This window comes from Rhodohalobacter sulfatireducens, assembly GCF_022012475.1.
Lineage (GTDB): Bacteria > Bacteroidota > Rhodothermia > Balneolales > Balneolaceae > Rhodohalobacter > Rhodohalobacter sulfatireducens.
On record NZ_JAKLWS010000006.1, the window covers coordinates 1 to 115343 of the forward strand.

Genomic DNA, 115343 nt, shown 5'->3' on the forward strand with positions numbered 1-115343 from the left:
CCGCTCAATCGCTCAAACCAATTTTAAATTCAATACACACACCATTATGAAAGCTTTAAACAACCTCCGACTGTTAACTGCCACCGTAATTATTGCCCTGTTTGCCGGATGCGCCGGAATCACCGAGGCCAACCTCTCCGAGACCAACGCCCCGGATGCGCCTGCCGTATCGGCCGAATCCCCGGTTCAGTCCGCTGAAGCTCCCGGCTATTTCCACGGCGGTGACCAGGAAGATCTGCTCGACATTGAACCTTCTGACGATCACCGTAACCGAGAGTAACTTGCTCGGAAAAAATTCAGGAGAATAGCTACCTTTTATTGAACTTCAAGTTTTTTCTCCATGAGATATGTGTAAACGGATTTATAATTACCCGCTCTTATTATTAATTGTATTACTAAATCCATCCGAGCTTTTATCAGTTCAAGCTGATCAATTTGAGGAGCAAACTATTTACAACAATTGGCTTAATGTTCAAGAGCGGACACAACTTGATACTACAGATGCTAATACAACACTTTATAATAGGCTGAGTGAAAATTATTATGCATTATTTCAAATAACAGATAATACTGTCTACTTGCGCTATGCGCTTTTTGAAGCAGGGAGAGAGAAAAGAGAGGAGATCATTTCCGAGCTAACAGAAAGTGAATTAAGCGATGTTGAGGAAACAATAAACATTCTTAATGGCATCATAAATTCCGAGACTTACTCAATTCGTCCTTTTTCGCCAGATGATTTATACCTATTTATGATGGTTCAGATTCCTGAAGACCTCAAAGAAGACGCAAAAGCTCTGTTAAATCATTGGCATGAAACCTTAAGTAGAGAATCATTTGATGAATTCCCACTCCGATCTGCATTAATTATACAGGCTCTTGTTTATGGGTATGATGATCTCCGTGATTTTAACAAAGCATACGAGGCCAGTAATTATTTAATTGAGTCGAATCCTCTTCCCAAAACTACTTTCACCTTCAATTTGTATAACAGAATAGCATTTTCAGCACGTACTTCAGGATATTATTCAGATGCGTTAAAGATTTATGAAGAAGTTTTAATATCTCTTGCCCAGGCTCTGGGTTTTGATGAAAGGCTTCTATCGGTAAAAATGAGTTATGCTATAACATTATTCCGAATTGGAAATATCCGTCAAGCACTTCAGCAATTCGAAAATATTTACGAAAAAAACTTAGAAAATCTAATACCGAGTTATAGAACAGTACTCTTCAATAATCTTGCAGTTAGCTATCTTAACACGGGACAGTTTGATCGCTTTGTCCAGTTTCAACTTGAAGCCTTCGAAATTGCACAAAGAGAAGATAATTATGAACAACAAATAGAAATTTTACGGAATTTATTCATCTTCTACCGTCGACAGAGCGAAACAGAGTTAGCACTCAATTATTTAAATCAAGCACTGGAGCTATCTCAAAGATTTAATCTTCCAACTGAAACATCAGAAGTACTCCTTTCATTAGGTATATACAAGCGAGAAATAGAAGATTTACCTGGAGAAGCACTCATTTATTTAAATGATGCACTGAAACTTTCTCAGCAAACTGATAGCTATCAACACCTTTTTAATAGTTATCTGGATTTGGGTGAGACGCATCACGTACTCAGTAATTCTACTGAATCTGAAAGATTTTTTAGAGAGGCAATAAGAATTAGTGAATCCAGAGGTGATACTAGAAATAAAACACAGGCAATCGTACGCTTCAGCAATATGCTTACCGATAACAGCCGTTTTAGTGAGGCTGATAGTCTGATTCATCTAATCTCAAACGATGAACTTGAGCAGATACCATTCAACCTGGAAGTGCTTGGAAAAAATGTAAAAATCAAACTACTTGAAAATCGAGGAGCGGTTGAAGATGCTCTTGCAATTTCATTAGTTGCAGTTGATGAGATCTTTCGTTGGCTGCAAGACAGTGCAGACATGCAAACCGGCCACATGCGAATGGATAAAGAGTTTTCAGAAGCATTCCAACTTCACACTGAACTTCTGCGAAAATCAGAAAATTATGAAGAAGCGATTGCCATAAATGGCAGACTCAGAAATCTTTCAAGAACAGGATTTTTTAACAATCCACTTTTAAAATCACAGATATTAAGTGAAGAAGAACTGATTAGGGATCATAACCTGAGCAATAAAATTGAAGATCTGAGAAGCAGATATTCCAATGCTACGGAGGAACAAAAAATATATCTGGGAAATCAACTGGCAAATGCAAATGCTGAACGCAACAATCTGCTAAACCAGGCTTTCCCGAACTACTCAACCAGCGAGTATGAAGAGTTGCTGCCTCAGGCGATGGATGCATTGAGTTCAAATCAGATGATCATCTATTTTTCAACTTTTGAGGATCAGATATTCCAATACTTTATTACTCATGATGGAATTGACATGAAGTCTTATCCCGGCAGGGACGAGCAAATGGAACTGCTAGAAAACACTGTTCAAAGTTTTGGCCATGCGTCAACGGATCTGAACCTACTTCATGAGATCTACAGAACTTACTTTGCCGAAAATATACCTTCTGGCATTGAACATATCTATATGATTCCGGATGGAATTTTTTACAGAATTCCTATTGAAATTCTTCCCGTTAGCCCGGTAAATGCAAAGAACAGTTATGGATCCTCGGAATATTTAATTGAAAATTACAGTGTAAGTTATCTAAATACCCTTACAGATCTTTCAAACAGATCTTCACGAAGTAATTTCAGTTATGACCTGGCGGGATTTGGTATTAGTAACTTTACACAGGCGGGCCATCCTGATTTACCCGATCTGCCATTCAGTCCGCAAGAAGTAACTAATAGTGCTGAAAAATTAAATAAATTCAGTAATAATAGATTTTTTATTAACGACAACAGCACAGAAAGTAACTTCAGGAGTGTTGCCGGAAAGGCAAAAATCATTCACCTGGCTACACACAGCAAAGTAGATGATGAAAACCCTCTCTTCTCTTCACTCTACATGTATTCAAACAACAGATCAATACAAGAAGACAGCACGGACAATGAAAACGACGGTATTGTTCATGCTTACGAGCTTTTCGACCTAAACCTGAATGCGGATCTTATATTCCTGAGTTCTTGTGAGTCCGGTTCCGGTGGTTATTTGAAGGGGGCGGGAATTCTTGGCTTTTCAAGAGCCTTTGCCTACGCCGGTGCTCAAAGTTTATCCATTAATCTTTGGCCGATACGTGATCAAACTGCTTCGGAAATATCTACTGAATTCTATGCTGCTCTTAATCAAGGAAAAAATAAAGCGAATGCACTCAGAGAAGCACGTTTACATTACCTGAACAACTCAAATAGTGACCCGTATCTTTGGGGAGCATTTATCATGTACGGGAATATTGACCCTCCGGTAAACAACTACCAGTTTTTAATTCAGCTGTTACTTTCGGGCCTTTTGATTACTGGACTCAGCTTTGTATCACTTTTTGCTTATCAAAGAAAAGCTCTGATCAGATCCTGGATTTTTTAAGCGGTTGGTTCTTAACTGGCAGGTTGCCTGATAGATTCTAATTTATTTTTTGCCACTCGGCTGAATGATCCGTCAAGTTCAATGACTGTCTCCATGCTCTCGATCGCTTCATCTCTCATACCAAGTTGAAGTTGAGTGTTAGCTAAGTACCATGTTCCTTTCTCGAGATTCATCAATCCAATTCCTTCAGTACCGTTGATGGTTTGGAAAGTTTCCAGGGCTTCGGAGTAGTTCTTGGTGTTATATTGAATAGCACCTTTAACCATTCTAAGGTCAATGCTTTGCTCGGTCGTTAGTTCAAGAGAAGATGCCTCGTCAATCTGCGCGTAAGCAGCTTCGAGGTTTCCACTTGTAGCAAGGCTCACCGCTTCCTGCAAATAGTTGTCCAGCATAGTTTGATTATCGGCAGACCGTTCAATTTCGTACTCAATCATAGCGATCGGGCCGGCATCCTGAGTTTGCTGCACATCTGACATCAGGTTAAAAAGAATTGCAAAACCTATAATAATTACCATTGCCGCAGCAATGTAGGGCTTGAATTTCTCGTAAAATGTAGTTGGCGCCGTTTCTTTTTTGGCAGCAGAGATTGGGACAACGTTCGGTTCAGCTTCATAGAGATGATCGAATTTCCCTTCAGCTCCCATCTTTTTCAGAGTAGCTAGAGTTTGCAAATAGTCGAGATCGTCCGGTCGAGCTATTAACTCCGACCATAGTTGATCGACTTCTTCAGGTGAAAGATTTCCATCAATAAAATCGTGGATTCTTTCTTTTATGGATGATTGGTGGCTAGTCATGTCAGAATTTTTTTAACTTTTTTTCTTGGCTTGGTGTTTATTGATCTCTCGGATAATTCCCAAAAGGTAGGCTTTGTCAAAAGGTTTTTGAATGTAGGCATTCATTCTGGATGAGATGCATTCATCGCGAACGTGGTCGTAATCGTTGGTAGTAAGAGCAATTATGGGTATTTCACTATAATTACCAATCTCCCTGATTTTTTTTGCCGTTTCAAATCCATCAATTCCGTTTCCTAAATTAATGTCCATCAAAATCAGGTCATATTTATTTGATTCGGCTTCTTTGATGGCTTCTTCACCGTTTTCCACGCTTACAATTTCAAACTCGTTTTTTAAAAATATTGAAACAAGAAGACGAATTTGAGCGCTGTCTTCAACATGCAACAATCGCGGTTTTTCTTCTGTTTTACTTTTTCCATTCGGTGAAAAAAGAGACAATCCCCTTCGCATTTTTCTCCGTCCCGGAAAAGTCTCACTTAAATCCTGGGGACTCAAATGGAGTTCCTGAGCTATTGGAATATCCATGGAGTGTGCCACAGACCCTTCTATATAATTGTATGAAAAAGCATTCGGAAACAATACACAAGTTTTCATATCACTAAAACTTCAGTTGCTAATCGATGTTTAAACTTATTGAGCCACATTTATTGTCGCTTCTATTGTTAGGATGCTTGAGAAAGTGATTTGTTACACTTTTATTTTCATTTTTTACATTATTCAATTCCTTCTATGCCTGTCTTCTTCATCAAATCTATATCAACAGGATGTAGATTTCAGATATACGAGAAATAAAGTAGAGAGAGATCATCATGAACCCATTGAATGAAGCTGCAAAATCACTCCTGAATTCAACAAATGTTGCAGTCTGTGGTGTATCATCAAAAGGTGATGTTGCTGCAAATACTATTTATAAAAAGCTTCGGGAGAAGAATTACAACGTTTACCCTGTAAATCCCAACGCCAAAATAGTGGAGGGAGATACCAGCTATCCATCCCTGAGCTCCATAGCCGGAGCTTTAGAACTCGTAGTAATTGCCACCCATCCGGATGTTGCACCCTCTGTTATGGACGAATGCATTGAACTAAACATCAAAAAAGTATGGATTCACAAATCCATCGGTGGGGGAAGTTATAATCAAGAAGCTGTTGATAAAGCCAAAGCCGCTGGAATTATGCTTATTCCGGGAGGATGCCCCATGATGTTCTTAGAACCTGTAGATCCGGCTCACAAATGTATGAGATGGTTTTTCAGAATTAGCGGGAAAGAAGCAAAACCCATTGGCTTTATCGATTAGATTCTTTACACTATCGCTAATCATTTACAGAAATAAAGTTTTAACAGGCGGCACTAATCTGTCATCCATATTGTTTGAGGTCTGTCATCAGTACAATTGGATAATAATTCATACGTCGAACCAAAGCTTAGTTTTAGCACACCACTTTTATGACCTCATTAAAATCGCAACTGAAAATTTTTCTTTTCTTAGCTTTTTTGATGGTTCTCGGATGGGCCATATTCATGAGTATCACACAAAACTGGTCCCTCTTTCTGGATAACTGGTTTATGACGGTGACCATGATTTTCGGCTCATTTGTTGCCGGTGCCAGTTCTGAAGGCGGTGGCGCAATAGCTTATCCGGCGATGACTTTACTATTCAATATTGGCCCGGATGTTGCCAGAAATTTCAGCTTTGCCATTCAAAGTTTTGGAATGAGCTTTGCAGCAATCTGGATATTTCTTTCAAAGATTAAAATTGAAAAAAACTACCTGTTGATAGCCGGGGTCGGTGGTGCAATCGGTATCATTTTTGGTTCCTACTTCATCGTTCCGCTGATTACCCCCAGCTATGCGAAGATGATGTTCGTCTCCTTTTGGTTGAGTTTTGGGATGGCCCTATGGGTCGTAAATTTTGTCCAAAAGCGTGACAGTAAAGAACAGCTACCGGTTCTAACCACTTACCAAAAAGTCGAGTTATTATTGATTGGAGTTCTTGGTGGTATGTTTAGCTCCGTCTTCGGTAATGGGATTGATATCTGTACATTCGCATTCGTTGTGCTGAAATATGGCCTCTCAGAAAAAATAGCGACTCCCACCTCTGTTATATTGATGGCATCGAACGCTATACTCGGTACCTTTCTGAATGTTTTTGTGCTGGATACCATGCAAGCCGAAGCGATCAACTATCTGCTTGTATGCCTGCCTGTGGTCATTTTCGGAGCTCCGCTGGGTGCATTTGTGATTAACCAGATCGGCAGAAAATCGATCGCTACGATACTTATCACGATCATTGTTGTTCAGTTTATTACTGCACTCATCATTATCCGGCCAAGCTTTATGAATCTCATTTTTTCACTCGGAATTTTCCTGCTTGGAGTTGCAGTCTTCTTTCTCCTGACAAAGATCAAACCCCCTCAAGAAACAAATCAATCTACTTTTTGACGATTGATTGTTGTCTTCGCCATCAGGCGATACTGCTGATCATCATGGCAGCGATGATCAGTATCAGCAAAGAAAAAGCGATTTGAAGGATTTTCTGGTCCAGTGAATGGCCAATTCTGACTCCCAAAAATCCACCGCCAAATGCACCGATAATCAACGGTAAGCCCGATCCGAAATCCACATAACCAAGTGCATATTCGGTTAATCCCTGGTGACTGCCGGATAATAAAGCATATTGAAGCCAGCCGGATAGTGAGATTAATACGATAGCCAGCGAAGAGATACTGACCGCTTTCGACAACTTTAGTTTGTATACCAGGTTCATAATCGGAACAAGTACAATGCCTCCTCCCACACCGGCAAGGGCCGCAATAATTCCTCCGGAAACACCCGCCGCACCCGCTTTTGAAACGCCAAACGAATCTCTTGTGACCTGGAGATTTATATCTGTCCGACTTCTCCGGTAGAAAAGAACGGCTACAGTAACCAAGAGAACAGAGAAAAGTGATACAAAAACATCTTTTGTATAATAGGGTGAGGTGACGATCAATTTTCCAAGATAAACGCCAATACTGCCAACAAGTCCAACGAGAACTCCCTCCCTCCAGTAAAAGTTTCTCTCATTTCTCTGTTGAATGGAGCTGCTGATGGATGCAATAAAAGTACAAAACAGAGCCGTTGCGATGGTCCATGGTGTAGGATTATCAAGTCCCGCTGACGTGAATACCAAAAAGAGGATGGGCGTAAACAAAATTCCACCACCGATGCCAAAAAGTCCGGCTAATATCCCGGCGACTACACCACCCAATACTAAAATCAGGAACAACATCAATTGTTGATCTCTCCAATCATATATGTAACGGCTTCACCCCCGATATCCACCCTGTTCTCTTTCTGTTTGCACATAATATTCCCACCCCGTTTTGAAATCTGGCGAGCTTCAAGAGACGATTTACCCAGCCGTTTCTCCCAAAATGGAGTTAAAATGGAGTGTGCAGAACCGGTTACCGGATCTTCATAAATTCCCATCGAGGGCGCAAAAAAGCGACTCACAAAATCACAATGGTCGCCCTTGGCGGTGATGATAATCCCCCGAACTTCCATCCTCTCCAGCAATGCAAAGTCCGGTTTTATGGACTTAACGGTACTCTCATCTTGTAACAGAACCAACATATCCCTGTTAACACCTGTGTAGATTGGTATTGTGCCAATGGCCTCCGGCAACAACTTTGGAACAGGGATCGGCTCCGGTGGATTTGAGGGAAAATTCATCCAATAAATATTATCCTTTTTTTCAACTGTGAGCTCACCGCTTTTCGATTGAAACACCACCTTCTTTCCATCAAACCCCATCTGTTCGTACAATACGTGAGCAGAAGCAAGAGTGGCATGGCCGCAAATATCCACTTCAGTTTTTGGCGTGAACCATCGAATGCTGTAACTGTCATCAGACTCGTGGACGAAATAGGCTGTTTCAGAAAGATTATTTTCAGCAGATATATTCTGCATCTCTTCATCACTCAACCAACTGTCTAATGGTACAACAGCTGCCGGATTTCCTGAAAACACTTTGTCCGTAAATGCATCAACCTGGTATAACTTCATGACATCTCAGTCCTTGGATTAAAAAATTCAGAATTTTGAAGCTAATAGATAGCCATTGAAAGAATATGAATCAATCTTAAAAAAGAACTATTTACGAGAGACCATTAAATCATATTTTCCAAAATTTGGAAAACATAGTACTCTGAAAGATAGCATCTAAGAAACCATAAATTAAATAATATCAATATTTTGAATAATTTTATAAGTGGAAGCTTACAGAAATAGGAAAAGATTGGCCTTGAATAGTTGGCGGAATAAAGGACAACGATTGAACCGTGAGAAGAATCCTTTCATACCGGTGAGAAGCGGAATGTAAGGGCTGAAAGCGAGATGGACCATTGCCCCGTAGGGATCCCGTTGGGGAAAGGATTCCACGGTGAACTCGTGTCCGCCGGCAACTATTCACAGCCTTGATTTTTTCGTTCTTTTGTATCAAGACAAAAGGACAGAAAAGATACAATGAGTTTACACTTACAAAGAAAAGCTCTCTTCAGTATCATATTTATATTTCGTAAAAAGTTCACGACCTTTCACACATGGATTCAGAGACAAGTATCGAAACGAAAAAAGCTTATCAAAAACTCGGGTTTGAAGCCGTATTGGAGGCTGCATTAAAGCATACCTATACTCCATACGGCAAGGAGTTTCTACACAACCTATCTCCGGCTACCGACCCTGGAACAGTTTCCAAAAATCTCAGTCTTGCCTCTGAGTGGATGAAGATTCTTCAGAGCAGTTCAAATCATCCGCTCTCCGTGATAGATGATGTTACCGATATCCTGAAAGCCAGCCGGATCAAAGAAAGTACGCTGCCGCTTGAAGATTTCCTCATCGTCCTTGAAAATGCCCGGTTAGGCAGAACCCTCAAAAATTTCTTTAAAGAGAATGAGCTCGATCTTGAAAACCTGTCATCTCTCTCAGAGCGGCTTGTAAACCATCAACCGGTGGAAAAAGCAATTCAACGTGTAGTAACCGACAATGGAGAGCTGCGGGATGATGCCAGTTCCGAACTGAAAAAAATTCGCGGTAAGCTGAACCGGGAGCGAAATCGGCTTCGGGATACTATTCACTCAGTGATGCGTCGAGTCTCCAAAAAGGGCATGACATCAGATGAAGGACCCACCATCCGAAGCGGCCGCATGGTGATTCCCATCCAGGCTGAATTCAAACGCAAAGTGGATGGTTTTATCCACGATGTATCTTCAACGGGACAGACAATATACCTTGAACCGGTTGAAGCGCTTCAGATCAACAATGAAATTCGACAGCTTGAATCGGAAGAACAGCGTGAAATTGAACGAATTCTACGGGAGCTGACTGCCGAAGTCGGGAAATACTCGGATACTCTTGAACGGAATATCCCTATCATTGCACAGTTTGATGCCATCCACGCCCGTGTAAAACTTGGCCTGAACCTCGAGGGCAGCATTCCTGAATTGAGTTCCGATGGCCGTTTGAATTTGATCCGGGCGATGAATCCCAACCTGGTACTCAAAAATTTATCCTTAAAAGATCCGGAACCGGTCATACCGCTTAACCTGGAGATGAACCCGGATGAGCTTGCACTGGTGATAACCGGGCCCAACGCAGGTGGTAAATCTGTAGCGATGCGAACAGTTGGAATGCTGAATTTAATGCTGCAAAGCGGCTTTCCGATCCCGGTTCAGCCCGATTCAAAAATGCCCGTGCTGAATGGAATTTATATCGATATCGGGGATGATCAGTCCATAGAAAACGACCTGAGTACATTTTCATCGCGCCTGCAATGGATGAGAAACACATTACAAAAGATCAAAAAGAACTCTTTGGTTTTGATTGATGAAGCGGGTTCCGGAACGGATCCCGAAGAAGGTGGCGCGCTCTTCCAGGCATTTGTTGAAAAAGTGATTGAAATGGGTTCACGTGTGATCGTCACAACACACCACGGATCACTCAAAGTTTTTGCCCATGAGCATGATAAGGTGGTCAACGGTGCAATGGAATTCAACCAGGAGAACCTCACTCCCACCTATCGGTTCAAAAAAGGATATCCCGGCAGCAGTTACGCCTTTGAAATTGCCGACCGGCTGAACCTTCCGAAAGAGGTGATGAAGCGGGCTCGGGAGCTACTGGGAGAGAAGCGAGATTCCATGGGTGATCTCCTTGTCAGTTTGGAAGAGAATATGCAGGAGTTCGAGCAGTTGAAACGGGAGTATGAAAAACGACTCAGGTCGGTTGAGAAGAGAGAAAAGGATTACGAAGAACATCAGAAAAACATAAAAAATAAGCGGAAAAAGATCCTCGAAAAGGCTTACAAAGATGCTGAAGAGATTATGAAGGGGGCGAATCAGCGGATTGAACAGGCTGTTGAGAAGGTGGTGAGTGAAGGGCGTGAAGACAAGGAAAAAATTACCGAAGCCCGCCGTGATATCCTTGAAGCGAAGAGAGAGATCAAGTCCGACAAGGAAAAAGTTGAGCAGGAGGAAAAGCCGTTCCGAAGTAAAGAGAAACCCAAAGTTGGCGACTACGTGCTTATTGAGGACAGCAATACATCGGGTGAGCTGGTTGAACTTTCAGGAAAGAAAGCCACAGTTTTGGTAAATGGAATGAAGATCAAATCTAACCTGAACAAGCTGGTGAAAACCAATCCGCCGAAGAAAGAGAAGAAATCAATAAAAACACGGGCATACAGTCTGTCAGAGGATACGGATTTGTCTGTAAAACCCTCCCTCGATTTGCGAGGAAAACGCGGCGACGAAGCGATGAAAGAGCTCACCAAATACCTCGATAATGCGCTGACCCGCGGCCTCAGCCAGGTGGAAATTATCCATGGAAAAGGCGAGGGTATTCTACACAAACTGGTTCATGAGCATCTTGAAAAACGACCTGAAGTGAAATCGTTTGAAATTGCGCCGTGGGACAGCGGCGGATCGGGATGTACCGTTGTTCATTTGAATTAATGATCTCGGTAGGCTTTAGATGCCTGATGAAGTATACCTTCAACCCGCCTATTAAGAGTAACAAAGTGCAAACAAAAATTATCTTCACTATTGTTAATTTTAAGTAGATATCGTAACTGGTATTATACTTTTTTAAAATTAACAAGTTAAACAGCCCTATGGAAAATTCCCGTGTCATTGACATTGAGCAGATCAAATCGATTCTCAGGGAGCATAAATCGGAATTTCAGACAAAGTATAAGGCAGAAATTCTTGGAATTTTTGGATCGTACAGCCGCTACGAGGCTGATAAAAACAGTGACATTGATCTGTTGGTACGCTTCCATAAAGGAGCATCATTGTTTGGTTGGGCTGGATTAGCCAATGATCTTGAAAAAAAACTTGGCGTCTCTGTGGATGTTGTCCCCGAAAAAAGTCTCAAGAAAGAATTGCGTCCCCGGGTAGGGAAGGATTTGATTGAAATATGAGGGATCAAAAACTTTATGTTAATGACATACTGAAGGCTATAGACCTTATCCAGTCATTCGTTTCAGGCATGGGAATGGAAGAGTTCTAACAAGACCTGAAAACTCAAAGTGCAGTGATTCGTCAGTTTGAAGTAATGGGGGAAGCCGTTAAAAAACTCGATAAAGAACTGACCAATCAGTACTCAGACACTGATTGGACTGCAATTGCGGGAATGCGCGATCTATTGATTCATCAATATTTTGGCGTAGATCTGGATCTTGTATGGGAGTCGGTGACAGAGGATCTGCCAAAATTCAAGAAAACAATGATGGCTATAAAAAAACAATTAGAGTGAATGAAAACCTGATGATTACGTCAAATCCAATTTTTGTAAGGATTCACTTTATTGCAAGATCATCAGGTGAAATATTTAGGCGGGACTGAGACATCCGATGAGTGTTTGAGGCAGGTACTTTATTCCAAGCCATCTTACTCATCTGATGACTGTGTGAGAAAACCATTCATATTGAGATTAACGTTTGAACACCCACTACTACGCAAATGCTTCGTAGTGCAGGCCTCTGTGTCTCCCCTTTTTAGGGGAGAATTTTTCACCCATTCAGCCCAGTCCCCCACTCTCTCTTTTCCCAATTCCCCATCAAAACTACTATCAAGTCAGATCTTTACAGCTTGTTTGATGGTTGATTTCCTAAATCATTCTGACAACCCCAACGAAAACCGGCGAACGGTCGGAATATCATTAGGAGAGGCAAACAGGTAGAAACGATCTTTTTCGTCTTTCCAGTTCACTGGCGAATATTGGGCAAATTGATGCCGCTCCGGATAAGCAAACAGGTAGCTGTGCGCCCGGAGGCTTCCATCCTGATCAAAAATCTGAACATAAAGATCCATTAGGTGGGTATTTGAATCAGGACTCTTGGTGTATCCTTCTCTCCACTCAGCATAAAAATGTACAATTCGTCCATCCTCAAGACGGTACAATCCCGCGTCCATGCTCAATTGTCTGCCCATATATATTCCATCCCGAAAATTTGCTTTAATTGCCTTGGGGTCTTGGTTTTCAACTGCTTGGATATATTTTTGTTCAGAATCAAAAACCTCATAGGGCATAACATTAGGGGGGCTACCTCGAAGAGTTTTGTCAAATTCCCAGTTTCCATTGGCTTGTTTTTTGTACATGAAGAGAGAACCATTATAAACTCCCGGTGAAAAAACAAGTACATTCTGGTCCATTATATACTTGAAGCTGCCTGGATGATACGCCATCAAAATCCAAGGAAACATCCCTTTAAGCTCAAGATCTTTGAATGGCACAAATGAAGATTTTTTCTGCTGAAAGTCAGTGGTATAAACATGGAACAAATCACGATTAAATATTTGAATATCTTCTGCTGATGAGGAATTTAGGAAAAGCGCAAGTATCTCATCATTCATATACGAGATACCTTGAGGATAGAACTGTTTGGATAGGTTATATGGCCAAGCCTCCACGAACTCGCCCTCGGTTGAAATGACCTTATATTTTAGCAAACCTCTATCCATCACAACCAAATCACCATCCGGAGTTATCTCCATTAATTCAATATCTTGAAACTCACCAGGGCCCCTGCCTCTTCCACCAAGGTTTTTAAGGTGATTCCCCTCCTCATCAAACACTTTGATCTGTTTACTGGCACGGTCGGCAATATAAATATTGCCCTCCTCATCCGTTCGGACGGCAATGGGACGTCCCAACTGATAGTCCAGCGGCTGGTCTTCTGCACCGATGATCAAATCAATGGAAATGTCTATGGTGGGGGTACGGTCTATGGGTTGATGAGTGTCAGATTTGCTACAAGAAACGAATACAAACAACAGTACTGCCAAAAAAACAATAGAGTATTTATTAATATCCGACATATTCTTTCTTGTTGAATAGAACAATTGAAATCTCTCAGGCATACAAACTTTTACAATTATTACGTATACAGGTCAATAACCGCTAAATCTATATATTATTCAAGAATATCAATTGAAAATCTTCGAATAGTTGGTACCTGATTCCCCCCACCTGGGTCCAATAGATAAAAAGAACCGTTATGATCTCTCCAGTTGACCAATGTCTGGGGCAAATAATATCTGTCGATCGTCAATGTGGCGACATAACCGGATTCGATGACCTCTCCGTTTTGAGAAAAAACTTGAGCGAACAGGTTAATTTGGTTCTCTGTTCTTTCTAAATCCTGTTTTTCGGGTTCCATCCAATCGGCATAAAACTGGACAAACTGATGATTATCCAAAAAATGTATACCCGCATCCAGATAATTTATGCGACCTAAGTATGGACCTCCCGAGAAATAAAGTTGTCGAGTTAGAGGAAGATGTTTATTCATTTCAAAGGCTGATTCAGACTCATATACAATGTATGGCTTCTCGGGAGGTACTTTGCCTGTAATCGTTCGATTGTAAATCCATCGTCCATCCATATCTTTTGTGAACATAAACAGTTTGCCGGTATAAATACCCGGCGAATAGATCATACGGGTGCGATCTTTTGATATAGAAAAACTGCCTGGATAATACATTAAATTCACCCATGCAAATCTATCACTCATCCCCAATTCTTTAAACGGAAACAAAGCATACTTTTGCTGCTGAAAATCATTCTCATAAACATGAAACAGTTTCCGCTCAAACATAGGAGAACGGTCCGGCACTGCTCCGTTTAAAAAAAGCCCGATATTCCGACTCCCTGCAAAAGATATGGAAGCAGGATAATATTGGGTAAGCTGACCTGATATGTCTACTGGATGTGATGAGAGATATTCGCCTTCCTTGGTGATATAAACATATTGTAACAAACGTCGGTCCAGAATTACAAGATCGTTTTCTTTAGTAAATTCCATCAGGCTAATATCATGAAATTCGCCAGGCCCACGTCCTCTCCTTCCCAAAGACCTAAGATATTCACCATTTTTTGAAAAAACTTTAATTTCCAAACTTGCCTTATCCGCTATATAAATATTGCCAATGCTGTCTGTACGAACGGCAATTGGCTGTCCCAATTGGTGTTCCAGCGGCTGATCTTCTGCACCGATGATCAAGTCAGTGGTACTTTCAACGATTGGAGTGGGTTCTACGGGCTTGTTGGTTTCCCCAGAGCGACTACAGGAAATGAATACAAACAACAGCAGGGCCTCAAAAACAATAGAGTATTTATAAATATTCGACATATTTTTTCTTGCTGAATAGAAGAAACCGGCACCAAGTATTCTGTAAAGTGCCGGTTAATAGATTATTTATAATTTATTCAATCTTGATGTCACCGTTAGCCGGGATCTTCTGTTTCTCCAGGCTCTCCCGGGTCACCGCCACCTCCACAATCACTGCCACAGAGGACACCACTTAATTCACAGCCACCTAAGGGATTACAAGTAGTCATCCCACAAAATTCAGCAATTGCACAACCTGTTGGTACTCCGCCAGGTCCTAAACTACACGTCCAGCAAATTGATTGTGTCGATGCATTTGCGTTATTAGCCTCAGGTATCAGAGTGAATGCACTCGTACATAAAAAGAATGCCACTGATAATAATACAAGAAGGTTACTTCTTTTTGCTTCTGCTTTCATGATGATTTCTCCTTTTTTTGTTAAGGGTTGTTGGGTGTATGAAACGTTTCGTTTAGATCTTGAGAATGTCGAACCGTATTTTCTGCTAACCTGCGTTTCCATAGCTCTACGGTTTCATGAAGCTCTCCTTCCTTATATGCAAGTTGTGTTACCCCATTCGGGATTACAATATCATGAAATACAACTTGTTCCGTGGGATCCACAAACATTAAATTTTGTTCTGCTTCAAGAAACAGAGAGACTGCATCTTCCGAACGAATCAATTTGAAGGTAATATCCAGATCAGTCGTTGCAACAAATCGTTCCGCAGCAGTTTTTTCAACATCCACAAATACAAGTGTCGGTTCAAAAAACAGGGGATCGTTTTTCAAAAGATTGGCATAATCATCCATATTATTCACACAGGGCGGACAAATTTTTGTTGTAACCACCATCAAGGGTAAAATTTTGGGCTCGTTTGACTTCTGCTTCATAACCAATTCCTCCATCCTATCTCCTAAAAACTGTAGATCTACAGGCACAGATAAAGAAACCGAGTCGGGAAGTTCCACAGATGGTTCTATAGTCTCCGCAGGTTGAAGTAAAACCAACATCACAACCCCGAGAAGAATCAGTACAACACTAATGAGATATTTAACTTTGGTACTCACAATCTTCGTGGACTCGCGAATTTTTTTATCTGTTGTGATTAAGTGTATTAAAAAATGGACAAAATATTTTACTCAATATTTTGAGTAGTCAGTCTATCTGCTCTTTATAGTATGTATCAGTCCATTTCTTCAAGCTGCCTCTTCCTTTCAGATCCAGCTTTTTACAAATTCGCGCGCGGGTATTCTCAATGGTTCGGACACTCAAGCAGAACTCTTCCGCAATTTCACGATTGGTTTTCCCTTCTGCTACCTTTTGCAGCACCTCACTCTCACGGCGGCTCAAGAGTTTTAATGCTTCAAGTAAGACATGGAATTTATTAGTCGCCTGATTAGATTCCGACTCGATCGATTCTTCTTCTCCGTTGAGTTACTATTCGCATCTTTCATGATTCTAACTTTCAAGACTCAAACATTGTTTTAATCAGGTAATGTTTACCATCTTTTTCCTCTACGATACTGTATAATATGTTCTCTTTGTATCTTGTTACACCTGTTTCCGCTGGCAGCATAAAATAACTCATTCCATTCTTTTCCTGGTGCAGCCATAACATGACAATATCATCACCGGGGGCCGGCCTAATGCTGAGTATGATATGAGTATTATCTGTCCAAATTCCCGAAAGTACTGGTAGTGTTTCAAGGTTCTCCAGATATGCCCAATAATCTTTGTTGGAATCAAAATTGTAAGCACTGTCAGCGGTAGCCAGGTAATAATCGTTATTAGGGCGTACAGGCAAGTTTGTTTCGTAAATAACAATATCCTCTTCGGTTTGAAAAGGATAGCCTTTTATCAGCGCCTCGTAATTGTTGGTATAATAGAACATGTTATCATTGTGGCTCCACAAGTAATCATTGCTGTAATCATGGGGGCCATATAATAAAAAATCACCTGTATTTCTCACTTTTCGTATCTCTCCTGGAAAAGTCAGTTTTTGCTCAATGGGCTTAAAATTTTTATCCAGTTGATATAATATATATCGATTCTCGGGTGTATGAAATCCTTCTGATTCATTGTACAAACCATAAATTCCTTGTTTATTTATAAAAATATTGTATAACGTATGCGACTCCGGAGTTTCATAAACTATGGTATCCAATAATCTTAGTTCATTATTTTCAACTGCATAAACAGTTATCCGTTTTAAAATTGCATCATGTACGTACATGTGATCATCATTACCTATATGTGTGCCGGTGATTAGTTCAAACTCGCCAGGTCCTCTTCCAGATCTTCCGGTTACAGATAGAATCTCACCGTCTTCATCCAGAAAAAAGAGCTTTTTTTTTGCATTATCTGCTATAATAATACTCTTCCTGTTGTTTAAAATTTCAATCATCACTGGTTGTACAATATCCTCTGGTAATGATATTATATTTTGAGTAATAGATTTTTCGGTAAGATTCTTCAGTAAATTATTTGTATAAGGATCATCTTGTTCCTTATTTGAAGGAATTTCAAAAGAACAGGAGACAAGCAACGAAAGAAAAAAATAGGTTAAACCTATATAAACCATCATTTGTATAGGTTTAACCCTTCTAAGACTTATTTGCTTAAATAAGAATGGCATAATTTATAACCTATCCATAAATAATTGCATACCTGCACCGCCTTCAGGGTGGCAAGTTCCATAACAATTACCAGCTTGTTCATCACACACTTCAATCATAGTACGCCCTGCCGGTGATAACAAGCCTATTGATTGTGCAGCAGCGGTACAAGCCATCCAAATATCGGTGCACTGTTCATAACATCCTGCTGTACCTGCCATAATCTCTTTCATATCACTGCGACTTAGTACTTGACCTACGGATAATAGATCTTTCATACTTTTTCCCCGTTTTATTTAGATAATTAGTTCAATACTTCATCCCTCAAGTAAAACCTGGAGTGTGAATAATTGCAAAACTCTATTTTAAGATTTGCAGATTATTTATAGAATATTAAAATAAAATTTTACCTGCACCCCTATTATATTAGGGGTTATATGCTTTAGACACTCATATCTAAAGAAAATTGTCACCACCCTTCTATCTCCTCCACCATCTCCTCTTTTGACATCGCATAGAGCCGAAAAACCTTGGAGGCTTTAATATCGTCTTGTTTGGGAGAATGAAACTGACTGTTGATTCCTCTTTCATGGGTTAGATGAAATAGTGGCCCGTTGACTCGTTTATATCGGTATCCTAAAATTTTCCACCTGTTTATTCTTTCACCATCCTCCCTTCCCCAACCATAAAATTTTTCGTTTTCCATCCCTGCTTCAATATATTTTTCTCTGTTAGCAAGGAACCCACCACCAACCGGGTTCGGTGAATACATTTCAATCATTTTTCCTTTATTCTCTTGGAGAAGATTGATGTCTTGAGTTTTAAAGTACAGTTCCCTTAGGATGTGCGTCGTATCAAAGGCTTTCTCTTTATAAGGCGATACAAAATCGGCCTCATCTTTACGTAGCAAACTTATAGACTGAGCCATCTGTTGTATGGGTACAATGACATCTGCCTCCCAAACGGCAATAAACTTTGTATCACATTTTTTAACCATTTGATTCATATACTTTGTGTAATGATAGATCGGATCGTAGTCCTCTTCGAATGTTAACGTAATCTCTTCTTGAAGAAGTTTTTCCAGTATATGATTGTTGTGCTTTGCCGTTTCCATAACATCAATATGGGTATCAAAATGAGAGCGCATGTAATCAACCACCATTAGCAAATTTTCCAGGCGGTCCATCGAATCAACTCTGATACGAATTAGGAAAGTAACGTCCTTAAAATTTAATTTGGTTTCTCGTGATTCCATCTGTTTACATATTCTTCTAATTCCTGGTTAGACATTGCAAGAATTTTATAGAGTTCTGAACGGGCAATTTCTTCTTTTTTATTCGTATAAAATGTGCTGTTTTTCCCTCTTTGATGCGTTAAATGATAGATTACACCGTCAAGTCGTTTGTATCTGTATCCTAATAATTCCCACCGAATGATGCGCTCATCATCTTCAGCCCCCCACCCATAAAATCTTTCATTTTCCATACCGGCTTCAAAATATGTTTCCTTGTTTGCGAAAAAAGCACCACCGACAGAAGGGTTTGGAGAACGAGTTGGAATCATTTTGTTTTGGTTTTCTTGCAATACCTGGATGTCTCTTTTCTTAAGATAAAGCTCTCTAAGTAACTCTGTAGTGTCCAAAGCAACAGCTTTATAAGGAGTTATAAAATCAACCTCTTGTTTTCGAAGCAGCTCAACTGATTCAATCATTTGATCTGGAGGTGCAAGTACATCAGCATCCCATATGGATAAGTATGGAGTTTGGCACTTTTGAGCCATCCTATTTAGGTATTTGGTCTGATGAAATACTGGATCATAATCCTCAATGCAAGTGACCAACACGTCGTTTGGAAGGAGCTTCTCCAATATCCTGTTCTTATAATTTCTGACCTCCAGGACATGAATATTAGTTTTAAAATGATCAGATAAAAAATCTATAACCATCATACAGTTTTCGATCCGATCCATCGAATCCACTTTTATGCGGATCAGAAACGTAACATCTTTAAAATCTACTCTGTTATCCATCATCTAAAATCTTAATCAAATAACCTGTTTTTCGGTTTTAACCGACAACTGTCTTATTTCTCCCCTTCAAAAGGGGAGGATTTTTTTGCCATCCTTATAATTCCTATCCTCCTCAATAATCATCAACTAATTTTTTTATCCCCAGAGGGGATTGTTTGTTCATACATCTATTGCAGGATTAACAGCCTGGCGGGACGATATTGCAAAGATCTCTATCACGATATGAACTCCTTTTTTGTTAATTCCAGAAGTTCCAATCCTATACCGGCATGGCCGAACAGCAAGCCCCAGCTTTTCCTTTGAACATCCCCGTTTTTCAAATCTTGCCAATATTCTGAAACTGTAATTTTTCTGATGAGCTCCTCTTGATTAAATACAAATTTTTCCTCCCTGGCAACTTGATACATCCTGCGGGCTATCAAAGAAATACCCGTTACTCCATTTAAAAAAAGAAGGTTTTTATTTTTTAATTCATTTTGCAAGATATGCGCTACCTGCAAATTCTCTTGTAGAAGGTCAGCATGTTTTCTCCAATCAACCAATGAAATTTCTTTCAATAGTGCTTCAATGCTATACAACAAGTATAATCGGTTGCTTAATAGACGCGGGTAAAGAGACAACACAAGAGGGGTTAAATGATCTATAATTCTATCAATTTTAGCATTATAGATATTCAGTACTCTGATTTTACCAAGCAAGATCAAACAAATCGGAAGATCCCAAGTAATATCAAATGAGAATGGTTCCTCTGTTGAAAACTTTCTGTTTTCAATGTTATCACCAAGCCGGTTGACCAATTCAATCAACAAACGTTTAAAAATAAAGCTATCGGTGCTTTCATCATGAATATCTTTTCCTTCTAAACGCGATAAGATATAGAGGATATATCCCATGATACCTTCTAATATTCCTGAGGGCAGCTCATCAGCCGATACAAGGTGACGGTATATTTTATCATCCACAACGGATAAGACATCATCCGTTTCAGCCTCCACAAAGCCCTGTTGGACCAAATATTCTATCCCCCAGGCAATTCCAGCTAATCCGTCTTCAAAGTTCGGAGGCGTACGGCCTTTACTTACCTCTTGATATACGTCATCTATGAGAGTTTCCGCAATCTCTTGGTGCTTACCATCAGATGTATTCTTCGCAAGATGAAAAAAATATATACTTATTCCCATCTTGCCATTTAACAAACCGTTGTTATTCATTTTGTCAGCATCGTGAAGCAATATGGTATTGATGATCTCTAATTTGTCCCGGACTTCATCTGGTTTGTTCATCGTAACTCTTTTGTCATGTTATTATATACTCTTTCAAGCAATCTCATATCCTGCGTAATGATCTCTGCCTGACCTGTCATTCCATTTCGTGGTGGTATTTCTTGCCCATAACTGGTGGTGAGACCGTCAGGAAACTGAACTTTGGCAAAGAATAAGCTGTCCTGGACTGGAAATTCAGAAAAGTATTCTACCTGACCATAGACGGAACCAAATTCGTGGTAAGGATATCCACTAAAACGGACCAATACCTGCTGGCCCTCTTCAATTTTTCCAAAGGAGCGCTGCGAAACGATCAGCTCTCCAAAGTATTGGGTATTATCCGGCTGGATGTAAAACAGATCCTGTCCTGTTGAGAGAGTCTGATTTTCCTGGATCACACCTGCGTGCACAACCTCACCCTCAAAAGGGGCTATGAGAAGATAGGTCTGTTTCCATTCATCAATTGCACTTTTCATAATATTGACTGCCTGCAGGAAAACAGAGCGCTGTTCCGCCATTCGTTTTTCGAGTTCAATGATCTCTTTTTCTTTTGCCGTCTGCGATAGTTGGTTGTTAATGATGGCCGATTCGCTCTGCTCAAGCGGCAGCCGGCGGGCTGACAACTCGCTCTCCGCCCTTGCCAGTTCAACAGGGGCTATGAAATCGTTCTCTGCAAGTTGTTTTTGCATTTCATACTCCCTATTGGCTAACTCAAAATCTCTCTGTTGAATCTGTTTTTGTTCATATATTTTTTCGAGAAGTTGTTGTGTATACGTCAACTCCTGCTCTAAAATCTGCCTTTGCTGCTCATAAAATCCTCCGGGTAAAAAATCTCTGAACTCTCTGTAGGATTGCTCAAAATTCTGGAAAGCCGTTTGCAGCTCTCCCAGATTTCTAAATGGAGTAAGACCATTCTCCATAGTCTGGAATCGAGAAAGTTTACCATCCAACAACCAGGTTCGCATGCTGTCCACCTCATTCGACAACCGGATCACTTCTTCATGGCTCGCCGTGCTCTCCATCCACCCCAAAACCTCCCCTTCCATAACTTGACTGTTATTTTGTGCTATAATTCGTACTATTTTTCCATTAGTGCGTGCTTTTAAAGTCTGTGGTGCATGAATCGCCGTTAATCGTATTGGGGTTTGAATCACTTCGGGATATTCGATGATGGAAGCTGAAAGAAGAACCATCCCTAATACACCGAAAAAGGCGGTAATCCCCCAGCGAATCAGCCAATGCGGCGGCCGGCCGATAATCTCCTGCACCTCCTCACTGCGAACATCGAGTTCGGACCAGTTGGTGGTGGGTTCAGATTTGGGTGGTATGTTGTTTGACGAATCGTTGTTCATGTTCATATGTACGCCGGACAGCCTGTCCGGCACCTCCGAATTATGACAAAATTATTTGTTTTATGTTTTGCAAGTAATGTCTCCTAAGGAGAGTATTACCTTAATCAAGCTGCTGCCATACACAAATACCACAAGTACATCAACGCTCACAAGAGCCGGACAAGCTGTCCGGCGTACGTTATAGTGAACGGCTCAGCCCTCCTGCGCCAAGGCTTCTGAGGACTATGCAAGCCGTTTTACGAGCTTAATTCCAATTGATTCTTCACCAAATCAAAATATTCTCCTTCCTTCTGAATAAGTTCACCGTGTGTCCCTTGTTCAAGAATCCGGCCTTCCTCCAACACCACAATATTATCGGCATTTTTGACGGTACTCAGCCGGTGTGCGACCACCAAAACCGTACGTTTTCGGAGAAACTCCTGCATATTTTGCATGATTGTCCGTTCGTTGTTGGCATCCAGGGCGTTGGTGGCTTCATCAAAAAAAATGAATTCGGGATCTTTATATACCGCCCGGGCAATTAACATCCGCTGGCGCTGTCCCTGGCTGATGCCGTTTCCCTCCGCCCCGATTTTTGTGTTATAACCCAACGGCAGTGATTCAATAAACTTTCGGATGTTGGCCACATCCACTGCGTGTTCCAGTTTTTCCAGGTCCGGTACCTCCTCTCCTATCGCGATATTCTGTGCGATGGAGTCGGAAAAAATAAACCCGTCCTGCATCACCACCCCGCACTGTTTACGCCATGCCTTGGGGCTGATATGATCAAAATTTCTTCCTCCCAACCGAATCTTGCCTTTATCGGGAGAATAAAATTTTAGCAACAGTTTTAACAGGGTGGTTTTCCCCCCGCCGCTCATTCCCACAAAAGCTGTGATCTTTCCTTCCGGTATCAAAAGATCAATATCTCTTAAGACCGGCTCATTCCCGGCCCCCGGATAGGTAAAGGTGAGGTTTTCCAGGGTGAGGTCTTTTTTCTCTGGCAATTTGATCATGTACATTTTTTCCGCCGGCTCCTCATTCTCATGTTCATGCACTTCATTCAGCCGTTCCATACTGATCATGGCATCCTGGGTGGACTGGACGAACCCGATTAATTGTTCGGTGGGACTGTTCAATTGACCGATGATATACTGGATAGCCAGCATCGCTCCCAACGTGAGCTGCCCATTCACAACAGCCACGGCCGCAATAAAGGTGATACCAATATTTTTGCCTTCATTAATGAAGAAAGCGCCACCCTGCTGGTACTGCTCCAGGGCCAGGTTTTTTATACGGTAGCGGAACAGATTGGCCTGCACCCTTTCCCACTCCCATCGCTTGGATTTCTCGCAGTTGTTTAGTTTGATCTCCTGCATCCCCTGAATCAGTTGAATCACGACGCTTTGATTATTCGAGGAGATACCAAACCGCCGGTGATCCAGCTCACGCCGTTTTCTTAAAAACAGAACAACCCAGATCAGATACAACACGCTTGCAGCCAGAAAAACAGTAAAAATCATCATGTTGTAATATGCCAGTACTGCTGAAAAAACCAACAGATTCACAAAGGAAAACAGCGTGGTCAGGGATTGATTGGTCAAGAAGCTCTCTATCCGGGCGTGGTCACTCATCCGCTGCATAATGTCACCGACCTTTTTGGTGTCGAAAAACGGCATCGGCAGCTTCATCAGCTTGATCAGGAAATCGGACAGAATGGAGATATTAATGCGGGTGCTCATATGCAGTAAGATCCATGAGCGGATAAACTCCACACTCGTCCGTCCTATAAACAGCATAATCTGTGCCAGCAGGATAATGTATATGAAGTTCAGGTCCCGGTTTTGAATCCCGATATCGACCACCGCCTGTGTGAGAAACGGAAAGATGAGTTGCAGGATGCTTCCCGCCAGCAACCCCAGTGCGAGTTGAAAGAGTAAATTTTTATAGGGCAGGATATACTGGACCAAAATCCCAAAACTCAACCGGTTTCCGGTTTTCCCTTCTAAGTCATAAAACTTCGGCTAAGGTTCTAACAGCAGAGCGATACCCGTCCCCCTTAGTACGGAGTCCGACCGCTGGCGGGAAGGGAGATTTGAAAGGATATCATTCCCGGTCCATGATTCACCATTTTCTTGAGGGCCGCTGCTATTCAACCATCCTTCTAAGAATTCCTCTTTGGTAAATGCAGTCTTCCCTTTTGCCGGATCGGAGATATACACCTTATCCTTTTTGATCCGGTAGACCACAATAAAATGAACCTGATTCCAGAAGACTATACACGGCAGTTTCGCTTCATCTCTCAACTGCTCCCAGGTTAACTTCACACCGATGCTTCGAAAGCCAATCTCTTCGGCCGCTTCACTGATACCTAACAGGGATACCCCCTCCCGATTAATGCCACTTTTTTGCCGCAGGGAATCCATGGAATAACGGCGGCCATAATGCTTTGCCACCATCCGCAGGCAAGTGGGGCCGCAGTCCATCGCATCGTATTGTTTAAAAAAGGGAAATGGCTTTATTCGAAAAATATCGGCTTGCTCTTAATGATGATAAATTCTTGTGGGGCTGATTGAAAATACATCCGGAAGAGGATCAGGAACATTTTTGGGCTTAAAAACCTTTTTAAAATAGATCATATGATATAGCATGATTTCATAGGCATTCTTGTAAAACAACTTGCCTTTTTCCCACTTCAGCCTGCCGGGGAGCCCTTCTATCACATGAAAATCGAAATAGGTTTTTAACTCATTATTTTTCTCAAGTCTCTTAACCAAATGCATCATACTTTCTACTTCATGTTTTCTTTTTGGATATGTATTCAGATCCGTAAATTCTCCCCACTGAAAATTGGTTTCATCAAAACAGTAATGAATGGAGCTGCTGAGAACCTTTCTGTAGTCTTTACTCCTCATGAAAAGAGTATTCATCTTTTCGTTATTTTCGAGAAGAAGGAAATAGCCTGATATAAAATCGTGCCGGACGTTCACTAATTCATGGTTTTCCAGCACTTCGTCCGTAATAAACTGCCGAATGTCTCCAAAAATAACGTCAATATCTCCGTGACCCCAGAAATCATACCCTTCAACAAGTTCAGGGAAGAGATATCCGTAAGCCGGTTTAAAATCGCAAAGTTTATATGCTTCCCCGATGTTGGTTGCAAATCCCAGCTTTTGGGTAGCTTTACGGTTAATCTCATTCATCTCTTGATGGATCAGTCTAACATTTTCCGGCAAAGAGGATGACCAACTTTGGTCGTCAGTGATAATGAAAAAATCGATTGTAGAATTAAACTTGCAAGTATGAACAAAATAGTTGAAATACCACGGGAGTTTTCCAAAAAAACAAATCAGGATTGCTATTTTCTTTTTATGTTCAATTGGATCAGAAAACATCGGTTTTATAAATAGGATTGGACTTACATTTCTAACTCTTTCATCTCAATCCGATACTTTGTAATGTATGGGAGGCCGGTTTCAGTATCTGTTTCTTGAGTGTACAAGTAGCCGTTTTTCACCAGTGCGATTAATTTGTCCCGCGGCCACAAAAAACGAGCCAACAGCTTTCCGGATTCATCGAGTATCCAGTACTGGTCTTCTTCAAGATTCTCAGTAAACGTTGATACCCACAACTGGTTTTCAACAAGTGTTCTCATGGATTTCAGTATCGGCCAGGTTACCGGAAAATCACTACCTGGGGCATTCTGTACAACACTTGTCCAGTAATCGATAACTTGTTCATCTACCTCTCTCCCAAGTAAATTTTGATATGTACTAACCTTGGCCTTAATCAGACGTAAAGCGTCTTTCCTTGAAAATGGTCTCTTTTTTACCGGGTAATAAAATGCCCGCACATATCTGCCGCCAGGTTCATATACCTTAATCAAAAACTCCTGTGAACTGGGTGAATGATAAATTTGCTTTACATCCCTTGAAAAGGTAATCAGGTTCATTGGGTGGCCTGCCAGTGGAAGTGCCAATGCCCTGAACTCTCCATTCACAGTGGCGGTTAACGTGATACCAATACCACACAGTTCAAAAATTTTATCCGGTAAAATACGACCTTCATCGTCGGTTAGATAGTATTTTGTAATTTGTCTCTCTTCCAGCTCAGAGGAAGATTTTACAGGAATCGGATTTTGAATGCCAAAAGCGGCAAGAAACTTCGTATCGTTAATAAAGTATATTGACTTGACATAAAAACCCTCCAATTCCTCAATATCTTCCTGGTTTTTCACATTCAGATCTATGGTTCGCAGTAGTTCAAATGTATCCGTTGAATAGACACTGACCCGGAACTGCATAACGTCATGGATATACAAACGGTTGGATTTCACGCTGACAGGGTTTGGCGGACTGATAAATTCACCGGGGCCTCTCCCCTCTCGCCCAATACTGGTCACATAGCTGCCGTCCGGAGAATATACATGAACCACAAATTCGGCAGCGTCCCCAATAAATATACGTCCATCGTCCGCTACCGCTAATCCTCCAATCCTCCCGATTAATACCTCATCCGAGAGACCAAAACTTGTTGCCCTGGAAAATTGAATATCCAAAGTAGGATTGTCATCCGGTGTATATACCGTCAAATTTTCAAGCTCTCGCCAATGTTTAGGAAGTTCATCTTCCACTTGTTGACAGCCTAAAAATAGTACAAGCGGGATGAGCAGCCATATTTTGTTAGAATTGATAAATTCAAATCGCATATATATTTCTTTTTTAAAATGAAATAGGTCGAATCGGGCTTCTGACTTATCAACACTGAAATACCAAGTAAAGGTGTCAGGTTCTGCAGGTTATGAATTCAAATCTGAATCCTTGCCCTTAACATACCTGACACCATTATGGTTTTCTTGACAAATTCCAATTTTCCAGAATACATTACACACAACAAGAACAGTCTGTAGAAGTACCCCAAGATGCAGAAACCAATACGCCACCCGGACAGTTAGAACCAGCAGTAGCTAGTGTTTGCTGGCAGACCGTCATTGGAGATGTACCATTGGCATGTGCACAAGAACATGCTTGATAAACACAATACCCAAACCCTCCTTGCAACGGATCGTAATCCTGCACCTGACAGATAACAGTGTCAGTCGTTGCATTATCACCACATCCTGATCCAGCCATTATCTCCCTCATTTCTGAGCGGTTGAGGGTTGTACTAATTGCACCAATATCGATCTTTTTTCGATTCATCTTTTTCTCCTTTGTTTTGGTTTAACTGGCAACTTGTTCTACCACAGTTATGATTATATAGGCGGGACAAGATCTTTTGCCCCCCGAACCATTGAACTCGCTTTAGAGTTGTTCACCAAACACTCTGCTTTCATACTATATGTATTTTGAGAGTGAGCTTTTCCATCCTGTCTTAATTAGAAAAATTACATTTCTAAAACAACATTTGGTCTGAGGAAATCTTAACAAACAAAAAGCATAATCGCACCCCTATTATTTTAGGGGTTTGCACGTAAGCTTCTTATTACATGGTAGGCAAACCATTCTGCTACCTTCACTTTCACTAAAACCTCAGCTTTTGGGGTTAATCTGATCGATCATTGGTTTTAAGTAAAATATACAGTGGGGTTGTATTTACAGGTATGTGCAAAATAGTGGAAATACCAGGGGAGTTTTCCAAAGAAACAAATCAGGAGGGTTATACTTTTACCTCTGTTATTTTTAGATGGGTTCATTTATGCACACTATTTATTAACCGATACAACAGAACCATCTTAAATCGTTTACTTTTACAATGAATTGCATCATTTTAAATTCATTTTTTAACAGTTTCATCTCAATCTTGTATCTCATAATGTGCTGTAGCCCGATCTCCGTTGTTCCCGCTGCCGGTTTGCAGCCAAATGGCCAAGCTCACATTGACCGGCCAAGCGGCCATGGTGATGGTCGGCGGGACCTGCCTTACCAGTTGCTCCCACTTCAGTTTAGCTCTGATGGTCCGGAAACCGATGTTCTCGGCCACCTCGCTGATACTCAGCAGCGATATCCCCTCACGGTTGATCCCGCTGCGGCCCAGCAGGATCTCCATCTTGTAGCTGCGTCCATAATGCTTTGCGACCATGTGGAAGCAAGTGGACCCGCAGTCCATAGCGTCATGTTGGCGATAATAGAGAAACTTGATCATATCGAAATAGACCTTTATGAAGTTATCGTTCGGTCAGATTGATGCTGTATTTGACAACTTTGCTTTCCCAGCCTTCCGGATCATCGCTGCCCTTTGAATCAAAAGATTTTGTATAAAGGTACCCGTTTTGAATATCGCAGATCGCTTCATTTTCGGGGGCGATAATCTTTGCAAGAAGCTCTCCTGATTCTCCGAGCATCCACCACTCGCTTGTCTCCGTGTCTACTGCAACGGTCACCCAAATTCTGTTTTCGTCATCGATTCTCATATTGTGTAAAACCGGGGCCGTTTCCGGAATCTCCACATCAGCCTCCTCCAATGCATTTTTGATGGCGAGTTGGGAATGACCTCCAGGCAACCGAACAGAATCTACATCAAACGGGGGGCCCATTACCGGGTAATAAATTGCGAATTGGTAGATGCCCTCCGCATCATATTTCTTGATCAAAAAGTCTTCGGTCTGGGAGACCGTATATATCGCATTATCATGAGATAAAACATATAAAGATCGCCCCATAAGTGACAACTGCATACGCAACGGTAACAATGTATTGCCCCGATTCTCATTTACAATGTAAAATGGGGATGGCAATTCTATCAGCGGCTCAGGGTTTAAAACATTTCCCTCCGTGTCAACCAGCATGAATTTTGTATTCGCGGTTCTGCCGGAACCGGTCGGTAGGCCACTGAATATGGCCAACAGATTGCCGTCACTTCTGGCTCGGAAATCGCTCAATTTCATGTCCCGGACCGCCTCAAGATCTCTGACGTTCCAATCTTGAAGGTTTGTTGTTTTTTCAAATGAGTAATCATCGGCGGAAAAAAAACTAAGACGTTTGGTTGATTGGTCCTGCAGAAAAACTCTGCCTGCATTGATTTGAAAGTTGTTTGATACGAATTCGTATTCACCGGGTCCTCTTCCGGATCGGCCAATTTGCATGCGGTACGACCCGTCGGGATTATAGACATGAAGCTCGGTTTTAAAATCGTTATTCTGTCCCCTGATAATCACCCGGTCATTGTCATCCACTGCACAACTGGTAATAGTTATCAAATAGGGTTCTCTCGGATCATTTCCCCCACCAAAAGACTGCTCTTGGACAAGATCCACCTCATAGGCCGGTTCCGAGTCGGCCGGATATACCGTGAGGCTGTCAAGCTCCTGAATATGTTCTGCTTTTTCTGATCCAGAATTATTGGAGCATTGAATAAGGTATAGACATGATAGTATGCTCAATAATAATATTTGGGAATATCGCAAGTATTGCATTACATAGCTTGAAAAACAAAAAGGGTATTAGATAATACGTAGATGTTTAGCGGATTGAATCAAACAACCTGACAGAGTACCGTTCTTTTTGCTTCCTGTCAGGTCGCTAAACAGCTAAGATAATACCCATTTGTTTTATTAATCTTTAGTTTATCCATAGTTTATACCGCACTGTGCTATTGCCTGCGCCCATAATTGGTTTACTTGTTGTACACATTCCATCTGACATGAAGGAGTATTACACTCAGCCATACAAGCGGCATTCAAACAATTATAAAAATAACTAGCAGTAGAACAACCACTATATATGCATCCTGGTGCAGTTCCACAACCACAACCGCCAGTACCATCGCCACCGCCTCCAATGTCACCTGAACCCGCCATAATCTCCTTCATTTCTGAGCGGCTAAGGGCTGAACTGATTGCGCCAATATTGATCTTTTTACGCTTCATCTTTATCTCCTTTGTTTTAATTTTACTTGAAACTTGTTTTGTCTACTCCTAATTACACAGACGGGTACAAGTCGTTTGAACCTTTTTGCCTTACTGACATCCACTTTATAGCACGCTCACCAGGCAAACTGTTTTTTTATCTCTCCCGGCCACTGCTGTTTAGAAGACTGAAGGTTTAACTCTCTGCGCGTATAGGTTGTACTTCTCCAACTTCGCTTCATTGCAAAAGTATGATTTCTATAACATCATGTGGCCTGAATGAAGCTTAACAAACGAAAAGCATAATCGCACCCCTATTATTTTAGGGGTTTGCATGTAAGCTTCATATTATATGATAAGCCAATTCTCGTACCTTCTTTCACTAAACCCTCGACTTTTGGGTGTTAATCTGATCGATCTTTTCCTTCTCTTGATAGATGACATATTTTATCTTTAGGCAATAGGTTGGACCAACTTCGATCATCAATTTTAAGTAAAATACACGATAGGATTATATTTACAGGTATGAACATAATAGTGGAAATACCAGGGAAGCTTTCCAAAGAGGCAAAACAGGATGGCTATTTACTCTATTTTTCTCGACTTGAAGGCCTCGTCTACGGTAAGTGACTATCATTATTCTAATTACTTTATCTCAAAACGGTATTTTACTATCTGCTGAACTCCTGTTTCCTTATCAGTTTCACGGGCGTATACATATTCATCTTTGACAACCTCAATGTGGCGGTCTCGCGGCCAAATGAACTTTGCTAGCAGTTTGCCGGATCTCTTAAAGATCCACCATTCATATAAGTCTGGATCGTCTAAAAAAGTGGATATCCAAATACGATTTTCATCATCCACTTTTAGAAAATCAAAAGCCGGCCATGTTGTGGGTAGCTCGTCAGTACGAATCGCATTCCTCGTCTGCTCATCATCGTATTGAATCAAGACATCTCTTTCCGTTAGTTTAACTTTCGAATAAGGATAGAAGAAAGCACGTTGATATGTTCCATTCTCATCATAAAACTTAAACAACATTTCTTCAGTCCGGCCATAAACTAATTGTCCTTTGTAATAGTCAAATTGTGTTCCCGGTTTGTAAGGCACGTTAAACATCACTAGACCCTCATTTACAAGTACCCTCCCTCCCCAATCGAATGAAAATATTTCATGTTCTAGATAGTTTCCCTCTTTAGGATTAAAAGTGGAGATCTCATAGGTACGGCTCTCAACATTATCTGCAGAAGAAACGCCCTCATCGCTGAAAATAATCAGGTAATTGCCATCTGAACGAATATAAAAGTTGGTCACCCTGTAAAACAAACCTTGTTGACTTGTACGGTTTTTCCATAAAGGTTTATTATCACTCTCTTGGTCAATTGAAATATTAATATCCCGCTCATGTTCCAGATTATTAAGATCAAAAACTGAAATCTTCTGAAGTTGATAATCCAATGCATGTAGATAGTTTCCACTGATCCTGATCACCCAAATCATTTGAAACTCACCTGGCCCTCTGCCTTCCCTACCAAGACTTCCGAGATATGAGCCATCGGTATTATAAACGTGAATGGTCTTAGTCATAAAATCTGCAATATAAACGCGACCATTCTCATCCACAGCCGTACTTCTAACAATGGAACCTAAGAATACTGCCTCTGTTTCCCCAAATGAGATTTCTGATACAAAGGTAACATCAAAAAGTGGCTCTGCTTCTTGAGAATAAACACTTAAATTATCTAAACCTTGTAGCCGTTCTGGGATATTGGAAGATTTAGGGTGCGAGCAACTTATTAAAATAAATAAGAAAATGTATCCTAAATTTATTTTCATGTCTTTTCAATTATATGTAAACACATTATAATTTTGACTATAGGTATTTTAATTCTTTAGATTATAAAATTGAATAGGAGCCTTTAATTAAAGGCTCCTAATAAAGATTTTTTATTCTAATATAAATCAACTTAGAAACTGAGATAGAAGTCTACTTTTACTAACCTATACAAGTTGATGATCCTGACGTATCACATCCGTAGTCGGGATATCCCCTATCTGTACATTTGGTTTTACCATGCTCTCCAGTTCCAACCTGATAACAGTGTATACCACCGATGCATATATAACAGCCCCCCGTACCACCACCGCCTCCACCTTGATCTGAACCAGCCATTATCTTCTTCATTTCCGATCGATTAAGGGTCTTTGAAATTGCACCAATATTGATCTTTTTTCGTTTCATTTTTATCTCCTTGTTTGGTTTAGTTTATAGCCTGTTTTACCCACACTCATAATGACACGTAGGCTGGGACAAGCCATTTGAACCCTTTTGCGTGGTAAATTCGCTTTAAGAAGCGTTTTAACCTGTAAAACTGTTTGCATATTTATTATCCGACTGAAACTGTTTGCTGCTTTTGATCCATTTTTTCCCAAGAAGTCAACTGTTCGATCAATGCGGGCATTAAATTTTTAATATCATCTATTCTGTAACCTTTCGGCAACTTGCAACTATTAATAAAAAACGTAGGTGTTATATGAATTTCTTCTCGTTTAAACCAATCGGCATGCAAATCAATAATATTAATATTCTGATCATAACTAACTCGTTCACTCGATTCAATTGGGTGCCTCTTTTTGAAGTCGTCCAGTCTTACAAAATTATACATAGAATCGTACCAGTTTTGTAACAACCAAACAGTTCTATCAGATTGATTCTTTTGACCATAGATATTCTGCAGCCATACATTCAAAATGTATCCACCCGGACTATTAATCTCATCACCTTTTTTATAATTATCCAGGAATAAACGAATCGACAGATTCACAGTATCCGGCCATCGCTCCACCAGTTGAACAGCTTTCTCAAAACCATCTTTACAAGGGCCACATCCAAGGCTGGCCGCCATTATAATCTGTATTGGAGTATCCGGTTTTCCAATAAGAAGCTCCTTTTCAAATGGAGAGGTATCTACCCGTTTTTCCTTACTGAGCAGTTGTGTAAAAACTTTCGGGGAATATTTCACCCTGTTAGCTGCAATCTCCGCCGCAGCAGCCTCACTGCCCTCCTCCATTCGGTTTTTCAAAAGAAATTCAAGAGAAGTGACAGCCACCAACAAAAGTATGATCTGAGTGATAGCCCAAAACCCTGTATCACTGAATTCAAAAACATTCGTTGTGTACATCCATCCGAAAAGAACAGCTTGTACCAAGAATACCGCTCCAACCAACAGACAGAGTCTGCACCAGGATTTCAGCTTCATAGCCTGCACATATAAGGAATACCCAACGGCTGGGAGGGAAAGCATAACAGAAACAAACAAAACGGATAAAATGGATGTGACTTCACTTCCCACTGGAAGCCAGATACCGGCTACAATCAGTTGAAAAGTAAAGTAGCTCAGCACGGCATCCGAAAGCTTGAAGCGACCAAACAGGGTGGCTTCGTCAGAGGTCAGAACACGATCGCAATTTATGTTTTGTCCTGCGTTGCAAAACGACTCAACAATATCATATCGAATCCCAATATCTTTTGCCGTTAATAGAAGTCCAAGGACGGTTCCCGAAAGAGATGTGGCCAGTAGTATTATATTGTACCAGGTAAAATGCTGCGTAAGCAACATTCCAAGAAACAAAAGAGCAGACAGCCCGAGAATAACAAACCCCCATTTTGCCGACTTTTCTCTTGATAGATACTCCTGGTGCTCTTTGTCTTTTGTTATATCACCATCCTCTGCATAAAGTATGACCCCGTCCCAATCGTCCAAATCAGAGCGATGTTCTTCCAGCTCTTTTTGGTTACGAATGAGAAGCAGTTGTCCCTGTCCTCTCTTCAGATGCAGCACGAATGGAATCGGAAGGTTTTCGAGATCCTCCTTTTGAACCCTTGCTACCGCGTGCTCAATGCCAAACCGCTCCAATGTATCGGCAACGCTCAGAATGGACGGATACTCCGGGTGAGAGGCCACACATTTTCGGAAATATGTTTTGGAAACGGGAATGTCGAGAAGTTTCAAGTAGTCAAGAAGTACCTGTTCCATATTCAGTCCATTCAGAATATAAATTATTAAACAATGATCTGAATAGATGCTAATAAATGAACAGCAGTTTTGCACCCCTATTATTTTAGGGGTTACAATAAGCCGTTATTACTGAGATCTTATCCATTTTCTCAGGCGGCCACTTCCATTTTTCTTTAACTTTTTGCCAATATTAGTGATATGATTCTCAACCGTCTTCTTGCTAAGAAAAAGTTCATCGGCTATCTGCCGACAGGATTTATCCTCCTTGATCTTCCCCAGCACTTCGCATTCACGGCGGCTCAAGCGTTTATAAGCTTCGAGTAAGGTTAGGGGAGATGATTGTTGGTTGGTTGGTTGGTTGGTTGTTCTTTCCCGATGCGGCTCTGTTTGATGAGTCGGCATAGTTGCTCATGATGGTTTTGGTTTTGTCCTAATGAATGGCCGGCGTCTCTCGCTGCTTTGGCCAGTTTAAACGTAGTTCACTGTATATGTATGATGCATGGATTTGGTATTTGTTACAAATTTTTTTGGTTTTTGAATATCTTAACATGTTGTTAAAATTCAACTTCCGAATTGGTAAAGAGTCATCCGATGAGTTTTTGCGGCTGAACTTTCGTTTTTTCTCTAAAACCTCCAAGGTTTCGGAAACCTTGGGGGTTTGGCTTGGTTAGGTGTACTCTTCGGGTGACGGCTGAGAAAACCGGTGAACGCTGCAATTTACGTTTAAACATCCCCCTCTGTCCCCCTTTTCTAAGGGGGATTTTTCTCCCCGTCACACACTCACCCCATCTCCCCTTCTCTCTTTTTCCCAAATACCCATCAAAAATAAAATTAGAGTCAAACTCGTCCCAAGCCCCCAAAGCACCACCACCGCTAAATCCGTCCAGAATTCGTTGGAGCCAAACAGGATCATCGGCAGCAGGCCGCCCATGGTGGTGAGGGATGTGATCATGACAGCTCTCATTTTGTTGCGATAAACCTGCACCCAACTTCTCAGTCCGTAAATGCCGAGGGAACGGCAGCGCTGTTTTTCGTGAATCAGCAGTATGGAGTTGTTGACCACCACACCCACGGCCAACAAGGTCCCGGCGATGGCTCCCTGGTCGAAATTGATATCGTGGTAAAGGGCACCGGCCATCACTCCAATCAGGCTGAGTGGAATTGCCAGGATTACCACCAGCGGATCACGCCAGCTTTCCAGCAGGGCCGAGACGATCATCCAGACACTCAGAATGGTCAGCAGCAACAGAAGCAGATAATTGGTAAGTTGCTCATCCTGACCGAAGGAGAAGAAGCTGTTCCCGAACTGAATGGAAGCCCCCACGGGAACGGGAACGGTTTCAAGGACCGACTCGATGTAGTTTGTAGCCAGCCGCGGCGGACCCAAAAAATCGACCGTAACGGTTCGCTGGTACGACTGGTCTTCGCGTATGATTTGCGACAGTGTCTCTTCTCTTGTCAGGTCTGCTACTTCATCGATTGTAAACATTTTCTCGCCTGACTTTCTCGCCCGGTTCACAAAATCTTCTTCGTAATTGGTTTGTGCCTGGTTCCTTCCCACCAGGTACATCCGCTCGCCATCAAGATCCACAAGTCCGCGGATGTTGGTTGGATTGACATCGAGCTGGATGGCGTCCAGTACCTCCCTGCGTTCCAGCCCTTTCATCGCCATCCGATCCTCATCCAGGTTCAGTACATATTGGAACAGGTCATTGCTGCGCCATCCCACGGTGTGGATATCCACTTCTCTGACTCTCGGATTTGTTTTCAGCCGCGCAGCGATATCTTCAGCCAGAAGCAGCAGTTCTTCGTAGGAAAATCCTCTCAATGAAATTCGCTGCCCCGAAAAACCGCCGCCAAAACCGGTACTGAATCCGTCTCCCAGCCCACTCACCGAAATACCCGAGTTGCCTGTCCGGGCCGCCAGGTACATCGCCTCTCCATAGTAGATGTACGGCTCGGGCTCATACAGGTATTCGTCTTTGATATAAAATTGCAGCCTCGCTCCGTAGTACTCCGAGATATCGGCCTCAAAATATTCGAACGCTTCCATGTACGGCATGGCGATGGCCTCAAAATTGCGGGCCATCTTGTCGATCTCCTCCATCGGCGTTCCCTGCGGGGTGTTGATGTTCACATATATCCGCTCTCCCTGATGCCGTCCGCCCCACGGTGTACCGAAATAGGTATCGTTAAAGAATTTGTAGGTCAAACCGCCAATCCACGGATCGATGTCGACGCGATTATCGAAATAGGTACGGGTAAATTCCGGCCAGCTTGTTCCCTCTTCCCAATCGGGTTCTTCGATGGCAAACAGCGGAATGCCGAAAACAGCAATCAGTCCAACATAGAATACCCATCGCAACCGGTGCCGCCAGTAGAAGAATTTCAGCATGGCGGCATCCACCATCCGGCTCAGTTTTTTCTTCAGGTGTCTCTCCTTCTGTTGAGAAGATGCGGGGACGAGCCAGACCAATGAATATGGAATCCAGCTCAGGGCGATCAAAACAGAAGAAACCAGTGTCAAGGTGAGTGCCACAGCAAGGGGTACCAAAAACAGTTGCAACTCTTCCATCGCAAAAAAGAGCGGGATAAAAATTCCGACTGTCGTCAGCGTACTTCCCAAAACAGGTACAAAGGTATAAGGAAGTTCTTTTTTGATATGATCCAGACGTTCGGATCGCCCTTTCGGAAGTTTCGGGTTGATCTGTTCAAAAACCACCACTGCGTTGTCGATAATCATCCCGAGGGCAACTGTCAGGCCTGCAAGCGTGAGAACGTTCAGCGTGTAATCCATCAGAAAGAGGATGCCAAGGCTCATCAGCAGGGAAAAAAGAATGCTGCCTAAAATAACAAAAGGTGCCCGGAAGCGACGGATGAAAATCAATAAAATAATAAACACAAACAGCAGGCTGAATGCCGACTGGTACTGGAGATCGCCAAACTGAGCACGGAGGTCTTCGGTGGAATCACGTTCGAGCTGAAGTGTGATATCTGACGGAAATGCTGATTGAATTCGCTCCATTTCGGTGCGGACCGTTTCCGCGAGTCCCATCGCATCCGATCCGCTTTCTCTCACAAATATGATCGTAAGGGCGGGTTTCCCATTCAGCCGTTTCAGGCTTTTGACGGGATAGTCTTCAATTTGAACATCGGCAATATCCCGAAGGTTGATTTGACGGGTGCTGTTGGGAATGGTAATCTTCATCCCACCAATATCTTCCACCGAATTGAACTGTGGAGGCACCAACATGCTGATCCGGCTGCTGCTTTTCTCCACATAGCCGCTTGAACGCCATGTAAGTTTCTCCCGGATTTGCTGCATGAATTCTGATGAATCAAAATCATACAACTCAAGCATTTGAGTGTCAAATCGTATGGTCAGTGCCGGATCTTCCGCTCCCTGGATTTCGATCTCAGCTAAACCTTCCAGTCCCAACAACTGCAATCGGATTTGCTGCCTGGCTAATTGATACAACTCCCTCTTCGAGCGCTCTCCACTGATTGAGTAAGCCATAAAGGTCTCCTGCTCCTGGAGTTCTTCCGGGATGGATCGATTAATAGTCGGCTGACGAACCTGCGGAGGAAATTCTTCCCGAAGTCCGTACAGGTACTCCTGGAGTTCCAAAATCCGGTACTCGACCGGGGTCTCTTTCTCAAACGTAATCGTCACACTCGAACGGCCCTCTTGAGAAACGGACCGGATCTGTTCCACATTTCTGAGACGCGTTGCTGCCGACTCCACCCGCCGCGTAATCTCTTTTTCCATCACCTCCGGCGATGTACTACCCCAGCCGTAACTCACCGTAACCGATGGCAGCCGAAGATCCGGAGCCATCTCCAGCGGGATATTCATCCACGCCACAATTCCCACTACCACGATCAACATGTAGCTTAAAGAGATAAAATATTTTCGGCGGAAAATTTCGTGCATTTTTTATTGGAGTGAAAAGGCAAAAGTGAAAGGTAAAAAGTGATCAGACCGTTAGAAGGCTGATTTTCCCCTCCTTCTCAAGGAGGGGCGTAGGGGTGGTTGAAACTCAAATCATGATTTGGAGCAATACCCAAATCCTTAGCTTGGTTAAGAAAAACATCTTCTAAATACCCAATCATACTTTCATAATCCTCTTCCAAATCCAGAGTTTTAATTCTAACAGCTTCAATTTCCTCCCCTTCCAAATGCCGATCTTTCTGCTGATCCTTTTTCTTTTTTTCAGTGAAATAATGAATATCGCCATCTACTTCTACAGCCAATTTTAATTTTGGACAATAAAAATCAACGACATAATTATAAAAACCATACTGCCTGCGAACCTTAAAACCAAACATTTTCCTGTCTTTCAGATTATTCCATAGCCGTATTTCCAACTAAGTTATGTCGTTTCGGAGATAGCGTCGGTGATTTTTTGTGTGCTTTGGATTTCCTCTCATCGCAAAATCAAGGATTCTCAATTCAAATAATCGTTTTTCTACCTCCCCTTACCCCTCCTTATCATGGAGGGGAATTCCTCATTGCAATTAAAAATGTGATCATCTGACAAATAGAATTCCCCCGACAAGAATAAAGTAAATTTCATATATCTTTTTTATCTCAAAATGAATACGTCCTGATTTCAGCTTCTTCCGTAACTATATAAATGCGATTGCCTGCAAAATCAATATCGAAGATCGGCAGCAGATCTGCTCCTTCCGAAATCAGTTTATACCGGCCGGTCAACTCACCTGTATTGCTGAATCGGTGTATCAAAACCGGATTCGTACCCATAGCCAAGAAAAGTTCTCCTGAAGGGCTGCTTCTCCCCGAACTATAGTACTGCAGATCGATTCTGTTTCTCAGATCAGCTTGCTGCAATCGCTCCATTGTTTCATAGAAACGGTTTGTAACGGAATCGACCTCGGCAATCGGGGGAATAGTGCGTTCCCACAATAGCTGACCATTCATATCGTACTTTGCGATTTTTGGAATGGCGCTGTAAATCAGAAAAATCTCCTCAGAATTTGACTGATCTGTAACAGGAAAGGCACTGGGACGGTAATATGAAGGCACTACACGGTTTTCGACATCCTCTTTCATTTTGTTATAGTCCAGATTGTACGTACTGCCTTCCGGAATTTTGCCAATGTCTGAAAGGTGACTTCCATTACGATCACTCAATTCATAAAGCGTACTGTCTGATTGTTGGGAGGGAAACATCACATCGTTACTCAGTGTAACAACTGGCTGGTTATCTGGGTTGGGAACAACAATCTTTCCCAGAGCCATTGGTACTGGAGGCGGTGCGCCTACAGGTTCTCCGTAGTCTAAACTTGAAGTTAACTCACCGGTCCTGTCAAACGTGTAGATATAAAACTTAAGATTATCAACGGCGTGGAGATGCTTGTCCGTTATAAAAATATTGTTCAAACTTGCAAACTCTCCGGGACCCTGACCCTTTTGACCATATTCATGAATTATTTCGCCCCGATCATTTAACTCCAGTATTTTTCCGTGTCCGCCATCATAAACGAAAAGACCTGAACCGTTGTATCTGAGAATAGACGGAACGCCCAAAAGGTTGTCCTCTACCTCAACCAACGTTTTAAATTCTGTAAGTTCTGTTTTTCCAATCTCTGAGGAAGAGAGCGTTTCGGACCGGCAGCCAATTAAAATTCCCAGAATGAAAATTCCAAATGAAATTTTTGCATCTTTGAGAAACAAAAAAAAAGGTTTTTTGGAAATGACTGGCATGGTTGATGAAGGTTTTTCTATCAGTCTTGATATAGATTGAGTTTAATTAACTTAATACGATTAAATTATAAAAAACAATGAGTTTAGCAACTTGATTTTAAAACAGACCGTGAAATATTGATCGGTTTATCGACGTTTATTAGATTGTATGAAATCCTACAATCCTACAAATATGAATCCAAGCTTTTCCGTATGAGTGTTATGAGTATCCGTGTTGATGATGAAAGAAAGAAGCAACTGAAAGCGATCGCTTCCCTGCAGGGTAAATCCATGAGCAGTATTGTTGAGTCTCTCATCGACCAATATGTTGAAGAGTTCAAAACGTCCCGGGAATTGGATGACGATCTAAAAGCCATCATGAAAGTTTCCGAACCATCCTTTGAAGAGTGGGATAATGATGAAGATGAGATCTATGATGAAATGTAAGACCTGGGATATTGTCTTGGTACCTTTTCCATTTACAAATTTACAGACAACAAAGAAGCGGCCCGCACTTATTATTTCACCGGATAATTATAATAAGGGGCCGGATTTCATCATCCTATTTATTACAAGCAACGTTAAATCTTTTGGAAGAACCGGAGATACAATTATAAAAAAATGGAAAGAGTCAGGACTTCCAAACCCTTCGATGATTCGAATGAAGTTTGCTACTCTCGAACGGTCCATGATTCTCAAAAAAATCGGTAACCTTAACAACACTGACAGAGAAAGAGTTAGAAAAACAATATTGGATTTTTTTGATGGCTAACCGACGATTGGCTTACTTTTATTAATGAAGTCAGTAAAATTAGACCTACTTTCTTCTCAAATTGGCCATTCAGCCTCATAAATAATTCCATCCTGTACATTTAGAAAATAGGCCCTTGAATCGTCAACAGATACGCTAAAAGATCCCAAAAAACCAAACTCCTCCTGATCTAGCCCCGGAAAGGTAATCACATCCAACCGGCTTCCGTCATCGGGCACCCGGGCTACTGTTACCGGATTTCCCTCAGGTGTATTCAACAAAACCGCAACGCCATTTTTATTGGCATCCATTGCCTTTGCATAGGCAAAAAGTTGTGTTGGTTCACCTCTTTTGCTTGCATCCTGATTTTTACGGGAAATCTGATCGAACAGATTGTCTTGTGCAGGAACTTTCAGATTTTTCTCCCAGATCAGTTCCCCCGAATTCGAAAATTTTTCGAGTATTCCTGTGGTTTGCTGAAAAGAATAGATGTTGGAAAAACTACTTTCCAGTATCACCAAATTCATATTTACATCCGGTATTTCTCCTTTCGAATATGCCTCTTGAACTTCTTCATGGTTATAGGATCCTATGTGCTTTCCAATAGATTTTCCTGCAAATCTCATTTCTTCTGTTTCGATATTCGTAATCGCAAAAAGTGAACCATTTCTGCCCCCTGATGGTATGAGCAATTCATGAGATGAGATAGCATGCACGGTGATGGGTATATTTGGTGGGAACCCCGGATTCACCGGGTTTTCTTCTACAACTTTCTCGTCAATGAGATCTCCCTGGTAATCATACGAAATAAACTTGAAGCCATTGTAATCGTATACCAGGTACTCGTTATCAAACACCCAAAACCCGGCAATTGATTCAAGCTCACCCGGCCCCTGGCCCTTTTGACCGAACGAGAGAAGTAAATTCCCATCACTGTCCACCTTGGTGATCCGTTAGAAACCTTCATCTGTAAAATAAAGTCCTCCATCGTACGCTTTTATGAGGGTGGGCCTGCCGATAAAATCGGAGGTTTTCGGGCTTAAGAATATGGATGATTCACTAACGGAATACTCGTTAAAGGCAGGCACTTCTTGCTCATCTTGCGGAGAACAGGCAATTATTAACAATAAAAGCAAAATGTATATTTTTGGATTTTCCATAAAAGGTGTGAGTTGTTCTCTATTTCAGAATAAAGAATCTTATTCATTTATCTCAAACCGGTACTTTACAATCTGCTGTAGTCCTGTTTCATCATCTGTTTTACGGGTGTATATATTACCATTCAGTACCACTTCAATGGGTTCATCCCGCGGCCATTCAAATTTGGTAATCAGCTCTCCGGTCTCTTCAAGCACCCACCATTCATAAATGCTCATATCTTCCGCCGTAGTAGCAATCCAAAGTCGGTCAAGATCATCGATTTTCATATCTGTAATAACCGGCCAATACTGAGGCAAATCTATAGATTTTATATTTTTGAGAAGAAAATCAGGCCTGAAATGTGTATTGGCAATTCCGCCATTCTTTATAGATTCTTGCGTCAAAGGAATTTGGGGATGCTGATAATGAAAAGCACGCATATAGACTCCGTTTGGATTATAAACCTTAACAAAGAATTCAGATTCGTCAGACACGTAAATATTGTTTTGACTTGACATGGTGATCATTGGACTCCCGAAAAAAACTTTAATATTGTCTACCAATCCACCAGCTACAGTGTGTGTTTGATCAACATCAAAAAGTTTTGTTGAAGATATTCTTCCGGTCTCATCCAACAGGTAAAACAATATCTTATAATCTACATTTTGCCATGGTTTGAATTCCTGAGTATCTGGATGTATGATAAATCCGGCGAGATAGGTAGCGTTATTCCTTACATATAAATTATTTATCCATGGGAGGGACCTGCCTAATGCCTGGTAATCTCCTCTGTTCTCAGCAAGAAAAATCGAGCTCTTGTTGGCAAGGTTATCGAGCGTAAATACACTTATCTGGTATTGATCCGGTTCATAGACATATAAACGATTCTTGCAGATTTGTAAACTTCTTATGGTGCTGAATTCATCCGGTCCTTTCCCTTCTCTTCCAAGTTGAGTAATAAACGCACCGTCAGCTCCAAAAACATAAATTGACTGCTTTTGCATATCGACAACAAAAACTCTTCCTGAACTATCAACGCCAATGTCTTGAATTCTTCCAATCAAGATCTCTTCAAAAGTGCCATAATTGGCAACCTTTTGGAAGGATACAATTGCTTCGGGCTTTGCATTTGCTGAATAGACAGTCAGGTTTTTTAAATCTCGCAACTTTTCTGGGATTTCATCTTCTTGAGATGAGCAGTTGATCAATAATAAAAGGATCAGTAAACTGAATAGAACACTCCGCCAAAAGATTTTTGGTGATTGTAAGTTCATTCTACATTGACGTTTTAAATTATGTTTTTGTATTCTATTCTTGCGTTTAGAATGACTTCAATCTAATCCATCTCAATCCGATACTTCACAATGGTTTGCAATCCTGTCTCTTCTTCGGTTTCGCGGGTGTACATGTAACCGTTTTTCACTACTTCAATTGGTTTGCTGCGTGGCCAATTGAAGCGGGCCATCAACTTCCCGTTTTGATCCAAGACCCACCATTGGCTGATTTTTTGATCGTTCATTATCGTGGACACCCAGAGGCGATTTTCATCATCCACCATCAGATCATTTAAGGCAGGCCAGTTTGGAGGGAGATCCATTTGACGAATCAAGCGCTGGCGGCTGTTCATCATAGTCTGAATCATACTCTCGCTCATACCTTCTCCTGACATGGCAAGTATCAGTCTGCTCATTGAAGCATTACTGCTTTCTAAAGCAGTTTCTCTGGTTAACGAAACGTTTTGATAGGGATGGTAAAACGCTCGCAAACATTCTCCGTCCGGACTGTATTTTTTGATCAAAAAATCTTTTGAATGAGCCGCATAGATCGATCCATCATTAGAGACAGTAACCAATGGTTTACTAAAGAAATTGAGGCTAACGGGTCCAATATTCTGAAAAACAGATCCGATTACAACAGGTTGATCTTGAATTTTTAAGACTTGCTTCGGGATAAGTCTGCCTTCTTTATCCATTGGATAATAGCTCCGGGTAAGAGTATCTATTTTCGTTCCTTCGGGAAGGTCAGAAACCTCACGCAGGAATTTTTTAAAACTAACTAAAAACGTTCCGCCTTTCTCAGGAATTATTTGATGGATATAGTAATCGTCTAATGCCTTAATTTGGTTTGTTGGATTTATGCTTACAGTACGAATCAGATTGAGAGAACCAACAGAAAAGACACTGATTCTATATGCCCGTAAGTCAACCGCAAATAGCCGGTCAGAAAAAATATGAATGGCAGGATAAGCAGACGAGAATTCCCCGGGCCCCTGGCCTTTCCGGCCGATATGTGTCAGATGTTGGCCATCCGGTTCAAAGACATGGATACCATTTGGCCCGCCAGCCGTAAAATAAACTCTGCCTGAATCGTCTACAGCAATAGTTCCTATATGATCAATTAACAGATCGTTTGTACTTCCGTAACTGGTATCCCGTTTTATTTGGATGGTGTTCTTTGGTTGGATATCTGCCGGTATCACGGTTAAATTTGCCAGTTTTTGGAGAGGTTCGGGTATTTTTTCTTCTTGAGATGAGCAATTTGTCAATGTTAAGAGAATCAATAAGCTAACTAAGACAATTTGATAACGGTGATTTGATGAGAGTAAATTCATTAGTACTGGAACTTGTATTTTCCGTTTTCGCATTTTTATTTCTTTGTTTTAAAAAGACTGCGTGTGAGCAAGTTCTAATTCATCTCCACCCGATACTTAACAATTCTCTGTAAACCTGTTTCGCGGTCGATTTCGTGGGTGTAGAAATAGTCATCTTTTATCACTTCAATGGAATAATCTCTTGGTAAGGTAAATGTTGTGAGTAACTCTCCGGAATCTTTTAAAACCCACCACTCAAATACGTCAAGATCTTCAGAAGTAACAGATATCCAAATCCGTTTTTCATCATCTAATTTTAAAGTGTTAAAAGCGGGCCAGGAATCTGGCAGATCATCATTACGGATTGCATTTATGAGTTGCTCATCGGCAGCTTGATAAACGGCGAGGGCATCCTCCTCTTCCAGGTTTACCCGTTTGAGAGGATAGTACAAGGCACGCTGGTACTCCCCATCCATACTGTAGAATTTAAACAAAGGGTCATTCGTCCAGCCATAGACTAATGTATTATGATTAAAATCAAATTGAGAGCTTCGTTTATAGGGTACCTTAAACATTATCAAATTATCATGAACGAGTACCTGTCCCGTCCACCTGAATGAAAACAGATTATGATTCTCATATTCACCCGTCTTGATATTAAATATGGAAGCCTGATATGTCCGTTTATCCAAATGATCGGCTGTGGTAACCCCCGGATCGCTAAAGAAAATCAGGTATTTATCATCGGGAAGGATAAAGAAATCGGTTGGCTTCAAAAATGCCTGATACCTACGCGACTGATCCACCCATGCAGGTTTTTCTGAAGGCTGATTTTCTAATGAAACATCAATATCCCTGATATGTTCGTACGTTTGCAGACTGAAAGTAGATATTTTTGATTGGTTAAAATCTAACACATGCAGATGATCGTTACTGACTTGAATTGCCCAGATCATCTGAAACTCTCCCGGCCCTCTTCCGGCTCTGCCAATAGCTTGAACATAGGATCCATCAGGATTAAAAACATGTATCTTATTTTCCCGAAGGTCAGCAATATAAACTCTTCCATTGTCATCAACTGCAAAGTCTTTAAGAATAGCACCCAAATGAACGGTATCCGTATCGCCGAATTCTCTCTCCTTCTCTATATTGATATCCAACTCAGGTTTTAATTCAGCAGGATATACTTCGAGATTTTCCAAGTCTCTGATTTCTTCAGGAACCTCGACTGAATCCTGATTTAGGCAGCCCACCAATGCAACAAAAATGATGATGTGTAAGAAGACTCGGGGATGTTTCATTTTGTGTGGATTGTTGAATTAAATATTTATTGAGTGATTTCAACCCGATACTTCACAATGGTTTGCAGTCCGGTTGTTTCTTCGGTTTCCCGCGCATAGAGATAACTGTCTTTTATTTTTTCAATCGATCGGTTTCCCGGCCATCTGAATGTTGCAAGGAATTCTCCCGTATCTTGCAAGACCCACCAATCATAGCTTAAATCCTCACTATCTGGAATCGTAGATACCCAAAGGCGATTTTCATCATCCAGGATAATATCCCCTAATGCCGGCCATTTTTCGGGTAATTCAGCGTGAATTAGTAAATTTTCGTTTTCCTCGTCCCCCTCGCCATACAGTTTAATTAGTTCTTCCCTAATTATTCTCTTCTTTTCTATCGGTATGTAAAATGCCCTGAGAGAATCACCATTGGGAGCATACATTTTGACCAGAGATTCTTCGCTGTTAGCCGAGACAATATGACCGTCATCAGAGATGGATACCAGTGGTTGATTCAGGAATGTTACAGGGGCCATATTCCATAAATGACGGCCGCCAACATCGGCAGTGATAATCTTTTGACTTTTTAATTCGAATAGCATATCAGATACGACCTTTCCCTCCCGGTCCACAATGTAGTATCTGCCGGGCCTCGATTTATCAAGATTATACCTTGGTGTCCCAACATTTGCATTTGCATATTCATCCATATATCTAACCAGGAATCGCTCATCATCAATAAGCTTATTCCCATTGTATAGCCAGCCGGTTAATTCCTCAACATCCGGAGAACGGCTCAGATAAGCATTTTTAACGTCATCTACTTTAAGTGAATCGAGAGAAAAAAAGGTGGTGCGAAATTGTAAGAAATCAAACGCATATAGTTGGTTGGATTGAATTCTTATCTCTGTTATTCCCTTAAACTCACCGGGCCCATTTCCCTCGCCACCAATATTTGTCAGGTATGAACCAGTAGAATCAAAAACCTGGATTGTCTTTTCTGGTCGATTACCAACATATATCCTGCCAGAATCGTCCACTTCAACCCCGGCAATCCAACCGGCTCCCCCAAAAGGGAATCCACCACTTGTGATATCTTTAAACCATGTTTTGGTAGCATTCCTGTCATCAATGACTGCATCTCGAATGAACTCAATTGAAGATGCTGGTTCACTGTTTGGTTGGATCACAACCAAATTTTCCAACTCATTGAGATGTTCGGGGATTTCTGCTTCCGGGGGTGAGCAGTTTGTTAATGATAGAAGTATCAGCAGGCATACTGAAATAACTTGATGAAGGTGATTTGATGATGATTTCATTATAGCACCACTTTTTGATTCTGTCTTGTTTTAATACCCAGCTCCAGAAGGCATGTCCCTAAACCAAGGGTTGATTTTCCCCTCCTTCGCAAGGAGGGGTGTAGGGGTGGTTGAGTCTCACATATTTTCGAAACCTTTATTTAATTCTGCGGCTCGGTCTTTAAAAACAGCTTCCAAATAAACAATCATACTTTCATAATCCTCCTCTAAGTCCAATGTTTTGATCCTGATAACCTTGATTCCTTCCTGTTTCAAATACCGATCTTTTTCCCGATCTGTTCTTATTTTCTCTTCGAAATAATGAAAATCACCATCCACTTCTACAGCCAATTTTAGTTCTGGGCAGTAAAAATCAACAACATAATTGTCAAAACCATACTGTCTCCGAACTTTAAAACCATACATTTTTCTGCTTTTCAGGTCGTTCCACAGGTATATCTCCCATTTTGTCATGTTGTTTCGGAGATACCGACGCTTCTTTTTTGTCTTTTTTGGGTTACGTTCCATATCAAAATCAAAGGTTTTCAATTCTAATCGTGTTATTTCTACCTCCCCTAACCCCTCCTTCGCAAGGAGGGGAATTTTCCATTTCAACTATTCTTCAGCCTCCTCAACTCCTTCCTGAACAATCTGCCCTGCCATTCTTGGCCGCACCTGCTGCAGATGACTGAGTGCAAAGTGCCGGTCCACCGCCAGGGTATCCCCGGGGCTGATCTCTTCGTGATTCACAATAGCCCATTCAGAGGTTTCGAATTCTGGTTCTACATAGATCCACTCTACTGTATTGCCGTTTAATTTGAAAACAAGTGTCCTGCCTCCATCTCGCTCAAGTATGGCTGCTCGCGGAATTCTGGCATCGCCATTGTGAGATTCAATCTGAATTCTTCCTTCTACTGTCATTCCGGGCCGGAGTGTACGCTCCCGGTTTTCAACTTCAACAATCACCTGGCCCGTTTTGCTTTCCGAATCAACAACCGGAGAAAGTGCTTTAACGATACCGGTTTTTTGAATCCCGGATGGGGTTGTCAGTTCTACCGCCATTCCTGTTTCCAGGCGACTTAGCTCTGCTTCCAGTACATCAAATCGAATTAATACTGTGGTGTCGTCAATCAATGTACCAAGTTCACTGCCGGCCGCTATATACGCGCCGCTTGTAATTCGATCCTGAACCGACAGTTCACCGGAAAAGGGAGCTTTAATGGTTGTGTATGAAAAATCCAGACGAGCTCGCTCCAATGCCAATTCCGCATCCGCCAGCCCGGTACTGATTCGAAGCATATTATCATTGTCTGGATTTGAATTTCCATTATTTTGACGCTGCCGCTTTTCAATATTGTATTCAATCTGAGCTGTTTCAAACTCATTTTGAGCTTCCTGAAGCTGGTATACCCACTCCTGGTCATCAAAAGCCAAAATCGTATCGCCTTCAAAAACCCGGGTTCCGTCATCTAAAAGACTTTGGGTGATAAACCCGCTGATTCGGGGACGAATGGTCATCTGATGAATCGGCTCCACGATCCCCTGGCTTTCGATGTAAACCCGCAGCGGTTGGTCGTCTGCCAACAAAAAAATCACTTCCGGCCGGATATCCACTTCTTCGGGAGGTTCGGGACGGTCCTGGTCATCGCCTCCGGAGCAGGCGGTGAGAATTAGAATGGTGGTGAGTATTGCGGTAGCTATTAATTTTTTTAGCATACTGTTTCGTTATTAAGACTATTTTCCCCTCCTTTGCAAGGAGGGGCGTAGGGGTGGTTGAAAATCTTTATTCATCATTAGATCTCAGTTTCAAACTTTCAGTATTTTCCAATTTTGATGTCTGTGTATTGCCAATATTAATATCTTTCATTTTGAACCACTTTTTATCTACCTCCCCAAACCCCTCCTTAGCATGGAGGGGATAAGTTTCATTTACCAAGATCAATACCCAACTCTCTGGCTTGGTCTTTAAAAATATCTTCCAAATAACCAATCATACTTTCATAATCGTCTTTTAAATCCATTGTTTTCAATCTGATGACTTTGATATCCTCTTCATTCAAACGTTGTTCTTTTTCCCGGTCCTTTTTCATTTTCTCCTTAAATAATGAACATCACCATCCACTTCTATAGCCAATTTTAATTCCGGACAGTAAAAATCCACTACATAGTTATCAAAACCATACTGCCTTCGAACTTTAAAACCATACATTTTCCTGCCTTTCAAATCATTCCAAAGGCAGATCTCCCACTTTGTCATATTGTTTCGGAGATAGCGTCGTTGCTTCTTTGTTTTCTTTGGATTTCGTTTCATGGTAATATCAAAGTGGTCATTGTAAATATCATTTTTCTACCTCCCCTACGCCCCTCCTTCGCAAGGAGGGGAATGTTCAAACCCGCCATTTTTTCACAGCACTAAATATTTTCATTTCACGTTTGCCTTTTCACTTTCCCCGTCTCCACCCATTTAAAAATCAACGGGATTAAATAGAGAGTTAAAAACGTACTACTCACCATCCCTCCCATCAGTGCAATGGCAAGTGACTGACGAAACGCATATCCGTCACCAAAGGGAATAAGCATCGGAACGAGGCCCAAAACAGTCGTGATACTCGTCATAACTACGGGACGGAACCTGTGTTTACCGGCCAGTTCTACCGCTTCCAGCAGATTCCCGGTCTCTTCAAGATACCTTCGCATGAAGTCGACTTTCAGGATTGAATCGTTGACGGCTATCCCGGTTAAAATCAGGATTCCCATAAATGACAGTGCGTTCAATGAGAGTCCGCTAACCCACAACAACAAGACAGAACCAATCCAGGCGAACGGGACAGCTGTGATGATGATCAACGGGTACTTCAGGTTCTCAAACTGGATGGATAGAATGATATAGATAATGAGGATGCTCAAAAGCAGCAGTTTTCCCATATCTGTCATCAGGGATTGAACCATCAGGGCATTTCCGGCTACCTGTACTTCCTGGCCTGTGTTGCGCATAAATTGTTGAATCGATTCCACTGTTTCACCGCCATTCCACCACCAATCCGCCAAATTCCAATTGGCTACATAGCTCAAAACCGGCGTTTGATTGACACGCTCTAACTGCTCTGGTTCTGTTGATTTCTCAATTTCAGCTATATAGCTCAGCGGAATTTCGCGGGCTCCCAGCCGGAGCGAAATACTCTCGGGACTATAGATTTGTTGCTCACCATCTCTTCCTTTTAAACGTATGGCAATTCGTTCATCCTCGCGGTTCCAGTCCGTTACAAAGCTGCCACGCGTAACAGATTCCAGATATCGGATTACCTCCTGCTCGTCGATACCAAGCTGCAGCAACCGGTCAGAACGGAATCTCAGGTTCCAGATATCCACTTCCTGTTCGTATTGTTTTTGGAACTCTACCAGCAATCCCACATCAGCCATATAATTCTGCAATTCGGATGACATCCGTTCGCTCTCTGTTCGATCCAGCCCGATCATTCGAAAAAGCACCGGGGGCTGATCGGCACCAATCATTGTACTCCAGCTTTGAGTATCTGCAATGGGTTCAGTTGTCCACCCAGGGAAATCACGATCAAATTTCGATATTAACTCCTGGACTTTTTCTGCCTCTTCATATCCATTCACCGGGATATTGATACTGAATTTATTGAGCCCCTCGCGGGCAAGGTTTGCCAGGTTGGTTTGATCAGTATACCCGCCTTCCATCTGGATCTTTTGCCCGCCAAGTTGTGCATTTTGTAATCTGAGTCTCAGCGCATCCGCAGCTTCTTTCGTGGAATTCAACGAGGTATTTCCGGGCAACTGAATTCGGTACGAAACGAGGGAAGGCTCGTCCTCCGGCAAAACAGTTTTGGGAACCGACAAAAACGCATAGACTGCGCTGAAGATCAACAGTATCGCTATGATGCAAATAAAGGCGGGCTTTTTTAGAACTCTCTGGAGGCTCTCTTCATATCGATCCAACAGGTTGTCGAAGAATTTTCGTGTATTAAGCCTCCCTTCAGTCTGGTTGTTACTTGAACTACTTTCATTTTTCTTCTTTATCTGAACGACTAAAACCGGCAAGATGATCAGGGCTACCAGCAGTGAGGCCAAAAGGCTAATGGAAAGTGTATAGGCCTGATCCTGGAAAAAAGCTCCTTCAAATCCACCTAAAAAAACAAGTGGTAGAAACACCGAAATGGTGGTAAATGTTGATGCGGTAACGGCCAGTGAAATCTCTTTGGTTCCCACAGCCGCCGCCCGTTTCACAGATGGCGCCACCGGCATGTGTCGGTTGATATTTTCGAGTACGACAATGGCATTATCCAGCAGAAGGCCAATTCCAAGAGTGAGGCCGCTCAGAGATACGATATTTAATTGAATGCCTGATCCGTACATCACGAAAAACGTGAGAAAGATAGATACAGGGATGGCGATGCCGATGGTAAACGGCGTACGGATATCATTCAGAAAGGCAAAAAGGACAAAAAACGCCAGGATTCCGCCGATGAGCAGAGTTTGCAATAAATTCTGAATGGCTTTGCGGATGAACGTGGCATCTTCTCGCAAAACCTCTATGCTGATATTGGGGTGTTGTTCTCTCATCTGGTCTAAAAGCGGTGTTAAGGTGTCGTATACCTCCACGGTGTTGCTGCCAAACTCTTTTTTAACCAATAAATTCAAAACCGTTTCGCCGGAAACCGTTGCGAATGACCTGGGATCTGCTTCTGCCAGTTCAATCTCCGCAACTTCCCCCAACGTAAGTATCCTGCCCTGGCCAAGCCGGCTTAGGGGAACATTTTCAAGATCATCCAACTCTTCAATTCTACTCTCAATCTTCAATGAGTAGCGGTACCAGCCATCCCGCAACTCACCACTGGATGTAAATAGATTGGCACTTTGCACCAGCGACTGTACCTGGCTCAATGAAAGACTAAAACGGTCGAGTTCTCTCGGCAGGTATCGAATTTGGACTTCAGGTTCTACAGCTCCAACCAATACAACTTGCGCAATCCCTTCGGCCTGTTCCAACCTGCGTGAGAGCACCTGTTCGGCCCATCGCTTCAAGTCAAGGCGGGTATCAAACTGTTCATTGGGGCGATTTTTTGATGTAACCGCCAGGACGGCAATCGGTTCGTCGGCCGTGGTATTAAAAATCAGCTGGGGACGCTCCGCTTGTTCCGGAAGACTGTACTGTACCTGGTCTAATTTCTCGCGGACATTCAGAAAAGCGAGGTCCATGTTATGCCCCCAGCGAAAATTGAGGTAGATAATACTCTGCCCCTGCCGTGCAAATCCATGAACACGTTCAATTCCCGGAATAGTGCTCAGTACTGCATCAAGGCGTTCATTCACCCGGTTTTCAATCTCTCTTGGAGAAGCGCCCTGCCAGTCTGTTCGTACAACAAGATTTGGCGAATCCACATCCGGCAACAGATCTACCGACAGCTCATTCAGTGCAAGCCCGCCGAAAATAAAGGCTGCAAGAATGAGGATGATAGCCGTTATGGGGCGGTTTAGAAGCAAATTGTTTTATTGATGAATAAAAAACCCTTTTCAAGTGATTGAGGATCAATATCTCTTAATGCACGATACTGATGAATTTATACAACTTCTTTTAAATTAAATACGAATATTATCGTAGATTCTATGGTAAACTGCAAATTGCTGTTTCTTTCATCTTTTTATGTAACAGTTAATTTGACCATCTGCTATTTTTTAGCCCAGCTATAAAATAATTTTGGATTGAAGTTAACAGCTTTAAAAACCATCCAGGTTAATCTCTAATTTTACAACCTTGTACTGATAATCCCGGGTTCTGATTAGAAGATATGCCAACTGATTATTGATTCTCTTGATTTCTAAAACTTTCCTTTCCTGTAAACTCACTCTGTGAAGGAGTCCTCCCGTATGTAGCTCTCTTAATTCTAAAAAATATTCTGAAATAGTCTCATTATTCTTATCTGATTCAAAATTCACCCAAACCAATAAATAATGCTCATCACTTAACAGTTGATTTTCAATTGCCATGGGATAATAATCCACTTTATACGTTTCGGGAGTCATTGTCATATGTGTTTCCCAGGGGACAGGTAATAAATCATCTTCAAGTGTATTGATTGGCTCAAACTCCCTGTTGTACAATGTTGTTCGATGAGGTGCCGCAAGACCTACTAACAAGTTGCCGTTTAATGAACTTGTATGAACCTGACTGAGTTGTATCTTCCCCATATTGGTGTGTATGATATTATCAAAATCTATCAATGCACCAAAAGATTTAACTGTTGAACCATCCGGATCTAAGACATGAACCAACGTATTTTTATTTTGATGAAATCCAAGCAACAATAATTCATTCTCAAAAACATCGAGCTGGTTTAACCTTGTTACGTAGGTTGAATTCAGGTTTATAGCAGATTTATAGGAGCCGTCGTTGGTATTATAAGATACAACTCTGGCATTTCTGTAATCCAGTACAAATAATTCATTCTCCGTATCATTTAATCCGATAGAAAAACCTTCGAGAAACTCGCCCGGTCCTCGACCCTCCCTCCCATATTCTTGAATCAATTTTCCCTCATCATCCAACTGATATACTTTCGAAGCACTCCTGTCTAGCAAAAAAGCTTGAGCATTGGCCCCTAAAACACCATCACTGATATCTCCTAAAACAACCGATTTATGGACCCCATCATTAATTGTATAGGTTTCTTGAAAATTGAAAATAGAGGTATTTAAGGAGTTGAGTTCATTAGATTGAGAATAGCAGCTAATAACGGCTAAATTGTACAACAGAAAAAGTGATAAGACTTTATAAAGTTTCAGAAACATCGTAAAAAATTTTATTTAAAAAAAAAGGTGCCACGATATGAATTTATGGCACCTTAAAAGATTGTTTTATTTATTTTTAAATACTCGCTACAATGGAAGCCATTTTCTCACCATCACATAAACTATACATGTCAAATTTATTTTCCATCAGCGGATAGGCGATGAATTCAGTATTATTTAACCTATAAAAGCCAATCTTTTCACTAAAGTAAACCAATTCTGAATGTTTGGTCCCAATGTAACCACCATTGTGAACTTCTTTCAAGAAATCGGCCAATTCATCCTGCATTACTTCAATTTTCAAACCTTCTTCAGGAACTTCTATATCTTTTAAATCAAGTTCTGGAGATAATTGAAGTGTATTTCCACCCGGCCTTCCTGAACACTCACCATAACATTGACATCCGCTTCCACATCCACAAGCATCATAGGCATCAAAATCAACACTCTCTGTAGAACATCCATCTGATGTTTGAAAACATGCAATGCATTGAGCATTTAAAGAATATGAAATGCCTAATGAAAGTTAAAATGTAACCGTAAGTGCATAAATTAATTTATACATAAGTTTTGGATTTTGATTAAAGGTTATTGAAAATAAAATTCAAATAGATTTTATTCTCAAATTATTTAGATATCATTTTTTACTCTTATAATTTTCGGGAGGATTGCCTGTTTGTTGTCTTATGAAATGGTTCAGAGCTTTCTCATCCCGTTTACCAATTTTCAACGCAATCTCGTAGTTACTTAGATCCTCTCCGTTTGAAAGTAACTCAATGGCTTTATCCACTTTCATCTTTTTCATGACCACACTGGGTCTCTCCCCAAAATGGTTTCGAAAGAGTCTCGAGAATTTTTTAGGGTTATTGAAGCCGCAAGCCTCTGCCCACTCATATACGCGGTCAATCTTTGTAATATTTTCTTGTAAAATCCTGATGGATTTTTCGATAGGAACCTCTTTGTCACTCTTCATGATATAGAAGTTTCTCGTTCTTAATGATGAATTTGTCTTATACTCTTAGGATGCAGTCCCCCCCCACCTGTTACAGTGATTTTTCAAAAATTAATAATTCTTAATGAATCTACTTGATTTGCATTACCCTTGAACTCACTTCTCCAATCAGTCCGAAATTCTGTTTATCTATTTTCAAACGTTATCCCATACTTCACCACTTCCCGCAGCCCGGTTTCTTCGTTGGTTTCAAGAGTGTAAAGAAACCCATTTTTTATTTCCATCACTTCTTTATTGGAGGGCCAATTAAACGTAGCTAACAACTCTCCGGAATTTTCTAAGACAACGAACTCGGATTCATCACGGTTCTCAGTTAGTTTCTCAACCCAGATTCTGCCTTCATCATCTACGGTGAATGACTCAAACACCGGCCAGGATTCCGGCATGTCGTCTCTCCGAACCATATCCTGCCACTGCTCTTCGTGATCTGAATAGAGTTCAAGAACCTGGTTGCGGTCCAACGACACATTTTCATATGGATAGTAGATGGCTCGTTGGTATCGCCCGTTTTGATCGTACACTTTCAGCAAAAAATCCTGACTCCATCCATAAATAATCTCCCCATCTTGCACAGAAATTACAGATTTTCGATTGTACGGAACTGACATCACCATCATTGAGTTCTCCTCTCGATGAATAAGTGCTTCGGCGGAAGGGAATGATACAATGGCTGAATCACCAGTCTTCTCGGTCTTTACATTCAATATTCTGCCTTCAATTGTTCTATCTGTATCCTCCTCTGCATCTCCCGCAGTGAATCCAGTCCCGATCTGCAACAAATATGTACTGTCACTCAATAGATAAAATCCCTGCGGGTACTGAAAATATCCGTCGGTTTCACCTCTGTCTACAGTTAGAGAAATATCCCCCTCTACCTCAAAAGTATCGAGATTGTACCGGGTAATCTTGGTAAGGTTCCTATCCATCAAATGGAAATAACTGCTCCCGGCTTGCATGTTGCCAATTCTGCGATATTCCCCGGGGCCTTCTCCCTCCTGTCCTATTTGACGATTATAGGTACCATCGGGATTGTACAGGTGGAGGACAATTTCCTGGTTGTCAGCAATGTAAACCCTGTTACGATTATCCACTGTCACAGACAATCGACTTCCTAAAAGTATGTCTTCGGTATCACCGTAAACAGTTTGTCGGTCAAGTGTAATTGTATACTGTGGTTCACTGTCTGCCGGAAAAACGGAAACGTTCTCATATTCTGAAATTTTCTCAGGTATTTCAATTTCTTCAGATTTAGAACAGGCAGTTGATAAGAATAGAAGTATGATGAAATAGATGTTTAGTCGGCTCATGATTTGTCTTTGCTTATTTGTTGATGAATAAAACCAAGAAAAATCCCAACGATTTTTATCTCTGATCAGGAATAGCTGATACTCAAAATCCCCTTAATGGTTGATTTCGATGAACTTATATGGAATTCTTAAATATTATCGTTGATAGATGTATAAACTGCAAGGAATAATTTTTTGGATTTTTTTGGAGCTAACTCTATTACGCCCCTTATCAGTGCCTCATTGAATCGCTGAAAGAAATATAATTAACGATTAAAGATGAACAACTTTCATTATTTGATGACATCTTATTAATCTTATTTTCACACAGAATCGTAATATATTGTTTGTTGGAATTAACGTTATTTGGTACAGAAAGTAGATCACCATGAGATTATTACTCACACTGTTTATTTCATTTACATTTATGAGCTGTTCAAGCAACAATACCCCCCAAACATTCGACCTGCAGGGGCATCGAGGAGCCCGTGGCCTGATGCCTGAAAATACAATTCCCGCTTTTTTGAAAGCTGTTGACCTTGGAGTGGATACGATTGAATTGGATATGGTAGTAACGAAGGATGAGAGAATTCTTGTCTCACACGAACCTTGGTTCAACCATGAAATCAGCACCAAACCGGATGGGTCGCCGGTCACTGAAGAGGAAGAGATGGATTTGAACATTTATGAGATGACCTACCAGGAAACCCAACAGTTTGATGTGGGAAAAAAAGGCCACCCCTCCTTCCCAAACCAAGAGAGAATGGAGGCTAAAAAACCTTTGTTGAGCGAAGTAATTCGAACCGTTGAAAATTATACCGACGAACAAGGATTGCCTGATGTGAAATACAACATCGAAACCAAAAGTGAACCGATGCGATACGGTGTTTATTACCCACAGCCGGAAAAATTCGCACGGCTTCTGAATAATCTTTTAATGAAGATGGATGAGGAGTTCGGTATTCTGGACCGGGTGATTATACAGTCTTTTGACCCCGCTACCTTGGTCGAGTTTTATAGGCTCAACCCCGATATATCCAAAGCCATTCTGGTTGCCAATAGACAGACCATCCAGCATTATGTGAATCAGTTGGGATTTGTACCCGATATCTGGAGCCCGAATTATGAGTTGGTTACTTCACGAATGATTGCTGAAGCTCACTCCATGGATATGAAAGTGATTCCATGGACGGTAAACACGACCGAAGAAATGAATGACCTGGTTGAGATGGGAGTGGATGGTATTATTACAGATTACCCTGATAGTGCTGCAGTTATTCACAGACCAAATTAAATTATTGAATAACCTATAAATCAAACCTCTTATGAAATCAAGAACAGAGCAACTTATCGAACATCTTAATCTTCAGCCCCATCCTGAAGGCGGTTTTTATACAGAAGTGTACCGCAGTGATGGAATCATAGAAATTGACGAAGATGAATTTCCTGATGGCCGTCATTACAGTACGTCGATCTACTATCTGCTGGAAAGTGACGATCAATCACATTTCCACCGAATTAAATCGGACGAAATTTGGCATCACTATGAAGGGTCTCCACTTACCATTCACCTGATTACGCCAACCGGCTCTTATCGAACATTGTCACTTGGAAAGAATCTGGAAAAAGGCCAAAAACCACAACAGATTGTACCTGCCGGTTATTGGTTCGGCGTAACCGTTGAGGAACAAGACAGTTTTGCCCTCTGCGGATGTGCCGTCTCTCCCGGATTTGATTTTGATGATTTTGAGATGGCTGACAGGTCCGATCTTCTGGAGCAGTTTCCTGAGCACGAAGAGATCATTAAAAAATTAACCCGGGAGTAAAGTGATTGAAGTCATCGGGTGAGTGGTGTAGCCTTCACCGAGACATTGTATTTTTTCTTATCGGAAATGAGTGTCTGAATAACTCAAAATTCTGAGTTTCTACTGAATTTCTTAATGGCTTGAAAAATACAATGTCTACATCTAATACTTTATACGTTCTCCCTTTCTGGTGCAAGGTTAAGCAATGAAAACCCTCGGGACAGAAGAATTGGACAATTCGAAACTTACAAAATCATCACCCCGATCTCTCCACCCGTCTTCCGAAGCTTCAGCGAAGGCAGGTTCGTTTTCCCCTTCTAAGAGGCTGTGAGAGAAAAAAGTTTCAAATCTAAATCAGATTCGTGAAATCAACCACGAAGACCCGATCGGCCGAAGGTTCACAAAGTCCAAATAGCTGATATTACTAAACTTCGTGTATCTTCGTAACTTTGTGTCCTCGTGGCAAGAAAACCTGACTGATAGATGTATTAATCTTTTTTTCACAGCTTCCAAACGGGGGGACTTTTTATCTTTTCCGACCCTGAGGGTCGGTGTATTAAACCAGCTATGATTAAAAGGCTCGACTATTCGCAGACCTGTCAAACTCTCGAAGGTTCTTAATAGATAAATATTTCCTATTCTGTCAGTGCCGCCAGTAATGAGCGCCATGATCCACGGGCTTCTACAGTAGGTTCTATCCCAGCCTCCTGTAGCTTCTGAGTCACAGCCTGGCCCGAAGAGATACATTCAAGTTTTGAAAAGTCAAGGTCCGGAAAAGCTATTTGGATTCGGTTTACGGATGAACGGGAGTGAAATATCACTGAATCGAAATCTGAGTTGGCTGCTTTATCCCGGTATTGTTCCAGTGTTTCAGATGGTAACACCTCCTGCCTGCAAACCTGAAATTCAATGACGGGCATCTCCAGTTCTTGCAGCAGACCGGGCACCTCTTCATCACGCTGATCGGTTGTTGGGTAGAGAACAGTTCCATCTCTTGATATTCGAAGCATAAATTCTATGATATCGATCGGGCGAGCTTTCTTCCTCGGCATAATAGCGGGAATCTCATAGTCTGCTAAGAAATCCACTGTTGCCTGGTTGGGAACAAGGTGCACAATTTCCTTTACTTGGTCTAATATCTCTGCCTCTTTCACCCATTGAATAAAAAAGCGGGCATTCCTGAGATTTCCATGGATAATAAATGAAAATGTATCCATTTTTCTCTCAACCAACTCAACCTCTTCCAGGTTTACGAAGTAGGAATAGTTCTCGAGCGGCAAATGCATTAATTGCAAAAATACAGATTGGTTGATCTCACTCAAAAATGAGGTTGCGATATCTTCGTTTGCCGTAAAAAGTGCTGTTTTATCCTTACCCATCAAAAATTCTTATTAATTTTAAAATAGTGTTTGTAAAAAAACTCATAGTGTCCTACGAAAACGTCAAGATCAAGGCGCGCGAAGCCCCAAAAAGCGCAGTGTACCAAGCGTACATGAGCATTTTTGGGGCAAGTGGAACGCAAAGATTGACGTTTTCTTAGTGACACTAAAATACATAGCCGGCCCCGAAATAGAACCGGAACGCTTCATCAGAAAAACCTACATCAGAACGCAACATTAAGTCCGGGCTGAAAAGAGTAAATATAATTCCGCCACCGTAGGAGTTTTGCCAGTTGTTGAACAGAGTATCTGAATCAGATTCCGAAAAAACCCGGCCACTATCCCAAAAAAGCTGGCTGCCAACTTGTATCTCATCATTCCATACTGAAAATAACCAGGTTCTGAGCTCCAGCAGGTGCATAATGGAGTGATCTCCCCGAAACCGATCCAAATGATATCCGCGAAGACCATTATTCCCCCCCATGATAGAGAGATCCCAAAAAGGAGCATTCCCCTGTATCGATTCGATATTCAGATTATTTGCTAATACAAATCCGTCCAGTACTTCCAGGTAGTGCCTCAAATCGATCTTCAGGTCGGAGTAGGCATAATCACTTCCAAAGATAGAGGAGCTCACCTCAAACGAAGCCTCATACCGTATCCCTTTTGTGGGAGAGAATTCACTGTCACGGCTGTCCGAAATAAATCCAAACCCGGCCTTGTTGGACCAGCTTTTACCGATTCCAAGTGGGTTATCCTCCTCAAATTTTGAAGTTTCGCCCCTCGTAAGACTATTTAAGTAGGAAAAATCAACTGAGCCGGTCAAATCAAAGATACCATGCTCTCCGAATGAAGCGATCTGCTTTCGGGCCTGGTAATAGATGGCCAACTCCCGGTTCTCAAAAAGGAAAAAATTGTTATCAAACTGCTGATCGGAATACTCTGTATTGTTTCCAATTCCAAAGTAGTACCCCTGGCGTATTTTTTGTCCGGTAAACTCAACCAAACTGCGAACGTCAGAACCTAAAGTACGAGTATGTTCATAGTAAAGATCAAAATCTATATTACCTTTCGTTGATATGGTAAAATCGGCAATTAAATTGCTTAAGAAGGGGCGGATGTTGTTTCCATATCCAATACGCTGAATCAGTCCGCCGCCAAATAGCCCTAAGTCTGACGTATATCCCCCAACGGGCAGCAGTGAGTATTCGCTGCCAATCCGAATATCCGGTTGTTCAGAATCATCGGAATCCGGCGGAATAACTTGTGCAGAAAGAGTTCCGGCACTTACCACTGAAATAATCAGGAAAAAAAGGAGAATCTTAATCAATCTCAAAGGAGTCCCTCCTCCTCGAGAGCTTCTATGGTTGAGATGGAGTGACGAAGATGCGGGATGACAATACTGCCTCCTACAACCATTGCTACATTCAGGGCATCAATAATCTCCTCTTTGGTTGAACCGGATTTGGCGCACTGCTCCAGGTGATAGTCAATGCAGTCATTACACCGTAAAACAGCCGATGCCACTAGCCCCAGCAACTCTTTGGTTTGAGCCGGTAAAGCTCCGTCCTGGTACGTATTATGATCGAGATTGAAGAACCGCTTGATCCCCAAGTGGTTCAAATCCATGATTTTTTCATTCATCATCTCTCTATTTTTCCGAAAATCTTCCAGAGAGTTTGTTTTTGATGCCATATTCTTATTCATTTATGCAGATCAAAATTTATAAAGGTTTAAAGTAAGGATTTCATCACTTGTTTCGGAGCAGAAGATCATACAAACATAAACTTGTTTCCATGGGCGACAGCATGGCGCAGGGGTTCAAAAATGGCGGGGTTTATCGCACGGATTTGAGCTTTCCGGCCATACTAAAACGATCACTTCAGCCATCGGCTGAATTTGACCTTCCCTCATTTTCGGCACAAGCGGGAATCCCCATCAATATAGAAGTTCTGATTCGCGGTCTCGCTGAAAAATATGGGAATGGCATCACGCTTGGTAATTCAATCGGGGCGGGATCTGAAATCTATAAGACACTGCGCCGGATTAAATCGTATTGGGAGGGTCACCTGAAATCCCTGAAGGTGGAACAGGATACTCCATTTCACAACCAGGCGATCTGGGGATTTACCATCAGCGACTGTATACTGATGAGCGAAGAGTATTGCCGCAAATATATCAGCACAAACAGGCCTGAATACTCGGTATTTAATGTACTTCCGGATCATGCCATGTACATTACCGCAAGATTGGTTCTGAATCCCTCATTCAGCAAGAAGTTTGAGAATAACTCTATGGTCGATAATTTAAGGCTTCTGAGTGAAGATGGGGGCATCGAGAATCTCATTGTGTGCATTGGCCATAACAATGTTGTAGGAGCCGTAACCAATTTAGATATCCAATATTCCGAGGAGTCCGACCTCAATGCCCGTTATGCCGATCGAAACTGTACGGTTTTTCGGCCGGAGCATTTTAAATCTGAATTGAGGTCTCTTTATGAGGAAATTGCGAAACTGAATACTAAAAATGTTTTTGTTCCCACCATACCCTACGTAACCATTCCACCGGCCATTCGGGGAGTAAATGAGGATAAAGAGAAACCCAGATCCGGTTATTTTGATTACTACTCACGCTTCTGGATTTGGGATGAAGATTTCGACCCCGACAAACATCCACATTTAACAAAAGATGATGCAATCGAACTGGATATCGTCGTGGATCAGTATAACGCTATTATTCAGAAACTGGCTGATGAGTATGAATTCTGCGTTGTTCCTGTTCACAAATATGTTCGTGCTGCTGCACGCAGACGCCTCGGAAAAGATAATGTGAGCCCCTTCCCTCCCGGTTTTGTTAAAGCTCTCCAAAAAAATGAAAAAACAACTTACCTGGTGGAGGATCTGGAGAACATTCGTATCTCAACGGATTATTTGAGGCTTGATGAAGATACCGGCAAAATCGACCGTGGCGGTATTTTTAGTTTAGATGGCCTCCATCCATCCACGATCGGCTACGGCCTGATTGCAAATATCTACAAAATGTCGATGGAAAAACGTAAGGTGGAATTTGAAAAACCTATAGATTGGGATTATATCATTGAAAGCGAAACTCTTATAACTGATCCCCCGCCATTAATGAAAGATCTTCGCGTGCTGCTGAAATTCCTTGCATTGAGCCGGCAAGAGCGACTTACATTCCTGGGCAAAAACTTATTACAACTTGTGCTCGAAGCGTTCTCTTCGAAACCGGAATTGGACTAGTGTTGTTTCAAACCATAGCTGTCAGTAATGTGAAAGCCACAGAGCATTCCCGGTGCTTTTCCGGGTTTCTGTCAGCGTCGTTTGTTTAGAAAAGGATGAACAGATGATGATTTTCCAAAACCCAACGTTGTCAGATCCAGTGGGTGCTGACAGGTTTCGGCCAACATCGTATCACTGACTTTACATTAGTCTGCGAGCTCTTTAGCCAAATGCAATCCATTTTTAATACAATCCGGTACAGAGACCCCATCCCTGAAGTTACCGGCAAGGTGCAAGCCGGGGTTACTCTTCTCGATCGAGTTAAACGCGTCCAGCACACGATCATACCCTACATGATATCCCGGAATGGATTTTGGCCAAAAGACATGCTCTTTGAATATAGGTTCACCGGTAACTCCAATCAAATCTTCGAGTTCAGCTAAAACAATTTTTAAAAGTGATTGGCTCTCCTTTTGAGCCAGTTCGGGATTACGACCACCGCCAACAAATACAGTTAACAAGTGAGAATCGGCCGGTGCCCTGCCGGGAAAAAGCGTAGATGAAAAAAGTGCTCCGAGGATATTCCTGTTCTCTTTTTCCGGAACCAGGAATCCAAATCCATCCAATGGATGTGAAACCTGGCCTTTCTTAAATCCAAGGTGGAAAACAGACAATGGTGGATAATCAACTGTTTCAATTTCTTCATGTTTTTCCTGCTGAATCGGCAAAAGTCTTTTATTCCATTTATACAATGGTGCATTCAGTATAACTTTTTCATAAGGCCCTTTATCTCCAAATTTACTTTTCAGATACCAGCCATCGTCCAATTTCTGGATTTTTTTAATTTGATGGTTGAAGTAGATCTCATCAAGTTGGTCGGTAATTGTCTCGACAATTTGATGAAGGCCGTTATTGAATGAAATCAGTTCACGATCGATTCGTCCTTCACTTTTTCTTTTTTTTCGTCCTGCGAAAGTTCCCCAAATCAGTGAACCATACTCCTGTTCCAGTTCATACATTTTGGGAAATGTATGGCGAAGAGAAAGCTTCTCGGGCCGGTTTGCATAAATTCCGGCAATAAATGGATTCAACGCATAATCCAGCATCTCTTTTCCGATTCTTCGTTTAACAAATTGAGCTACCGTTTCATCTTGATTATCTGTCTTTGATATAAAGGGCTCTTTCAAGACAGCTAACTTACCCAAAGTTGAAAAAAGCGGTGTCGAAATAGCTTCAGACAGGGAAGACGGAAGTTTTACGAGTTGTCCATTTTTTATGATAAATCGTTTTGAGCTTTCAGGATTGGCAATGATTTTCTCCTCCCAGATCCCTAGCTCTTTTAAAAAATCGGCTACTTTTTTGTCTTTCAAAAGCAGTGTATTCGGACCGTATTCGAGCAGCCACCCATCTTCTATAACAGACTTTATCGAACCACCGGCATACCCATGCTGCTCAAACAGTTCAACTTTATGTCCCATCCTTTTAAGTGACCACGCTGCGGTTAGTCCCGTAATACCTGCTCCGACAATCGCAATTTTATTTTCTTCCATTTCAATAAATTACCGCCTTCAAAGAAAAATAAGATAGCGCAAGCGTACCGCTTGTGCTCCTCTATATAAGTCATAAAGATTTTTGGGGCACGAGCGAGTTTACTACGCCAACGACTTCGTTCACCAAGGACACTCGCACCATCCCCAAAAAATCACCATACACAGATGGATATATAGGACTCATATTACCTGTCCTCTAAACTACTGAAAATCTCTGTAGCATCGCGAACAAAATTTGGAACTATCATACAAAAAACCGCTTTTATTTTGGTGTGAGTTGTTCTTACTTTCCTGCCGCATTAACAAAGAAAATATTTATGATCATTTCAGTTTTAGGTTGTGGCTGGCTCGGTCTTCCCCTGGCCGAACGGCTGGTTTCACATGAGCATACTATTAAAGGATCAACAACAACAGGGGAGAAATTATCCGTATTGAAACAAAGTGGAATTGACGCTTATTTGCTTCAACTCCCTGATTCCATTTCAGATGAAACCATTGAAGACTTCTGGGATTGTGATATCCTGTTTTTGAATATTCCACCCGGACGCAGAAATCCAAATATTTTGGAAGAGTTCCCGGCAAATGTTAAAAAAGTTGTGGATAAAGCAAAGGAACATAAGATCTCCTGGATAATTTTTGCAAGCTCAACCTCCGTTTATCCGAAATTTGGCGGGATAACCGGCGAGGATGAAGCCCAACCGGGGAAAGCAGCAAGAACCAGTGGTGAAGCGATTTTAAAGGCAGAAGGAATTTTAAAAGATTCGGGAATCGACTACACCATTCTCCGATTTGCAGGTCTTTACGGCTACGACCGACACCCTGTAAAATATATGAGCGGAAAGACCGACCTCAAAGAGGGACTGCGCCCCGTTAATCTTGTTCATCAATTGGATTGTGTGAATGTTGTCACGGAAATCATCAGCCAAAAGAAAAGAAACGAGATTTACAATGTAGTATCTGATGGACATCCACCGCGAAAAGAGTTTTATAAATGTGCGGCAAAAAGTTTTGGAATAGCCCCTCCCACTTTTAAAGAGGACGATAATTCAGGATACAGAATTGTATCAAACGAGAAGCTTAAAAAGGATCTGTACTACAAATTTAAATATCCAAACCCGATGGATCACACCCATTAAATTGCATCGGGCTTCACAACAAAAATATCCTCAGCGATATTATTTGCAATGGTAACAGTATCATTCTCTACTTTGACTTTCACAGGGCCATCAAATGGTTCTTTATCCAGTACTTTAACTTTCACTCCGGGTATTAGTCCCTGCTTCTCGAGATACCGCAACAACTCAGGATTCTGGTTTTTCACCCTTCGAATGATGTATGGTGTATCAAACGAAACTGAATGAAGCGGCTTTAATTTAATTTTTGGCATCTTCCCGTCCTTTGTAGGAATCGGATCACCATGCGGATCTTCTGTCGGATGATTCAGCAGTTCGGCAATTTTGTCCTCAAACTGTTCCGAAATATGGTGCTCAAGTTTCTCAGCTTCATCATGAACTTCATCCCAGGAATAACCGAGAATCTCTTTCAAATAGAGCTCAAGAAGGCGGTGGTGACGAATAATCTCAAGTGCAATTTTTAAACCGGCTTCTGTCAGACGTGAACCGTAGTACGACTCATAATTCACCATCTTCATATCTGAAAGGCGTTTCAGCATGTTCGTTACAGAAGCATTTGCAACCCCCATCTCTTCTGCAAGCCGGGATGTTGAAACTCCTTTATCGGGCGGGGTTTCACTCTCAAGCTTATAAATAGTTTTCAGGTAATCTTCAACGGATTGGCTCCGGGACATGTCAAAAAAATTAGATTAGAATCTGCCTGTCTTATTTCGATTGCTCATACCTACCCTATTTCTCACCCGCATAGTCTTGGAATGATTGATCCAGGTAAGCATCACTTCCCACAAATTTCAGCAGATTTACAAAGAGATCTTGTTTTAGGAATCCGGGTTGTTTTCCAAGAATTGCACCTTCGGAGTTTAAAAAGTATGCTGTCGGAACATTTTGATTCTCTAAGGCAGATGCAAATTCAGCCTCTGTCATTTCTTCCCCGTGGTAGTTGACCTTTGCGTCTGACTCAACATCAATTCTTACCCAAAGAAAATAGTCGGATATTGCGTTTTGAACAGCTTCTGACGGGTAGATCTCAGAGTGCATTCGCTGGCAATAGGGGCACCAGTTCGCAAAAACATCCACCAGTATTTTTTTGCCTTCCTGGGGTGCCAATTCAAGTGCCTGCTGTAACGGTATCGGCTCAACTTTTTGAGTTTGAGCTGACAGAACGACCGGCAGCAAAACAAAAACTGCGATGGAAAGATATTTTAAAATCTGTTTCATATAATAAAAATAATGAAGATTTATGAATTTCTTACTTCTTTTTGATAACGATCATTGTTAAGTCATCGTGTTGTGTAGATTTCTCTCCAAATTGTTCAAGATCTTCTTCAAGCTTCCTGAGTAACTCTTCTGATGATAACAGGTAATTTCGTTTTACAAGTTTTTGGAGCCGCTGGTCGCCATATAAATTATTTGTTTTGCTGATCGATTCAACAACGCCATCCGTGAACAGAATCAAGATATCGTCTTTTTCAAGATTGATAATCTCCTCCGAAATATTTTTGCGAAAGACCTCCTCCCCTGCCATGCCAATTGCAATTCCCTCCGGCTGATATTCATACAGTTTATTTTCACTTCTTCTATAATACAACAAGGGGTTATGGCCGGCCCTTGAAAATTGAAATCGGTTTTTTTGAAGATCCAGTATTCCAAAAATCAACGATATAAATGTTCCTCGGTTGGCATTATTCCGGAACATATTATTCGTTTTTGTAAGAATATCGATGGTGGACCGGTAATCACTGCAAAGGGCATGAAGAACGCCTTTTGTAAAAGTCATATAAAACGCGGCTTGAATGCCTTTCCCGCTTACATCACCAATGGTTATAGCCAGATTATTGTCTTTAAATGGAATAAAATCGTAGTAGTCGCCCCCGGTTTCATAGGCCGGTTTACAGATTGCGGCGATATCGTAGCCTTCCACCGCCGGGGTTTGAGTCGGTAAAAAGGATTGTTGAACATTTCGGGCAATTTTCAGTTCTTGGCGAATTCTGTCTTCCTGTGCAAGTTCCTCAATATACTCAGGTACAAATTTGGGCAGCTCACGGACTGAACTTCCCCTGTATATATTATATCCACCCGCAATAAATCCTACTACCAGAAGAGATAAAAAAGAGTAGAAAACTGTTGCATCCGGTGAGTTATCTATCAGCCAACCATTAGCTGTTGAGAGCATTGATATAAATACAAACAGGGCAATAAAAGTCGTCAAAAAATCTTCCCTGTAGTAAATAACACCCAAGCTGAGGCCAAGTAAACCTGCGGTTACCATTTCTGTGGTAAATGATCCCACCTCAAATGGAAACGGGTAAACAACAATAAACAGAAATGTAGGCACAAGAATTGACGCAACCGTTGATTTATAACGTGATCTGAGCAATCCTGTAAATATCAAAAAGATGACTTGGGCAATAAGAAAATAGAATGCAAAATTTCCCAAAATTTCAGAAAGGTACGGCAGAAATGTAGTATCTGCTTCGAAATTGGCTTCAAGCGTGATGTAAGAATTGGGTATCAACATTAGGATGATACACCAGGCGAAGGCAAGCAGGAATCCAAATGAGATTCCGCGAATGATTGCCAGACCAACCGGAATGTTATTGAAATATCCGACCCGAAGCACATCTACCGTTCGCAGTTTTTCAGACCAGTACTGGCGGGTTATGGAATCGGAAATTGCGGTAACGGCAAAAAAACCGAGTGTGGCAACAGCTGCAGAAAAACCGATCACAATTAGTTGCATTAATACAAATTGTGTCTGTATCACTCCGAATGAATGAAGGTGTGAATAGAGCATCTCCAACGTTAAAACGAGGGGAAAAATCATTCCGGCCAACACAGCTACAAGCGTTGCTGCTTTGATATCAACCAAACGCAACCTAAAACGGATGAAAAGCAATACAATAATCCAAAAAGCACCAATCAAGAGAATGATTGCACGAATGCCCGTTTTTATCGTAGCGAAAAGGTCATCTCCCTCATCTGCAGTTGGATGAGAGTAATCCATTGATACAAGCCCGCCCGACGGTAAAATTCGCACATCCAACTGAACGTTCGACCGAAGATCGGGAATAGAGTTTTCAAACCTCACAAGAGCTCCTTCCACGTCTCCAAGGGGGACCCTTTTAGTAGATATTACAGTAAAATCCTTAGCAGGCCACCCCGATTTCGTGAGATAATATTCTGCCATTCTCTGTGCAACAGTGTTGCCCAAATAATTTACCTGATTGCTTTCCAGTTGAATATTGCCTGTTTGGTTTAAGCCATTTTCACTAAACCGAAATTCAAGAGATTCCGATAACGGCCTGTTATCCGACAATGAGGAGATCTGTATAGAATCGCTCTGAAGACCATAGTTCAAAACCTCCGGCCTGAAGATTGGTTGCGGCAGAATATTATCTTGATTTATCAATTCAATTACCTCACCGGACTCGGAAAGACGAACCTCTATAGTTTCTACCGTCTCCTCATTAAAAATTCCACCCTCTGAGTCCTCTGCAGAACCCATTTTTATCGTTGTCTCCCAATAGAATACAGGGTAAAGTTTCTTGTTGCGGATATTCGAATAAAATTCCTTAAAATTCGTCTGTTTTTGCAGTGAATCGAGAAGCTGTGTATCTGTTTGAAATCGGGTAACGGGTTCTACCTCAGACTCGAAACCAAATTCTCTGGCAATATCATCCGCTTTTTCCCGGGCTGCAGATTCTCCAAGGCTGTTATCAGCGGCTGGTAATGGATGGAAATCAGAATAGAGCCAAAAAAAGAGGAGCAGGGCTACCAATCCGGCTACAACCAATACTAAATCTTGTTTTGCAGTATCGCTTACAGGTTTCAAAATTGGGGTTTTAGCAGTTTTAGATTACCAGTCGTTCAATATTTAAATTTACAGCGAAAATGAAATGATATTGTTTCATATTTATGTTCGCTGAATAAAGAAATCATTATGTGTTTAATAGTATTTTCTTACAAAGAATACCAAAATTATCCATTTGTACTTGCAACCAACCGGGATGAATTTTATGATCGGCCTACGCAGGCTGCTCACGTTTGGCAGACCTCCCCAAAAATTCTTGCCGGAAAAGATCTAAAAGCTAGTGGTACCTGGTTAGGAATATCCGAAAACGGACGTTTTGCAGCACTAACCAATCACCGAAAAATGGATGATATCAAAGAAGATACAACAAGCAGAGGTATCATAGTTAAGGATTTTCTACTCCATAAGGGTAATCCTCGTGAATATCTTGCGGAATTGCAACGGGCCGGGCATAAATTTAATGGATTCAATCTTATTGCGGGAACTTTCGACAATCTTTTCTACATGTCGAACAAAAAAGAGGGAATTTTTAAGGTTCAACCGGGCAATCATGCACTCAGTAATGCTTTTTTGAATACCCCCTGGCCAAAAACGGAGGAATCTTCCACGGCTTTTAAAAATGTTTTAGATGAAGGTGAACCGTTTGAAGATAAGCTATTCGAAATTCTTTTAAATGATCAACGCTACCCGGGTGATAAACTGCCGGATACCGGACTTCCAAAAGATATGGAAAAGGCCGTTTCATCGGTCTTTATTGAGACAGATAAATACGGCACTCGCTCATCAACTGTGATAATTGTGGATCATACTATGCGGGTTCGATTTACTGAACGAACGTATATACCGGGTTCAAAAGAGACTGATCAGGTAGTCAGAAAGTCTTTTCAGCTATAAATTACAAATTTTGCAGTTCTTCACGAGATCTCTTTCTTGCTTCGGGAATAGTTCGCTGATCAGCGGCAATTTCATAGTATTTTTTCGCTTCCTCTTTCTGGCCAAGCCTGTCGTTTGTTCTTCCTGCAAAATAAGCCGCCAGAATATAAATCTCCCTTTGCTTACTGTTCACAAGTTCCTTGCCGATATCAACTGATTCGACTAGATGGGGTTTTGCATTTTCAAAGTTCCCATTGTAGTAGTATGCCCGCCCTTTCCAAAATTGAATTTCAGTTTCAAGTACAGGATCTATTGCCTTATCCTTGGATTGCCAGTATTCCAGCGTTTCATTCGAAAATGCCAATATTTCATCGTACTGATTGAGTTGAGATAGTGTCTGCAGGTACTCGCGCCGGTAATAGCTGTTATCAGGATAAGTTGCAATCAAATCAGCAAAGATCTCCCTCGCCTCGTCGTAACTATTTTCGTAGTGATGTAAAATATTTGCCAGGAAATATTTCGACTCCGGCCGAGCGAAAACACCATTTTTTGCTGCAAAACGCAATTCCGTAAGTCCCTCTTTACGGTCGCCTTCCGGGAAAAACCACGACACCGCTTTTACAACAGGGTACTCTTCAGGGATGTAAGCAGCATAGTACAACTTCATTCCTTCAGCAAAATGATTGTCGGGAAGGTTTGGAGCTACCTTTATCAATTCCTGGTGCGCCTGGTACGCTTTTCTTCCCACTTGAACGCTTGTGAGCCAATCTTCCCGATTTGCGTGAAGCCGTGCAATATAACCGTTTGCGACTGCTCGAATAATCAATGCATCGGGATGGCCCGGTTCTGACCGTAAAATTTTCCCGGCCTCATAGTCTGCTTGCTGCATCCTCGCAATAAATTCCCTGTCAAGGGATTGATTGTCCAGGTCTTCCAACACATTCCACCAAACTTCCATACCGTCCCATAGTAGCCAAATTGGATGACCCGGATGCTTCTCTCTCCAGGGGCCCAGGATTTCATCAGCTGCATCCGTATTACGATTGTAGAGCGAGTCGATAGCTTTTTTCGCATCAATCTCAAAAAAAGCGTCATTAATCAGAACCGTTGTCTGAGCAAACGTCGAACTGAATGAAACGGCCGAAAGGCCAATCATCATAAAAAAGAAAAATAGGCTCTTGAGATTAATATATTTTTCGTTCTTTTGAACAGCTTTTGGATGTATCATACATCTTTACCTTAAATAATCGAGAAACCAACCCACTGTTAAGTCCAGTGCTTCGTTGAATTCCGGGGGGAACTCATTATTAGTAAACGGATGAGATATCTCAAAGGTATGTCCGGCATTTTCAATGAGTCGTATTTCTTTATCTGTTGCGGGAGAAGCCCTGAAAAGTTTTTCCGTCTCACTGAAAGGTACCGCCTCATCACTTTTCCCGGCAATAAACATCGATGGAATGTACAACTCTCTCACTCGATTGATGGCGATTACGCGATCGGCATTTTCCATTGCATCATCAAATACAACTTTATCGATGGGCAGTACCTGTCCTGTTCTCGAGTTTGTAATCTCGGTGTACCCTTTGGTCTTCCAATCTTTAACCATCTCGTCAGACCATCGTTTGTTATAATCTGCAACGGCCGACCATGTAACAAGACACTGAATTTCCGAATATTCGGCTGCAGCCACCACTGCGGTATGCCCTCCTCTCGAGTGTCCAATAAGCCCGATTCTGTCTGTATCTAAAACGGCTTTATCACTTTCTATCTCTTTACTTTTGATCGCTTCAATGACTGACCCGATATCCGCCAAATCCTGACTAAACGTTTCCCTGCGAAACAACTCCGGTTCGTCGAATTCGGTCATACTTGAGCCGACACCATTCAGCGACAAATTAAAAGCTGCGACTGCAAAGCCGGCTCGAGCCAGTTCTTCGCAAAGATCAGGAAACGCTCCCCAGTCCTTAAATCCTTTAAAACCGTGAACAAATAACACAACCGGGAGGGCTGTTCCGTGCTCAACTCCGGGAATATAAAGGTCGTAGTAGATGGGTAAATTCTCTGTTGATGATATTTTGCCTTCTTTTTTGGAAACCGTACTGTAATTCATTTGTCAATCTTTATTGAATTCAAGTGTATCCAGTTTTACAAGTCTTCTGAGGTCATTAATCTCTTTTTGCCGTAAAAACCTCCACCTGCCTACACGAATATCTTTGTCATTCAGCCCTGCATAGCGTATTCGTTTCAATTTTGTGACTTCAGCGCCGAAATAGGAGATCATTCTCCGAATCAAATGATTCCTGCCTTCAAATACAGAAATTTGTATGGTATTCGGGAGATTTATAACCTCTTTCACCTCCGCCGGTTTGGCAGGACCATCCTCAAGCTCTATACCTCGCAGCATCTCCCGCAATTCTGCTTCATTGAGCTGACGATCAGTTGTCACTTCATATGTCTTTTTCACACGATAACTTGGATGCATTAACCGGTGTGCAAGGTCGCCGTCGTTCGTGAGAATCAATAAGCCCATTGTATTTCGGTCCAGTCGCCCCACGGGATAGACCCTGTGGCCGGTTGCATCTTCAACAGCATCCAAAACAGTATTCCTGTTTTTCTCGTCATCCGTGGTGCTGATGGTATCTTTGCCTTTGTTTAACAAGATATATGTAAACGGCTCGAGTGACAGAGTTTGACCCTCAATTTCAACATTGTCGCTCTGTTTAACTTTGCTTCCTAACTCGGTCGTTACCTTTCCATTCACTTTTACTTTACCGCCAGCGATATAATCATCGGCCTCTCTTCTTGAGCAAAATCCTGCATGAGCTATATATTTATTCAAGCGGATTTTATCTCTTAAATATTTTTTTTGAGAAGCGGTATTGGACCCTTTTGGAGACGATGACGATCGTTTCGCCCTGCCGGATTTGCTGCCGGGCCGGGGTCTCTTTTTCTTCCTGTTGATTCGGTTATCATTTCGACGGTTTGCCATATATAAGTTTAAATAAAATTGTGAAAATTACACTGAATCCAATTCAAAAAATCGTTCAACAATCACTTGTTATTCTTTTTTGGGACTGGATCAAATCCGGATGTTCCCCAAGGGTGACATTTTAAAAGACGTTTGAAACCCAGCCAGAATCCTTTAGCTGTTCCCCATTCGCGAATCGCTTCAATCATATAATTGGAACATGTCGGGGAATGGCGACAATTTGAGCCAAGATATGGAGAGATTGCAAGCTGATAAAATCTAACCAGCGAAATCAGAATCTTTGAGGTGATTTTTCCGGTCAGCTCAACCGTCGATTTCAAAAGTGGTTTTTCCATCTTTGTCGTCTTTTAGACGTATACCGATCTCTTGCAGATCATCCCTGATTTTGTCTGACGTGGCAAAATCTTTATTCTCGCGAGCTTCAGATCGAATGTCAATCAATAAATTAACCAATTCTTCTGTTTTGCCATCTTTTGATTCAGAAATAGGCTGAAGTCCAAGAATATCAAACACAAAATCATTCATCGTGTTTTTCATCTTCTCAAAAGCCGATTTCGATACCTTCCCGGCATCCAATTGTTTGTTGTGAATAGCATTTATTTTTGAAGCGAGATCAAACAAAGCCGCCAAAACCTGGGCTGTGTTGAAATCGTCGTTCATGGAATCTTGGCATTGCTTGCAGGCGTCCAAAATCTCCCTATCTTCCGAAGCTTCATTTTCCGGACTTCCATCAGGAAGCTCAATCATATCCAAAAGATCTACAGCCGTCATCAATTTCTGAAGCCCCTTCTCAGCAGCAACCAACGCCTCATTGGAGAAATCGATTTTACTCCTGTAATGAGATTGAAGCATCAGGAACCGAACTGTCATCGGGTTAAACGCTTTCTCGAGCTTATCATGGTTGCCTGTAAATAACTCTTCAAGGTTTATAAAATTTCCGGCCGATTTACTCATCTTGGCACCATCGATGGTAATCATGTTGTTGTGTACCCAATATTTCACAGGGTCATTCCCGTAAGCACTTTTACATTGTGCAATCTCGGCCTCATGGTGCGGAAACTGCAAGTCGAGCCCGCCTCCGTGAATATCAAATTTCTTGCCGAGATACTTGGTACTCATCGTTGTACATTCCATATGCCAGCCGGGAAAACCTTCACCCCACGGAGAATCCCACCGCATAATATGTCCGGTGGACGCTTTCTTCCATAAGGCAAAATCGTAAGGATTTTTTTTCTCATCCATTCCTTCAGTATCCCGGCTTCCGGCTTGAAGGTCTTCCAATACCTTGCCAGAGAGTTCACCATAGGAATTGTTCTCCCGGTATTTTTCCAGGTCGAAATAAACATTACCATCTACTTCATAAGCAAAGCCATTCTCAAGAATTTTTTTAACCAGCTCAATTTGTTCGATGATATGGCCCGTAGCCGTCGGTTCAATATCAGGACGCAGACAATTAAGTGCATCCATTCCCTTGTGATAGCTAATGGTATAGCGTTGAACAATCTCCATCGGTTCAACCTGTTCAATGCGGGCTTTCTTTAAAATCTTGTCCTCACCATGCTCTTCCTCTTCGTGCTCAAGGTGACCCACATCCGTAATATTGCGAACATATCGCACTTTGTAGCCAAGATACTGCAGGTAGCGATATATGACATCAAATGTAATGGCAGCCCTTGCATGTCCTAAATGCGGATCGCCGTAAACTGTAGGACCGCAAACATAAAGGCCCACAAATGGTGGTTTGATCGGCTCAAAAAGCTCTTTTTTTCTTGATAAGCTGTTATAAATGTGCAGGGAAGATGATTCACTTTTCGCCATAAAAAGCTTCTGATGTCGCTATTACATTTCAGTTTCTGATTTTATGTAGTCGATAAACCGCTGCTGAGTTCGGTCTTCCTTAAAAGCCCCTCTGTACTCGGTTGTAACCGTACTGCTTTCCCGGTCTTCAATTCCGCGGGTAGATACGCACAGGTGCTTGCTTTCTATGAATACGGCAACATCTTCCGTTTCGAGAGCTGCCTGGAGTTCATCGGCCACCTGCAGTGTAAGCCTCTCCTGAACTTGCGGTCGCCTTGAGTAGTAATCAACAATTCGATTGATCTTCGACAATCCAATTACCTGGCCTGAGCTTATATATGCTACATGGGCTTTTCCTAGAAACGGCAGAAAATGATGCTCACAAAACGAAGTGACGTTGATATTTTTTTCGACTACCATCTGCTCGTAATTATACTTGTTAGAAAATTTACGAACGGATGGTTTCTCGGAAGGCTTTAAACCATGAAAAATCTCATTCACGTACATCTTAGCCACCCGATACGGTGTACCACTCAAGCTTTCGTCGGTTGTATCCAAACCGAGCGTATCCATGATTTGCCTGAAATGATCTTGTATAATCTCAATTTTCTCATCATCGCTCATTTCAAAAGCATCATCCCGCATGGGTGTTTTAACAGTTGATGATGAATGAGCATCACCCATCTCATCGGCTTCTTCATGGTCAATTGTAAGCGAATTATACGCGTCGTTGTCTTTACTCATCGATTTTTTCGGATAAACATTGTCAAATTTCAAAGACTATAAAGTTACGGGTTCCCGTAGCAATATCATAATTACGAGGAAATCCCAAAGTGTAACTTTCAGGTTGATTGAAACTTTTACTAAAGAGTAATCTTACCTAAGCTTTCTGCTTTTTGTAAGCATTAATAACACTTCCGTCCAGAAGAGACTGTAATTGACGACCACTCAACGTGTGTAATGTTTTAATAGTTGTACCCTTGGTTGTATTTGTAACAGTAATATCACTGCCGTTTTTAAGCTGTTCTTTAATATTCTCTATTTTAATATGATCCCCCTGGTCAATTCCATCCAAATCGTCAGGATTTTTAAACTCAAGCGGAATAATGCCGAAGTTGGCTAAATTTTGCCATCCTATTCGGGCATAACTCTTTGCGATAACCGCCTTTTGTCCCAGGTAGCGTGGAGAAATCGCCGCGTGTTCCCGACTTGAACCCTGGGCATAATTTTCTCCCGCTACTACAACATGCCCACCATGTTTCTCTTTCGCCTCAACGGATCGTTCATAAAAGTTTTCATCAACTACGGTGAAGGAAAACTTACTGATTTCCGGGATGTTACTTCGAAATGGCAATACATCCGCACCTGCACGTAAAATTTCATCGGTTGAGATGTTATCTCCCATCTTTAATAGCACAGGTACTTCAAAATCACTCGGGTCATCGAATTCAGGCATGGTGGAAATGTTTGGTCCTTTAATCAGCTCTGTGTCTTCACCATTCTCGGGAGGAGCCATCAGCATCTCTTTATTTATGATATAATCCTCAGGATCTTCATACTTTGGATAATTCATGCCATAAAGATCTTCGAGGTCTCTTGGGTCGGTAATCTTACCGGTTAAGGCTGAGGCTGCAGCCGTTTCCGGACTGCAGAGAAAAACAGCATCCTCTTTGGTACCTGAGCGGTCAGGGAAGTTTCTTGGAACCGTTCGCAGGCTGTTTCGTCCGCTCGCGGGAGCCTGGCCCATTCCGATACAGCCGTTACAACCGGCCTGGTGCATCCTCGCTCCTGACTGAATCAAGTTCAACATCACACCATTTTTAACCATATTCTGGATGATCTGACGGGAAGTTGGATTTACATCCAAGCTCACTTCATCGTGAACACGTTTTCCTTTTACGATTTCAGAAGTGATCCAAAAATCACGGTATCCGGGGTTAGCAGATGATCCTATGTAGGATTGATAGATCTCTTTCCCTTCCACCTCTCGAACAGGAACTACATTTCCCGGACTGCTTGGCAATGCAATCAGTGGTTCAACTTCGCTCATGTCTAGCTCTTCATATTCATCATATTCCGCTCCCTCATCAGCTGTAATCTCCGTCCATTCATCCTCCCGGTTATTTTGAGCCATAAACCGTCGGACTTCATCATCTGAGGGAAAAACAGTAGTTGTAGCACCCATTTCGGTTCCCATATTTGCAATGACATGTCGGTCCATCGTGGATAACTGATCCAACCCGGGCCCGAAATATTCAATCACAAATCCGCGTGCTCCTTTTACATCATAGCGGCGGAGCATCTCAAGTACAACATCTTTGGCACTTACCCAATCAGGCAGTTCTCCGGTAAGCTCTACCCCCAGTACTTTTGGCATCTTCAAATACATCGGCTCACCGGCTATTGCAAATGCAACGTCAAGTCCGCCGGCACCTAATGCAAACATACCTAAACAGCCGGATGCAGGCGTATGGCTGTCAGATCCCGCCAATGTTTTACCGGGCTGTGCAAAATGCTCTGAATGCACCGGATGACTGACTCCATTTCCGGGCCTGCTGTACCACAACCCGAATCGTTCAGCAGCAGATTTTAAAAACAGGTGATCATCCGGATTCTTATTATCCGTTTGAAGCAAGTTATGATCTACATACTGGCAGGAGATATCTGTTTTGACCTCATCAAGATTCATCGCCTCCAGCTCCAGCATTACAAGCGTTCCTGTAGCATCTTGGGTAAGTGTTTGGTCGATTTTAATTCCAATTTCCTCACCTGCTTTCATTTCACCGTCCACAAGATGAGATTTTATCAGTTTCTGAGTCACATTCAGCGCGTCTGACATACGATCCCTTTTTAATTAACTATTCAACATCTATAAAAATATTGATCCTTTTTTCGTTCGAAATGTTTCAGTAACGCATGTGACAGATCTTTTATACCTTTCAGGGGAAGCTATCAATTAGGATTTTTTCGCTTTTTTTCCTTTTATATATATGAACAGAATGATGTATACTCATGAATTACAGTGAATTAATTGAACGGCTATCGGATCAAACCGGGAAATCAAAAAAAGAAACCAAGGAACTCCTGAGCGATGCAATTTCAGTTTTATCCGACCAGTTGAGTAGTGGAACCGGTGTATCGATCCCCGATTTGGGAACCTTTCAAACCAAGGTTAATGAGGAGAAAAAGGTATACAATCCACATTATGATGCCTATATGATTGTTCCACCTAAACGAGTTGTTAATTTCTCGCCCGCTTCGGGGTTAAAGGAAGAGGTCAAGTTTTTGAGTACTGACGAGGATTAAAAATGAGTGAAAAAATTACATTCAAGGAGTTAGTAGAGCTCATTGCAAAGCAATCCAAGCAGAGTGAATCATCTGCCAACAGCTTTATTCATGAGCTGGTACAGATTATTGAAGGTGGTTTAAAGAATAGCGGATCAGTGAGTATTTCGGGGTTTGGCAAGTTTGAACTCCGATGGATGAAAGAACGCTCCGGCGTAAATCCTCAAACTGGAGATGAGATCACCATTCCGGGGCAAAATAAAGTTGTATTTAAACCATATAAAGCACTTCGAGAGACCGTAAACAAACCATTTGCAAACCTTGAACCGGAGATTCTTACCGAAAAGAGTGGAACTGAAGAGAGTTCCAAGGAGGAAGATAGTGAGAGTGAAGGTTCTGACGATCCATTTGGACTTGATGAAATATTTGGAACAGACGCCCCACAGGATTCTGACTTTGGGGCGGACGATTCTATTAAGTCAAACGATCCTTTTGATTCCGACTCGGATGTAGATTATGATTCTGAAGATCCTTTTGGGTTTGAAAAAAAAGCAAAAGCATCAAGCCTTTCTCAGGATTATAACAAATACATTGACGACTTGATTTATGAGAAAGAGAACCCTCATTTTGGCAAATCTGAGCCCCGGGCTGCGGCTAAGGAGAATGATGAGGATGGTGATCTTTTAGTAATGGAACGGGAAAAAAAAGAAGAAGATGGTGAAGAGCTTCCGAAAGTAGCACCGTCTATTCCCGATGAATCTAAAATGGCAAGAAAAGTCCAGGAATCAGGCAGCTTTAAGTGGTCGTATGCAGCGGCAGTCATTATCGTAATGGTGGCGTTAATTCTTCTTTTCTGGATGATGCAGAGAAGCGGGGATAGTCTTGAAGAAACCGCCTCAACTACCAATCCCGGTACTCAAAATCAAACCGAGCAGGTTTTAGAACCATCTACTTCTGAAAGTGAAGCTGAGAGTACCGCTGATACTGAAACAGCCGGGGAGCAACAATCGGAAAGCAACGTTGATGAAGAATCACCTCCAACATCTGGCGAGGCACAAACAACCGGTGAGCTTGAAACTCAATCGTTTACTGTAGAAAGCGGCCAATCCTTATGGGATATTGCCGAGAATCAGTTGGGCAACCCCTACTTATGGCCGGTTATCTATTATCTCAACCAGGATATATTAAGCAATCCCAATCAATTGCTCGCCAACTCTGACATAGATATTCCTACCTTTTCCGACCCTGATAATTTGAGTGAATTTGAAAGAGAACAGGTTGCTCTTGGATATTTTTCACTTTATCAATGGAATCAGGAGAATAATCCTGATGAAGCGAGATACTTTTTATGGGCCGTCGGGGTCTTCTCGCAGGACCTTCTGGATCAACCCCCATCTGATGTTGATCCTGAAGATTTGGCTTTTGCGAGAAACAGATAGTATAAATCACATCGAAATTTTAAATGGAGTTTAATTATGATACGTCATATTGTAATGTGGAAACTGAAAGAGAACGCTGCAGGCGCTACAAAGAAGAAAAATGCCGAAAAACTAAAGCTAATCCTGGAAGGATTGAGAGCAAATATTGAGGAGATTAAAGCTGTTGAGGTTGGAATTCAAATCAACGGTGATGAAGAGGATTCCCTCGATGTGGTTTTAACATGTGATTTTGAGACTGAACTTGATTTCCAGATGTATACACGAAATCCTCATCACAAAAAAGCAATCGATTTTATCGAGGAAGTTGCTGATGAACGATTCTTTGTTGATTACAAAGTTGATCTCTGATCTTTGAAGATTTTCTTTTGAATTAAGTAAACTCACTCCTGATTTCGTAATTTAGGCATGAACGTCTAGTTCTTAATAGTATAAGAACATCAAATCTGTAGTTTGTTTAGGTTTATTTATGATTTCAAAGATTGAAACCAAAAATTCATCAATACCCTCAAAAGAACTTTTAAGCATTTTCAAGAACACCAAGCAGGAAATTAAACAGCTGGCCGATGAAGCGCCGGATCAGCTAGTTGAATCTGTCCATCTGATTAGAAAGCGGCTAAAGTTCTTGAGAGCGTTCGTGAAGCTGACCCAATTCTGTAGCAATGAGCATAACTATAAACCATCTAACTACATTTTGAGGGACACCGGAAGAACTGTTTCCGATTGCAGGGATGCCCATGTCAGAGGAATGTTACTGGAAGAATTCTCCAAAAATGAATTGACAAAAAATCTTGTAGATGAATTAGCAGAGATCAATGACTCAGTTACAAGGAAAATTGAAACAAATTTGCTATCCGGCAGACCTGTTTTTGATGAAATAAACACTAATATCTCAAGTGTAGAATTGAATGATTATTTCGAATCACTTGACCCGGATGCCAACTGTTTGATCGATGGACTGGCCCTTGGATATAAAAAAAGTTATCACGCTTTTCACTCAGAACTAAAATCACATGAAGCGGATCTGCTTCATGAATGGCGGAAACGAACCAAAGACTTACAGTACCAGCTTGAAGCTTTACTCACCTCCTTTCCAGACCAAATACCTATCACTTATAATGATGTTTGTGAGTTGTGCGAAAAACTGGGCCGAATTAACGACCTCTTTATGTTTTTAGAATGGCTCGATTCGATTGAAGAATCAGTTGAGGAAAAAAATCAAATTAACAATTTAAAAAGCGCTCTTAACCGGGAACTTAAACGTTTGGAAGAGCAAGCCGATGCGATGGGAAGTTCAATATTTAGTTTGAACCCTGTAGATTTTAGCGAATCATTGAATGATCAGCTTGAATTATGAACAATGATGAATTTCATATTGAGATTAACGGCGTTTTAGACCTGCATGCATTCCGGCCGAGTGACCTTTCCACACTGATAGACGAGTATATTCAGGCTTGCCTCGAAAAGGAAATTTACGAAGTACGATTTATCCACGGAAAGGGAATTGGTAACATTCGAAGAAGCGTACATTCTCTTCTCGACCGAAATCCCCACGTAACGGAGTATCAACTGGCAAACGAATCCGGTGGCGGATGGGGAGCCACAATTGCCAACCTAAAACCTTAATTGATTCAACTTCCGGCAAACAGGCTCCAAGGTACAGGGATTCTGAAAAATGTACCCTGCATCTTGAAACCGGAATCTTGAGAATTAATTCAAAAACTGGTCAAACGTCAGAGACACGTAATAGATCGCCCCGAGATTAGGGCCGCCGTAATTCAGGAAATGTCGATTATTGGTGATATTTGAACCACCCACCTTAACCATCGATTTGATACTCGGCACCCGGTAGGTAAACTGCGCATCCAATGTGGAGACAGATGGTACGGTACCATTTGCGAAGGATGACGTCCAATCAAACTCTTCCTGCCATCTGAAAGTAACATTGAAGCCCAGCTGATCCGTCAACCTGCGATTGCCAAGCGACAGGTTAACCTTGTGTTCGGGCGTGTTAAAATCAAAAATGAACCCTTCATCCTGGTCTGTGATTAACTTATTCCAGTTATAATTGGCTGACAATTTAAAATTACTTGGAAGACTGTATTCAAATCCAAAGACAGCTCCCTGGGATTTCACAGTCTCGGCAACGTTTGTATAAAGCTGGAAGGTATTTAAAGCGTTTCCGTTCAGTAGCAGTGGCAGCGTTTCCGGGCTGGGATTTAAAATTTCGTTGGGTTGAATCATTCCATCCTGGTTGAAATCCGAATTAATCTGCCGAACTCTGAACTGGGCTATAAAATCATCATAAATATTGTAGTAATAAGCTGCATCCAGCAGAAGCTTGTTCCCGAGAAGCCCTTTGTATCCTATTTCGAACGATTGAATCTGTTCAGGTTTTACGGGGTCAAATTCTTGATATGGCCTTAACTGGCCGGCAGCGGCGGCTTGATCTTGTGGAGTTTCAGCCTGTAGAATGGCATCTGTGAATCGCTCTACAGACTCAAGTGTAAATGCACTTTCGGTCACCCTGTATTTCTCAGCGAGATATGGTAATCCGCCAAGCAATCGAGCTGTTAACACATTCAGATCAATATACTGCCCTTGGGTCGTAGGATTTCTGAAGCCGGTTTGATAAGATGCCCGAAGATTCTGGTTCTCTGCCACCTTAATTACGGACGAAATCCGCGGATTAAACTGCCCGTCAAAATTTTCATTTTTATCATAACGGATAGACCCGGTTAGCCTCAACCTGTCTTCAAGAAGAGATTTTGATGCCTGCATAAATCCACCATACTCATTAATATCAACTCCGCCATTTTCATCGTCAAAGATAGTACCGTTGGAGCGAAGTTGATATTGACGGAAACTCAGACCTACCTGTAAATCAACAAAGGATATCTCATTCTTAAAGTTGTAAAGCCCCTCTGCATGTAAAAACCTTGACTGATCATCAAAACGGGCGCCATTTGGCACTACATCCGATATGGCATTGTCATAAGCTGCTTGAAAAGCGTCTGTTCCCGGCTGGATCCTTCCGATATCTGCTGTATTTCTTGCATTCTGATGCAATCCGTTCACTGCCTCCGGATTGTTCAAAATTGCATTCACAGTTGCGGGATTAAACGTGGGATTTCCTCCTTGAGCCTCTGCAGCAAGTTGCATCAAACCTCCGGCAAATGCACCACCGTATGTACCAAACCATTGATTCGTACTCCTGTATTCATCGTTGATCGAGAACCCAACAAAGTCGGCGATATATGAATCCCCGGAATTTTCGAAGGTACCGTAACCGCGTATCATGAAGTTATCGCCTTCGAATTGGAGCTTGTGCTGATGTATATAAAAATCTTTCAAACTATAGCGCTGAGCACCACTGTAAACCGAGGTTCCCGCTCCGTAATTTGCAGTATAGCTTCCCTCTAAATTATCTGTAAACCGGTAGTGAACAGATCCTCCAAATTTCATATTGTTTGCATCATGATCAACCAAAAACTCTTCACGGTAGCCGGTTCTTGTGACGGGTTGAGCAGGTAACGCCCCTACGTATTGCTCCGTAATTGATGCAGGAACTCCTGTTTGGGATGAAATCTGTTGTGCAATGGCCGTTCGGTTTTCACTTGGGAGACCCAACAAACCGAGATTGAATGATCCGTCATCACCATAAAGGTGTACACCATCATAAGCAGGATTATTGGATACTCCGGAAGGTGCGAGGCTTGCATTCTTATCAGAGTAGTTGATACCCACCCAATCCTGTGCTTGTGAGTAACTGAAGTTGACTTTAAAGGCAAACCGATCATTTATTACTTTGGCATACCTTGCTGCAAAATCGTACATCGGCTGGGCACCATCCGGTTCTCCGACTGACGGCCGGCTGTTGAGATGATTCACCGAAGTTTTCACGTTCACACTGAGCCCCGGGTATCTGTAGGGATTTTTACTGTTTACCAACAATATTCCGTTAAAAGCATTTGGGCCGTAAAGTGCAGATGAAGCTCCCGGAATAAATTCCACACTCTCTACATCCAGTACGGAGGGCCCATTTAAATTCCCGATCGGAAAGTTCAATGCCGGGGCCTGAGTGTCCATTCCGTCTGTTAACTGCACCATTCTTGTGTTCCCTGTCGAATTAAATCCACGGGCATTAATAATTTGAAAGTTGATACTGCTCGTTGTCATATCAACCCCTTTTAAATTTTTCAGGGCCTGGTAATATGTAGGAGATGCTGTTTGATTTACGGAGATTATATCCATCTTTTCGATAGAAACCGGGGCTTCCAAAATACTTTGTTCGACCCGGGAAGCCGAAACAACAACATCATTCCCGAGAATAGTTTCTTCAGACAGCTCAATTTCCAATCCTGATACGTTTTGCTCATCGATTACAATTTCCTGTGTTGTGTACCCAATAATGGATGCAATAAGCGTAATGGGTGGTTCGCTGCCTACATTTAGAGAAAACTGACCCTGTGCATTTGTTGCCACGCCAACCATTGTCCCTTCTACTACGATATTTACACCGGCAAGAGGGTCGCCGGTATCGGCATCTACAACAGTTCCTGAAATGGTTACTTGATTACTGTTTTGTTGTACATACGGAGAGGCAAAAAGCGATTGAATTGTTACAAATGAGGTAAGTAGAGCAATTAAAAAGAAAAATAAAATTTTTGAAACGGCTATCTTTTCTTTCATAAGACATTTTTTTAGTTCTTGTTACCAGCTCGTTTTCGAACTAATTCAAATTGATAAACCCAAATCCACTCTCAAAATAACTGCCTATCATTGGTAGATGCAAGCGCTTCCATAAGAATTCTAAGGTTTGCAGATTGAGTACACAATGAAGTAATTACCGTTACCTATTAAAAAATAAGTAGATACCATTCAAACTATTCAAATTTAAATAGATGTTGAATTCATTTGTTATCTCTCACTAATATAATTACAAATTCTTTTACTCTTTCTGCTTTTGTTTTTTGATAGATTGTCGAATCAACTTTAAATATTCTCTATGAAGTTCTTTTACCCTTCTTGACTGATTATTCTCGTGTATTCTTTTGAGATATAAAACTTTTTCGATCACACCTTTTCCTATTCCCGCATCTTTGGCCTTAAAGAACCAATCTACATCACTGGCATTTTCCACCTCTGTATCAAACATTCCAATCTCTTGAAATGCCGAAGCTCTTGCTACAAGAGATGAAGGAGAATAATCTACATTCTCTGAATCAAGTAACTCTTTTCTCAGCCATGAAGGCGGAGTGAGACCCGGTTCTAAAAATATTTTCCTTTTACAGATAACATATTCAGCTTCAGGATTGTCTAACAAATATTTAACCTGATCAGACAACTTATGTTTTTTCCACAAATCATCCTGATCTGAGTAAGCTATAAATTCTCCCTTCGCTTCCCTTAAACCACGATTTCTCGCTACCGGAACCCCACTGTTTTCCTGGTAAATGTATTTGACCTCACTAAACGACTGAATAATCTCAGAGCTTCCATCCTCTGAACCATCATCAACAACAATAATTTCTTTGGAAGTATAATCTTGATTCAAAATAGTCTCCAACGTTTCTCCAATATATTTCTCACCGTTAAAAACAGGAACAATTACGCTTACGAGGGATTTTATCATATGATTTCTGTTTTGAAAGAAAGGTTTCTTGTCTAAGTTACATTCTCATTCTGCACCAAAATTCAGATCCTAATTATACCATGTGAATTCAAAACGCGTTGCATACATAAGTCAATGAAATCTAATAACTAACCGGTTTTCATCATGAAGAAAGTAATATTATTATTTGCTATTTCAATCCTATCATTTTTAAATCTGCCTGCTCAACCCAATCCTGATGAATCCAGAGTTACAGTTGATGCGACCGGGGAAGTTCTTGTTCCGGCTGACAGAATCCACTTCAGGGTAAACATTACACAATTTAAACAAGATGCCAGGGAAGCGTTTCAGCTTCACAAAGAGCAGGAGAAATATTTATCTGAGCTTCTTCTTGATGAAGGTATTGCAGACAGTAATATTACCGCAAATCCAATCAGCATTTCTCATGTCAGGCGATACAGCAACACCGATCAAAGTGGATATGAGACGCAGCAACAGGTGATGATTGTCATGAATGACGTTACCCAATTTGAATCGATGCAGATTAAACTGATTGAGAATGGATTTACAAATTTTTCAGGATCATTTTCAGCTGCCAACCTGGATGATGCCAGCGACCAGGCTCTTCAGAAAGCAGTTGAGGAAGCCAGAAGGAAAGCTGATCTTTTGGCTGAAGCGGCCGGAAAACAAATTACAGATGTAGTAACCATCAACTATCATTCAAGCCGCCCCTATGCTTCAAGAAGTGGTAATATGGAGATGGTTGCATATGATGCCGGCAGCGGTTCGTTACTGCAATTTGAACGAACTATTCCGGTCAGGGAAAATGTATCAATGCAATTCAGAATTGATTAAGAGCTGATGAGCGGCCGGAGGACATTCCAAAGATTATCTGCCACAACCTGGTGTCCTTCGGCTGTTGGATGAATGCCATCCGGTAGATTTAACTCAGGGTTACCGGCTACCTCTTCCAATATAAATGGCATAAAAATAACTTCGTTTTGTTCGGCAAGCTCAAAGAAAATTCCTCGAAACTCCTCTGTATAGAGATCCCCCAGATTAGGTGGAGCCTGCATTCCCGTCAACACAATTTCTGCATCAGGATATTTCTGCTCAACTTTATCGATAATTCCCTGCAGGTTTTCCTTTGAACTTTGTGGGTCAATTCCTCTTAAACCGTCATTTCCACCCAGTTCCAGCACAAAAATATCCACATGCTGCTGCAAGATCCAGTCAACTCTGCGCAACCCACCGGCTGTAGTTTCACCACTGAGGCCTGCATTTACTACGTTGTAGTTTAAATCAAGGGAATCAATCTTTTGTTGAATGAGCGCCGGAAACGCCTGCTCAGTTTGAAGTCCATAACCTGCCGTAATACTATCTCCAAAAAAGAGAATAGTTTGATCATCCTGGGCGTAACTATTTGTAAAACAAAGTAACAACAGCCCCGTAAGTGCAACCTTTATAAATCTCATGCGTTATTTTTTGATATGTTAGTATCTCTATGGAATGGTTTATATTACCAATTCTGTTGGGTGATTGTTGAATTTAATAAATAAAGAATGTTGAATAGTTCCATTTTATCTGTAAATAATTTATCAAAAACGTTTAAAAGCGGTAACAAAGAGCTCACCGTTTTGAAGGATATCAATTTTTCAATAGAAAAAGGGATCTCCTGTGCAATTGTTGGCCCCTCGGGTAGCGGTAAAACCACTCTTTTAGGACTCTGTGCCGGATTAGATAAACCAACCTCCGGGGATGTTATCCTGAATGATCAAAAAATTTCCGCTCTTAAAGAATCCGATCTTTCAGCTATCAGGAACGAACAAATTGGGTTTGTATTTCAATCTTTCCAACTTATTCCTACGCTCACAGCTCTTGAAAATGTGATGGTTCCCATAGAGTTGAGGGGAGTCTCATACAGAGAAGTTGAGAAAAAGGCGATTGACCTTCTTGATAAAGTTGGATTGAGAGATCGGGTTACCCACTATCCCACTCAGCTTTCAGGCGGCGAACAGCAGCGAGTTGGCCTGGCAAGAGCATTTATCCACAAACCAGAGGTTCTCTTTGCCGATGAACCAACCGGTAACCTGGATGGGGATACAGGTTCACAGATTGAAGATCTTCTTTTTGAACTGAATAAGGATGAAGGAACTACACTCATTATCGTAACTCACGACAGGGAGCTTGCATCGAAGTGCAACCGAATTATTGAGCTGAAAAGCGGCTCCATTATATCTGATACAACATCACCCGTCGAACAAACAGAAACTATCCAGGCGGATCTGGCGCAATGAAACTGATCAACGAACTTTTTTCACCTTCGAGTTGGCGATTGGCTGGTCGGGATGCAAAACCTCAATGGAAAAGCCTGCTCCTTTACACGTCATCCATGATTGCAGGTATTGCCGCACTTGTGGCTATTTTATCGTTCAGGAGCGACGTGCTTCTCACGGTTAATGATCAATCAAAGGAGCTGCTGGGTGCAGACCTGGAGATGGATTCGAATCGCCCTTTCCCCGATGAGGCCATTGCCTTTATCGATTCCATAGGCGGAAGTGATGCAAACTCTATAGAGTTTAACTCTATGGTTCTGTTCAAAAACAATGGTTCCACCCGCCTTTCTCAAATTCGTGCCATCGAGGGGCCTTTTCCACTTTATGGTTCGTTGCAGTCAAAACCTGCCAGCGCAGCAGATCGATACAAAGAAGAGAAGTTTGCCATTGTCGAAGAATCTGCCTTAAACCAATATGGTGTCCAGGTTGGGGATAGCATTCAGGTTGGAAATGTGACGCTAGAAATCGGTGGTGCATTAATCAGCGTACCGGGCGAAGCCGCTGCTTTTTCACTAATCGGCCCGAGAGTATATATACCAAAATCGGTTGTTGAAGATTCAGGTCTATTGGAACGTGGAAGCCGGGTAGAGTACAAACAGTACTTCAAATTTGATTCTGAAGAGAAAGCCGGTGAGATCGAGGAGGCGTTTGAACCTATTGCCGATGAATACCGAATCCGCACTGAGACGGTGGCCGAGGAACGGGAAGAGTTTGAAGAAGTGGTCAATAATCTATCCCGCTTTTTAGGGTTAATTGCATTCATTGCCATCATGCTTGGCGGACTTGGTGTTTCAAGTGCGGTATACGTATATATCAAACGAAAATCGAATACAGTTGCTACGCTTCGGTGCCTTGGGATTACTAAAGAGAAAATTTTGGCGACGTTTGCCATCCAGATCTCTGTGATGGGGCTGATTGGAGCGATTATTGGAACCGCGTTGGGTATCTTTATCCAGCTGTATATCCCGTCGCTATTTGAAGGACTCCTTCCATTTGAAATTGTTCAATCCATTTCCATTCCTGCTGTAACACTTGGTTTGATGACCGGTCTTTTGATCAGCTTGGTCTTTTCACTCTTGCCATTAATTACGATCAGTACTATTTCCCCACTGTTGACCCTCAGAACAGTTGAATTTTCTCCGATTAAAGCGCTGTCTAAACGGGCAAAAATAGTTTCTTTTTCCTCCACAATCCTTGTACTCATCACTGTGGTTGGATTGTTAACGGAAAGTTTTTTAGTGGCTCTCGGGTTTACGGGTGGATTGATAGCATGTGTCTTTCTGCTTTGGGGTGTTGCAGCACTGCTTATGGTGGTTATCAAAAAACTTCGCCTGAAATCTTTCTCCTATACGGTGAGGCAGGGAATGGCGAACCTATTCAGGCCTAATAACCAGACTTCGATGCTCATGATTACACTCGGAATGGGCATGCTATTGATTGGAACTCTTTATATGAGTCAGGATATGCTGCTTCAGCGAATAGAATTTCAAACCGGAGAGCAGATGCCCGACGCTGTTTTTTATGATATTCAAGTTGACCAAAATCAGCCATTCCTTGATATTATTGAGCAGGGAAATGCTGAAGTCATTCAAAATGTACCTATCGTATCGATGAGACTTTCCAGCCGAAAAGGGATTCCGGTTTCTGAAGTTCGTGAAGACACCACTCTGGACATCAGCGGCTGGGCACTTTCAAGAGAATACAGAGTAACATACAGAGATTCACTCATTGACTCTGAAACCATTATAGAAGGCGAATGGATTGGAGAGGCCGATGGAATCGGGTCCGTTGTACCGATCTCAATTGCAGACAATATCGATGATGATTTAAATGTAGCAGTGGGTGATACACTTGGATTCAACGTTCAGGGCGTTCCTGTAACGACTGTGGTTGCCAGTATCCGCGAGGTAGATTTTGACCGTCCTCAGCCCAACTTTTTTGTTCTGTTTCCAAAAGGCGTGCTCGAAGAAGCACCGCAGTTTTTTGCTTCGACTGTCAGAACAAATTCCAGGGAGCAGACTATAGCCTTACAACAGCAAGTAACCACAGAGTTTCCAAATATCTCCTCCATCGATATTTCTGTGGCACTTCAAAGTGTGCGAGAATTTTTGGATAAAATGGCTCTTGCCATCCAGTTCATGGCGTTCTTCAGTATTCTTACGGGTTTCATTGTCCTGGCAAGTTCTATCGCCATCAGCCGGAAACAGCGAACTCGTGAATCTGTACTTCTAAGAACGCTGGGTGCCAATAAATCTCAAATCGGATCCATTCAAACCATTGAATACGCACTTTTAGGATTACTTTCAGGGTTGACAGGACTGCTGCTGGCCGTTGTTTCGAGCTGGGCTTTGGCATACTTTTATTTCGAGCTGGTCTTTGTTCCCGACCTGGTCACAGTTACGGTACTTTCTTTACTGATCACAGTTGCTGCAATCCTGATAGGCTGGAGTGGAAGCAGACATATTTTTAATCATTCACCTTTAGAAATTTTGAGACTTGAAACCGGTTAGATATGACGCCCAATCAAACTGTTTGGTTGATATCATTTATCATTCTACTCGTTTGTATCCTGATTGCGCTACTTGTTTATATCTATACCGGTCACATTTTTATCGCCATAATCATTGCTCCGCCAATCATTCATTGGATTCTTAAACATCGAAAAAACAACAGTTACTGACACGTAATATTTTGTATTTAAGAGTTCTTTGTCTGTTTACGTTTATGCAGATTTTGATGAACTTAGTAATAAGAGATAGAGCTATAACAGCACAAAATTCAACTAACTAAATACTCAAATGAAAATCCTTGTCCCAATTGATTTCTCCGAGCGAAGCCAAAAAGCTTTACAGGTTGCAGACAAATTTGCACAGCTCTTTGACGGAACCATTACCCCCTTCTATTCTCATTTGCCAATATCGGAACTAGACGAACCTTATGCATTGGGTATGAGTTCTAAGATGTATCAAAATTTTGAAAACCTGGAAGAGAAGTTAAACAGTCGGGTGAAAGAAGTAGCAGAAAGTTATGTTGCCAAAAACAGACTTGAAGAACCCAACATTGTTCTGGGAAATCCTGCTGAAGGAATTATAGATGCCTCAGAGAAGTTCGATTATATTATTATGAGCAGCCATGGCCGAACAGGTTTTTCACGCTTTCTTTTGGGCTCGGTTGCAGAAAAAGTTTTAAGGCTTGCACATACACCGGTCATGGTGGTTGAGAACGAATCGGATGTAGGAGAATTTAAAAAAATATTAGTGACTACCGACTTTTCCGATAATGCAGCGGAGGCATATCCATATGCCATCAACATTGCTGAGAAATCAGGAGGTAATATTGATTTGGTACATGTACTCAGTTTCGAACAATTTGACGAAGATGAAAAAGATCTCTCACTTCGAAAAATTCGAGAAGAACGCTTAAAACTGCTCGAAAAAGAACATTTTGGCCGTATTTCAGATCAAATGAGTAATCAAGTAATTGTTTCGAAAGATTCGGTTCATGAAGCCATTTTCCATCATATTGAAAATAATGATTACGATCTGATTGTAATGGCTACAGTGGGTAGAACGGGTTTAAACTATTTGATGATGGGAAGCACAACAGCCAACACGGTACGACATGTAAAAACGGCTGTTTTAAGTGTAAATCCTAAAAAGAACTGATTCAAATCTTGAAGCGAACAAGTATTTGAATTTTGTTAGAGCTTTCGATCGTCCGCATTTCGTTAAGATTTGCGGACGATTTTTTTACATCCTCACACGAATGGTCCCCAAAACCTGCCATTGGTCTACAGTTCTGTTTGCAGTTTCTGATCTAAAATTAACCCCCGGCAAATTATCCGGCAGAGGTTCGTAATTATAATCACCATAATCGTAAACGGTGGATTCTTCATCCCACGTTAAGTAACGTGCAGCCGCTTCAAAACGAACGCCATTTCCAATTGCAAATCCCGCTCCTAATGAGTAAGCCGTTCTGTCATCTATTCCATCTTCAAAGCGACTGGGTTTAAAACTGTATCCGCCCCGCACGGTTAAAGCTGGGTTTAATTCGTACTCTACCCCTGCTCTGTAGCTCCATACTGGCTGGAAAGCTTCCTGGATGAATTCATTTTCTATGACTTCATCTTCAAATAGATCACTCTCTTCAAACTCAATCTCGGTACTTGAATAATCTACATACTCTGCGGAAAAAGATACAGACAATCCTGACAGATCCTGTACTGCCGCGCCGATGGCCAGCATTCCGGGGTAGTTTACATTGTAGGAAAATTCACTGTCCGTACCATCGCTGAATTCGGTGCCATTGTCGAATGTAGTTGTAACAGTGGCATCAAACTCTTCATCAATAGTAATTTTTGTGGGAAGCGTGTAACTAACACCTACATTGAAATTCTCAGTCAGTTTGTAAAGAAGACCGGCCCGGGCCCGAAAACCGTTGTACCGGGTATTCAGGTTATCATCCAAAATTATATTGTCGATATCCGTATCAAAGGTGCCATCATCATCACTATCAATAATCTGGCTGTTGTAATCATTAAATTCATCGACCTCCTGGAAAATTCGATCGTACTCGAAATTGCCTGATAACAAACCAATACTTGCACCAACCATCAGATTTTTTTGGAATTCGGTCGCAAAAAAGAGTGAATACTCGCCGCCGCCGCCACCCTGAAAAATTTCACCCTGTTGGCGAATGCCCAGGAAATCGTCAAAATCATCAAAACCTATTCGAAAGATAGACTCATCCCAATCCTCAAATTCATCGCCATAATCTGTTGCAAATGTATTAAACGCAATATTCTGATAAGGTGACCCATCCGTTTTGAACTGATCGGTAATAGTACTCTGCTCATTCCGTGCGCTAAATCCCAATGCCCTGTTAAATGTGGTGTGCCTTGAATATGCGGCGCCGATCACAAAACTTCCCTGCTGTGTCGGGAATGTGTACAAAAATCCAATGTTCGACAGGTTAAACTGATTATTATCCTGTATTTGTGAGTTGCTGAAGTAAGTGGCATCCTCCTGAACAGTTCCATAGGATAATCCAAAATCAAAATAACTTTTGTCAAAGAGCGCCATACTTGCCGGGTTATCCATAAAAGATCCAATACCCGATTTTGCAGCTGTACCCGGCATTATGATTGAAATGGGATCAAAGGAAGCCCCCTGGTCTCCAAAAAGAACGGCCTGGTTACTGTATAAAAGGCTGTTATTATCATGCTGTGAAAAGGCCTTATCAACACCAAACAGAAGAACAAACAGGATGATTATTTTTAAAATTTTTCGCATAGCTCGCCTACCTTAGATGATTTATACACTTTGAAATGTTACGAAGCCAAAGTTAGTTTCTGTCTCTCGAAGTTGAGGAGGACCGGCTTCTGCTTGAAGATCCCCGACTCTTACTAGACGATGATGAACTTCGGCTTGATCGGACGGTAGATCGGTTTGAATTATTAGACCTGGACCGAGTTACACTAGACGATCGTTTGCTCGATGATGACGATCGATTGACGGATGATCTGCTGTTATTGTTAGATCGGCTTGTTCCAATGATCGACTTGTAAACATCCCGAACAGCCTTGTTGTTAAAAAAGCTGGAACTTCTGTCTCTTGATTGTCGGGTGTATCTCTGGTTTGGTGACTCTGCCTTCTGTTCTAACAAGCTATTTCTAATCGAGTTAAGCGATCGTTCTCTGCGTGTTTGAGGGCGATTAGACTCAACTGCATTTCGGTTGTTGGCATTGTTATAACTTCTAATGCGATTATTTACCGTTGCTGACCGATCACGCGAATTAATATCAACTCGCTGATTTACTGTATTTCGATTTCGATCATTATCACGATTTCTTATGATCGACGTTCCACGGCTTATGATCACTCCCTCACTGCCTACATTCGCCCGTGATTGACTTGAGGATCGGCTCCGGTTTACAGTTCCGTTATTACTTCGATTATTTGACGATGATCTGCTTCTGTTCACAGTACCATTACTTCGGCTTGAAGAAGATGACCGACTGCGATTTACAGTGCCGTTACTTCTTGATCGGTTTGATGAACCCCGGTTCACGGTTCCCCGACTGTTTGAGTTGCTTCCTGATCGACTTCTCACAGTTGAGGATGACCTGGAGCGGGTTGTTCCGCTGGATCGATTTACAGTACCACGGCTTCGTGTTGTCGATACATTTCTGGATCTTGCATTCGACCGTATATCACTTCTGTTCGCTGTATTTCTTACCCTCGCATCAGATCGTGTTCTGCGAACTGTTTCTGATCCGCGAGATGACAAGCCGTTGTTCCTGGGGCCGTAATTACGGCTGGTTCCACGAGATCCGTTATAGATTACAAACGTATTGCCGTAATAGGGTCGATAGCCCCAACCATAGTAACCTCCGTAATACGGGTAGTAACCGGGATATGCGTAATAGTCATAAAACGGGTGGTAAGCATATCGATGACGCCAGCTGTTCCATCCCCAACCAAAGTGAAATCCAATTGAGAAGTTCCAGGAATCGAAATAGGAATAGTATGGATAATGTGGATAGTAATAAGAGTGAAACGGTGAATATCCACGGCCATAGTATTGATTCAAGGTATAGTGCCGAACGTACGGATCGTGTGCAAGGGTAGCACCGTACTCTTCGTACCATCTTTTTGCTTCATAATCTTTAAAATAATAAGCCTCGGCATCCGACCATCCGTCATCGTAACCCAGCGTATAGTCTTCTTCATTTACAACCTGGTCGCCCCGTTCTTCTACAGATCTTTCACTCGATGCAACTCTTTCTGTATTGCTATCAGATGAATAGTATCCGTTTCCGGGATAGGAACTATAGGTAGTTCGAAGCTGAGTATAGCAGCTCGTTGCAGTCATCGCCAGTACTGCAATCAAAAAAGTGGTGATTTTCTTCGAATGTCTCATAATAGCCTCCGGAATTACCGTGAATTTCTTTTCTTATTTTAAAATACAACATAAATGAACAATCGACTATCACATAACCATGTGATGCGATTTCACATCTCTATATTTCGCCACGGAGGGATTTTGCAATGACCTCTGCTTTTGAGTTAACGTGTAATTTCTTATAAATGTTTCGTATGTGAGCGCGCACTGTGTCGATTGAAATATCGTACCGGTCGGCAATCAATTTATAGCTCAGTCCGTCAACCAAGCCGTTCACGATATCCTGCTCACGTGCTGTTAAATCACTTTTTGGTTTCTTTTCAGGCTCTGGTTTATTGAAATGTTCGATAACCTTTCGGGCAATCTGTGGAGACATTGGCGCACCACCGGCAACCAGGTTTTCTATCGATTCTTTGATTTCGGGCAGAGAGGTATGTTTCAACAGGTACCCCGAAGCGCCGGCAACCAGGGAATCAAAGATTTTATGTGAATCGTGGTAAACGGTTAGCATGATAATCTCAATATCCGGGTATTCTTTTTTAATGATGCCAATCCCTTTAATTCCCGACATTCCAGGCAATTGAATATCCATCAATATTACATCCGGAGGTTCGTGCTCTTTGAGATGATCGAGCATCTCTTCGACTGAATCCACGGCCACCTTACAACTCATTGATTCCTGCATATCGAGAAATCTCTGAATCAAATTCCTGATCTTCACATTATCTTCTACTATTCCGATGTTAATCATGGCTATTCTCCGTCTATTTTATGGACCCGGTTGCACGAATTGTAAAACCGCCATTTGAAACGATCTCCACATCTGATCCTATACGATCAGCTCGCATCTTCATGTTTCGTAAACCTTGTCCCGTTTTCCTGTCATTTTTAATTTTGGTGCCATTATCATGAATTTCGAGCGTATACGACTTGCCGGAAAATGAAAATCTGATATCAATCCGGGACGCATTTGAATGCTTAACAATATTATTAATTGCCTCTTTAAAAATAAGGTATATGTTCTCCTTAACGTCAACCGGAAGCTTTTCATGCATTCTTAGATTTTCAAAATCATAAAAAACACTCACTTCACCATTTACAAATACTTGGTTAACATAATCCTGCATACGGTCTGTTAGGTCACCTGCCGTATCGTTCCTGGAATCGATTGACCAAACAATATCATCCAAACTGCTTACAATTTTTCGACTGTGCTTACCAAGTTGCTTTAGTGTCTTCTTAACATCATCGCCTGAAGTAACGGCCTGCAAAAAGTCTGTTTGGAGTGCAAGTTCTGTAAGAGATGATCCCACATCATCATGCAGATCACTTGCAATTTGAACACGCATCCGCTCAATATCCACCTGCTTTTTAATTCTGAAATACCGTATTGAGAATAATATTAACCCAACAATTACTAAAATAATCAACACAAAAAACCACCATTGTAGATAATAGGGATAGGCAATATCAAAGGAGAACCGGGCTCTCTTCGCACTTACAAAGCCATCGGCATTATAGGCTCGAAGCTGAAATTCATACTCACCGGGAGATAAAGATGGATACCGAATGGTTCGTTCTGTTGTAATTTGCCATCCCTGGTCAAGCCCTCTCATTCGATATTCATAGAATATTTGATCCGGTGCTTCATAGCTCAAACCGGAGTACGATATCTGTACAAAATTCTCATCATTATCAAAATCATGCTGCCCTTTCGGGTTAATCATACGACCGCTCACCATCACTTCCTCAAATTCAATTCCCGGTGGGGCGTTAATTTCCCTGATTTCACTTGGATAAAAATGGCTCAGCCCTTCTACTGTACCCAGCCAAATAGTTCCGTCAGATGCTACATACGAAGCTCCGGCATTCAACTCATTGGCAATCAAGCCCTGATTCTTGTTGTAGACTCTGAATGATTGCAATCGTTCAAGTGTATTTTCGGCTTCTAACAATTCATCAGGGTTCAGCCGGTAAAGGCCTCGGTTGGTACCCACCCAATACTGATTTTCCAAATCCTGGATGGTGAAGTAAGTTATCAGGTCGATCTGTTCAGACTGTGACAGGCGCTCTATGGATTCACCATCATATTTTGCAACGCCGTTAAATGTAGAGAACCACTTATCCCCATTATGATCAATGTGAATATGTATCACTCCATTACTTGGAAGGCCTTCAGCCATGGTTAAATATTCAAACTGTTCACCGTCGTACATAGCCACGCCGCCGTAAGTAGCAAACCAGTAATTTCCCTGCTCATCCCGCTTGATATCCATCACGGTGTTATTCAAAAACCCATTTCCCGTATGATGCTGAATATATCCTTCCTCCTGCAGTTGAATCACTCCGCTTTCATAGGTAGCAATCCAATATTCATCTTTTTCCACATCTTCATAAATTTTTCTAACCAAGCCGAATGGAAAACGATCGGGACTGACAGTGTTGAATTGACCATCCTCATAAATGCTTATTCCACCCCGTGTACCGATCCAGAATCGATTTTGGCTATCCAGCAGAAATGAAAAAACAATATTGTCAACCAAGCCATCCGATTCATCATAAGGCTGAAACGATTCTCCGTCATGCCTTAATAAGCCACCGCCATAGGTTGCAATCCAGACATCGCCGTTCGGTCCCTCCGCAAAACCGGTGATTACGTTATTTGTAAGTCCGTTTTCAATATTAAAACTTTGAAAATAATCACCTACATAAATACACATTCCTCCACCAAGCGTACCGAACCACATATTTCCCTCGTGATCTAACAGTGAAGATTGAACGATTGTACCCGGTACACCTTCGGTTCGCGTGTAATTTTGAAAATTCCTTCCGTCAAAAAGTGAAACTCCACTCTCCGTTCCAAGCCAAATCCGGTTCCTGTCTTCAACTGTTATTGTTTGAATTTTTTCATCCAGCAGTCCATCAGAGCGGTCATAAATACTCAGATTCCCGTTTTCATATTTCACCAAACCGGAAAATGTACCGATCCAAATTCGTCCAAAATCATCTCCTGTGATATGACGAATTCGATTGTCGGGCAGTCCATTCTCTGTTGAATGATACCTGACCTGGTCATCATTAATGCGTGCCAATCCTGCCCTGGATCCGATCCAGATGGTGCCATCAGAAGCAGAATAGATCGTTTGCACCCATTGCATGGAAATCCCCATTGTTTCATTAACAGAGACAAGGTTGCCATTCTTCTCTAATATCCAAGCCCCATTCGATTCGGTTCCAAACCAAAAATTACCTTCCTGGTCTTCAGTGATGGAAATAACCGGGTATTCATTCAATTGTGAAACGGAAGACGGGGTTACAAGTGTATCTCCACGCAGAATAGAGATGCCAAATTCCGTTCCCACCCAGATGGTTCCCTCACTATCCTGGAAAAGGGCGTGAACATCATTTGAGGCAAGGCCGTCATCCTCATAATACTGTTTGAAGGAAACGCCGTCAAAACGATTCAAACCATAACCGGTTCCCACCCAGATATAACCTCGTTGGTCCTGGATCAGTGCTTGAGCTACAGATTCACTGAGCCCTACCTCTATCGAGTAGGTTCGAAACGGCAGATATTGAGCTTTCGCCACCTGGAGAAAAGCAAAGCCTGCAATCAAAGAGAGTATGAGGAATCGGATCTTCATGATTTAAGCAAGCTAAAAAGATAATTGAATAGCACAAATCACATATTCATGTGAATTTGAAATCATTTGGTGGAATTGGAGAAGATTGCTGCAAATAAAAAAGGTGAAGCGGGAAAACACTTCACCTTTGATCTATTAATTTTTTCGCGGAGAATTATCCGAGATAAGCTCTCAGAGCAGCACTTCTGTTGTGGTGTCGAAGTTTACGCAGTGCTTTCTCCTTAATCTGTCGAACTCGTTCGCGAGTCAGGTCAAACCGCTCTCCGATCTCTTCGAGTGTGAGAGAGTGCTCGCGGCCAATACCAAAATAGAGCCTGATCACCTCAGCCTCTCGTTTTGTAAGTTTGGAGAGAGCCCGTTCAATCTCAACTTTCAGAGATTCTCCCATCAGGTCATTATCCGGATCGGGAATTTCTTCATTCTCCAGAACGTCCAGAAGTCTGTTATCCTCACCTTGAGCAAAAGGTGCGTCCATTGAAAGGTGACGACCTGATATTTTCAGCGTATCTGCAACTTCAGACACGGTCATATCGAGGCTCTCTGCCAGCTCTGCTGCTGATGGAACACGCTCATACTCCTGCTCCAATTTGGAAAGCTCTTTACCGATCTTGTTCAAAGCCCCTACCCTGTTTAGCGGTAGACGAACAATCCGGCTCTGCTCGGCAAGTGCCTGCAGGATGGACTGACGAATCCACCAAACGGCATAAGAGATAAATTTAAACCCTCTAGTTTCATCAAAACGTTTTGCCGCCTTAATCAACCCGAGATTTCCTTCGTTGATCAAATCACCAAGAGATAATCCCTGGTTTTGATACTGCTTGGCAACCGAAACCACAAACCGGAGATTGGCTTTGGTTAAATCTTCAAGAGCTCGTTGGGAACCTTTCTGAATTTCTTTGGCAAGACGTACTTCGTCTTCCGGGGTGATAAGTTTCTCTTTTCCAATTTCGTGTAGGTAGCGATCCAGTGATTCTGATTCGCGAGTAGAAATGCCTGAACTTTTAGCCACTATGTTTTAAATCTAAGTTGAGATTCGATTATTTACTTCGGTTTAACTACGAACAGAAACCGAGTTTCGTATGTAAAAAGGAGGTAGTTAAACAATCTTTCAAATATATGAATTATTAATGCTATAAGAAAACGGTTCAATCCATTTTAAAGCCTGCTTAAAAATGACTCTCCCTGCAAGCTATTCTTAATTTTATGCGTATCTAAAATTGTAGCCGATGTGTCTGAAAAAGTTTCCAGCGTTCCTAAGTCAACGCCTTTTTCTGTTCCTTTTTTATAGGCAAGAATCGGGACAAATTCTCGTGTGTGGTCTGTACTGTCATCCGCCGGGTCATTACCGTGATCACCGGAAATAAGTAAAAGATCATCTTCCCGGAGTTTATCCAACATCGCCGGTAGTGCACGGTCAATTTCCTCAAGACAATTTCCATATCCTGAGGGGTCCTGGCGATGACCATATTTCTGATCCGTATCAATCAAATTGATAAACGTAAAGCTGTTCTGAATATTGGCACTCATCAAACTCAGTAATTGAGAAATTCCCTCTGCATTACTGCTCGTTTTTCGATACTGTGTAAAATAGTGATCAGCAAAAAGATCAATTACTTTTCCGATAGAATAGATCGGGATATTATGATCCTGGAGAACAGAAAGCAGGTTTGGCTCCGGCGGATGCAGTGAGTAGTCGTGACGCTTTTCAGAAATTCGTTCGAATGAACCCGGCTTACCTTCGAATGGCCGGGCAATAACACGCCCCACTCCATGTTCGTCAATCATCACCTCTTCCCTGGCAAATGTACACCAATCGTAAAGTTGATAAATGGGAGTTACATCCACATGACAGGCTACCTGGAATACACTATCAGCAGATGTGTAAACAATTGGATTACCGGTTTTCAAATGATCTTTTCCATAATCAGCAATCACCTGAGTACCGGAATAGGGTTGATTGCACAGCACCTCTTGAACCCCAATTCCATTACAGAATTTTCGAATGACTTCTTCGGGAAATCCATCCGGGTAAGTTGGAAAGGGTTGATCCAGGTGAATACCTGCAAATTCCCAATGGCCCGTAGTACTATCCTTTCCTGCAGATACTTCGCGCATTTTACCAAAAGAGGCTATTGGAGAATCGACGGATCGAATCGAATAAAAATCGCGAATGTTTCCTAAACCTAGTTTTTCAAAATTTTGCAGGTTTACATTGGCAATTCGGCTAACATTTCCAAGGGTATCAGCTTCTTCATCTCCATAAAGACAGGCGTCCTCCTGTGCTCCAACACCCAGACCATCAATAATCAACAAAAACGTTCTTGGCATAATTAAAGGCCCGAAATAGTGGCATTTTCATTTCTCATTGCACTACTGAGGGAATGTTTCACCTCGTTCCATAATTCCTTCATATCCCCTGCACCGCGCTCAATTTTTTTTGATCCATATTGAATTTGAACCTCTACCTTTCGACCATCGCCAAGATCCAATTTGTCTTTTAGATCTAATTTAATCTCCTGCAACCACTTATCGTGTTGATTTTTGTCCCTGCTCATCAACAGGTAAGAATAGACGTAGTCGCTGTGAAAACCGATCAATCCATTAAGTCCCAACCTTGAAGGGTTTAACGCTTTGACCATCAATCGCTGTAGTTTTTTTAGGTCTTCGAGCCGAAACCTGGAGCGGATCTCCGAAAGATTTTCAATTCCTACCAAACCAAACCAGATCTGTTGATCTCCCGGATCTCTATCTATTTCATTTTGAATACAATGATCTATCAATTCCGGCTGAAAATTTCCATACTCGGTTGCTAATAAATTTTGATTGTAATCACCCGAATCGTGGTTTGCCTGTATCGTAAGGGATGCAATTTTCACCAAATTTTTCAACTGGTGCTTTGTCGACTCTTTAAAAGTCAGCGGATTTTTATCATGAGCTAAAACTACGGCACATCGCTTATCGGCCATCAGCACGGGAATGGCAAGTGTGGCCCCGTCACTGGATTTTTCTGAAGCTGATATCCGCTTGGGATTTTGATTAAAATGGATCGAAAAGATAGCCTCCCCCTTTTGAAGCGCATCATAGGCCATCGACTTTTCATCAACCATCAAGCCAATCGAAGGAGATTCCGCAGTTCTTGATGATCTAAGTACATTTACCCAGGTCTCCATTCCCCGAAGCACAACAGAAACTCCACCCGAGGGTAAAAGTTTTTGCATCTCTTCAGTCATCACACCTAAGACTTCCACATCGCTTAACTTTGTTGTTATTCGATCTGTAGATTCATCGTAATCCGTCCATTTTTTTTGGTCATCATACAGATCCGTCAGTTCGAGATATGTATTCAGCACATTTATATGTGCATTCCGGTAGGCCGATATCGGCTTTTCAAACTCTTTAACATCCAGCGGTTGTTCAGTTTCAAGAATGGTCAGCGCAACCGTTGAGTTATTGTTTGCGAATGGAATAACAGTGAGATAGTTGGTAGGTACACGATTGTAGTAATGTAACAGATCCTCCCTGTTGACTTGCTTTCCTACTTCAAGCTGAAGAATATCATTGATCTCTTTGAAACGGTCCAGGAAAAACTTTTCAAACCCAATCCTGTCTTTAAACATAACATTAGAGAACTCCGTATAGGTGGTCTCTAATACAAATTGTTGGCGCGACCTGTTCACCCAATATAAATAAGCCGTCTTGGCATTCGTTGACCGACTTACCAGCTGCATCAGGTCGTCCAAGATATGCTTAAATTCCAAGAGTGCTTTCTCTTCCCGTTTCGAGCTCATTACGTAATTATTTTATCTCTAAAGATTTATAAAGTAGGTTTTTAAAGGGAAGCTGCCAACTCCTCAGCCTCTTTTACCATCTCTCCGAAAATATCAAGCCCCCGGCTCCAAAAATTTTTGTCTTTGATGTCCAGCCCCATCGTTGAAACAAGGTTGTGCGGCCAGTCACTTCCCCCCGCTTCAAGGAGCGAAAGGTACTTCTCTGAGAAACCATTTTTCTGTGATTTATACGAATCATACAGAGCCAGCACCAGCAACTCGCCAAATGCATATGCATACACGTAACCGGGCGTGTGCAGGAAATGTGGGATATAGCTCCACCAGATTTTATACTCGTCCGTAAGTGTCACGGAATCCCCATATAAATCTTTCTGAGTCTCAATCCAAAATTCAGAAAACTGCTCTTTTGATAACTCTCCCTGCTCCCTTCTGGCTGTGTGGATTTTATCTTCAAATCGATTCATTGAGATCTGGCGAAAAACCGTGGCAATTGTATCATCAATTTTACTGACCAGAAGTGCGAGTTTTTCACTCGGATCATCCAGTCGGTTCATCAGTTTGTTAAAAACAAGCATCTCGCCAAACACGGAGGCAGTTTCAGCGGTCGTCAACGGTGTAGAGGATTGTAATTCTCCCTGCTTTCTTGCCAGGTACTGGTGCACACCATGCCCCAATTCATGTGCCAACGTTTGAACGTCGCGCAATTTTCCGTCAAAATTCATAAATACATACGGATGAACGGAAGTCACCGTACTTGCTGAGTAAGCCCCTCCCCGTTTTCCCGGTTTGATGGCGGCATCAATCCAGTTATTCTCGAAAAACTCTCCGGCAATGGAACTCATGTCGGGATGAAAATCTCCATACGCTTCAAGAACCATATCTTTAGCTTCATTCCATTCCACTTTTTTTGTGGATTTTGTGATGGGTGCGTAACGGTCGTAATCAAACATCTCATCAACACCAAGCAGTTTTCGCTTCAACTTGTAATACCGCTGTGCGAGTGGGTAGTTGTCGGTTACAGCTGTAACCAAAGCATCTACGGTTTCAATGTCGGTTTGATTAGAAAGATTCCTCGATGTAATCCAGCTATCGTAATTGCGGAGTTTATCATTGGTTGATTTATCTGCAAGAATTGTATTGAAGATGAAAGTCAATGTCCTGGAATGATCCTGGAACGTTTCAGTCAGCGATGCATGTGCTTTTTTACGTAGATCTCGGTTTGGTTCATGCAGTTTACTTAATACTTCCTGCTCGGTAAGCATTTCATCATCCAGCTCAAACCGTGCAGCTCCCAGCGTTTCATCAAAATATCGGTTCCAAGCAGCTCGTCCCGTTACCGATTTGGCGCTCATCACCTTTTCAGCTTCTTCGGAAAGCGTATGCTCTTTATAAAACCGGGAAACCTCCAGGTAGTGTTTCCATTTGCTTAGCTCATCGGACTGAATCAGCTTATTTGCTTTTTCATCCTCAATCTTCAGCCACTCTACATCCGAAAAAACAAGTTTTTGGCTTACCTCCGAACTCAGCTCATTCGATTTCTGCAGCAGTTTACCAAGTTCGGAATCTTCCGTATTAGTCGACCAGATTAAATGAGCATAGGAACCGATTTTACCTAATATCTGAATGATATCTTCGTATTCCTGCAACATTTTTGCGAATTCTGCAGCATCCAGTTCAGCAACTCGCCCGCGGTAAGCAGCATTAAATTCATCCGCTTTTTTTATAACTCTGTTGGTATCTGATTCTAATGCCGTATCGGTGGGAGAATTATATAGATCGGATAAGTCCCAATGAATATTTTCAGCTCCGTTTTTGTTACTCATTTATTATGATTTAATTCTATAGTTTTAAGGATGTTGATGAGCTTGAATATAAAGAATGCAGCTCCCTCGATAAATGATGAATTTGACAAAAATTAACTAAACAGGTGTACAAAAATCATCGTATTTTTGGGCATTATTGGTTAGTTTTAAACTGTTTTATGAAGTTAAATAAACGAAAGCTATTTATATTTTTCGAAAAAGCCAGAACAAGGCATCCCGCATTGACGCGCGTTCTCAAATCATTTCTACCTAACTACACAACCAATTTTCAAGACTCACTATTTTGAAATCACTTGAAGCCATTTTTGGACCGAATTCCGCACTTGTAGATGAATTGTATAAACAATACAAGGAAGATCCCGATTCCGTACCGGGACACTGGAAAAGATATTTCGATGAATTGGAAGGCATAGAGATTGAGGAAGCTCCAACTCAGGATAATGGAGCTCCTGCTGTAAAAGAGAAGAAAAAAGAGGCTCCGAAGAAAGAGAAACCGGCCGAAGAGAAAAAGGAACCTAAAATACCTGAAGGCGCTGAAGTTGAGAAAATTAAGGGTGTAGCTTCCAAGATTGTAGAGAACATGGACGAAAGTGTCTATGTACCTACTGCTACTTCCCTGCGGGTACTTCCGGTTAAGATGATGACAGAGGACCGCAAGATCATCAACTCACATCTTCTGAAAACCAGTAACAGAAAAGCTTCTTTTACACACTTGATTGCCTGGGCGGTTATCCAGGCACTCAAGGAATTTCCAAACATCAATTCTTACTACGCTAACAAAAATGGTGACCATTACCGAATCAAACCGGGCCAGGTAAACCTGGGAATTGCTGTAGATCTTGAGAGTAAAGACGGTTCAAGAAATTTGGTTGTCCCCAATATTAAGAATGTGGACGAAATGAATTTCAGTGAGTTTCTTGATGCTTACTCTGAGTTGATTGAAAAAGCCCGGAGTGGAAACCTGGAAATTTCTGATTTTGACAATACGACTATAAGCGTTACGAATCCGGGTACTATTGGCACGGTTTCTTCTGTACCCCGCTTGATGAAAGGCCAGGGTGCGATCATTGCCACCGGTGCCATCAACTACCCTGCGGAATTCCAATCTATGGCGCAGGATGTGCTTAACCAGCTTGGTGTGAGCAAAGTAATGACGATGACCTGCACCTACGATCACCGGGTAATTCAGGGTGCTGAGTCCGGAATGTTTCTGCAACATGTTCACAATCTGCTGAATGGTAAGGAAGACTTTTATGAGAAGATTTTTTCTGATCTGGATATTCCATATGAGCCTTTCCCATATGGTGAAGATAAATATGGAGGCCAGTTAGGTGGACGAGGAAATACCCTTGAGCAGGATCGCAGGGCTATTGCCGTTTGGAGACTTATTAACCTGTACCGATTACGCGGGCATGTTCTGGCTGATCTTGATCCACTTGGTACTGAACCGGGACAAGGTCCTGAACTTGACCTTGAATATTACGGATTAACACTTTGGGATTTGGACCGAGAGTTTTTCTGTGATGGACTTGGCGGCAAAAAGACAGCTAAACTGCGTGATATTATCCAGCTTCTTCGGGAGACATACTGTGGTAAAATCGGTGCAGAATATATGCACCTGTTGGATCTTGAAGAGAGAAAATGGCTGCGCGAAACGATGGAGTCGACAACAAATACTCCTGACCTCACAAAAGATGACAAAGAGGACATTCTGCACAAACTTAACCAGGCAATGGCCTTTGAACAGTTCCTCCATAAAAAATATGTAGGTCACAAGCGCTTTTCACTCGAGGGAGCCGAAACCCTGATTCCCATGATGCATTTTTTGATGGAGCATGGAGTGAAAAATGACGTGAAGAAATTTTTCCTTGGAATGGCTCACCGCGGTAGATTGAATATTCTCGTGAATATTATGAACAAACCGTACCGAAAGGTATTTGCAGATTTTGAAGGAAATGTTGACCCCGATACAATTCAGGGATCCGGAGATGTGAAATATCACCTAGGTTCAAAAGGTTCGTACAAAATTAATGATGAGGAATCGATAGAGCTTGAGTTAATGCCAAACCCAAGTCATCTTGAAGCAGTGAACCCGATTGTTGAGGGAGCAGCGAGAGCAAGCCAGGATCATTATGATGATGATGAGGCCCGTAAAAAAATTGTCCCAATCCTTATGCACGGCGATGCTGCGTTTGCCGGCCAGGGCGTAGTTGCCGAAACGCTGAATATGTCTCAACTGAGAGCATATGAGACCGGCGGTACAATCCACTTTATCATCAATAACCAGATTGGTTTTACCACGCTGCCGAAAGATGCTCGTTCTACAGAGTATGCATCAGATCTTGCTAAAATGATCTTGGCACCCATTTTCCATGTAAATGGAGATGACCCGGAAGCTGCCGTCCATGCAATCAACCTTGCGATGGACTATCGACAGAAATTTGGTAAAGATGTAGTTATTGATCTGATCTGTTACAGGAAACACGGACACAACGAGGGTGATGAGCCTGCTTTTACTCAGCCCGGCTTGTATAAAGAGATTGAAAATCACCCGACCGTTCGGGATATCTATGTAAAAGAGTTACTCAGGAAAGGGGAATTTACCGAAGAGGAAACTCAGGCAATTTTTGATGAGTTTGATGAACTGCTTCAGCAGGCTTTTGAAGATGCAAAGAGTTCACCATCCCTTGAGGTAACTGATAAAATGTTGAAACGTTCTGAAAAGGAACAAAATGAACGCGATGAATTTCCTGACACAACCTACGAAATTGAGGAACTGAAGGATATTGCTGTTCAACTCAATACCGTTCCCAAAGATTTCGATGCCAATCCCAAGTTATTGAGGCAACTTGCCAAACGTGCGGAAGCGGCTCAAAATAATGACAAAAAAATTGACTGGGGATTTGCTGAAGCACTTGCTTTCGGATCTCTTCTTAAAAGCGGGCGAACGGTTCGGCTTGTTGGTCAAGATGCAGAACGTGGTACGTTTTCACACCGTCATGCTGTACTGCATGGAACTCAAACCGCCCAACGATTTACACCACTCAACCATTTGAGTGATGACCAGGGAGATTTCTATCCTTTTAATAGTCTCTTGAGTGAGTTTGCAGCTCTTGGTTTTGAGTTTGGGTATTCATCCGCAATACCTGAAGCACTTGTAATTTGGGAAGCCCAGTTTGGTGATTTTGTAAATGGCGCTCAAGTCATCATCGATCAATTTATCTCTGCTTCTGAGGAAAAATGGGGACAGAAGTCCGCTCTTGTGATGACCCTTCCCCACGGTTATGAAGGCCAGGGCCCTGAGCACTCCTCGGCAAGGTTGGAAAGGTTTTTGCAACTCTGCGCTGAGGACAATATGCAGGTAGCCAATCTCACAACACCAACTCAATATTTTCACATCCTCAGAAAACAAACGTTACAGGAGAAGAAGAAACCGCTCATTATTATGTCTCCAAAAAGTCTACTGAGACATCCAATGGCTGTTTGCACCGTTGAAGAGTTGGCAAATGGAGCGTTTCAACCTTTTTTAGCTGATCCTGAAGTTGAGGATAAGGAATCTATTGACCGTTTAATTATCTGTTCAGGGAAAGTCTATTACGATCTCTACAAAGCACGTGAAGAAAGTGAAAAAAACAACATTGCGATCGGACGGATCGAACAGTTCTATCCATTTCCGGACGAGGATATTGAAAACTTTTTACAGGAGTACAAACATGTGAAAGAGGTCATTTGGTGCCAGGAAGAACCCAAAAATATGGGAGCCTGGAACTTCCTCTTCCCTCGGCTTCAAGCGCTTCTTCAGGATGGACAAACTATTAGATATGCCGGCCGTCAGGCAGCCGCTTCAACAGCCGCCGGTCAAAAGAAAATCCATGATGCTGAGCAGGAGAGGCTTGTTAGTGAAGCTCTCAGATTAGATTAATACCAATCAAAAACATGGTATTTCTCGATATGGCACATAAATCATTGCTATTTAGTTGATATTTAAAGGCAAGAAATATTACAACTTTGAAAGAAATACCATGTTTCAGAATACTACCTCAATCCATTCGGTACACCCTTGCAAATTCTACTTACTGCATCATGGCTGTGCAGGCTTTCAAGGTGAGCGCATCGAACCACAAAATCCCGAATTCGCTCCTCCTTATTAAGTTCATCATACAACAGACGAGCAGCATCTTCCACAAACTTTTGGAATGCTCCATTCATCTCTGCAAATGCTTGTTCATCTTCTCGTTTTACGATTACCTGCGTTTCCGTTTGTAGAGCTTCACGGCAGATTTCAACCAAGTCATCTATAAACATTTCTCTGTTTAGCTGAACCGTAAGGCTTGCAACACTTCTTTGGCTGTGTGGAATCGCAGCAATATCTCTCGTTTCACGCGCATGTTCAGATAGTTCATAGGAACATGGGCATGCACTGCTGTATTCAAAATCCAGATGCATATGACTCGTAAAGCGATTATATTCATCTACTTTTCCTTCGATTGAAACACGATAATATTGATATCCTTCATAATCCGACCGAAGGCTCTCTTTTAGCATTGGATAATTAAGAGAGAGTTTTAAAAATGCAGTCTGGCTTTCCAAATCTTCCTTATAAGCCAGCAATACTTCTTCAAGCTTATCGGGGTGAAATACATCATCCTGGAACTTGTAGAAGGTTCGCATGATGCGCCCCATATTGATGCCCTTCTTATCTGCTTCAAGCCCCACATATCCATCAACGGAGGTCTCAAGTGTAAGTAACTCGCCGGATGGAGTGGGATACTTAAGCGGAAGTTTAAAATTTGAAATACCAACCTGCTGAATGGGGACATTGGCTCCCTCTATCAGGGATGCCGGGCCATTCTGCAAATCAGGCAGGCTTTCTTTGTACTGGTCGGTTACAGCAAAGGTTGGATCGTAGAAACGTTTTAAGTTGGTTGTGATCATAACTAAATAGGAAAATAGATTCTTATATCGAAGGGTAAGGACAATATTCCGCGCTGTTTCGTTCGGTTTCGTGTAGAAGAACCGAATACAGCTTGGCATTTATTGATAGTTGATTAATCTCATCCTCTATCTCGTGGAAAAATACTTTACAAAGATTTTCTGTTGAAGGAATGATCCCATCGAGAAATGGCACTTCAAGATTAAGGTTTTTATGATCGCACGGATCAATAACTCTTTTCTTGATGATGCTTTTCAGTTCACCAAGGTCAATTACATACCCTGTTTCGGGATTTGGTTCCCCTGCCACAGTCACTTCAAGAAGATAATTGTGCCCGTGCCAATTTGGATTGTTGCATTTCCCAAAAACACGCTGGTTCCATTCATCCGATTTTTCAGGATTGTGGAGTCTGTGTGAAGCGTTAAAATGTGCCTTTCGGGTTACTTTTATCAAAACTATTACTCTTTGTTTATAGTCAGAAATCTTAACACAATGTTTTCAAGTCCTGTTCCCAATAAATGTAAATCAATTAAAAAAGCCGGCTTAAGATAGAATAAATCTATCTCAACCGGCTCATTAAACGCATAGTAAGACTGATTGTTATCGCAAAGGCGTAAATCAGCTTATCAATTGGTTCAACCCTTAGAAAGAATATTTGAACCCAAGACTCACAGTGGTATGAGGCTTATACTTGCTGAAAATCTGTTTATCTGCCCTGTATCCTTGATAGTATTCAGCCCTCGTCTCATTCAGGAGATTTGAAACACTTAAGTTCACGGATGCATTCGATCCGAGTGACTTATTCATATTCAATCTCAGATTGTGAAAAGGCTCAGTATATACATCAGGGAATAAGCTGCCACCGACAACTGTTAAGGTTTCACCCTGAACGTTGTAAAATAATCCGCCGTCGAGGCCAATTTCAGGATTGTCATAAGAGATCCCTGCATTAATTATATAGGGTGCTTGACCCGCCATCTGTCTTTTGTCGTTAACATTTTGACCCTCTTTTTCAAAATTCTTTCTGGATCTAAATTCCTGTTCAGTCATATCAATAATTGACTCAACAATTGTAACATTACTGCTAAGTCCAAAATACTGAAGTGATTCAGTGATAAATCCGAGATTTTTTCTGAATTCAAACTCAGCACCAAATACTTCGCCGTCACCAACATTTCTTGGTTGGAATTCGCTTGATGTTTGCTGCGCCTGGATTCGAACTAATTCAATCGGGTCATCAAACGATTTGTAAAACAAGCTTAATGACAGCAATTGCCCCTGGTTAAAGAACATCTCCCATCGAGTATCGAAATTATGAATTCGTGTCTCCGTTAGGTTTCCTTCCCATTGATCAATCGAGAATAAACCACCGTTAAAAATTCGATCTGATACCGGGTCTAAAATCTGGGCAAATGACAGTTCCTTGAAGGATGGCCTTGCAATTGTTCTTGAGTAAGATACCCGCAGATTTTGTCTGTCTGTAAGGAAATATGTGAGGTTTGCAGAAGGGAAAAAGTCAAATGAATCAAGCACTTTTTCGTTATCCAGATTATTTCCTGATGGATCTCCCTGGGCAAACAGTGCATCTCTTCCCGTATGCCGTTGTACATAATTCTCTACCCGAAGTCCTAAACTTGTTTTCAGGTTTTGAAAAAGATTAAATTCATTCGATAGATAAAAAGAGGTATTGCTAACGTTTGAACTGTAAGCATTCGGGTTTGGATCCGGATTTCCTGACTGATAGTAAATACTGCCATTTGGATATATGTTTTCCGGTTGGAGTATTTCTGACGGGTCTCCGGTTAAAGTTGGAATTGCCCCGAAAAACTGCATGTCGTATTTCAAAATTTCATAATCCCGTTCTTTATAAACATAGCTTCCGCCTGTCTTAAATTTAGCACCGGATCCAAATAACTGGTAGTCTCGGGTGATATCAACGCGGTTCACTACATTCATTTCGTCCATGTATCTCCAAATTCTGCTTGGAAAACCACCAGCACCGGCATTAAATCTTGGTCCGTTAGGTGAACGCGTATATGCCGTTCTTCTGATGTCAGGATCGTTCATGGTTGAGAAGGTTGGCGAGATTCTCCAGTTGACTTCCCACATTGCATTATCAAAATAGTGAACACCATTCAACAGGAAATTAGTTACTCCCCTTTCACTGTATTCAAGATTATAGGAATCGGCAAGATATCCGGATTGTCCGGGTGCGTCTACACTATTATCAATGAAAAATGATGTTGCCCGATCCTCCCCGTTTTGGAGATGCATTCCTGTTAATTTGTACTTGGAATTTGGAGTTTTAAAAGCCAGACCGGCTAAACCTCCCAAAAGGACATTACTTTCGGACACTACTCCATTTTGCTTTGTGGCATAGATTAGGTCGTACTCCGATGGATTAGATTGTCGTTGGTATTCACCATACCTGTAATTATCGTAGTGGCTTGTTGATCTTTTATATGTACCGGACAGGATGTAACCGAAGGCGTTATCACTTCCCACACTAAATTGGTTGCCAAGAGAAACACCGGCACTTAAATCCATTGGATTTGTTAATTCATTTGGACCTAAGTTAGAATTAAAACTATTGACAAAATTATTTACTTCCTGTTCTGAATTTCCACTGATAGGTGTTGGAATACCTTCAACATTGGCACCACTGGGTAATTCTCTTGTACCTCCATCAAACCCTAACATGTCTGTATTGCTTCCATTATAACCTAAAAATCCGCTGTTAAAATGCATGGACGGGTTATAACTTGTACTTAATGAGACATCAATAATAGGTTCATCGGGGAAATCTTTCGTTTCAATATTTACAATACCACCTGTAAAATCGGCCGGCATTTCAGCAACTGCCGTTTTGGTGATAATCATATTGTCGATCAAATTTGTAGGAAAAATATCTATTTGGAGACTGTTTTTATCGGGATCTAAACTCGGGATATCCACAGAGTTCATCATTGTTTTCGTGTAGCGGTCACCCAATCCTCTTACATAAACATATTTTCCGCCCTCAACAGAAACGCCTGTTACCCTTTTCAATGCCTGGGCAGCGTCGGAATCTCCAATCGTTCGGAATCTTTCTGCTGAGATACCATCGAGCATATTTGCTGACTTCCTTTTTGTAGTGATCATAGCCGCTTCAGAAATATTCATCATTTCAGCGGTTACCACTACTTCTTCCATCTCTTCCACTGTTTTTTGCAAGCGGATATTGTCGATGATTGTCACTTCACCGGATCCAACTCCAACCTCTTCAATGGTTACCGGAGTATATGACACATAGGAAATTTTTAAATTATAATCACCTTCTGTAAGAGAGAGGTTAAATTTCCCATCAAAATCGGTTGTTGTACCTGTTGATGTCCCCTCAACAAGTATAGTAACCCCGTAAACCGGGTCACCTGTTGCTTCTTCTATAACTGTACCTCTTATTGTTCCTTGCTGTGCAAAGACATCGTTTGAAAGAACAACAAAAGCAATTGTTAATACGATTGTGAGTAGTTTATTCATGTTATTTTTTAACGGCTTTTATTTTTAATAAAAATGATATAACGGTTATCAATTCTTTAATATGAATCTCTTGTATATGTGTAATGAATGGCTTGCTCCCGCCTTAAGCAGAAGCAAGCCATTTGTTGTAGACAGAATTTTATTTAGAGTCCGATTGATTCAAGTGCATCGGATTGAGCAGCCCAGGTCCATCCGAAGTTTGATGCATCCGGACCAACGCTATTTCCATTTGCAGCAACTTCTGTAAGTGCTTCTGTTGGTACTCCAGTGAAGATTTCATCAACTGGCGCTCCGCCTTCGGCAAGAGTGTACTCCCAATTTGCTGATTCACAGTTCCCGTCACCGCCAAATGAAGCGACTGGAGAAAATTCTTCCGTGGCCATGTAAGTATCACTGAATCCGTAGAAGTAGACGTCTGTCAATCCAGCATTAGTGTTATCATCAAAGTCTACCAGATTAGCAATTTCACCTCCTGCATAAACAACACCGTTGACAAAGTTGTGGCAGCCACGATTCAATTCACCTTCAGGTCCATCAAGTTCAAAAGCAGACCCTCCTTGTGGGGTAACAATGATGAAATTAGAAGCAGTACCGATCCAGTCTTGATCAGTATCCAACCCATCATCACCGGAATTCCAAATCACAATACCATCAATACTGACGTTACCACCGAACCATTCAATACCATCATCCTGGTTGGCTACAACTTCGACGTTATTGATTGTAGTTCCGGTACCAACACCACCAAGTGTAAGGCCATTTATCTCGTTACCTTCTCCAATGTTAGATCCACCGTGACGGATTGAGATATAAGTAATAGTACCGGAGCTGTCCCCCTCGTCATCACCACCGTAAAGTCCGTTGGTATCAGAAGTAGGAATACCTTCAATCTGGGCAGGAGATTCAGCAGCAGAAATTGGCGCGTTACCAAGAACGATAACACCGCCCCAAAGGCCATTGATATCTGGATCAAGGTTTGGACTTGTAAAGTCACCAGCCGCTACTTGCTCTGGTGTGATCTCGTCTGCAACGGAAGTAAATATGATTGGTGCATCTGCAGTTCCATTTGCATTAAGTGTTGCATCACGTGCAACAAGAAGTGCAGAAGCGTTAGCACCTGTTCCTGCTTCACCTTTCACTATTACTCCAGGTTGAATAGTAAGAGTAGCTCCGGCTTCAACTGCAATCCGGCCTCCAAGAATATAAACTTTACCGGTTTCCCAGGTGGTATCTGTGGTTATATTGCTGTTTAAGAGCACTTGATTTGCTTCTTCTGAAATGGAAACAGCAGTAGTGGCATCATCAGACATGCCATCTTCATCGGTAACTGTAAGAGTTATTGTTGCAGCACCCGGCGTGTTAGCAGTAAAGTTAACTACAACGTTTCCACTTGTTGAGCCAACGGAAGGTTCTGAAGTAATTGATGCTGTACCATTGGTTGCGTCGACGCTTGAGGAAGCATATCCACCCGGAACATTTACATTAAATGTTAAATCAGCAGAATCACCAATAATCAAGTTTGGATTGTTTGATGATTCTGGGGCAGTAAGGCTGGGAGGATTAGCATCTGATGATCCGTTGTCATCATCACTACAAGAAACCAGCATTGTTAAAGCCAGTAGCACACTGGAAGTGAATGTTAGTATTGATTTGAAATTCATATTTGTAAGAATTGTTTTTTTGAGTGTTTTGAATAACACTCTCAAAATATTCTTACAATGTTACAGGTAGGTTAATCCAATGTTATGAAAATGATAAGAAAACGCATTTGGCTTGACTGGATCACGAAAGAGAATTATGAAAGATAAATTTTAACCCCTCATAGTAAATAACTAATTATCAGTTACTTATTTGTAAATAGACTCTCGAAATTAAGAGCCAAAGCACTACTCATTCTTATCTTCCTCTTCACTCTCTTTTATCTTATTCTCTTTTTCTGATTTTGGCTGTTCGTCAACTTTCTTAGCACCATTGGTAGTTTCCTTTTTTTCGTGGTCTGATACTTTTGGTGATCCGTTTGTAGTTGATTTATCAGAACCAGTATTTTCAAAAATTCCTTCCGGATAATTACCACTTGGTCGGTCACCCAGCATCTCGCGGAGATCATGATGGTTTAATACCTCTTTTTCTAAAAGAGTTTGTGCCATCACATCCAATTTCTCCTCATGTTTTTTGAGCAGGTCAAGTGTTCGTTGGTAATTACGCTGAATAATTCCGCGGACAGCTTCATCAATTTGTTGTGCAGTATGCTCTGAATATTTCTTATTGAACCCGTAACTATTTTCCGGGCTATTTGAATCCTTAAGAGACAGGTAACCAAGCTCATCGCTCATACCATACTCAGCAACCATTGCAAACGCCATGTTGGTAATTCGTTCAAGGTCGTTCTGGGCTCCGGTTGAAACTCTTCCAAAAATTATCTCCTCTGCCACACGCCCGCCGAGTAGTGCACAAATTTTGTCATCAAGCTCTTCGGTAGTCATCAAAAATCGGTCTTCGAGGGGAGTCTGTAGTGTGTAACCCAGTGCAGCAAAACCTCTTGGCACAATACTCACTTTGAGAACTGGATCCGTATACTCGAGCATCCAACCAACTATGGCATGACCCGATTCGTGGTAAGCTACAATTTTACGTTCATTCGGGCTGATCAATTTATTCTTCTTCTCAAGTCCCGCCACAACTCTTTCAATGGCATCCTGGAAATCTACCATTTCAACTTTGTCTTTATCACGTCGTGCAGCATAAAGTGCAGCTTCGTTACAGAGATTAGCTAATTCAGCACCAGCAAAACCAGGAGTTTGTGAAGCCAGTACTTTAAGATCAATATTCTCGGACAGCTCCAAATTTCGAGAATGAACTTCCAGAACTTGCATTCTGCCTTTCAAATCGGGTTTGTCAATCATAATTTGACGGTCAAAACGACCCGGCCTCAATAAAGCTGAATCGAGAATATCGGGCCGGTTGGTTGCAGCCATTATTATAACTCCTTTATCGGAGTTGAACCCGTCCATCTCACTTAGCAACTGGTTGAGTGTATTTTCCCGTTCATCATTAGAACTCATTGCCATGCCTCGGCCACGTGTTCTGCCAATGGAATCAATCTCATCAATAAACACAATACATGGTGCCTTTTCTTTGGCTTGCTTAAACAAGTCACGAACTCGTGCGGCTCCAACACCTACAAACATCTCCACAAAATCCGACCCACTGAGTGAGAAGAAAGGTACATCAGCTTCACCGGCTGTGGCTTTTGCCAACAGTGTTTTTCCGGTTCCGGGAGGGCCTACTAAAAGTACACCTTTGGGGAGTGTACCACCGAGTCTTGTAAATTTCTGTGGATTACTTAAAAATTCTACAACCTCTTCTACTTCTGCTTTTGCCTCTTCCAGGCCCGCTACATCTTTGAAAGATACTTTACTCTCTGTTTGTTTGTCATAAAGAGAGGCTTTGTTTTTGCCGATGTTCAATACCTGCTGACCCGGGTTCATTCTCCTGAAAATAAAGATCCAGAAAATGATGATCAGGGCGATCGGGATCAGCCAAATTAAAATTCCACTAAACCAGTCTTC

General features: G+C 41.7%; 97 protein-coding genes and 1 pseudogene (1 of these 98 running past the window's edge). 24 read left to right on the forward strand and 74 right to left on the reverse strand.

The features are described from left to right. On the forward strand, positions 1–280 hold a 280-nt coding region (locus L6773_RS06375), incomplete at its 5' end, for a hypothetical protein (RefSeq protein ID WP_237853033.1). A 67-nt stretch (positions 281–347) separates the two neighbouring features. Continuing rightward, positions 348–3500 (forward strand): CHAT domain-containing protein, encoded by a 3153-nt coding sequence (locus L6773_RS06380; RefSeq protein WP_237853034.1) that lies wholly within the window; start codon positions 348–350, stop codon positions 3498–3500. An 11-nt stretch (positions 3501–3511) separates the two neighbouring features. On the opposite strand, the gene L6773_RS06385 is transcribed toward L6773_RS06380, so the two are convergent. Together L6773_RS06385 and L6773_RS06390 are read right to left on the reverse strand one after the other, a co-directional pair. After that, the gene (locus tag L6773_RS06385) at positions 3512–4294 is read right to left on the reverse strand and encodes a tetratricopeptide repeat protein (RefSeq protein ID WP_237853035.1); all 783 of its coding nucleotides are present in this window, start codon (positions 4292–4294) and stop codon (positions 3512–3514) included. 12 nt (positions 4295–4306) lie between these two features. After that, positions 4307–4888, reverse strand: coding sequence for a response regulator (locus tag L6773_RS06390; RefSeq protein WP_237853036.1), 582 nt, complete (start codon positions 4886–4888; stop codon positions 4307–4309). Positions 4889–5103: 215 nt separating this feature from the next. On the opposite strand from L6773_RS06390, the gene L6773_RS06395 reads away from it, so the two are divergent. Further along, a complete protein-coding gene (locus tag L6773_RS06395; RefSeq protein WP_237853037.1) occupies positions 5104–5589 on the forward strand; it encodes a CoA-binding protein in 486 nt (161 codons plus the stop codon). A 224-nt stretch (positions 5590–5813) separates the two neighbouring features. After that, the gene (locus L6773_RS06400; RefSeq protein WP_237853038.1) at positions 5814–6734 is read left to right on the forward strand and encodes a sulfite exporter TauE/SafE family protein; all 921 of its coding nucleotides are present in this window, start codon (positions 5814–5816) and stop codon (positions 6732–6734) included. A 22-nt stretch (positions 6735–6756) separates the two neighbouring features. On the opposite strand, the gene L6773_RS06405 is transcribed toward L6773_RS06400, so the two are convergent. Further along, positions 6757–7563, reverse strand: a complete 807-nt coding sequence (locus L6773_RS06405) for a sulfite exporter TauE/SafE family protein (RefSeq protein ID WP_237853039.1) — start codon at positions 7561–7563, stop codon at positions 6757–6759. Beyond that, entirely contained in the window at positions 7563–8339 is a 777-nt protein-coding gene (locus L6773_RS06410) for a PhzF family phenazine biosynthesis protein (RefSeq protein ID WP_237853040.1), read from the reverse strand. Before L6773_RS06410 ends, L6773_RS06405 begins: the two co-directional genes overlap by 1 nt. A 536-nt stretch (positions 8340–8875) precedes the next feature. On the opposite strand from L6773_RS06410, the gene L6773_RS06415 reads away from it, so the two are divergent. From L6773_RS06415 to L6773_RS06425, 3 genes are all read left to right on the forward strand, one after another. After that, complete coding sequence (locus tag L6773_RS06415) at positions 8876–11278, forward strand: endonuclease MutS2 (protein ID WP_237853041.1); 2403 nt, start codon at positions 8876–8878, stop codon at positions 11276–11278. 158 nt (positions 11279–11436) lie between these two features. Continuing rightward, a complete protein-coding gene (locus L6773_RS06420; RefSeq protein ID WP_237853042.1) occupies positions 11437–11745 on the forward strand; it encodes a nucleotidyltransferase family protein in 309 nt (102 codons plus the stop codon). Between the two features lie 95 nt (positions 11746–11840). Beyond that, complete coding sequence (locus L6773_RS06425) at positions 11841–12080, forward strand: HepT-like ribonuclease domain-containing protein (protein ID WP_255727721.1); 240 nt, start codon at positions 11841–11843, stop codon at positions 12078–12080. Between the two features lie 359 nt (positions 12081–12439). Here L6773_RS06425 and L6773_RS06430 read toward each other — a convergent pair whose 3' ends face one another. The 24 genes and pseudogenes from L6773_RS06430 to L6773_RS06550 all read right to left on the reverse strand — a co-directional run bounded on the left by L6773_RS06430 (position 12440) and on the right by L6773_RS06550 (position 39768). Next, a complete protein-coding gene (locus tag L6773_RS06430; RefSeq protein ID WP_237853044.1) occupies positions 12440–13645 on the reverse strand; it encodes a 6-bladed beta-propeller in 1206 nt (401 codons plus the stop codon). A gap of 95 nt (positions 13646–13740) precedes the next feature. Next, entirely contained in the window at positions 13741–14958 is a 1218-nt protein-coding gene (locus L6773_RS06435) for a 6-bladed beta-propeller (protein WP_237853045.1), read from the reverse strand. Positions 14959–15053: 95 nt separating this feature from the next. Beyond that, the gene (locus tag L6773_RS06440; RefSeq protein ID WP_237853046.1) at positions 15054–15356 is read right to left on the reverse strand and encodes a hypothetical protein; all 303 of its coding nucleotides are present in this window, start codon (positions 15354–15356) and stop codon (positions 15054–15056) included. 20 nt (positions 15357–15376) lie between these two features. Further along, complete coding sequence (locus L6773_RS06445) at positions 15377–16006, reverse strand: hypothetical protein (RefSeq protein ID WP_237853047.1); 630 nt, start codon at positions 16004–16006, stop codon at positions 15377–15379. 88 nt (positions 16007–16094) lie between these two features. Next, complete coding sequence (locus L6773_RS06450) at positions 16095–16352, reverse strand: response regulator transcription factor (protein WP_369431470.1); 258 nt, start codon at positions 16350–16352, stop codon at positions 16095–16097. A gap of 52 nt (positions 16353–16404) precedes the next feature. After that, positions 16405–17523 (reverse strand): 6-bladed beta-propeller, encoded by a 1119-nt coding sequence (locus tag L6773_RS06455; RefSeq protein ID WP_237853049.1) that lies wholly within the window; start codon positions 17521–17523, stop codon positions 16405–16407. Positions 17524–17577: 54 nt separating this feature from the next. Further along, positions 17578–17832: a hypothetical protein gene (locus L6773_RS06460; protein WP_237853050.1), complete on the reverse strand. Its 255-nt coding sequence runs from the start codon at positions 17830–17832 to the stop codon at positions 17578–17580. A gap of 191 nt (positions 17833–18023) precedes the next feature. Next, positions 18024–18809: a galactosyltransferase-related protein gene (locus L6773_RS06465; RefSeq protein WP_237853051.1), complete on the reverse strand. Its 786-nt coding sequence runs from the start codon at positions 18807–18809 to the stop codon at positions 18024–18026. Then, the gene (locus L6773_RS06470) at positions 18785–19585 is read right to left on the reverse strand and encodes a galactosyltransferase-related protein (protein WP_237853052.1); all 801 of its coding nucleotides are present in this window, start codon (positions 19583–19585) and stop codon (positions 18785–18787) included. The genes L6773_RS06465 and L6773_RS06470 overlap by 25 nt, the downstream gene beginning before the upstream one ends. A 212-nt stretch (positions 19586–19797) precedes the next feature. Beyond that, positions 19798–20793 (reverse strand): lanthionine synthetase LanC family protein, encoded by a 996-nt coding sequence (locus L6773_RS06475; protein WP_237853053.1) that lies wholly within the window; start codon positions 20791–20793, stop codon positions 19798–19800. A 68-nt stretch (positions 20794–20861) separates the two neighbouring features. Continuing rightward, positions 20862–22196: an HlyD family secretion protein gene (locus tag L6773_RS06480; protein WP_237853054.1), complete on the reverse strand. Its 1335-nt coding sequence runs from the start codon at positions 22194–22196 to the stop codon at positions 20862–20864. 236 nt (positions 22197–22432) lie between these two features. Beyond that, positions 22433–24697, reverse strand: a pseudogene (locus L6773_RS06485) (peptidase domain-containing ABC transporter). Between the two features lie 21 nt (positions 24698–24718). Beyond that, complete coding sequence (locus tag L6773_RS06495) at positions 24719–25570, reverse strand: DUF6625 family protein (RefSeq protein WP_369431408.1); 852 nt, start codon at positions 25568–25570, stop codon at positions 24719–24721. 23 nt (positions 25571–25593) lie between these two features. Continuing rightward, entirely contained in the window at positions 25594–26883 is a 1290-nt protein-coding gene (locus L6773_RS06500; protein WP_237853058.1) for a 6-bladed beta-propeller, read from the reverse strand. Between the two features lie 175 nt (positions 26884–27058). Continuing rightward, complete coding sequence (locus L6773_RS06505) at positions 27059–27376, reverse strand: hypothetical protein (protein WP_237853059.1); 318 nt, start codon at positions 27374–27376, stop codon at positions 27059–27061. 595 nt (positions 27377–27971) lie between these two features. Beyond that, positions 27972–28319, reverse strand: a complete 348-nt coding sequence (locus L6773_RS21710; RefSeq protein WP_369431411.1) for a cysteine peptidase family C39 domain-containing protein — start codon at positions 28317–28319, stop codon at positions 27972–27974. 22 nt (positions 28320–28341) lie between these two features. After that, positions 28342–29430, reverse strand: coding sequence for a 6-bladed beta-propeller (locus L6773_RS06515; RefSeq protein ID WP_237853061.1), 1089 nt, complete (start codon positions 29428–29430; stop codon positions 28342–28344). 309 nt (positions 29431–29739) lie between these two features. Beyond that, complete coding sequence (locus L6773_RS06520; protein WP_237853062.1) at positions 29740–30042, reverse strand: hypothetical protein; 303 nt, start codon at positions 30040–30042, stop codon at positions 29740–29742. Between the two features lie 624 nt (positions 30043–30666). Beyond that, on the reverse strand, positions 30667–31857 hold the full coding sequence (locus tag L6773_RS06525; protein WP_237853063.1) for a 6-bladed beta-propeller: 1191 nt from the start codon (positions 31855–31857) through the stop codon (positions 30667–30669). A 551-nt stretch (positions 31858–32408) separates the two neighbouring features. Next, a complete protein-coding gene (locus L6773_RS06530; protein WP_237853064.1) occupies positions 32409–34058 on the reverse strand; it encodes a vitamin K epoxide reductase family protein in 1650 nt (549 codons plus the stop codon). Positions 34059–34166: 108 nt separating this feature from the next. Then, positions 34167–34442 (reverse strand): LuxR C-terminal-related transcriptional regulator, encoded by a 276-nt coding sequence (locus L6773_RS06535; protein ID WP_237853065.1) that lies wholly within the window; start codon positions 34440–34442, stop codon positions 34167–34169. A 370-nt stretch (positions 34443–34812) separates the two neighbouring features. Next, a complete protein-coding gene (locus L6773_RS06540; RefSeq protein ID WP_237853066.1) occupies positions 34813–37974 on the reverse strand; it encodes an efflux RND transporter permease subunit in 3162 nt (1053 codons plus the stop codon). A 77-nt stretch (positions 37975–38051) separates the two neighbouring features. Beyond that, on the reverse strand, positions 38052–38408 hold the full coding sequence (locus L6773_RS06545; protein WP_255727715.1) for a DUF559 domain-containing protein: 357 nt from the start codon (positions 38406–38408) through the stop codon (positions 38052–38054). A gap of 223 nt (positions 38409–38631) precedes the next feature. Beyond that, the gene (locus tag L6773_RS06550) at positions 38632–39768 is read right to left on the reverse strand and encodes a 6-bladed beta-propeller (protein WP_237853068.1); all 1137 of its coding nucleotides are present in this window, start codon (positions 39766–39768) and stop codon (positions 38632–38634) included. Positions 39769–39960: 192 nt separating this feature from the next. Between L6773_RS06550 and L6773_RS06555 the strand changes: the two genes are divergently transcribed. Both L6773_RS06555 and L6773_RS06560 read left to right on the forward strand, forming a co-directional pair. Then, the gene (locus L6773_RS06555) at positions 39961–40194 is read left to right on the forward strand and encodes a ribbon-helix-helix protein, CopG family (protein ID WP_237853069.1); all 234 of its coding nucleotides are present in this window, start codon (positions 39961–39963) and stop codon (positions 40192–40194) included. Then, a complete protein-coding gene (locus tag L6773_RS06560) occupies positions 40181–40519 on the forward strand; it encodes a type II toxin-antitoxin system PemK/MazF family toxin (RefSeq protein ID WP_237853070.1) in 339 nt (112 codons plus the stop codon). The genes L6773_RS06555 and L6773_RS06560 overlap by 14 nt, the downstream gene beginning before the upstream one ends. 56 nt (positions 40520–40575) lie before the next feature. Here the strand turns inward: L6773_RS06560 and L6773_RS06565 are convergent, their stop codons facing one another. The 16 genes from L6773_RS06565 to L6773_RS06635 all read right to left on the reverse strand — a co-directional run bounded on the left by L6773_RS06565 (position 40576) and on the right by L6773_RS06635 (position 55938). Continuing rightward, complete coding sequence (locus L6773_RS06565) at positions 40576–41439, reverse strand: hypothetical protein (RefSeq protein ID WP_237853071.1); 864 nt, start codon at positions 41437–41439, stop codon at positions 40576–40578. A 12-nt stretch (positions 41440–41451) separates the two neighbouring features. Then, positions 41452–41658, reverse strand: coding sequence for a hypothetical protein (locus tag L6773_RS06570; RefSeq protein ID WP_237853072.1), 207 nt, complete (start codon positions 41656–41658; stop codon positions 41452–41454). Between the two features lie 39 nt (positions 41659–41697). Further along, positions 41698–42912 carry a 6-bladed beta-propeller gene (locus L6773_RS06575; RefSeq protein WP_237853073.1) on the reverse strand — a complete coding sequence of 405 codons (1215 nt, stop codon included), beginning with the start codon at positions 42910–42912 and terminating at the stop codon, positions 41698–41700. 62 nt (positions 42913–42974) lie between these two features. Then, on the reverse strand, positions 42975–44282 hold the full coding sequence (locus L6773_RS06580; RefSeq protein ID WP_237853074.1) for a 6-bladed beta-propeller: 1308 nt from the start codon (positions 44280–44282) through the stop codon (positions 42975–42977). A 41-nt stretch (positions 44283–44323) separates the two neighbouring features. Continuing rightward, entirely contained in the window at positions 44324–45529 is a 1206-nt protein-coding gene (locus L6773_RS06585; protein ID WP_237853075.1) for a 6-bladed beta-propeller, read from the reverse strand. A gap of 26 nt (positions 45530–45555) precedes the next feature. Then, positions 45556–46827 carry a 6-bladed beta-propeller gene (locus L6773_RS06590; protein ID WP_237853076.1) on the reverse strand — a complete coding sequence of 424 codons (1272 nt, stop codon included), beginning with the start codon at positions 46825–46827 and terminating at the stop codon, positions 45556–45558. Between the two features lie 117 nt (positions 46828–46944). After that, positions 46945–47334 (reverse strand): endonuclease domain-containing protein, encoded by a 390-nt coding sequence (locus L6773_RS06595; RefSeq protein WP_237853077.1) that lies wholly within the window; start codon positions 47332–47334, stop codon positions 46945–46947. A gap of 87 nt (positions 47335–47421) precedes the next feature. Continuing rightward, positions 47422–48522, reverse strand: coding sequence for an efflux RND transporter periplasmic adaptor subunit (locus tag L6773_RS06600; protein WP_237853078.1), 1101 nt, complete (start codon positions 48520–48522; stop codon positions 47422–47424). Positions 48523–48731: 209 nt separating this feature from the next. Then, positions 48732–48896 carry a hypothetical protein gene (locus tag L6773_RS06605; protein WP_237853079.1) on the reverse strand — a complete coding sequence of 55 codons (165 nt, stop codon included), beginning with the start codon at positions 48894–48896 and terminating at the stop codon, positions 48732–48734. Then, positions 48893–49117 (reverse strand): endonuclease domain-containing protein, encoded by a 225-nt coding sequence (locus tag L6773_RS06610; RefSeq protein ID WP_237853080.1) that lies wholly within the window; start codon positions 49115–49117, stop codon positions 48893–48895. The genes L6773_RS06605 and L6773_RS06610 overlap by 4 nt, the downstream gene beginning before the upstream one ends. A gap of 116 nt (positions 49118–49233) precedes the next feature. Further along, on the reverse strand, positions 49234–52314 hold the full coding sequence (locus tag L6773_RS06615) for an efflux RND transporter permease subunit (RefSeq protein WP_237853081.1): 3081 nt from the start codon (positions 52312–52314) through the stop codon (positions 49234–49236). 234 nt (positions 52315–52548) lie between these two features. Continuing rightward, positions 52549–53619 (reverse strand): 6-bladed beta-propeller, encoded by a 1071-nt coding sequence (locus tag L6773_RS06620; RefSeq protein WP_237853082.1) that lies wholly within the window; start codon positions 53617–53619, stop codon positions 52549–52551. A gap of 76 nt (positions 53620–53695) precedes the next feature. Continuing rightward, complete coding sequence (locus tag L6773_RS06625; RefSeq protein WP_237853083.1) at positions 53696–53923, reverse strand: hypothetical protein; 228 nt, start codon at positions 53921–53923, stop codon at positions 53696–53698. A gap of 26 nt (positions 53924–53949) precedes the next feature. Next, positions 53950–54084 carry a hypothetical protein gene (locus tag L6773_RS21460; RefSeq protein ID WP_255727716.1) on the reverse strand — a complete coding sequence of 45 codons (135 nt, stop codon included), beginning with the start codon at positions 54082–54084 and terminating at the stop codon, positions 53950–53952. Between the two features lie 172 nt (positions 54085–54256). Next, positions 54257–54592 (reverse strand): helix-turn-helix domain-containing protein, encoded by a 336-nt coding sequence (locus L6773_RS06630; RefSeq protein ID WP_237853084.1) that lies wholly within the window; start codon positions 54590–54592, stop codon positions 54257–54259. Positions 54593–54756: 164 nt separating this feature from the next. Next, positions 54757–55938: a 6-bladed beta-propeller gene (locus L6773_RS06635; RefSeq protein ID WP_237853085.1), complete on the reverse strand. Its 1182-nt coding sequence runs from the start codon at positions 55936–55938 to the stop codon at positions 54757–54759. A 367-nt stretch (positions 55939–56305) separates the two neighbouring features. Here L6773_RS06635 and L6773_RS06640 point away from each other — a divergent pair, with 367 nt between their 5' ends. Together L6773_RS06640 and L6773_RS06645 are read left to right on the forward strand one after the other, a co-directional pair. Then, the gene (locus L6773_RS06640; protein ID WP_237853086.1) at positions 56306–57211 is read left to right on the forward strand and encodes a glycerophosphodiester phosphodiesterase family protein; all 906 of its coding nucleotides are present in this window, start codon (positions 56306–56308) and stop codon (positions 57209–57211) included. 31 nt (positions 57212–57242) lie between these two features. Then, positions 57243–57743 (forward strand): cupin domain-containing protein, encoded by a 501-nt coding sequence (locus L6773_RS06645; protein ID WP_237853087.1) that lies wholly within the window; start codon positions 57243–57245, stop codon positions 57741–57743. Positions 57744–58357: 614 nt separating this feature from the next. Here L6773_RS06645 and L6773_RS06650 read toward each other — a convergent pair. The 3 genes from L6773_RS06650 to L6773_RS06660 form a co-directional block, all read right to left on the reverse strand. Further along, complete coding sequence (locus L6773_RS06650) at positions 58358–59101, reverse strand: uroporphyrinogen-III synthase (protein ID WP_237853088.1); 744 nt, start codon at positions 59099–59101, stop codon at positions 58358–58360. A 166-nt stretch (positions 59102–59267) separates the two neighbouring features. Then, positions 59268–60431 (reverse strand): BamA/TamA family outer membrane protein, encoded by a 1164-nt coding sequence (locus tag L6773_RS06655; RefSeq protein WP_237853089.1) that lies wholly within the window; start codon positions 60429–60431, stop codon positions 59268–59270. Between the two features lie 2 nt (positions 60432–60433). Next, positions 60434–60796: a carboxymuconolactone decarboxylase family protein gene (locus L6773_RS06660; RefSeq protein ID WP_237853090.1), complete on the reverse strand. Its 363-nt coding sequence runs from the start codon at positions 60794–60796 to the stop codon at positions 60434–60436. A 101-nt stretch (positions 60797–60897) separates the two neighbouring features. Between L6773_RS06660 and L6773_RS06665 the strand changes: the two genes are divergently transcribed. Continuing rightward, complete coding sequence (locus L6773_RS06665) at positions 60898–62361, forward strand: hypothetical protein (RefSeq protein ID WP_237853091.1); 1464 nt, start codon at positions 60898–60900, stop codon at positions 62359–62361. Positions 62362–62546: 185 nt separating this feature from the next. Here L6773_RS06665 and hemG read toward each other — a convergent pair whose 3' ends face one another. Further along, positions 62547–63890 carry a protoporphyrinogen oxidase gene (hemG, locus tag L6773_RS06670; protein WP_237853092.1) on the reverse strand — a complete coding sequence of 448 codons (1344 nt, stop codon included), beginning with the start codon at positions 63888–63890 and terminating at the stop codon, positions 62547–62549. A 317-nt stretch (positions 63891–64207) separates the two neighbouring features. Here hemG and L6773_RS06675 point away from each other — a divergent pair, with 317 nt between their 5' ends. Further along, positions 64208–65026: an NAD(P)H-binding protein gene (locus L6773_RS06675; protein WP_237853093.1), complete on the forward strand. Its 819-nt coding sequence runs from the start codon at positions 64208–64210 to the stop codon at positions 65024–65026. Here L6773_RS06675 and L6773_RS06680 read toward each other — a convergent pair. Genes L6773_RS06680 through L6773_RS06690 form a run of 3 tightly spaced genes read right to left on the reverse strand, consistent with a single transcriptional unit; the run spans position 65023 to position 68855 of the window. After that, positions 65023–65697, reverse strand: a complete 675-nt coding sequence (locus tag L6773_RS06680) for a metal-dependent transcriptional regulator (RefSeq protein WP_237853094.1) — start codon at positions 65695–65697, stop codon at positions 65023–65025. The genes L6773_RS06675 and L6773_RS06680 overlap by 4 nt on opposite strands. Before the next feature lie 55 nt (positions 65698–65752). Next, positions 65753–66241 (reverse strand): thioredoxin family protein, encoded by a 489-nt coding sequence (locus tag L6773_RS06685; protein ID WP_237853095.1) that lies wholly within the window; start codon positions 66239–66241, stop codon positions 65753–65755. Positions 66242–66272: 31 nt separating this feature from the next. After that, the gene (locus L6773_RS06690; protein ID WP_237853096.1) at positions 66273–68855 is read right to left on the reverse strand and encodes a PP2C family protein-serine/threonine phosphatase; all 2583 of its coding nucleotides are present in this window, start codon (positions 68853–68855) and stop codon (positions 66273–66275) included. Positions 68856–68963: 108 nt separating this feature from the next. Between L6773_RS06690 and L6773_RS06695 the strand changes: the two genes are divergently transcribed. Further along, the gene (locus tag L6773_RS06695) at positions 68964–69728 is read left to right on the forward strand and encodes an NRDE family protein (protein ID WP_237853097.1); all 765 of its coding nucleotides are present in this window, start codon (positions 68964–68966) and stop codon (positions 69726–69728) included. A 1-nt stretch (position 69729) separates the two neighbouring features. On the opposite strand, the gene L6773_RS06700 is transcribed toward L6773_RS06695, so the two are convergent. From L6773_RS06700 to L6773_RS06730, 7 genes are all read right to left on the reverse strand, one after another. Continuing rightward, the gene (locus L6773_RS06700; RefSeq protein ID WP_237853098.1) at positions 69730–70935 is read right to left on the reverse strand and encodes a tetratricopeptide repeat protein; all 1206 of its coding nucleotides are present in this window, start codon (positions 70933–70935) and stop codon (positions 69730–69732) included. Positions 70936–70941: 6 nt separating this feature from the next. Then, on the reverse strand, positions 70942–71817 hold the full coding sequence (locus tag L6773_RS06705; RefSeq protein ID WP_237853099.1) for an alpha/beta hydrolase family protein: 876 nt from the start codon (positions 71815–71817) through the stop codon (positions 70942–70944). Between the two features lie 3 nt (positions 71818–71820). After that, the gene (locus L6773_RS06710; RefSeq protein ID WP_237853100.1) at positions 71821–72696 is read right to left on the reverse strand and encodes a pseudouridine synthase; all 876 of its coding nucleotides are present in this window, start codon (positions 72694–72696) and stop codon (positions 71821–71823) included. Between the two features lie 62 nt (positions 72697–72758). Then, on the reverse strand, positions 72759–73031 hold the full coding sequence (yidD, locus tag L6773_RS06715) for a membrane protein insertion efficiency factor YidD (RefSeq protein WP_237853101.1): 273 nt from the start codon (positions 73029–73031) through the stop codon (positions 72759–72761). Continuing rightward, positions 73000–74514: a cysteine--tRNA ligase gene (gene cysS / locus L6773_RS06720; RefSeq protein WP_237853102.1), complete on the reverse strand. Its 1515-nt coding sequence runs from the start codon at positions 74512–74514 to the stop codon at positions 73000–73002. The genes yidD and cysS overlap by 32 nt, the downstream gene beginning before the upstream one ends. 21 nt (positions 74515–74535) lie before the next feature. Continuing rightward, positions 74536–75237: a GTP cyclohydrolase I FolE gene (gene folE, locus L6773_RS06725; RefSeq protein WP_237853103.1), complete on the reverse strand. Its 702-nt coding sequence runs from the start codon at positions 75235–75237 to the stop codon at positions 74536–74538. A gap of 136 nt (positions 75238–75373) precedes the next feature. Then, positions 75374–77332 carry an aconitate hydratase gene (locus L6773_RS06730; RefSeq protein ID WP_237853104.1) on the reverse strand — a complete coding sequence of 653 codons (1959 nt, stop codon included), beginning with the start codon at positions 77330–77332 and terminating at the stop codon, positions 75374–75376. Between the two features lie 173 nt (positions 77333–77505). Here L6773_RS06730 and L6773_RS06735 point away from each other — a divergent pair, with 173 nt between their 5' ends. The 5 genes from L6773_RS06735 (at position 77506) to L6773_RS06755 (ending at position 80840) form a co-directional block, all read left to right on the forward strand. Continuing rightward, the gene (locus L6773_RS06735; RefSeq protein ID WP_237853105.1) at positions 77506–77799 is read left to right on the forward strand and encodes an HU family DNA-binding protein; all 294 of its coding nucleotides are present in this window, start codon (positions 77506–77508) and stop codon (positions 77797–77799) included. Between the two features lie 2 nt (positions 77800–77801). Continuing rightward, positions 77802–79217 (forward strand): HU family DNA-binding protein, encoded by a 1416-nt coding sequence (locus L6773_RS06740; RefSeq protein WP_237853106.1) that lies wholly within the window; start codon positions 77802–77804, stop codon positions 79215–79217. A gap of 36 nt (positions 79218–79253) precedes the next feature. After that, the gene (locus tag L6773_RS06745) at positions 79254–79565 is read left to right on the forward strand and encodes a Dabb family protein (RefSeq protein ID WP_237853107.1); all 312 of its coding nucleotides are present in this window, start codon (positions 79254–79256) and stop codon (positions 79563–79565) included. A gap of 118 nt (positions 79566–79683) precedes the next feature. Further along, a complete protein-coding gene (locus L6773_RS06750; protein WP_237853108.1) occupies positions 79684–80571 on the forward strand; it encodes a CHAD domain-containing protein in 888 nt (295 codons plus the stop codon). Next, positions 80568–80840, forward strand: coding sequence for a Smr/MutS family protein (locus tag L6773_RS06755; protein WP_237853109.1), 273 nt, complete (start codon positions 80568–80570; stop codon positions 80838–80840). Before L6773_RS06750 ends, L6773_RS06755 begins: the two co-directional genes overlap by 4 nt. Positions 80841–80924: 84 nt before the next feature. On the opposite strand, the gene L6773_RS06760 is transcribed toward L6773_RS06755, so the two are convergent. Together L6773_RS06760 and L6773_RS06765 are read right to left on the reverse strand one after the other, a co-directional pair. Further along, the gene (locus tag L6773_RS06760; protein WP_237853110.1) at positions 80925–83906 is read right to left on the reverse strand and encodes a TonB-dependent receptor; all 2982 of its coding nucleotides are present in this window, start codon (positions 83904–83906) and stop codon (positions 80925–80927) included. A gap of 259 nt (positions 83907–84165) precedes the next feature. After that, positions 84166–84849, reverse strand: a complete 684-nt coding sequence (locus L6773_RS06765) for a glycosyltransferase family A protein (RefSeq protein WP_237853111.1) — start codon at positions 84847–84849, stop codon at positions 84166–84168. 144 nt (positions 84850–84993) lie between these two features. Here L6773_RS06765 and L6773_RS06770 point away from each other — a divergent pair, with 144 nt between their 5' ends. After that, complete coding sequence (locus L6773_RS06770; RefSeq protein WP_237853112.1) at positions 84994–85683, forward strand: SIMPL domain-containing protein; 690 nt, start codon at positions 84994–84996, stop codon at positions 85681–85683. Here L6773_RS06770 and L6773_RS06775 read toward each other — a convergent pair. Then, positions 85680–86303 carry an arylesterase gene (locus L6773_RS06775; protein WP_237853113.1) on the reverse strand — a complete coding sequence of 208 codons (624 nt, stop codon included), beginning with the start codon at positions 86301–86303 and terminating at the stop codon, positions 85680–85682. The two genes, L6773_RS06770 and L6773_RS06775, sit on opposite strands and share 4 nt — an antisense overlap. Positions 86304–86390: 87 nt before the next feature. Between L6773_RS06775 and L6773_RS06780 the strand changes: the two genes are divergently transcribed. The 3 genes from L6773_RS06780 (at position 86391) to L6773_RS06790 (ending at position 90829) form a co-directional block, all read left to right on the forward strand. Continuing rightward, complete coding sequence (locus L6773_RS06780) at positions 86391–87125, forward strand: ABC transporter ATP-binding protein (RefSeq protein ID WP_237853114.1); 735 nt, start codon at positions 86391–86393, stop codon at positions 87123–87125. Further along, entirely contained in the window at positions 87122–89674 is a 2553-nt protein-coding gene (locus L6773_RS06785) for an ABC transporter permease (RefSeq protein ID WP_237853115.1), read from the forward strand. Before L6773_RS06780 ends, L6773_RS06785 begins: the two co-directional genes overlap by 4 nt. A gap of 288 nt (positions 89675–89962) precedes the next feature. Then, positions 89963–90829, forward strand: coding sequence for a universal stress protein (locus L6773_RS06790; protein ID WP_237853116.1), 867 nt, complete (start codon positions 89963–89965; stop codon positions 90827–90829). Between the two features lie 84 nt (positions 90830–90913). On the opposite strand, the gene L6773_RS06795 is transcribed toward L6773_RS06790, so the two are convergent. From L6773_RS06795 to L6773_RS06830, 8 genes are all read right to left on the reverse strand, one after another. Next, a complete protein-coding gene (locus L6773_RS06795) occupies positions 90914–92455 on the reverse strand; it encodes an OmpP1/FadL family transporter (RefSeq protein WP_237853117.1) in 1542 nt (513 codons plus the stop codon). A 52-nt stretch (positions 92456–92507) separates the two neighbouring features. Beyond that, positions 92508–94085 (reverse strand): hypothetical protein, encoded by a 1578-nt coding sequence (locus L6773_RS06800; protein WP_237853118.1) that lies wholly within the window; start codon positions 94083–94085, stop codon positions 92508–92510. 100 nt (positions 94086–94185) lie between these two features. Beyond that, the gene (locus L6773_RS06805; RefSeq protein WP_237853119.1) at positions 94186–94818 is read right to left on the reverse strand and encodes a response regulator; all 633 of its coding nucleotides are present in this window, start codon (positions 94816–94818) and stop codon (positions 94186–94188) included. Between the two features lie 13 nt (positions 94819–94831). Further along, the gene (locus L6773_RS06810; RefSeq protein WP_237853120.1) at positions 94832–97711 is read right to left on the reverse strand and encodes a ligand-binding sensor domain-containing protein; all 2880 of its coding nucleotides are present in this window, start codon (positions 97709–97711) and stop codon (positions 94832–94834) included. Between the two features lie 154 nt (positions 97712–97865). Continuing rightward, a complete protein-coding gene (locus tag L6773_RS06815) occupies positions 97866–98720 on the reverse strand; it encodes a sigma-70 family RNA polymerase sigma factor (RefSeq protein WP_234572662.1) in 855 nt (284 codons plus the stop codon). Between the two features lie 146 nt (positions 98721–98866). After that, a complete protein-coding gene (locus L6773_RS06820; protein ID WP_237853121.1) occupies positions 98867–100039 on the reverse strand; it encodes a phosphopentomutase in 1173 nt (390 codons plus the stop codon). Between the two features lie 2 nt (positions 100040–100041). Next, positions 100042–101499 (reverse strand): GAF domain-containing protein, encoded by a 1458-nt coding sequence (locus tag L6773_RS06825; RefSeq protein ID WP_237853122.1) that lies wholly within the window; start codon positions 101497–101499, stop codon positions 100042–100044. A gap of 41 nt (positions 101500–101540) precedes the next feature. After that, a complete protein-coding gene (locus L6773_RS06830) occupies positions 101541–103322 on the reverse strand; it encodes a M3 family oligoendopeptidase (protein ID WP_237853123.1) in 1782 nt (593 codons plus the stop codon). A gap of 283 nt (positions 103323–103605) precedes the next feature. On the opposite strand from L6773_RS06830, the gene L6773_RS06835 reads away from it, so the two are divergent. After that, entirely contained in the window at positions 103606–107244 is a 3639-nt protein-coding gene (locus tag L6773_RS06835; protein WP_237853124.1) for a multifunctional oxoglutarate decarboxylase/oxoglutarate dehydrogenase thiamine pyrophosphate-binding subunit/dihydrolipoyllysine-residue succinyltransferase subunit, read from the forward strand. A gap of 113 nt (positions 107245–107357) precedes the next feature. On the opposite strand, the gene folE2 is transcribed toward L6773_RS06835, so the two are convergent. The 5 genes from folE2 to ftsH form a co-directional block, all read right to left on the reverse strand. After that, a complete protein-coding gene (folE2, locus tag L6773_RS06840) occupies positions 107358–108257 on the reverse strand; it encodes a GTP cyclohydrolase FolE2 (RefSeq protein WP_237853125.1) in 900 nt (299 codons plus the stop codon). 22 nt (positions 108258–108279) lie between these two features. After that, the gene (locus L6773_RS06845) at positions 108280–108708 is read right to left on the reverse strand and encodes a 6-pyruvoyl trahydropterin synthase family protein (RefSeq protein WP_237853126.1); all 429 of its coding nucleotides are present in this window, start codon (positions 108706–108708) and stop codon (positions 108280–108282) included. A 189-nt stretch (positions 108709–108897) separates the two neighbouring features. Continuing rightward, a complete protein-coding gene (locus L6773_RS06850) occupies positions 108898–111774 on the reverse strand; it encodes a TonB-dependent receptor (protein WP_237853127.1) in 2877 nt (958 codons plus the stop codon). Between the two features lie 143 nt (positions 111775–111917). Then, on the reverse strand, positions 111918–113435 hold the full coding sequence (locus tag L6773_RS06855) for a beta-helix domain-containing protein (RefSeq protein WP_237853128.1): 1518 nt from the start codon (positions 113433–113435) through the stop codon (positions 111918–111920). 225 nt (positions 113436–113660) lie between these two features. Then, on the reverse strand, positions 113661–115343 hold the 3' portion of the coding sequence (gene ftsH / locus L6773_RS06860) for an ATP-dependent zinc metalloprotease FtsH (RefSeq protein WP_237853129.1). It continues 417 nt past the right edge of the window; only the last 1683 of its 2100 coding nucleotides appear in the window; its start codon lies beyond the right edge, outside the window; its stop codon occupies positions 113661–113663.

Excerpts from the sequence above, each read along its gene's own strand:
- L6773_RS06465 (WP_237853051.1), bottom strand. The coding sequence starts at position 18,809 with ATGGAATCACGAGAAACCAAATTAAATTTTAAGGACGTTACTTTCCTA.
- L6773_RS06620 (WP_237853082.1), bottom strand. The coding sequence starts at position 53,619 with ATGTTTCTGAAACTTTATAAAGTCTTATCACTTTTTCTGTTGTACAAT.
- L6773_RS21460 (WP_255727716.1), bottom strand. The coding sequence starts at position 54,084 with ATGGATGTTCTACAGAGAGTGTTGATTTTGATGCCTATGATGCTTGTG.
- L6773_RS06850 (WP_237853127.1), bottom strand. The coding sequence starts at position 111,774 with ATGAATAAACTACTCACAATCGTATTAACAATTGCTTTTGTTGTTCTT.
- L6773_RS06610 (WP_237853080.1), bottom strand. The coding sequence starts at position 49,117 with ATGAAACGAAATCCAAAGAAAACAAAGAAGCAACGACGCTATCTCCGA.
- L6773_RS06575 (WP_237853073.1), bottom strand. The coding sequence starts at position 42,912 with ATGAACTTACAATCACCAAAAATCTTTTGGCGGAGTGTTCTATTCAGT.
- L6773_RS06750 (WP_237853108.1), top strand. The coding sequence starts at position 79,684 with ATGATTTCAAAGATTGAAACCAAAAATTCATCAATACCCTCAAAAGAA.
- L6773_RS06495 (WP_369431408.1), bottom strand. The coding sequence starts at position 25,570 with ATGTTTTCTGATCCAATTGAACATAAAAAGAAAATAGCAATCCTGATT.
- L6773_RS06500 (WP_237853058.1), bottom strand. The coding sequence starts at position 26,883 with ATGCGATTTGAATTTATCAATTCTAACAAAATATGGCTGCTCATCCCG.
- L6773_RS06785 (WP_237853115.1), top strand. The coding sequence starts at position 87,122 with ATGAAACTGATCAACGAACTTTTTTCACCTTCGAGTTGGCGATTGGCT.
- L6773_RS06695 (WP_237853097.1), top strand. The coding sequence starts at position 68,964 with ATGTGTTTAATAGTATTTTCTTACAAAGAATACCAAAATTATCCATTT.
- L6773_RS06730 (WP_237853104.1), bottom strand. The coding sequence starts at position 77,332 with ATGTCAGACGCGCTGAATGTGACTCAGAAACTGATAAAATCTCATCTT.
- L6773_RS06685 (WP_237853095.1), bottom strand. The coding sequence starts at position 66,241 with ATGAAACAGATTTTAAAATATCTTTCCATCGCAGTTTTTGTTTTGCTG.
- L6773_RS06745 (WP_237853107.1), top strand. The coding sequence starts at position 79,254 with ATGATACGTCATATTGTAATGTGGAAACTGAAAGAGAACGCTGCAGGC.
- L6773_RS06550 (WP_237853068.1), bottom strand. The coding sequence starts at position 39,768 with ATGCCAGTCATTTCCAAAAAACCTTTTTTTTTGTTTCTCAAAGATGCA.
- L6773_RS06630 (WP_237853084.1), bottom strand. The coding sequence starts at position 54,592 with ATGAAGAGTGACAAAGAGGTTCCTATCGAAAAATCCATCAGGATTTTA.
- L6773_RS06395 (WP_237853037.1), top strand. The coding sequence starts at position 5,104 with ATGAACCCATTGAATGAAGCTGCAAAATCACTCCTGAATTCAACAAAT.
- hemG (WP_237853092.1), bottom strand. The coding sequence starts at position 63,890 with ATGGAAGAAAATAAAATTGCGATTGTCGGAGCAGGTATTACGGGACTA.
- L6773_RS06380 (WP_237853034.1), top strand. The coding sequence starts at position 348 with ATGTGTAAACGGATTTATAATTACCCGCTCTTATTATTAATTGTATTA.
- L6773_RS06805 (WP_237853119.1), bottom strand. The coding sequence starts at position 94,818 with ATGATTAACATCGGAATAGTAGAAGATAATGTGAAGATCAGGAATTTG.
- L6773_RS06455 (WP_237853049.1), bottom strand. The coding sequence starts at position 17,523 with ATGATGGTTTATATAGGTTTAACCTATTTTTTTCTTTCGTTGCTTGTC.
- L6773_RS06855 (WP_237853128.1), bottom strand. The coding sequence starts at position 113,435 with ATGAATTTCAAATCAATACTAACATTCACTTCCAGTGTGCTACTGGCT.
- L6773_RS06705 (WP_237853099.1), bottom strand. The coding sequence starts at position 71,817 with ATGAATTACAGTACGGTTTCCAAAAAAGAAGGCAAAATATCATCAACA.
- L6773_RS06595 (WP_237853077.1), bottom strand. The coding sequence starts at position 47,334 with ATGGAACGTAACCCAAAAAAGACAAAAAAGAAGCGTCGGTATCTCCGA.
- L6773_RS06770 (WP_237853112.1), top strand. The coding sequence starts at position 84,994 with ATGAAGAAAGTAATATTATTATTTGCTATTTCAATCCTATCATTTTTA.
- L6773_RS06665 (WP_237853091.1), top strand. The coding sequence starts at position 60,898 with ATGGGCGACAGCATGGCGCAGGGGTTCAAAAATGGCGGGGTTTATCGC.
- L6773_RS06740 (WP_237853106.1), top strand. The coding sequence starts at position 77,802 with ATGAGTGAAAAAATTACATTCAAGGAGTTAGTAGAGCTCATTGCAAAG.
- L6773_RS06830 (WP_237853123.1), bottom strand. The coding sequence starts at position 103,322 with ATGAGTAACAAAAACGGAGCTGAAAATATTCATTGGGACTTATCCGAT.
- L6773_RS06570 (WP_237853072.1), bottom strand. The coding sequence starts at position 41,658 with ATGGAAAATCCAAAAATATACATTTTGCTTTTATTGTTAATAATTGCC.
- L6773_RS06735 (WP_237853105.1), top strand. The coding sequence starts at position 77,506 with ATGAATTACAGTGAATTAATTGAACGGCTATCGGATCAAACCGGGAAA.
- L6773_RS06410 (WP_237853040.1), bottom strand. The coding sequence starts at position 8,339 with ATGAAGTTATACCAGGTTGATGCATTTACGGACAAAGTGTTTTCAGGA.
- L6773_RS06680 (WP_237853094.1), bottom strand. The coding sequence starts at position 65,697 with ATGTCCCGGAGCCAATCCGTTGAAGATTACCTGAAAACTATTTATAAG.
- L6773_RS06675 (WP_237853093.1), top strand. The coding sequence starts at position 64,208 with ATGATCATTTCAGTTTTAGGTTGTGGCTGGCTCGGTCTTCCCCTGGCC.
- L6773_RS06560 (WP_237853070.1), top strand. The coding sequence starts at position 40,181 with ATGATGAAATGTAAGACCTGGGATATTGTCTTGGTACCTTTTCCATTT.
- L6773_RS06415 (WP_237853041.1), top strand. The coding sequence starts at position 8,876 with ATGGATTCAGAGACAAGTATCGAAACGAAAAAAGCTTATCAAAAACTC.
- L6773_RS06640 (WP_237853086.1), top strand. The coding sequence starts at position 56,306 with ATGAGATTATTACTCACACTGTTTATTTCATTTACATTTATGAGCTGT.
- L6773_RS06775 (WP_237853113.1), bottom strand. The coding sequence starts at position 86,303 with ATGAGATTTATAAAGGTTGCACTTACGGGGCTGTTGTTACTTTGTTTT.
- L6773_RS06590 (WP_237853076.1), bottom strand. The coding sequence starts at position 46,827 with ATGAAATCATCATCAAATCACCTTCATCAAGTTATTTCAGTATGCCTG.
- L6773_RS06605 (WP_237853079.1), bottom strand. The coding sequence starts at position 48,896 with ATGAAAAAGGACCGGGAAAAAGAACAACGTTTGAATGAAGAGGATATC.
- L6773_RS06390 (WP_237853036.1), bottom strand. The coding sequence starts at position 4,888 with ATGAAAACTTGTGTATTGTTTCCGAATGCTTTTTCATACAATTATATA.
- L6773_RS06585 (WP_237853075.1), bottom strand. The coding sequence starts at position 45,529 with ATGAAACATCCCCGAGTCTTCTTACACATCATCATTTTTGTTGCATTG.
- L6773_RS06820 (WP_237853121.1), bottom strand. The coding sequence starts at position 100,039 with ATGCCAAGAACGTTTTTGTTGATTATTGATGGTCTGGGTGTTGGAGCA.
- L6773_RS06555 (WP_237853069.1), top strand. The coding sequence starts at position 39,961 with ATGAGTGTTATGAGTATCCGTGTTGATGATGAAAGAAAGAAGCAACTG.
- L6773_RS06760 (WP_237853110.1), bottom strand. The coding sequence starts at position 83,906 with ATGAAAGAAAAGATAGCCGTTTCAAAAATTTTATTTTTCTTTTTAATT.
- L6773_RS06660 (WP_237853090.1), bottom strand. The coding sequence starts at position 60,796 with ATGGCATCAAAAACAAACTCTCTGGAAGATTTTCGGAAAAATAGAGAG.
- L6773_RS06710 (WP_237853100.1), bottom strand. The coding sequence starts at position 72,696 with ATGGCAAACCGTCGAAATGATAACCGAATCAACAGGAAGAAAAAGAGA.
- L6773_RS06800 (WP_237853118.1), bottom strand. The coding sequence starts at position 94,085 with ATGAGACATTCGAAGAAAATCACCACTTTTTTGATTGCAGTACTGGCG.
- folE2 (WP_237853125.1), bottom strand. The coding sequence starts at position 108,257 with ATGATCACAACCAACTTAAAACGTTTCTACGATCCAACCTTTGCTGTA.
- L6773_RS06790 (WP_237853116.1), top strand. The coding sequence starts at position 89,963 with ATGAAAATCCTTGTCCCAATTGATTTCTCCGAGCGAAGCCAAAAAGCT.
- L6773_RS06385 (WP_237853035.1), bottom strand. The coding sequence starts at position 4,294 with ATGACTAGCCACCAATCATCCATAAAAGAAAGAATCCACGATTTTATT.
- L6773_RS06650 (WP_237853088.1), bottom strand. The coding sequence starts at position 59,101 with ATGGGTAAGGATAAAACAGCACTTTTTACGGCAAACGAAGATATCGCA.
- L6773_RS06520 (WP_237853062.1), bottom strand. The coding sequence starts at position 30,042 with ATGAAGCGTAAAAAGATCAATATTGGCGCAATCAGTTCAGCCCTTAGC.
- L6773_RS06755 (WP_237853109.1), top strand. The coding sequence starts at position 80,568 with ATGAACAATGATGAATTTCATATTGAGATTAACGGCGTTTTAGACCTG.
- L6773_RS06480 (WP_237853054.1), bottom strand. The coding sequence starts at position 22,196 with ATGAACAACGATTCGTCAAACAACATACCACCCAAATCTGAACCCACC.
- L6773_RS06460 (WP_237853050.1), bottom strand. The coding sequence starts at position 17,832 with ATGAAAGATCTATTATCCGTAGGTCAAGTACTAAGTCGCAGTGATATG.
- L6773_RS06430 (WP_237853044.1), bottom strand. The coding sequence starts at position 13,645 with ATGTCGGATATTAATAAATACTCTATTGTTTTTTTGGCAGTACTGTTG.
- L6773_RS06635 (WP_237853085.1), bottom strand. The coding sequence starts at position 55,938 with ATGAGCCGACTAAACATCTATTTCATCATACTTCTATTCTTATCAACT.
- L6773_RS06535 (WP_237853065.1), bottom strand. The coding sequence starts at position 34,442 with ATGCCGACTCATCAAACAGAGCCGCATCGGGAAAGAACAACCAACCAA.
- L6773_RS06525 (WP_237853063.1), bottom strand. The coding sequence starts at position 31,857 with ATGAAAATAAATTTAGGATACATTTTCTTATTTATTTTAATAAGTTGC.
- L6773_RS06505 (WP_237853059.1), bottom strand. The coding sequence starts at position 27,376 with ATGAATCGAAAAAAGATCGATATTGGTGCAATTAGTACAACCCTCAAC.
- L6773_RS06765 (WP_237853111.1), bottom strand. The coding sequence starts at position 84,849 with ATGATAAAATCCCTCGTAAGCGTAATTGTTCCTGTTTTTAACGGTGAG.
- L6773_RS06580 (WP_237853074.1), bottom strand. The coding sequence starts at position 44,282 with ATGCGAAAACGGAAAATACAAGTTCCAGTACTAATGAATTTACTCTCA.
- L6773_RS06530 (WP_237853064.1), bottom strand. The coding sequence starts at position 34,058 with ATGGAACAGGTACTTCTTGACTACTTGAAACTTCTCGACATTCCCGTT.
- folE (WP_237853103.1), bottom strand. The coding sequence starts at position 75,237 with ATGAGTAAAGACAACGACGCGTATAATTCGCTTACAATTGACCATGAA.
- L6773_RS06435 (WP_237853045.1), bottom strand. The coding sequence starts at position 14,958 with ATGTCGAATATTTATAAATACTCTATTGTTTTTGAGGCCCTGCTGTTG.
- L6773_RS06700 (WP_237853098.1), bottom strand. The coding sequence starts at position 70,935 with ATGATACATCCAAAAGCTGTTCAAAAGAACGAAAAATATATTAATCTC.
- L6773_RS06825 (WP_237853122.1), bottom strand. The coding sequence starts at position 101,499 with ATGAGCTCGAAACGGGAAGAGAAAGCACTCTTGGAATTTAAGCATATC.
- L6773_RS06795 (WP_237853117.1), bottom strand. The coding sequence starts at position 92,455 with ATGCGAAAAATTTTAAAAATAATCATCCTGTTTGTTCTTCTGTTTGGT.
- L6773_RS06540 (WP_237853066.1), bottom strand. The coding sequence starts at position 37,974 with ATGCACGAAATTTTCCGCCGAAAATATTTTATCTCTTTAAGCTACATG.
- L6773_RS06420 (WP_237853042.1), top strand. The coding sequence starts at position 11,437 with ATGGAAAATTCCCGTGTCATTGACATTGAGCAGATCAAATCGATTCTC.
- yidD (WP_237853101.1), bottom strand. The coding sequence starts at position 73,031 with ATGGAAAAACCACTTTTGAAATCGACGGTTGAGCTGACCGGAAAAATC.
- L6773_RS06440 (WP_237853046.1), bottom strand. The coding sequence starts at position 15,356 with ATGAAAGCAGAAGCAAAAAGAAGTAACCTTCTTGTATTATTATCAGTG.
- L6773_RS06475 (WP_237853053.1), bottom strand. The coding sequence starts at position 20,793 with ATGAATAACAACGGTTTGTTAAATGGCAAGATGGGAATAAGTATATAT.
- cysS (WP_237853102.1), bottom strand. The coding sequence starts at position 74,514 with ATGGCGAAAAGTGAATCATCTTCCCTGCACATTTATAACAGCTTATCA.
- L6773_RS06645 (WP_237853087.1), top strand. The coding sequence starts at position 57,243 with ATGAAATCAAGAACAGAGCAACTTATCGAACATCTTAATCTTCAGCCC.
- L6773_RS06470 (WP_237853052.1), bottom strand. The coding sequence starts at position 19,585 with ATGATGGATAACAGAGTAGATTTTAAAGATGTTACGTTTCTGATCCGC.
- L6773_RS21710 (WP_369431411.1), bottom strand. The coding sequence starts at position 28,319 with ATGATCAAGTTTCTCTATTATCGCCAACATGACGCTATGGACTGCGGG.
- L6773_RS06405 (WP_237853039.1), bottom strand. The coding sequence starts at position 7,563 with ATGTTGTTCCTGATTTTAGTATTGGGTGGTGTAGTCGCCGGGATATTA.
- L6773_RS06810 (WP_237853120.1), bottom strand. The coding sequence starts at position 97,711 with ATGAAGATCCGATTCCTCATACTCTCTTTGATTGCAGGCTTTGCTTTT.
- L6773_RS06600 (WP_237853078.1), bottom strand. The coding sequence starts at position 48,522 with ATGCTAAAAAAATTAATAGCTACCGCAATACTCACCACCATTCTAATT.
- L6773_RS06780 (WP_237853114.1), top strand. The coding sequence starts at position 86,391 with ATGTTGAATAGTTCCATTTTATCTGTAAATAATTTATCAAAAACGTTT.
- L6773_RS06400 (WP_237853038.1), top strand. The coding sequence starts at position 5,814 with ATGAGTATCACACAAAACTGGTCCCTCTTTCTGGATAACTGGTTTATG.